Source organism: Caloramator fervidus, from assembly GCF_900108045.1.
GTDB lineage: Bacteria > Bacillota > Clostridia > Clostridiales > Caloramatoraceae > Caloramator > Caloramator fervidus.
The window spans coordinates 115,344-225,082 of sequence record NZ_FNUK01000001.1 but is presented as its reverse complement, the minus strand read 5'-3'; the positions used below and the strand labels follow the sequence as shown (position 1 = coordinate 225,082).

The 109,739-nt window shown below is 32.1% G+C and carries 111 protein-coding genes, 1 tRNA gene and 4 riboswitches (1 of these 116 only partly in view); of the genes, 17 read left to right on the top strand and 95 right to left on the bottom strand.

Translation table 11 applies throughout. From position 1 onward, the window contains the following. Positions 1-392: 392 nt before the first annotated feature. From C4R78_RS01185 to C4R78_RS01165, 5 genes are read right to left on the bottom strand one after another with little or no spacing between them, the layout of a single operon-like run. Positions 393-1,010: a cyclodeaminase/cyclohydrolase family protein gene (locus C4R78_RS01185; RefSeq protein WP_103895270.1), complete on the bottom strand. Its 618-nt coding sequence runs from the start codon at positions 1,008-1,010 to the stop codon at positions 393-395. Then, positions 988-2,268: an imidazolonepropionase gene (gene hutI, locus C4R78_RS01180; RefSeq protein ID WP_103895260.1), complete on the bottom strand. Its 1,281-nt coding sequence runs from the start codon at positions 2,266-2,268 to the stop codon at positions 988-990. Before hutI ends, C4R78_RS01185 begins: the two co-directional genes overlap by 23 nt. Before the next feature lie 4 nt (positions 2,269-2,272). After that, positions 2,273-3,175, bottom strand: coding sequence for a glutamate formimidoyltransferase (gene ftcD, locus C4R78_RS01175; RefSeq protein ID WP_103895259.1), 903 nt, complete (start codon positions 3,173-3,175; stop codon positions 2,273-2,275). A gap of 48 nt (positions 3,176-3,223) precedes the next feature. Further along, positions 3,224-5,257, bottom strand: coding sequence for a urocanate hydratase (locus tag C4R78_RS01170; protein WP_103895258.1), 2,034 nt, complete (start codon positions 5,255-5,257; stop codon positions 3,224-3,226). A 23-nt stretch (positions 5,258-5,280) separates the two neighbouring features. Then, entirely contained in the window at positions 5,281-6,963 is a 1,683-nt protein-coding gene (locus tag C4R78_RS01165) for a formate--tetrahydrofolate ligase (protein ID WP_103895257.1), read from the bottom strand. 394 nt (positions 6,964-7,357) lie between these two features. On the opposite strand from C4R78_RS01165, the gene yjeM reads away from it, so the two are divergent. Next, complete coding sequence (yjeM, locus tag C4R78_RS01160) at positions 7,358-8,875, top strand: glutamate/gamma-aminobutyrate family transporter YjeM (protein WP_103895256.1); 1,518 nt, start codon at positions 7,358-7,360, stop codon at positions 8,873-8,875. Positions 8,876-8,903: 28 nt separating this feature from the next. Here yjeM and ade (C4R78_RS01155) read toward each other — a convergent pair whose 3' ends face one another. Genes ade (C4R78_RS01155) through ftcD (C4R78_RS01065) form a run of 19 tightly spaced genes read right to left on the bottom strand, consistent with a single transcriptional unit; the run spans position 8,904 to position 25,304 of the window. Beyond that, entirely contained in the window at positions 8,904-10,610 is a 1,707-nt protein-coding gene (gene ade, locus C4R78_RS01155; RefSeq protein ID WP_103895255.1) for an adenine deaminase, read from the bottom strand. Between the two features lie 4 nt (positions 10,611-10,614). Then, positions 10,615-11,625, bottom strand: coding sequence for a xanthine dehydrogenase family protein molybdopterin-binding subunit (locus tag C4R78_RS09660; RefSeq protein WP_278308546.1), 1,011 nt, complete (start codon positions 11,623-11,625; stop codon positions 10,615-10,617). After that, entirely contained in the window at positions 11,598-12,827 is a 1,230-nt protein-coding gene (locus tag C4R78_RS09655; protein WP_173689726.1) for a xanthine dehydrogenase family protein molybdopterin-binding subunit, read from the bottom strand. The genes C4R78_RS09660 and C4R78_RS09655 overlap by 28 nt, the downstream gene beginning before the upstream one ends. Beyond that, the gene (locus tag C4R78_RS01140) at positions 12,820-13,284 is read right to left on the bottom strand and encodes a (2Fe-2S)-binding protein (RefSeq protein WP_103895253.1); all 465 of its coding nucleotides are present in this window, start codon (positions 13,282-13,284) and stop codon (positions 12,820-12,822) included. Before C4R78_RS01140 ends, C4R78_RS09655 begins: the two co-directional genes overlap by 8 nt. After that, positions 13,274-14,158 carry an FAD binding domain-containing protein gene (locus C4R78_RS01135; protein WP_103895252.1) on the bottom strand — a complete coding sequence of 295 codons (885 nt, stop codon included), beginning with the start codon at positions 14,156-14,158 and terminating at the stop codon, positions 13,274-13,276. Before C4R78_RS01135 ends, C4R78_RS01140 begins: the two co-directional genes overlap by 11 nt. A 12-nt stretch (positions 14,159-14,170) precedes the next feature. Further along, a complete protein-coding gene (locus tag C4R78_RS01130; RefSeq protein ID WP_103895251.1) occupies positions 14,171-15,499 on the bottom strand; it encodes a 5'-deoxyadenosine deaminase in 1,329 nt (442 codons plus the stop codon). Between the two features lie 38 nt (positions 15,500-15,537). Beyond that, entirely contained in the window at positions 15,538-16,878 is a 1,341-nt protein-coding gene (locus tag C4R78_RS01125; protein ID WP_242971173.1) for an NCS2 family permease, read from the bottom strand. Positions 16,879-16,889: 11 nt separating this feature from the next. Next, positions 16,890-18,701, bottom strand: coding sequence for an adenine deaminase (ade, locus tag C4R78_RS01120; RefSeq protein WP_103895250.1), 1,812 nt, complete (start codon positions 18,699-18,701; stop codon positions 16,890-16,892). 11 nt (positions 18,702-18,712) lie between these two features. After that, positions 18,713-18,982, bottom strand: coding sequence for a EutN/CcmL family microcompartment protein (locus C4R78_RS01115; protein WP_103895249.1), 270 nt, complete (start codon positions 18,980-18,982; stop codon positions 18,713-18,715). Between the two features lie 23 nt (positions 18,983-19,005). Beyond that, on the bottom strand, positions 19,006-19,281 hold the full coding sequence (locus C4R78_RS01110) for a hypothetical protein (protein WP_103895248.1): 276 nt from the start codon (positions 19,279-19,281) through the stop codon (positions 19,006-19,008). Positions 19,282-19,304: 23 nt separating this feature from the next. Further along, complete coding sequence (locus tag C4R78_RS01105) at positions 19,305-19,586, bottom strand: BMC domain-containing protein (RefSeq protein ID WP_103895247.1); 282 nt, start codon at positions 19,584-19,586, stop codon at positions 19,305-19,307. Between the two features lie 11 nt (positions 19,587-19,597). Continuing rightward, positions 19,598-19,912 carry a BMC domain-containing protein gene (locus tag C4R78_RS01100; RefSeq protein WP_242971172.1) on the bottom strand — a complete coding sequence of 105 codons (315 nt, stop codon included), beginning with the start codon at positions 19,910-19,912 and terminating at the stop codon, positions 19,598-19,600. Positions 19,913-19,917: 5 nt separating this feature from the next. Further along, positions 19,918-20,133 carry a hypothetical protein gene (locus tag C4R78_RS01095; protein ID WP_103895245.1) on the bottom strand — a complete coding sequence of 72 codons (216 nt, stop codon included), beginning with the start codon at positions 20,131-20,133 and terminating at the stop codon, positions 19,918-19,920. Positions 20,134-20,143: 10 nt separating this feature from the next. Then, the gene (locus tag C4R78_RS01090) at positions 20,144-20,410 is read right to left on the bottom strand and encodes a BMC domain-containing protein (RefSeq protein ID WP_242971171.1); all 267 of its coding nucleotides are present in this window, start codon (positions 20,408-20,410) and stop codon (positions 20,144-20,146) included. 11 nt (positions 20,411-20,421) lie between these two features. Then, on the bottom strand, positions 20,422-21,726 hold the full coding sequence (locus C4R78_RS01085; RefSeq protein ID WP_103895243.1) for a UbiD family decarboxylase: 1,305 nt from the start codon (positions 21,724-21,726) through the stop codon (positions 20,422-20,424). Further along, complete coding sequence (locus tag C4R78_RS01080; protein WP_103895242.1) at positions 21,719-22,282, bottom strand: UbiX family flavin prenyltransferase; 564 nt, start codon at positions 22,280-22,282, stop codon at positions 21,719-21,721. Before C4R78_RS01080 ends, C4R78_RS01085 begins: the two co-directional genes overlap by 8 nt. Positions 22,283-22,336: 54 nt before the next feature. After that, a complete protein-coding gene (locus C4R78_RS01075; protein ID WP_103895241.1) occupies positions 22,337-22,948 on the bottom strand; it encodes a cysteine hydrolase family protein in 612 nt (203 codons plus the stop codon). 10 nt (positions 22,949-22,958) lie between these two features. Next, positions 22,959-24,374 (bottom strand): allantoinase AllB, encoded by a 1,416-nt coding sequence (gene allB / locus C4R78_RS01070; RefSeq protein ID WP_103895240.1) that lies wholly within the window; start codon positions 24,372-24,374, stop codon positions 22,959-22,961. Between the two features lie 12 nt (positions 24,375-24,386). Further along, positions 24,387-25,304, bottom strand: a complete 918-nt coding sequence (ftcD, locus tag C4R78_RS01065; RefSeq protein ID WP_242971170.1) for a glutamate formimidoyltransferase — start codon at positions 25,302-25,304, stop codon at positions 24,387-24,389. A 178-nt stretch (positions 25,305-25,482) separates the two neighbouring features. Between ftcD (C4R78_RS01065) and C4R78_RS01060 the strand changes: the two genes are divergently transcribed. Next, positions 25,483-26,175: a cyclase family protein gene (locus tag C4R78_RS01060; RefSeq protein WP_103895238.1), complete on the top strand. Its 693-nt coding sequence runs from the start codon at positions 25,483-25,485 to the stop codon at positions 26,173-26,175. Positions 26,176-26,192: 17 nt separating this feature from the next. Here C4R78_RS01060 and C4R78_RS01055 read toward each other — a convergent pair whose 3' ends face one another. Next, positions 26,193-27,839 (bottom strand): PucR family transcriptional regulator, encoded by a 1,647-nt coding sequence (locus tag C4R78_RS01055; RefSeq protein WP_103895237.1) that lies wholly within the window; start codon positions 27,837-27,839, stop codon positions 26,193-26,195. A gap of 115 nt (positions 27,840-27,954) precedes the next feature. On the opposite strand from C4R78_RS01055, the gene C4R78_RS01050 reads away from it, so the two are divergent. From C4R78_RS01050 to C4R78_RS01035, 4 genes are read left to right on the top strand one after another with little or no spacing between them, the layout of a single operon-like run. Beyond that, positions 27,955-28,440, top strand: coding sequence for a hypothetical protein (locus C4R78_RS01050; protein WP_103895236.1), 486 nt, complete (start codon positions 27,955-27,957; stop codon positions 28,438-28,440). Positions 28,441-28,456: 16 nt separating this feature from the next. After that, positions 28,457-28,816 carry a hypothetical protein gene (locus tag C4R78_RS01045; RefSeq protein WP_103895235.1) on the top strand — a complete coding sequence of 120 codons (360 nt, stop codon included), beginning with the start codon at positions 28,457-28,459 and terminating at the stop codon, positions 28,814-28,816. A 14-nt stretch (positions 28,817-28,830) separates the two neighbouring features. After that, positions 28,831-29,100 carry a hypothetical protein gene (locus C4R78_RS01040; protein WP_103895234.1) on the top strand — a complete coding sequence of 90 codons (270 nt, stop codon included), beginning with the start codon at positions 28,831-28,833 and terminating at the stop codon, positions 29,098-29,100. 53 nt (positions 29,101-29,153) lie between these two features. Beyond that, positions 29,154-29,462, top strand: a complete 309-nt coding sequence (locus tag C4R78_RS01035; RefSeq protein ID WP_103895233.1) for a hypothetical protein — start codon at positions 29,154-29,156, stop codon at positions 29,460-29,462. Here C4R78_RS01035 and C4R78_RS01030 read toward each other — a convergent pair. Further along, complete coding sequence (locus C4R78_RS01030; RefSeq protein WP_103895232.1) at positions 29,439-30,062, bottom strand: LysE family transporter; 624 nt, start codon at positions 30,060-30,062, stop codon at positions 29,439-29,441. The two genes, C4R78_RS01035 and C4R78_RS01030, sit on opposite strands and share 24 nt — an antisense overlap. A 179-nt stretch (positions 30,063-30,241) precedes the next feature. Here C4R78_RS01030 and speD point away from each other — a divergent pair, with 179 nt between their 5' ends. Further along, positions 30,242-31,060 carry an adenosylmethionine decarboxylase gene (speD, locus tag C4R78_RS01025; protein ID WP_242971169.1) on the top strand — a complete coding sequence of 273 codons (819 nt, stop codon included), beginning with the start codon at positions 30,242-30,244 and terminating at the stop codon, positions 31,058-31,060. Between the two features lie 9 nt (positions 31,061-31,069). Here speD and C4R78_RS01020 read toward each other — a convergent pair whose 3' ends face one another. The 5 genes from C4R78_RS01020 to C4R78_RS01000 are packed head-to-tail and all read right to left on the bottom strand — an operon-like array spanning position 31,070 to position 36,382. Continuing rightward, entirely contained in the window at positions 31,070-31,432 is a 363-nt protein-coding gene (locus C4R78_RS01020; protein WP_103895230.1) for a DUF1667 domain-containing protein, read from the bottom strand. Positions 31,433-31,436: 4 nt separating this feature from the next. After that, a complete protein-coding gene (locus C4R78_RS01015; RefSeq protein WP_103895229.1) occupies positions 31,437-32,687 on the bottom strand; it encodes an NAD(P)/FAD-dependent oxidoreductase in 1,251 nt (416 codons plus the stop codon). Position 32,688: 1 nt separating this feature from the next. After that, the gene (locus C4R78_RS01010; protein ID WP_103895228.1) at positions 32,689-34,125 is read right to left on the bottom strand and encodes an NAD(P)/FAD-dependent oxidoreductase; all 1,437 of its coding nucleotides are present in this window, start codon (positions 34,123-34,125) and stop codon (positions 32,689-32,691) included. 46 nt (positions 34,126-34,171) lie between these two features. Further along, on the bottom strand, positions 34,172-35,665 hold the full coding sequence (glpK, locus tag C4R78_RS01005) for a glycerol kinase GlpK (protein ID WP_173689725.1): 1,494 nt from the start codon (positions 35,663-35,665) through the stop codon (positions 34,172-34,174). Positions 35,666-35,677: 12 nt separating this feature from the next. Then, positions 35,678-36,382: an MIP/aquaporin family protein gene (locus C4R78_RS01000; RefSeq protein WP_103895226.1), complete on the bottom strand. Its 705-nt coding sequence runs from the start codon at positions 36,380-36,382 to the stop codon at positions 35,678-35,680. A 235-nt stretch (positions 36,383-36,617) separates the two neighbouring features. Here C4R78_RS01000 and C4R78_RS00995 point away from each other — a divergent pair, with 235 nt between their 5' ends. Together C4R78_RS00995 and C4R78_RS00990 are read left to right on the top strand one after the other, a co-directional pair. Beyond that, positions 36,618-37,931 (top strand): uracil-xanthine permease family protein, encoded by a 1,314-nt coding sequence (locus C4R78_RS00995; protein WP_103895225.1) that lies wholly within the window; start codon positions 36,618-36,620, stop codon positions 37,929-37,931. 82 nt (positions 37,932-38,013) lie between these two features. Further along, positions 38,014-38,409 carry a bacteriohemerythrin gene (locus C4R78_RS00990; protein ID WP_103895224.1) on the top strand — a complete coding sequence of 132 codons (396 nt, stop codon included), beginning with the start codon at positions 38,014-38,016 and terminating at the stop codon, positions 38,407-38,409. Positions 38,410-38,416: 7 nt separating this feature from the next. Here C4R78_RS00990 and thiD read toward each other — a convergent pair whose 3' ends face one another. From thiD to pyrB, 8 genes are read right to left on the bottom strand one after another with little or no spacing between them, the layout of a single operon-like run. Further along, entirely contained in the window at positions 38,417-39,202 is a 786-nt protein-coding gene (gene thiD, locus C4R78_RS00985; protein ID WP_103895223.1) for a bifunctional hydroxymethylpyrimidine kinase/phosphomethylpyrimidine kinase, read from the bottom strand. Beyond that, the gene (pyrE, locus tag C4R78_RS00980; RefSeq protein WP_103895222.1) at positions 39,199-39,762 is read right to left on the bottom strand and encodes an orotate phosphoribosyltransferase; all 564 of its coding nucleotides are present in this window, start codon (positions 39,760-39,762) and stop codon (positions 39,199-39,201) included. Before pyrE ends, thiD begins: the two co-directional genes overlap by 4 nt. Before the next feature lie 13 nt (positions 39,763-39,775). After that, positions 39,776-40,672: a dihydroorotate dehydrogenase gene (locus C4R78_RS00975; protein ID WP_103895221.1), complete on the bottom strand. Its 897-nt coding sequence runs from the start codon at positions 40,670-40,672 to the stop codon at positions 39,776-39,778. Then, positions 40,665-41,390: a dihydroorotate dehydrogenase electron transfer subunit gene (locus tag C4R78_RS00970; protein WP_103895220.1), complete on the bottom strand. Its 726-nt coding sequence runs from the start codon at positions 41,388-41,390 to the stop codon at positions 40,665-40,667. The genes C4R78_RS00975 and C4R78_RS00970 overlap by 8 nt, the downstream gene beginning before the upstream one ends. Beyond that, complete coding sequence (pyrF, locus tag C4R78_RS00965) at positions 41,380-42,225, bottom strand: orotidine-5'-phosphate decarboxylase (protein ID WP_103895219.1); 846 nt, start codon at positions 42,223-42,225, stop codon at positions 41,380-41,382. Before pyrF ends, C4R78_RS00970 begins: the two co-directional genes overlap by 11 nt. Before the next feature lies 1 nt (position 42,226). After that, positions 42,227-43,411, bottom strand: coding sequence for a dihydroorotase (locus C4R78_RS00960; protein ID WP_103895218.1), 1,185 nt, complete (start codon positions 43,409-43,411; stop codon positions 42,227-42,229). A gap of 2 nt (positions 43,412-43,413) precedes the next feature. Continuing rightward, the gene (locus tag C4R78_RS00955; protein ID WP_103895217.1) at positions 43,414-43,845 is read right to left on the bottom strand and encodes an aspartate carbamoyltransferase regulatory subunit; all 432 of its coding nucleotides are present in this window, start codon (positions 43,843-43,845) and stop codon (positions 43,414-43,416) included. Further along, positions 43,839-44,768, bottom strand: coding sequence for an aspartate carbamoyltransferase (gene pyrB, locus C4R78_RS00950; protein ID WP_103895216.1), 930 nt, complete (start codon positions 44,766-44,768; stop codon positions 43,839-43,841). Before pyrB ends, C4R78_RS00955 begins: the two co-directional genes overlap by 7 nt. 262 nt (positions 44,769-45,030) lie before the next feature. Here pyrB and C4R78_RS00945 point away from each other — a divergent pair, with 262 nt between their 5' ends. Then, positions 45,031-46,131 carry an SLC13 family permease gene (locus C4R78_RS00945; protein ID WP_103895215.1) on the top strand — a complete coding sequence of 367 codons (1,101 nt, stop codon included), beginning with the start codon at positions 45,031-45,033 and terminating at the stop codon, positions 46,129-46,131. A gap of 1 nt (position 46,132) precedes the next feature. On the opposite strand, the gene purD is transcribed toward C4R78_RS00945, so the two are convergent. From purD to C4R78_RS00830, 23 genes are all read right to left on the bottom strand, one after another. Continuing rightward, on the bottom strand, positions 46,133-47,368 hold the full coding sequence (gene purD / locus C4R78_RS00940; protein WP_103895214.1) for a phosphoribosylamine--glycine ligase: 1,236 nt from the start codon (positions 47,366-47,368) through the stop codon (positions 46,133-46,135). Positions 47,369-47,379: 11 nt separating this feature from the next. After that, positions 47,380-48,873, bottom strand: a complete 1,494-nt coding sequence (gene purH, locus C4R78_RS00935; protein ID WP_103895213.1) for a bifunctional phosphoribosylaminoimidazolecarboxamide formyltransferase/IMP cyclohydrolase — start codon at positions 48,871-48,873, stop codon at positions 47,380-47,382. Between the two features lies 1 nt (position 48,874). Next, positions 48,875-49,435, bottom strand: coding sequence for a phosphoribosylglycinamide formyltransferase (gene purN, locus C4R78_RS00930; RefSeq protein WP_103895212.1), 561 nt, complete (start codon positions 49,433-49,435; stop codon positions 48,875-48,877). Beyond that, positions 49,423-50,415 carry a phosphoribosylformylglycinamidine cyclo-ligase gene (purM, locus tag C4R78_RS00925; protein WP_103895211.1) on the bottom strand — a complete coding sequence of 331 codons (993 nt, stop codon included), beginning with the start codon at positions 50,413-50,415 and terminating at the stop codon, positions 49,423-49,425. The genes purN and purM overlap by 13 nt, the downstream gene beginning before the upstream one ends. Position 50,416: 1 nt before the next feature. Then, complete coding sequence (gene purF, locus C4R78_RS00920) at positions 50,417-51,805, bottom strand: amidophosphoribosyltransferase (RefSeq protein WP_103895210.1); 1,389 nt, start codon at positions 51,803-51,805, stop codon at positions 50,417-50,419. Then, entirely contained in the window at positions 51,790-53,979 is a 2,190-nt protein-coding gene (gene purL, locus C4R78_RS00915) for a phosphoribosylformylglycinamidine synthase subunit PurL (RefSeq protein ID WP_207654255.1), read from the bottom strand. The genes purF and purL overlap by 16 nt, the downstream gene beginning before the upstream one ends. Then, positions 53,966-54,469 carry a 5-(carboxyamino)imidazole ribonucleotide mutase gene (purE, locus tag C4R78_RS00910; protein WP_103895209.1) on the bottom strand — a complete coding sequence of 168 codons (504 nt, stop codon included), beginning with the start codon at positions 54,467-54,469 and terminating at the stop codon, positions 53,966-53,968. The genes purL and purE overlap by 14 nt, the downstream gene beginning before the upstream one ends. After that, positions 54,426-55,625 (bottom strand): 5-(carboxyamino)imidazole ribonucleotide synthase, encoded by a 1,200-nt coding sequence (locus tag C4R78_RS00905; RefSeq protein ID WP_103895208.1) that lies wholly within the window; start codon positions 55,623-55,625, stop codon positions 54,426-54,428. The genes purE and C4R78_RS00905 overlap by 44 nt, the downstream gene beginning before the upstream one ends. A 9-nt stretch (positions 55,626-55,634) precedes the next feature. After that, the gene (purQ, locus tag C4R78_RS00900) at positions 55,635-56,291 is read right to left on the bottom strand and encodes a phosphoribosylformylglycinamidine synthase subunit PurQ (protein WP_103895207.1); all 657 of its coding nucleotides are present in this window, start codon (positions 56,289-56,291) and stop codon (positions 55,635-55,637) included. A gap of 2 nt (positions 56,292-56,293) precedes the next feature. Then, entirely contained in the window at positions 56,294-56,533 is a 240-nt protein-coding gene (gene purS, locus C4R78_RS00895) for a phosphoribosylformylglycinamidine synthase subunit PurS (RefSeq protein WP_103895206.1), read from the bottom strand. After that, the gene (gene purC / locus C4R78_RS00890; protein WP_103895266.1) at positions 56,517-57,239 is read right to left on the bottom strand and encodes a phosphoribosylaminoimidazolesuccinocarboxamide synthase; all 723 of its coding nucleotides are present in this window, start codon (positions 57,237-57,239) and stop codon (positions 56,517-56,519) included. Before purC ends, purS begins: the two co-directional genes overlap by 17 nt. 66 nt (positions 57,240-57,305) lie before the next feature. Beyond that, positions 57,306-57,407: riboswitch (purine riboswitch) on the bottom strand. Positions 57,408-57,511: 104 nt separating this feature from the next. After that, on the bottom strand, positions 57,512-58,765 hold the full coding sequence (thiC, locus tag C4R78_RS00885; RefSeq protein WP_207654256.1) for a phosphomethylpyrimidine synthase ThiC: 1,254 nt from the start codon (positions 58,763-58,765) through the stop codon (positions 57,512-57,514). Continuing rightward, a complete protein-coding gene (gene thiE, locus C4R78_RS00880) occupies positions 58,734-59,414 on the bottom strand; it encodes a thiamine phosphate synthase (protein WP_103895204.1) in 681 nt (226 codons plus the stop codon). Before thiE ends, thiC begins: the two co-directional genes overlap by 32 nt. Next, complete coding sequence (gene thiF, locus C4R78_RS00875) at positions 59,411-59,998, bottom strand: sulfur carrier protein ThiS adenylyltransferase ThiF (RefSeq protein ID WP_103895203.1); 588 nt, start codon at positions 59,996-59,998, stop codon at positions 59,411-59,413. Before thiF ends, thiE begins: the two co-directional genes overlap by 4 nt. Then, complete coding sequence (thiH, locus tag C4R78_RS00870) at positions 59,995-61,086, bottom strand: 2-iminoacetate synthase ThiH (protein ID WP_103895202.1); 1,092 nt, start codon at positions 61,084-61,086, stop codon at positions 59,995-59,997. The genes thiF and thiH overlap by 4 nt, the downstream gene beginning before the upstream one ends. Before the next feature lies 1 nt (position 61,087). Beyond that, the gene (locus C4R78_RS00865) at positions 61,088-61,855 is read right to left on the bottom strand and encodes a thiazole synthase (RefSeq protein WP_103895201.1); all 768 of its coding nucleotides are present in this window, start codon (positions 61,853-61,855) and stop codon (positions 61,088-61,090) included. Position 61,856: 1 nt separating this feature from the next. Further along, positions 61,857-62,048, bottom strand: a complete 192-nt coding sequence (gene thiS / locus C4R78_RS00860) for a sulfur carrier protein ThiS (RefSeq protein ID WP_103895200.1) — start codon at positions 62,046-62,048, stop codon at positions 61,857-61,859. Between the two features lie 79 nt (positions 62,049-62,127). Then, a riboswitch (TPP riboswitch) is annotated at positions 62,128-62,241 on the bottom strand. A 59-nt stretch (positions 62,242-62,300) separates the two neighbouring features. Further along, entirely contained in the window at positions 62,301-63,830 is a 1,530-nt protein-coding gene (guaA, locus tag C4R78_RS00855) for a glutamine-hydrolyzing GMP synthase (RefSeq protein WP_103895199.1), read from the bottom strand. A 23-nt stretch (positions 63,831-63,853) separates the two neighbouring features. After that, positions 63,854-65,317 carry an IMP dehydrogenase gene (gene guaB, locus C4R78_RS00850; protein WP_103895198.1) on the bottom strand — a complete coding sequence of 488 codons (1,464 nt, stop codon included), beginning with the start codon at positions 65,315-65,317 and terminating at the stop codon, positions 63,854-63,856. 64 nt (positions 65,318-65,381) lie between these two features. Beyond that, positions 65,382-65,483: riboswitch (purine riboswitch) on the bottom strand. Positions 65,484-65,527: 44 nt separating this feature from the next. After that, positions 65,528-66,670: a nickel pincer cofactor biosynthesis protein LarC gene (gene larC / locus C4R78_RS00845; protein ID WP_103895197.1), complete on the bottom strand. Its 1,143-nt coding sequence runs from the start codon at positions 66,668-66,670 to the stop codon at positions 65,528-65,530. Beyond that, positions 66,667-67,434: a nickel pincer cofactor biosynthesis protein LarB gene (gene larB / locus C4R78_RS00840; protein WP_103895196.1), complete on the bottom strand. Its 768-nt coding sequence runs from the start codon at positions 67,432-67,434 to the stop codon at positions 66,667-66,669. The genes larC and larB overlap by 4 nt, the downstream gene beginning before the upstream one ends. Then, on the bottom strand, positions 67,434-68,243 hold the full coding sequence (gene larE / locus C4R78_RS00835; protein ID WP_103895195.1) for an ATP-dependent sacrificial sulfur transferase LarE: 810 nt from the start codon (positions 68,241-68,243) through the stop codon (positions 67,434-67,436). Before larE ends, larB begins: the two co-directional genes overlap by 1 nt. Positions 68,244-68,343: 100 nt before the next feature. Next, positions 68,344-69,549, bottom strand: a complete 1,206-nt coding sequence (locus tag C4R78_RS00830; protein ID WP_103895194.1) for an Nramp family divalent metal transporter — start codon at positions 69,547-69,549, stop codon at positions 68,344-68,346. Between the two features lie 133 nt (positions 69,550-69,682). Between C4R78_RS00830 and C4R78_RS00825 the strand changes: the two genes are divergently transcribed. Then, positions 69,683-69,967 (top strand): hypothetical protein, encoded by a 285-nt coding sequence (locus tag C4R78_RS00825; protein WP_103895193.1) that lies wholly within the window; start codon positions 69,683-69,685, stop codon positions 69,965-69,967. 17 nt (positions 69,968-69,984) lie between these two features. Here C4R78_RS00825 and C4R78_RS00820 read toward each other — a convergent pair whose 3' ends face one another. Continuing rightward, positions 69,985-71,109, bottom strand: a complete 1,125-nt coding sequence (locus C4R78_RS00820; RefSeq protein ID WP_103895192.1) for a Rossmann-fold NAD(P)-binding domain-containing protein — start codon at positions 71,107-71,109, stop codon at positions 69,985-69,987. 69 nt (positions 71,110-71,178) lie between these two features. Between C4R78_RS00820 and C4R78_RS00815 the strand changes: the two genes are divergently transcribed. Further along, positions 71,179-71,940 carry a polysaccharide deacetylase family protein gene (locus C4R78_RS00815; RefSeq protein WP_103895191.1) on the top strand — a complete coding sequence of 254 codons (762 nt, stop codon included), beginning with the start codon at positions 71,179-71,181 and terminating at the stop codon, positions 71,938-71,940. Between the two features lie 17 nt (positions 71,941-71,957). On the opposite strand, the gene groL is transcribed toward C4R78_RS00815, so the two are convergent. From groL to C4R78_RS00740, 15 genes are all read right to left on the bottom strand, one after another. Further along, positions 71,958-73,580, bottom strand: coding sequence for a chaperonin GroEL (groL, locus tag C4R78_RS00810; RefSeq protein WP_103895190.1), 1,623 nt, complete (start codon positions 73,578-73,580; stop codon positions 71,958-71,960). 23 nt (positions 73,581-73,603) lie between these two features. Further along, positions 73,604-73,879: a co-chaperone GroES gene (locus C4R78_RS00805; RefSeq protein WP_103895189.1), complete on the bottom strand. Its 276-nt coding sequence runs from the start codon at positions 73,877-73,879 to the stop codon at positions 73,604-73,606. A gap of 244 nt (positions 73,880-74,123) precedes the next feature. Continuing rightward, the gene (locus C4R78_RS00800) at positions 74,124-74,987 is read right to left on the bottom strand and encodes a DNA-3-methyladenine glycosylase family protein (protein WP_103895188.1); all 864 of its coding nucleotides are present in this window, start codon (positions 74,985-74,987) and stop codon (positions 74,124-74,126) included. Positions 74,988-75,039: 52 nt separating this feature from the next. Beyond that, entirely contained in the window at positions 75,040-76,698 is a 1,659-nt protein-coding gene (locus tag C4R78_RS00795) for a glycosyl hydrolase family 18 protein (protein WP_159945762.1), read from the bottom strand. Positions 76,699-76,761: 63 nt separating this feature from the next. Next, positions 76,762-77,418, bottom strand: a complete 657-nt coding sequence (locus tag C4R78_RS00790) for a redox-sensing transcriptional repressor Rex (RefSeq protein ID WP_103895186.1) — start codon at positions 77,416-77,418, stop codon at positions 76,762-76,764. Positions 77,419-77,485: 67 nt separating this feature from the next. Then, positions 77,486-79,705, bottom strand: coding sequence for an ATP-binding protein (locus C4R78_RS00785; protein WP_103895185.1), 2,220 nt, complete (start codon positions 79,703-79,705; stop codon positions 77,486-77,488). Between the two features lie 238 nt (positions 79,706-79,943). Then, positions 79,944-80,966: a tRNA (adenosine(37)-N6)-threonylcarbamoyltransferase complex transferase subunit TsaD gene (gene tsaD / locus C4R78_RS00780; RefSeq protein WP_103895184.1), complete on the bottom strand. Its 1,023-nt coding sequence runs from the start codon at positions 80,964-80,966 to the stop codon at positions 79,944-79,946. Positions 80,967-81,174: 208 nt separating this feature from the next. After that, on the bottom strand, positions 81,175-82,311 hold the full coding sequence (gene thiI / locus C4R78_RS00775; protein ID WP_103895183.1) for a tRNA uracil 4-sulfurtransferase ThiI: 1,137 nt from the start codon (positions 82,309-82,311) through the stop codon (positions 81,175-81,177). Then, positions 82,308-83,444: a cysteine desulfurase family protein gene (locus tag C4R78_RS00770; protein ID WP_103895182.1), complete on the bottom strand. Its 1,137-nt coding sequence runs from the start codon at positions 83,442-83,444 to the stop codon at positions 82,308-82,310. Before C4R78_RS00770 ends, thiI begins: the two co-directional genes overlap by 4 nt. Continuing rightward, positions 83,431-84,126 carry a heparan-alpha-glucosaminide N-acetyltransferase gene (locus C4R78_RS00765; RefSeq protein ID WP_159945761.1) on the bottom strand — a complete coding sequence of 232 codons (696 nt, stop codon included), beginning with the start codon at positions 84,124-84,126 and terminating at the stop codon, positions 83,431-83,433. Before C4R78_RS00765 ends, C4R78_RS00770 begins: the two co-directional genes overlap by 14 nt. Before the next feature lie 99 nt (positions 84,127-84,225). Then, complete coding sequence (locus tag C4R78_RS00760; protein WP_103895265.1) at positions 84,226-85,098, bottom strand: sugar ABC transporter permease; 873 nt, start codon at positions 85,096-85,098, stop codon at positions 84,226-84,228. After that, positions 85,098-86,357 carry a carbohydrate ABC transporter permease gene (locus C4R78_RS00755; RefSeq protein WP_103895180.1) on the bottom strand — a complete coding sequence of 420 codons (1,260 nt, stop codon included), beginning with the start codon at positions 86,355-86,357 and terminating at the stop codon, positions 85,098-85,100. The genes C4R78_RS00760 and C4R78_RS00755 overlap by 1 nt, the downstream gene beginning before the upstream one ends. Before the next feature lie 68 nt (positions 86,358-86,425). After that, entirely contained in the window at positions 86,426-87,682 is a 1,257-nt protein-coding gene (locus tag C4R78_RS00750) for a sugar ABC transporter substrate-binding protein (protein WP_103895179.1), read from the bottom strand. A gap of 113 nt (positions 87,683-87,795) precedes the next feature. Then, entirely contained in the window at positions 87,796-88,524 is a 729-nt protein-coding gene (locus tag C4R78_RS00745) for a hypothetical protein (RefSeq protein ID WP_103895178.1), read from the bottom strand. Positions 88,525-88,537: 13 nt separating this feature from the next. Beyond that, on the bottom strand, positions 88,538-89,818 hold the full coding sequence (locus tag C4R78_RS00740) for an N-6 DNA methylase (protein ID WP_159945760.1): 1,281 nt from the start codon (positions 89,816-89,818) through the stop codon (positions 88,538-88,540). Between the two features lie 68 nt (positions 89,819-89,886). On the opposite strand from C4R78_RS00740, the gene C4R78_RS00735 reads away from it, so the two are divergent. Then, on the top strand, positions 89,887-90,822 hold the full coding sequence (locus tag C4R78_RS00735) for a cache domain-containing protein (RefSeq protein WP_103895176.1): 936 nt from the start codon (positions 89,887-89,889) through the stop codon (positions 90,820-90,822). A gap of 103 nt (positions 90,823-90,925) precedes the next feature. Here the strand turns inward: C4R78_RS00735 and arcC are convergent, their stop codons facing one another. From arcC to C4R78_RS00690, 9 genes are all read right to left on the bottom strand, one after another. Continuing rightward, the gene (arcC, locus tag C4R78_RS00730; protein WP_103895175.1) at positions 90,926-91,876 is read right to left on the bottom strand and encodes a carbamate kinase; all 951 of its coding nucleotides are present in this window, start codon (positions 91,874-91,876) and stop codon (positions 90,926-90,928) included. 14 nt (positions 91,877-91,890) lie between these two features. Beyond that, on the bottom strand, positions 91,891-93,303 hold the full coding sequence (locus C4R78_RS00725; protein ID WP_103895174.1) for a basic amino acid/polyamine antiporter: 1,413 nt from the start codon (positions 93,301-93,303) through the stop codon (positions 91,891-91,893). Between the two features lie 49 nt (positions 93,304-93,352). After that, positions 93,353-94,342 carry an ornithine carbamoyltransferase gene (gene argF, locus C4R78_RS00720; RefSeq protein WP_103895173.1) on the bottom strand — a complete coding sequence of 330 codons (990 nt, stop codon included), beginning with the start codon at positions 94,340-94,342 and terminating at the stop codon, positions 93,353-93,355. A gap of 16 nt (positions 94,343-94,358) precedes the next feature. Then, the gene (arcA, locus tag C4R78_RS00715; protein ID WP_103895172.1) at positions 94,359-95,573 is read right to left on the bottom strand and encodes an arginine deiminase; all 1,215 of its coding nucleotides are present in this window, start codon (positions 95,571-95,573) and stop codon (positions 94,359-94,361) included. Between the two features lie 245 nt (positions 95,574-95,818). Continuing rightward, positions 95,819-96,610 (bottom strand): GGDEF domain-containing protein, encoded by a 792-nt coding sequence (locus C4R78_RS00710; protein ID WP_242971177.1) that lies wholly within the window; start codon positions 96,608-96,610, stop codon positions 95,819-95,821. Between the two features lie 98 nt (positions 96,611-96,708). Next, on the bottom strand, positions 96,709-97,164 hold the full coding sequence (locus C4R78_RS00705) for a PP2C family serine/threonine-protein phosphatase (protein WP_146057653.1): 456 nt from the start codon (positions 97,162-97,164) through the stop codon (positions 96,709-96,711). Between the two features lie 64 nt (positions 97,165-97,228). Beyond that, positions 97,229-98,332 carry an IS200/IS605 family element RNA-guided endonuclease TnpB gene (tnpB, locus tag C4R78_RS00700; protein WP_103895169.1) on the bottom strand — a complete coding sequence of 368 codons (1,104 nt, stop codon included), beginning with the start codon at positions 98,330-98,332 and terminating at the stop codon, positions 97,229-97,231. A gap of 130 nt (positions 98,333-98,462) precedes the next feature. Further along, complete coding sequence (locus C4R78_RS00695; RefSeq protein WP_103895168.1) at positions 98,463-98,687, bottom strand: hypothetical protein; 225 nt, start codon at positions 98,685-98,687, stop codon at positions 98,463-98,465. A 43-nt stretch (positions 98,688-98,730) separates the two neighbouring features. Next, on the bottom strand, positions 98,731-99,969 hold the full coding sequence (locus C4R78_RS00690) for a DUF1576 domain-containing protein (RefSeq protein WP_103895167.1): 1,239 nt from the start codon (positions 99,967-99,969) through the stop codon (positions 98,731-98,733). Between the two features lie 100 nt (positions 99,970-100,069). On the opposite strand from C4R78_RS00690, the gene C4R78_RS00685 reads away from it, so the two are divergent. Next, the gene (locus tag C4R78_RS00685; protein WP_103895166.1) at positions 100,070-101,524 is read left to right on the top strand and encodes an aminoacyl-histidine dipeptidase; all 1,455 of its coding nucleotides are present in this window, start codon (positions 100,070-100,072) and stop codon (positions 101,522-101,524) included. An 18-nt stretch (positions 101,525-101,542) separates the two neighbouring features. On the opposite strand, the gene C4R78_RS00680 is transcribed toward C4R78_RS00685, so the two are convergent. Then, positions 101,543-101,734 (bottom strand): DUF6485 family protein, encoded by a 192-nt coding sequence (locus tag C4R78_RS00680; RefSeq protein WP_103895165.1) that lies wholly within the window; start codon positions 101,732-101,734, stop codon positions 101,543-101,545. Positions 101,735-101,841: 107 nt separating this feature from the next. Here C4R78_RS00680 and C4R78_RS00675 point away from each other — a divergent pair, with 107 nt between their 5' ends. The 3 genes from C4R78_RS00675 (at position 101,842) to C4R78_RS00665 (ending at position 102,727) form a co-directional block, all read left to right on the top strand. After that, entirely contained in the window at positions 101,842-102,216 is a 375-nt protein-coding gene (locus C4R78_RS00675; protein WP_103895164.1) for a zinc ribbon domain-containing protein, read from the top strand. Between the two features lie 45 nt (positions 102,217-102,261). Then, positions 102,262-102,337: transfer RNA gene (locus C4R78_RS00670), tRNA-Trp, on the top strand. A gap of 99 nt (positions 102,338-102,436) precedes the next feature. Continuing rightward, a complete protein-coding gene (locus C4R78_RS00665) occupies positions 102,437-102,727 on the top strand; it encodes an alpha-helical endospore appendage domain-containing protein (protein ID WP_242971176.1) in 291 nt (96 codons plus the stop codon). A gap of 37 nt (positions 102,728-102,764) precedes the next feature. Here C4R78_RS00665 and C4R78_RS00660 read toward each other — a convergent pair whose 3' ends face one another. The 7 genes from C4R78_RS00660 to C4R78_RS00630 form a co-directional block, all read right to left on the bottom strand. Beyond that, entirely contained in the window at positions 102,765-104,786 is a 2,022-nt protein-coding gene (locus C4R78_RS00660; protein ID WP_242971167.1) for a heavy metal translocating P-type ATPase, read from the bottom strand. 1 nt (position 104,787) lies between these two features. Then, positions 104,788-105,147: an ArsR/SmtB family transcription factor gene (locus C4R78_RS00655; RefSeq protein ID WP_103895161.1), complete on the bottom strand. Its 360-nt coding sequence runs from the start codon at positions 105,145-105,147 to the stop codon at positions 104,788-104,790. Between the two features lie 91 nt (positions 105,148-105,238). Next, positions 105,239-105,688 (bottom strand): ribosomal protein S18-alanine N-acetyltransferase, encoded by a 450-nt coding sequence (gene rimI / locus C4R78_RS00650; RefSeq protein ID WP_278308545.1) that lies wholly within the window; start codon positions 105,686-105,688, stop codon positions 105,239-105,241. After that, a complete protein-coding gene (tsaB, locus tag C4R78_RS00645; protein WP_103895159.1) occupies positions 105,681-106,382 on the bottom strand; it encodes a tRNA (adenosine(37)-N6)-threonylcarbamoyltransferase complex dimerization subunit type 1 TsaB in 702 nt (233 codons plus the stop codon). Before tsaB ends, rimI begins: the two co-directional genes overlap by 8 nt. After that, positions 106,379-106,810 (bottom strand): tRNA (adenosine(37)-N6)-threonylcarbamoyltransferase complex ATPase subunit type 1 TsaE, encoded by a 432-nt coding sequence (gene tsaE, locus C4R78_RS00640; protein WP_103895158.1) that lies wholly within the window; start codon positions 106,808-106,810, stop codon positions 106,379-106,381. The genes tsaB and tsaE overlap by 4 nt, the downstream gene beginning before the upstream one ends. Positions 106,811-106,950: 140 nt before the next feature. After that, the gene (locus C4R78_RS00635; RefSeq protein WP_103895157.1) at positions 106,951-107,541 is read right to left on the bottom strand and encodes an ECF transporter S component; all 591 of its coding nucleotides are present in this window, start codon (positions 107,539-107,541) and stop codon (positions 106,951-106,953) included. A 54-nt stretch (positions 107,542-107,595) separates the two neighbouring features. Beyond that, positions 107,596-107,710: riboswitch (FMN riboswitch) on the bottom strand. A gap of 38 nt (positions 107,711-107,748) precedes the next feature. Beyond that, positions 107,749-109,739: the 3' portion of a Tex family protein gene (locus C4R78_RS00630; RefSeq protein ID WP_103895156.1), read on the bottom strand. It continues 166 nt past the right edge of the window; only the last 1,991 of its 2,157 coding nucleotides appear in the window; its start codon lies beyond the right edge, outside the window; the stop codon is at positions 107,749-107,751.

Genomic DNA, 109,739 nt, shown 5'->3' with positions numbered 1-109,739 from the left:
GATTTAGGAACTTTGAAAGGTTTAGAAATCGAATTCTTCATTGTTGTGTATAAACTTGTTAAACTATTAAATCTACAACAATTTTTAACGGCCTCGCGCAAAAAATTTAAGAAGAAAACCTTAGTCGACCTAAGTCAGTCTTTAAAGGTTTTCTTCTTAAACCTATACCAAACTACGTGCAAAAATAAACAATACGCTGAGCTTTTATAAAAGCCAACCTTTGATTGGCCTTTTTGTCATGCCCATTTTTAAAGCTTTTGCTTAAATTAATCTCAATTACATAAAAACTCCTTGGAAATTAGCAAGGGCGGGCATCTGAATAATTTGCCCACCCCAACTATTGACATAGAACCGTCTATAAAAAATACCCTGCCAAAATAGGCAGGGTATTTCTATAATTCTACTTTATCTAAAATTTCCTTTTCAAGCTTTAAAGTTTTTTCTTCTAATTCTTCCACTTCCTTTTTAATCTTTTCAACAAATTCCTCATCCTTTATTGAAGCTAAATTTATTTTTACGTTTAAAAGGGCTGACAATATTGATGTTCTTGCCATCATACAGGATACCGCTCCATCTGTTATTGCATTTTTATTTCCATTTACTATAACCTTCCTAGAAAGCTCAAAAATCTTAAAAGCTTCCCTTGCAGTATCTAAAGGAACTATTGCAGCCTCCTTTAATGCTTCTTGTATAGCTTTTTTTCTTTTTTCCTTTTCTTCTTCTGTATCCTTTGGCATTTTAAAGGCCTCCATAACTTTATCAAAAGCTTTGCTATCTTTATCTATTGCCTTTAAAAGATTGCCTCTTATTTTTTTTGCTTGTTCTATTATGTTTTTCATATCTTCTTGAACATCTTCGTAACCCTTTTTCCCTACAGTAAGATTTGCAACCATTTCAGATAATGCCGCTGCTACTGCACCAGAAAAAGCAGCAACACTTCCTCCCCCTGGAACAGGAGATGAACTTGCAGTTTCCTCAACAAACTCCTTAACACTTTTCTCTATAAGCATACCTTCCATCCCTCTCCTTATCATAAACTAATTTTCCATTTTTAATAACCTTCTCAACTATGCTTACACCTATATGGTATGGAATAAACTTATAAGATGGATGTTCCAATATGATTATATCTGCTTTTTTGCCTACATCAATGCTTCCTATTTCTTTTTCTTTTCCTATAGCCGCAGCTGCATTTATTGTAACGGCATTTATTGCCTCTTCAAGGGTCATATTCATATATAAAGTAGCAAGAGCTATAACAAGGGACAAATTTTCTGTAAAACAGCTTCCCGGATTAAAATCAGAAGCTAATGCTACCGCAAGCCCCCTATCTATCATTTGCCTTGCTCTTGCAAATTTTTCCTTTAAACTAAAGGCAGTTGCAGGCAAAAGGGTTGCTATAACTCCTTTTTTTACCATCATTTCAATCCCTCTATCGCTACACTGCAAAAGATGATCCGCTGATACTGCTCCAACCTCTGCAGCAAGCTCTGCTCCACCTAATGAAACTATTTCATCTGCATGAATTTTTAATTTAAATCCCATCATCTTTGCAGCTATTAAAAGTTTTCTTGACTCATCCACAGAAAAAACATTTTTTTCACAAAAAACATCTACAAATTCAGCAAGATTTTTTTCTTTGATGTAAGGTAAAACTTCGTTTATTATATATTCAATATATTCCATGTTCTTTCCTTTATATTCCTTTGGAACAGAATGAGCACCTAAGTAGGTTGTAACTATATCTATAGGGTGGCTTTTATTTAAACTTTTATAAACTTCAAGCTGTTTTACTTCTGTATCAAAATCAAGGCCATATCCAGATTTTCCTTCAACAGTAGTAACTCCAAAGCTTAACATAGAGTCAAGCCTTTTAAGGCCTAAATTAAAAAGTTCTTCTTTAGATGCTTTTTTTGTTGCCTCAACAGAATTTATTATTCCCCCACCCTTTTCCATAATCTCCATATAAGTAGCACCTTTAAGCCTTAGATAATACTCATCAGCTCTATATCCCCCAAATACAAAATGAGTGTGGGAATCTATAAAACCTGGTAGGACAGCTTTATTGGAAGCATCAATAACTTCATATTCATTTATATTTATATCCTTTAATATATCCTCCGTTTTTCCTACTCTTTTTATGTATCCATCCTCCACAACAACAGCACCATCTTCTATTATACTAAGCTCCTTCATCTCATCTCCTTTTTTAGCTTTAAATGAGCTGCAGGTTACAAGTTCTGATGCATTCTTTATCAAAAGCTTCATAAAATCACTCCATTATTCTATTTTCAAGTATCTGATCCATAGAAAAATCTTCTATTCCAAGATAATATACAGCAGTATCAATAAGAGCCTCCATAGGAACAAGACCTATTATTTCGCTTCCAACTACAGGAACACCATATCTTCTTGCTTCAACTTTTATAAGTTCAAAAGCTCTATAAAGGGCTGTTTTTGTATAATCCGTCATGTTCATTGAAACTTGAACTATTCCTCTATCTTTAAGCTCTACTCCTATTGCCTTGCAGTATCTTAATCCTCCATTTAAAAACCTTACATTTCTTGCAATCCTATTTGCAATTTCTATATTGTTAGTTCCAAGATTTACATTAAACGCAACAAGAGGCATTCTTGCACCAACTGCTGTAACTCCTGCAGTTGGATGAACTTCCTGTGGACCAAAATCTGGCTTCCATTCAGGAAGCTTTATTTTTTCAAACATTCCTTCAAACTCACCTTTTCTTATATTAGCAAGGTTTTCTCTATCTGGACTTGTTGCTGACTTTTCATATAAGAATATAGGAACGTTATATCTTTCTGCAGCTTCCTTTGCAAATTCCTTTGAAAGTTCAACAGCCTCTGTCATAGTCATATTCTTTACAGGAATAAAAGGAACTACATCCACTGCCCCCATTCTTGGATGCTCTCCCTTATGATTCCTCATATCAATAACTTGAATTGCAACTCCCATAGCTTCCAACATAGCTTCTTTAACAGCTTGAGGTTCTCCAACAACAGTTACAACTACTCTATTGTGGTCAACATCCCTGCTATAATCTAATAATTTTACTCCATCCTTACCTCTAAAGGGATTTACTATTTTTTCAATTTTTTCTAAATCCCTTCCCTCGCTAAAATTTGGAACGCACTCAACTATTTTTGTCATTGCCATAAGCAAACTCCTTTCCTTTAAATTTGGATGGGCTAAAAGCCCATCCTTTTATCTTTGGATTCCATGCTTTTTGAAGGCAAAGTCAACAACTTCTTTAACAAGGTTATCATCAGCAAGATATGGCAAAGTTATATGGTCTGTTGAGCTCTTTTTGTTGTGTTCTATAGAAACTTCTAAAGCATGTTCGTTTCTTGCCCAGGCTCTTCTAGCAACTCCTCCCATAACATCCCACATCATAGCGCTTCTTATTATTTCATCAACCCTTAAGCTTCCATCAAGAACAAGCCCAAATCCACCATTTATGGATTTTCCAATTCCAACTCCACCACCATTGTGAAGAGCTACAAGACTCATTCCCCTTGCAGCATTTCCTGCAAAACAATGAGTTGCCATATCCGCCATTATGTTGCTACCATCTTTAATGTTTGCTGTTTCTCTAAATGGTGAGTCAGTTCCTGAAACATCATGATGATCACGACCAATCATTATTGGACCTACTTCTCCTTTTCTTACCATTTCATTAAACTTAAGAGCTATTTTTGTTCTTCCTTCTGCATCTTGGTAGAGTATTCTTGCCTTAGTTCCAACAACTAAGTTGTTCTTTTCTGCATCCCTTATCCATATCCAGTTGTCCCTATCCTGTGGTCTTCTATTTGGATCTATGCATTCCATAGCTGCTTTGTCTGTTTTTCTTAAATCTTCATCCTTTCCACTTAAGCATACCCATCTAAATGGACCATATCCATAATCAAAAAGCATAGGTCCCATTATATCTTCTACATATGATGGGAATATAAATCCATTCTTTGGATCTCCACCCCTTGCAATTTCCTTTACTCCAGCATCATATACCGCCTTCATGAAGGAGTTTCCATAATCAAAGAAGTAAGTTCCTCTATCAACAAGAATCTTTATAAGCTCAAAATGTCTTCTTAAGCTTCTGTTTACTAATTCCTTAAACTTTTCTCTATCAGTTTCGAGAAGCTTTGTTCTCTCTTCAAAAGTTATACCTTGTGGACAGTATCCTCCCTCATAAACTGCATGGCATGAAGTTTGATCTGATAATAAATCAACATGAATGTTGTTCCTTACAATATATTCTAATAAATCAACTACATTTCCATAGTATGCAATTGACATAGGTTCTTTCTTTGCAAGATATTCTCTTGCAACTCTAAATACTTCATCAAGATCTGAAGATATATATTTTACCCAACCTTGATTATATCTTGTCATTATCCTTGAATAATCAACTTCTGCAATTATTCCAACACCCTTTGCAATTTCAACTGCCTTTGGCTGTGCACCGCTCATTCCTCCAAGCCCGGATGATACGAATAATCTTCCTCTTAAATCCGCATCATGTCCAAGTCCAAGTTTTATTCTACCTGCATTTAATATTGTGTTATATGTTCCATGGACTATACCTTGAGGTCCTATATACATCCATCCTCCTGCTGTCATCTGACCATAATTTGCAACTCCCATCTCTTCTGCAATTTCCCAGTCATCAGGATTATCAAACATACCTACCATAAGAGCGTTTGTAATTATAACCCTTGGAGCATCTGGTTTTGATCTGAAAAGTCCAACAGGATGTCCTGATGCAACAACTAAAGTTTGATCTTGAGTCATAACCTCAAGGTACTTTTTAATTAACCTATATTGCATCCAATTTTGACATACTGAACCTGTTTCACCATAAGTTACAAGTTCGTATGGATAAAGGGCAACGTCAAAATCAAGATTATTATCTATCATTACCTGAAAAGCCTTTCCTTCAATGCAATTTCCTTTATATTCATCTATTGGCTTTGCTTTTATATTTCCTTCAGGTCTAAATCTATACCCATATATTCTTCCTCTTGTTATAAGCTCCTCCATAAATTCTGGAGCAAGCTTTTCATGATACTCCTCTGGAATGTATCTTAATGCATTTTTAAGGGCTATTTCTGTCTGTTCCCTTGTCAATCTAAAACCTCTACTGGGAGCCCTCCTTATACCTTCAACAAACTTTGGATATTCTGGAATTTCATCAAGCCTAATCTTCATTGCATTTTTAATGTCTAAGTTTGTAATCATATTATCCCCCCCAAAATCTTTTGTTAGAAAAGTCCTACTATATTTCCATTTTCATCTATATCTATCTTTTCTGCAGCAGGAACCTTTGGAAGACCTGGCATTGTCATTATATCCCCCGTTAAAACTACTATAAATCCTGCACCAACAGATGCCCTAACTTCTCTTACTGTTATTTCAAAATCACTTGGAGCACCTAAAAGGGCTGGATTATCTGAGAAAGAATATTGGGTTTTTGCCATACAAATTGGCATTTTATCAAAACCTAACTCTTCAATTTTTTGAATTTGTTTTAAAGCTTGTGATGTAAAGGTTACTTTGCTTGCTCTGTAGATTTCCTTTGCTATTTTATTTACCTTTTCTACTATTGGAATATTTACATCATATAAGAAATTAAAGTTAGGTCTACTGTTCTCAACAAGCTCCACAAGCTTTCTTGCCATATCTATTCCGCCTTCTCCACCTTTTGCCCAAACTTCATTTAATGAAACCTCTACATCCATCTTTTTGCAAAGCTTATAAAGAAGTTCTATTTCAGATTCTGTATCGCTTGCAAACCTATTTATTGCAACCATAACAGGAAGCCCAAACTTTCTTACATTTTGAACATGCCTTTTAAGGTTTTCAAATCCCTTTTCAAGAGCTTCTAAGTTTTCCTTTGAAAGGTCTTGTTTTGAAACTCCTCCATGCATTTTTAAAGCTCTAATGGTTGCAACTATAACAACTGCATCTGGTCTAAAGCCTGCATATCTACATACTATGTTAAAGAACTTTTCAGCACCAAGGTCTGCACCAAATCCTGCTTCTGTTACTAGATACTCTCCAAGCTTCAAACCAAGTTTTGTAGCAATAATGCTGTTAGTTCCATGGGCTATATTAGCAAAAGGTCCTCCGTGGATTAAAGCTGGAGTATTTTCAAGAGTTTGAACAAGATTTGGTTTTATAGCATCCTTCATTAAAACTGCCATAGCACCTTGAACATTTAAATCACCAATGGTAACAGGCTTCCCATCATATGTATAAGCAACAACCATTCTTGCAAATCTTTCTTTAAGGTCCATAAGATCCTTTGCAAGACATAATGCTGCCATAACTTCTGATGCTACTGTAATCATAAATCCATCTTCCCTTGGGAAACCATTTGCCTTTCCACCAAGCCCTACAACTATTTGCCTTAAAGCTCTATCATTCATATCAAGAACTCTTTTCCAAACTATTTGTCTTGGGTCAATTCCAAGGCTATTTCCTTGATGAATATGATTATCTATGGCAGCTGCAACTAAATTATGGGCTGCAGTTATGGCATGCATATCTCCTGTAAAATGCAAGTTTATATCCTCCATTGGAACTACTTGAGCATATCCTCCACCTGCAGCTCCACCCTTTACTCCAAATACAGGTCCTAATGATGGTTCTCTTAAAGCTATAACTGCCTTTTTTCCAATTTTATTAAGAGCTTGTCCAAGTCCCACTGTGGTTGTTGATTTACCTTCTCCTGCTGGAGTTGGATTTATTGCTGTAACTAATATAAGTTTCCCATCTGGCTTATCCTTTAACCTTTTAAATATATCTAAAGATATTTTAGCTTTATATTTTCCATAAAGCTCTACCTCATCCTCTTCAATTCCCCACTCTTTTGCAATATCCATTATAGGCCTTAACTTTGCACTTTGAGCAATCTCAATATCACTTGGAACTTTAACCTCCATATCCTTACCCCTTTCAAAACATTCTTAAAATTAATTATAATTATAAAGAGTCAAAAAAACGTCTAATTTATTTTAGCACAGTTTGTTAAAACTTTGTAAACTTAACTGAAGCGTTTTTTTCTCAACAAAAATATTTTTTGATTTAAAAGTATAGTTTTTAATTTTTTTATTTTCTGAAAATTGCTTTTAAATCCTTCATTGTAAGCAAAAAACAGTTCAAAAATAATTCAAGTTATAATTCACAACCAAAATATGACAAATTCAAATTCTTTAATTTCATATTTTTGAAATTAAAAAATTTAAAAAATATTATTACTTTTTGTAGAATTATTGATTTATTTGTCGTTTTTAGTATAATGTATTTGTAAACAATTCGTAAAAAGGAGGTTTTAAAATGGCGCACGGTCCAAACAAAGGACAAAAGCTAACTTTGGTATCATTGATACTCATGATTTTTACTTCCGTGTATGGCTTTAATAACATTCCAAGATCCTTCTACAAAATGGGTTATGCTGCTATTCCATGGTATATTCTATCAGCAATAACATTCTTCGTTCCATTCGCACTTATGATGGCAGAGTTTGGTGCTGCCTTCAAAGATGAAAAAGGTGGAATATACTCATGGATGGAAAAATCAGTAGGTCCTAAGTTCGCCTTCGTTGGAACCTTCATGTGGTATGCTTCATACATTATTTGGATGGTTAACGTATCATCAGGTATATGGGTTCCACTTTCAAACGCTATATTTGGTAAAGACACTACAAAGAACTGGGCATTTTTAGGTCTACAAGGACCAAAACTTCTTGGAGTTTTAGGTATTCTATGGATACTCTTCGTAACTTATCTTTCATCAAAGGGACTTGAAAAGATTAAAAAAGTTACTTCAATTGGTGGATCAGCAGTTGCTGCATTAAACATTCTTCTTTGGGTTGGATCATTACTTGTTCTTATATTAAACAAGGGTAAACTTGCTGAACCAATAGTTGGACTTTCAACATTCACTCAATCACCAAACCCAAAATATGCAGGAAATATATTAGCTGGTCTTGCATTCGTAGTTTACGCAATATTTGCTTATGGTGGAATTGAGGTTGCAAGTGGTCTTGTTGACCAAACTGAAGAACCAGAAAAGACTTTACCAAAAGGAATTACAATTTCAGCTGCAATTATATCAATTGGTTATTCACTAGGTATATTCCTTGTTGGTGTATTTACAAACTGGGCTAAGGTTATAAACGTTGAAGGCGTTCACCTTGGAAACGCAAGCTACGTTGTAATGGGTAACCTTGGATATCAGTTAGGTATAGCAATGGGGTTAAGCGAAGCTACAGCTATCGCAATGGGTCAATGGATTGCTAGATTCATAGGACTTTCAGTATTCCTTTCAATAACAGGTGCATTCTTTACTTTAACTTACGCTCCATTAAAGCAAATGATTGAAGGAACACCTGCAGAACTTTGGCCAGGAAGACTTGGAGAAATTAAAGACGGTATGCCAAAGTTTGCTATGTGGGTTCAAGGAATTACTGTTGCTGTAATGATAGCACTTGTTTCCTTTGGTGGAGATTCAATGGCAAAATTCTTTGATATCCTTGTTATGATGACTAACGTAGGTATGACTTTACCATATATGTTTATTTCATATGCATTTGCTCCATTTAAGAAAAATACTAACATTCATAAACCATTTGAAGTATTCAAAACTTACAACAGTGCTCTATTCTGGACAGTAGTAGTTACTCTAACAGTTGGTTTTGCAAACTTCTTTACAATTCTTGAACCAGCTTTAGAAGGAGACAAGCTAACAACATTCTGGTCAATAGCAGGACCAATATTCTTCTCAATAGTTGCTCTTGCTATGTATAACAGATACGAAAAGAAAGTTGCTGAAAAACAAAACAAAGTTGCGTAATAAAAAGTCCGGCATGTGCCGGACTTTTTTATATCAAATAACAAGCATTTTTTACATCAAAAAGCCCCATGTCAGTTAGTTTAAGCTCTGGAATTACAGGCAATGCTAAAAATGCAAGAGTCATTATAGGATCAAAATTTCTTGATACATTAAGCTTATTATATGCAACTTCTATTATTTCTGATAAATCTTTATTAACAGTTTCTATATCCTTATCGCTCATAAGTCCTGCAATAGGAAGAGGCAATTCCTTTAAAACTTTTCCTTGTGAAACTACAATTATTCCACCCTTTAATTTTTCAGCCTCTAAAGCTGCTATATACATATCCTTATCATTATCTCCAATTATTATTAAATTATGGGAATCATGGGCTATTGTTGTTGCAATAGCTCCTTTTTTAAGCCCAAAACCTTCAACTATTCCAAGCCCCACATTTCCTGTTCCTTTATGCCTTTCAATAACTGCCAGTTTTAAAAGACCATCATTGTCCTCACATTTAAACTCTCCATCCCTTAAAACTACCTTCTTTTTTACATTTCTTGTTATAAGACTAAAAGGAACTAACTCAATTACATTTACAAAGTCTTCTTTGAACTTTATTTTAAACATATCTTCCTTTAAGCCTTTTATATTTATTTTATTTAAAACTTTGTTATCAATAAATTTTTTAACTTCAAATAAAGGCTTTCCATCCTTTGCAACAAGCTCTCCTTTTTTGAATACCAAAACAGGTTCAAAATCAATTAAATCTTTAAAAATAACTATATCTGCATCATATAAAGGAGCTATAGCGCCTTTATATTTTAAACCATAACATTCCGCTGCATTTAATGTAGCCATAACTACAGCAGAGATTGGATCTAAACCGTTTCTAACAGCAATTTTTAAATTGTTATTTATATGTCCATCCTTTATTATATCCTCAGGATGTCTATCATCGGTGCAAAATAAACACCTTCTTAAATTATATGGATTTACAGCTTTTATAAGCTCTGTTAAATTCCTTGCAGCTGACCCTTCTCTAATTAATATATACATACCAAGCCTTAATCTATCTACAAATTCCTTTAAAGTAGAACACTCATGTTCGGTTTTTACTCCTGATGCTAAATAAGCTAAAAGTTCCTTATCCTCTATAAAAGGACCATGGCCATCAATTATTTTCCCTTTTGCAGCCTCTACTTTCTTTAAAATCTCCTCATTACAATTTATAACAGATGGATAATCCATAAGTTCTCCAAGCCCTAGTATTCTTTCATTATCTATAAGCCTTTTTATATCCTCATCTGTAATAACAGCACCTGAAGTTTCAAATTTAGTTGCAGGAACACAAGAAGGAAGCATTATAAATACATCAAGGGGTAAGTCTTTGCTTGCATTTAAAATATATTCTATTCCATCTATTCCACAAACGTTGGCAATTTCATGGGGATCTGCTATTATGCAAGTGGTACCTTTAGGAACTACTGCCTTTGCAAACTCCTCTACAACAACTAAAGATGATTCTATATGGACATGACCATCTATAAGGCCTGGCGAAGCATAAAGACCTTTTAAATCTATTTCTTTAAATCCTTCATATTTTCCTACAGCAACTATTTTACCATCATCAATTGCAATATCTCCTTCTATTATTTCATGGGAAAAAACATTTATTATTTTACAATTTTTCAAAACAAGCTGTGCTTTTTCCTCTCCCTTTGCTATCTTAATTCTTCTTTTTAAATCAACCATATAATCACCCTTTATTAAGTTGTAAAAGTATCTTTTCACAAGTTACAGGAATTTCATAAAATCTTACCCCTATAGCATCATATATTGCATTTAATATTGCCGGAGCAACAGGAAGTAAAACAGGTTCTCCTATCCCCTTTGCTCCGTAAGGTGCGGTATCTTCTGGATATTCAATAAGGACCTTTTCAATATTTGGTATGTCCAAAGATGTTGGAATTATATACTTTTCAAAACTAGAATTTAACATCTTTCCATCTTTAAGACCTACATCCTCCATAAGAGCATATCCAACTCCCATGGCAAAGCCACCATCTATCTGACCTTCTACAAGGGTTGGATTTACAGCCTTTCCAACATCTAAAACTAATTTTGCCCTTAAAATAGTAACTTCTCCTGTTTCTGTATCAACTTCAACCTCAACAGCACAGGCTGCAAATGTATATGGCCAATAAGGAGCACCTTGACCATTTTCATCCATTTGAGTTGTATGGGCTATAAATACTCCTTCTCCTTTTAGATTATTATTAATGTTTGCTATCTCCTTAAAACTTACCTTTTTTGAAGGGTATGTTTTTACATAAACACTTCCTTTTTCACAAACAAGCCCTATCTTAGAATTAACATTTAATATTTTTTTAGCCTCTTGTAAAATATTATCCTTTAAATTTTCACAAGCTATCTTTACTGCATTCCCCGAATTGTAGGTCTGCCTTGAAGCTGCGGCTGTTCCTGCATCTGGAGCTTTAGAAGTATCTTCATTTACTAAAATTACATCCTCTATAGGAATATTTAAAGTTTCTGAAGCTATTTGAACCATAACGGTTTTTGCACCTTGACCAACTTCGGTGGCACCAACTAAAATTTCCACCTTTCCATCTTCTAAAAGCCTTGCATAGGCCCTTGAAACATCTGGAAAACCATTACCATAACCTGTCCCATAAAATGTAACTCCAATACCTTTTCCTCTTTTTTTCAATATATCACCACCTAAAACCTTTTTAATTCTTCTATACATTTTTCAAGGGCAACCTTCTCAAGAATTTGTCCTGTGGCAGTTTCACTACCTTCCTTAAAACAATTTTTAAGTCTTATTTCAATAGGACTTAAACCAAGCTTTCTAGCTAAAATATCCATCTGCTGTTCATAGGCTATAGGAACTTGAGTTGCTCCAAATCCCCTCATAGCACCTGTAAAAGGATTATTAGTATATACCGCAAAACTATCAATCTTTACATTTTCAACTACATAAGGACCTGTTGCATGAACTGCCGCTTTTCTTAAAACATTCATCGACCACGAAGCATAAGCCCCAGAATCACCTATTATCTTTGCTTCTAAAGCCAAAAGTTTTCCATCTTTAGTAGCACCTGTTTTATAATACATCTTCATGGCATGTCTTTTAGAGTGAGCAATAAAAGATTCTTCCCTTGAATAAACTGCCTTAACAGGCCTTTTTAAAGTAAAGGCAGCAATTGCAAGATGAATTTGCAAAGTTATATCCTCTCTACCACCAAAGGCTCCCCCTACTGCTGGGGTTAAAACTTTAACTAAATCTTTGCTAACTCCTAAAGCTTGTGCAATTTCTTCCTGATCAAAATGTGGATACTGAGTGGATGCTATAACAACTATTTTCCCATCTTCATCTATATAAGATACGCCAGCCTCTGGCTGTAAAAAGGCATGATCAACCATTGGAACTTTATAAACATTTTCTACAATCACATCACATTCTTTAAAAGCCTTTTCAACATCCCCTTTTCTTATCTTAAAGTGATAAAATACATTATCTTTATCATGGACCTTGGGGCTATTCTCCCTCATGGCTTCTTCAGGATCAAATACAGCTGGAAGAATATCATATTCTACCTTGACAAGAGAAGCTGCATATTCTGCTATTTCTTTAGACTTTGCAACAACAAAGGCAATGGGATCTCCTATCCTTTTTACTTTTTTACTTATAAAAACTTCATGGTCCTTTAAAACTACTCCATGATGATTTTTCCCAGGAACATCCTTATAAGTAAATACTTTTACAACACCATCAACTTTTTCAGCTTCAGAAACATCAACCTTTATAAAAGCATGGGGAAATTTTGACCTTACAGTAAAACCATAGAGCATTCCTTCAATATATATATCTTGAGGGTAAATAGCCTTTCCTTCTACTTTATCCTTTGCATCTATCCTTTTTATGTTTTTCCCAATAAATTCAAACATTTCTTCCACCTCTTTTTATCTCTGCTGCCTTTTTTATTGCACTAACTATCTTGTTATAACCTGTGCATCTACACAAATTCCCAGATATTGCTTCTCTTATATCTTGTTCACTTGGATTTTCATTTTTATCTAGAAGGCTTTTTGCTGCTAAAATCATTCCCGGGGTACAAAAACCGCACTGAACAGCTCCTTCTTCTATAAAGGCATTTTTTATATCCTCATCCTCAACTCCTTCTATGGTAATTATTTTGCTTTTATGAGCTTGAAAAGCCATAACAAGACAAGAATTTACTATCCTTCCATCCATTATTACCGTACAAGCTCCACATTCTCCTTCTCCACATCCTTCTTTTGTTCCTGTCAAATTAAGTTTATCCCTCAAAAGGTCTATAAGTCTTAAATGTTCCTCAATTTCTATTGAATAATCCTTACCATTTACATTAAGCTCAATCTTCAATTTTACCTCCCCCTTTAGCTAAACAAAGAGCCTTTAAAAGAGCCTTTTTAAAAACTCCTTTTGCCGCTATACTTTTAAACCTTGCAGTGTTTCTTCCATTTAATCTTTCATATATATCCTTCTCTAATATCTCTAAAGCCGTATTTAAAGTATCTTCATCTAAAATCCTTCCTGTTAAATAATTTTCAATTTTATATTCCCTCATAGGAAATTTCCCTACTGAACCGCTGGCAACTCTAATTATTTCAATTCTATTTATATCATCTATCTCTAAAAATACTGAAAAACTTATTCTTGATATTGCTAAAGATTTTCTAAGACCTAGCTTATAAAAACCTAAACCTTGATTTTTAGTTGGTGTTTTAAATTTTATTGTAGTTAAAATCTCATCATCCCTTATATCTGTTTTTCCTTTATCCTTAAAAAAATCCTTTAGATAAATTTTTCTTTTTCCTTTTTTGCTCTCTAAAGTTAAAATACTATCTAAAGCCAAAAGAGGAACTACGCTGTCTGCAGCTGGCGAAGCATTACATATGTTTCCTCCAATGGTACCTCTATTTCTAATTTGAGGTGAACCTACACTTCTTGCAGCATCTTTTAATCCCTTTAACCTTTCATTTAAAAGAATACAGGAAGCTAAATCATAAAAAGTAGTCCCACACCCTATTTCCATATACTCTCCAACTTCTAATACTCCTTTTAATTCATTTATAAAGCTTATATCTATTAAAACTTGAGGATTTATATTACCTTTTCTTAACTTAATTATAAGGTCCGTTCCCCCTGCTATTATCTTTGATTTATCCTTATATTCTTCTAAATAATCCAAAGCCTCCTTTAAGGTTAAAGGTCTATAACAGGCTTTTAAATTCATATTAAAGTCCCCCTAAATTCCTAATCTTTTAACATGCTTTTTTATAGCTGCATTAACATCTTCCATTAATGCTTTTTCATTTATTGTAAGCAACTTTCTATCCCTCATAACTATATTTCCATCTATTATCGTAGTTTCAACATCTTCTGCCTTTGCTGAGTAAACAATTTGAGACACTATATCAACCTTTTCAGTTGGTAGATTATGAACTTTATTTAAATTTAATATAATCAAATCTGCAAGCTTTCCTTCTTCTATACTTCCTAATTTATCCTCCATTCCCATTGCCTTTGCTCCATTTATTGTAGCCATCTCTAAAACCTTAATTGCGGGCATAACGGTTGGACTTAAAAGCCTTGCTTTTTGAATCAAAGCTGCCATTCTCATCTCTATAAAAATATCTAAGTTATTATTACATGGTGCTCCATCTGCACCTATTGATACATTTGCTCCCATATCAAGAAGTTCTGGTATTTTTGCAATTCCCGATGCAAGTTTTAAATTAGAACTCGGACAGTGGGCTATTTTTGTTCCTGTATCAGCTAATATCTTCATTTCCTCCTCATCAAGCCATATACAGTGAGCTAAAACAAGTCTTTCACCAGTTAACCCTAACTTATGAAGATATATTATGTTTCTCATTCCCCTATCCTTCTCAACGAATTCTATTTCTCCCCTGTTTTCAGATGCGTGGGTATGAATTAAAACATCGTATTCCTTTGCAAGGTCCCTAACCCTTAAAAGCAATTCTTCTGTGCAGGATACCGCAAACCTTGGATTAAAGGCATAATATATTCTTCCTGCTTTTTTATGCCACTTTTTCAAAAGCCTTAAACTTTCTTTTATTGAATCCTCTTTGTTTTCCATCAGAGAACTTGGAACTTCATCTCCATAATCCATCATACATTTTCCTGCAACCGCCCTAAATCCCGTTTCATAAATAGCCTCAAAGGCACTATCGGTATGATGGACTGTTTCCATATCAATAATTGATGTCGTTCCACATTTTATAAGCTCTGCAATTCCAAGCTTTGCAGAAATATAGTTTGATTCTTCAGTATGCCCACCCTCAAGGGGCCATATTTTCTTTTTAAGCCAATCCAAAAGCTCTAAATCATCAGCCTGTCCTCTAAAAAGGGTTTGAGTAAGATGTATGTGAGTTTGAATAAATCCAGGTAAAATAACTTTTCCCTCTGCATCTATAATTTCATCTGCAAAAACCTGTAAATCCTGCTTAATTTCCTTTATTTTATTTCCTTCAATCAATATATCCGCCTTTAAAATCTCTCTTTTTTTGTTCATAGTAACTAAAGTTCCATTTTTAATTAATATCCTTTTCATCTTTATCCCCCCAATTGAGTTTAGGATGAGGCGTTGCCTCATCCTAAAATGCTCTTTAATATAAATAAGATAGCTAAAACATACATAGTTCCTGAAACTTCCTTATATCTTCCTGAAATAATCTTTAAAACAACATATGAAACTATACCAAATACCAAACCTTCAGCTATGCTATAAGTAAATGGCATCATTATTATAGTTAAAAAGGCTGGAATAGCTTCAGTATAGTCTTCAAAATTAATCTTAAATATTGGAGATAACATGAATAATCCTATTATTATCAAAGCTGGTGCGGTTGCCGCTGATGGAACTATAGTGAATATAGGTGCAAAGAAAAGAGATAAAAGCATTAACACAGCTACTGTAAAAGCAGTAAGACCTGTTCTTCCACCCTCCGCAACGCCTGCTGCACTTTCAACATAAGTTGTAACTGTACTTGTTCCTAGTATTGCACCAAAGGTTGTTCCTATTGCATCTGCTAAAAGTGCCTGCCTTGCTCTTGGAAGCTTTCCATCCTTATCAAGCATATCTGCCTTTGAAGCAACTCCAACCAATGTTCCAACAGTATCAAACATATCAACAAATAAGAAGGTAAACATTACAATTAGAAATTCTCCTGTTAAAACCTTGCTAAAATCAAATTTAAAAAATATAGGAGAAAGTGATGGTGGTGCGCTTATTATAGATGATGGAATTGGAGTAACCTTAAGAGGAATTCCTAAAAGGGTTGTTATCAATATACCTATTAAAAGAGCACCCTTAACTCCCCTTGCAAGAAGATATCCCATTATAATTAGTCCTATTATAGCTAACAAAACTTCTGGGCTCTTTAAATTTCCTAAAGTAACCCCTGTTGCTTCAGAGTTTACAACTATTCCCGCACTTCTTACACCAATGAAGGCTATAAAAAATCCAATACCTACGCTTACTGCATGTTTTATTGTAAGTGGGATGGCATTTACTATCATCTCTCTAACTGGAGTTACAGAAAGCAATATAAATATCAAACCTTCTATAAGTATTGCAGTAAGAGCTACCTGCCAAGGATATTTCATTCCAAGGACAACAGTAAATGCAAAAAAGGCGTTAAGTCCCATTCCAGGTGCAAGAGCAAAAGGATAATTAGCATGGAAAGCCATAACAAGGGTAGCAATTGCAGCCGACAAAGCTGTTGCGCTAAACAATGCTCCCTTATCCATTCCCGTGTTGCTTAAAATTTGTGGATTTACTATAAGAACGTAGGCCATTGTCATAAATGTAGTAAAACCTGCAACTATTTCTGTTCTAACATTGGTTTTATTTTGGCTTAATTTAAAAACCTTCTCTGCCCATCTTGAAAAGCCAGAAGTTGAAGTTGCCATTTCTGGCTTAATAGACATAAAACCCCCTCCTAATCTTCAATTACTGGGCTTAATATTTTAAAATTGTTAACATCCACAAGCCCTTTGTCAGTTATCTTCCATTTAGGACTTGTAGTTAAAGATAAAAATGAAAGATGCATAAATGGTGCATGAACTTTACATCCTAACACATTCTTTGCAGTATCCTCTAAACTCTTTATCCTTCTTGCAACCTCATGACCGTCAAGCTCATCTGTTATAAGCCCGCCAACTGGTAGCCTAAGTTCTTCTAAAATTCTTCCTCTGTTTGATATTGCTATACCACCCCCCATCTCAATTACCCTGTTGGCAGCATTAACTATGTCTTTTACATTACAACCAACAGCAATTATATTATGGGCGTCATGGGATACACTTTCTGCAAAGGCCCCTTCTTTAAGGCCAAATCCCTTTACAAATGCCTTTCCTATTCCTCTTGTTCTTCCATATCTTTCAATACAAACTATTTCTAAAATATCCTTTGAAGGATCTGGTAAAACATATCCCGATACTGTTTTTAATTCTTCTTCTAAGGCTTCTGTTAAATTTTGATCAGGAATAAGCCCTATGCATCTTACCTTTTCATAATTTTTATTACCTTTTATTAAAATATCCTCCTCACTTATCTTTGAGCATTTTACAGATTTTTTTACTTCATCTGGATATATATATCTTGGAATATCAATAATAAGCTTTCCTTTAACTGCAACAAGTTTTCCCTCTATAAACACAGCATCAATCTTCATAGTTTCAAAATCGCTTATAACAGCAATATCTGCAAGATATCCAGGTAAAAGGGCCCCCCTATCTCTAAATCCAAAATATTCAGCAGGATTTATAGTTGCCATTTGAATTGCCTTTACAGGCTCAACACCTTGCTTTATAGTCCTTCTTATTATTTCATTCATGTGGCCTAAACTTTCAAGGTCAGCTGCCACCATATCATCTGTTGCAAGAATCAATCTTCTTGTATCCAGCTTATCCTCTGTATATGCTCTTATACACTCTGCCATGTTCTTTTGAGTGGACCCTTCCCTCATAAACACATAAACACCCTGTCTTAATTTTTCTACACATTCTTTTTTAGTGGTTGTTTCATGACAGGAACATTTTGTTCCAGTTGCAATTATGTGAGCTGCAAGTTCACTTCCAAAAAGCTCGGGAGCATTTCCATCAACTACTTTTCCTATTGATTTTGCATAGGAAGTTGAAGCTAGAAGATCGTCTATTATCTCTGGGGTATTTTTATAGACATGTTTTGCATTGCTAAAACCTTGAAGCTCTCCTATACCTATTACATTTTTATAATTTAAAAGCTCCTCCATATCCTTTGAAGTTATATCATATCCTGCAGTTTCAAGTTTTGGACAGTCTGGGGTTAATGCTGGAATAACAAGATGGACATGGTTTGGAACATTTTGTATTTCATCAGCCATGGCCTTTATACCTAAAGGTCCTAAAGCATTTCCTATCTCGTGGGGATCTGCAACTATAGTCGTTGTTCCAGATGGAATTGAAAGTCTTGAAAACTCTGTTACCGTAAGCATACTGCTTTCAAAATGCATATGGGAATCTATAAATCCTGGAGATATGTATTTTCCTTTAACATCTATCACTAAAGTATTTTCACCTATTAATTTTTCAGCATTTCCAACCATAAGTATATACTTTCCCTTTATTGCAACATCTGCTTTATATATTTCCCCTGAAACTACGTTAACAACATTACCTTTATATAAAACAATATCTGCAAAACCATTTCCCATCAAAACATCTATAAGCTGTCTATGTTCTATTGCTTTTTTAATGTTATCAACTTTCAATATTCCACCCCCTAATATAAATCAACTCTATCTACTATACCTATAATAGCTATGTCAATTGGGGCCTCTAATTTTTTTGCCGCAAGCCTTGCCGCTGTTCCTGAAGTTGTATATATAACTATCTCTCCAATGCCAGCCCCAACCGTATCCACCGCAATAAAAGGACTGCCTAAAGGCTTATATTTAAAATCAACCGGCTGGGTTATCAAAAGCTTACAGCCGGTTAATCTTTCATCCTTTCTTGTTGCAACAACCGTTCCTATAACTTTTCCTAAGTTCATATTAACCCTCCTAAAACGAGGAATCAGTCACCCTTTATTATTTTTATCCCCTTTGATTTTGCACAATCTAATGCAAGAGGCGTTATTATACTATTTTTAGGTATATGTAATACCACATCTTTGTAGTTTAAAATATCCCTTTCTGTTATAACAACTTTTCTTGAATTTTTTGTTTCTTCTTTAGACTTTTTATCCTCAACAAAGCTATCAAAAGTTACCACTTTTTTTTCTTTACTTTTTCCTTTTAATCTTCTTATTAAATCATCAAGTATTTTTATTGTAAAATCGTATTTGTCCATTTAATCACCCATAAATCAATTTACTACTGGCTATCGCTTTTTAATATTACCCTTTCCACCTCTGCATGGGGCCTTGGAATTACATGGACAGCATGAAGTTCTCCAACCTGCCTTGCAGCTTCAGCACCAGCATCAACAGCAGCCTTTACTGCTCCAACATCTCCCCTTACCATTACAGTCACAAGACCAAACCCTATCTTTTCATAACCAACCAAAGTAACATTAGCAGCTTTAACCATAGCATCTGCAGCTTCTATAGCCGCCGTTAATCCTTTTGTTTCAATTAAACCTAAAGCTTGACCCATAAATATACCTCCTATTCAATAGTTTTTATGTTCTTTTTAAGCTCATCTAAAATCTTATCAAGCTCCTCATGGGGTCTTGGAATAACCTTAAAATAAGCAACCTTTCCAACCCTGTTTGCTGCTTCAACGGCTGCCTCTACTGCTGCATAAACTGCTGCAACCTCTCCCTCAAAGTGAATGGATACTCCAACAGCCTTTTCAACTCCAATAACCCTATCCATTCCAACTAAGTTAACATCTGCAGCCTTTGCTGCTGCATCCATAGCAGCAACAGCAGCACTAAAACCTACAGTTTCAACAATCCCTAAAGCCCTTCTCAAAACCACACCCCCTAAACTTTAAAAAGTGCCTCCAAATCATCTATGGATATATATTTAGCTTCAGAGGTCTTACTTTCTTTTAAAAGGCTCCTTTCTTTATACAATATCTCCTTTAATATTTTTTCTTCCCTTTCAGTTAAGTTTGTGGTAGTTTTTTCTGAATATTCTAAACCTTTTTCCTGCAAAGTTTTTTCTATAAAATTATTAAAAGCAACCTTATTTAGCATTTAATCCCCCCTAAAACATCTTATCAACTTCATCATGGGGTCTTGCAATTACATTAGCCGAAATAACTTCTGATATTTCCTCAGCAACTTTCTTTGCATTTTCAACAGCTGCCTTAACTGCTGCTACATCTCCAGTTATAGTCACAGATACAAGCCCTGAACCTACAACTTGATAATTTAGAATCCTCACATTTGCAGTTTTTACCATTGTATCAGCTGCCTGAATTGCCGCAACAAGCCCCCTTGTTTCAATCAAACCTATAGCTTCCCTCATCATATCACCTCATATTAAAAATTAGGTATTTTACATCTTTCAAATCTTTCATTATTTAAAGGCTTTGTGGCATCTATTCCCATTTTATCCGTAACTCCCTTTAAGGTATGGGAAGGATCTAAAGATGATCCACATGCATCGGGAATTATAACAAGATCCCTTGAAGCTTGAAATCTTGTTGCAATTGCAAGTTCAACATCATCCCTATCAAAAATATCTATATCATCGTCAACTATTACAACATGCTTTAAGTCCTTTATGCTACTTAAAGCTCCAATTATTGCAGTTTTTCCATCACCCTCTTGTTTTTTTCTTATGGAAGCTATGGCATGGAATCTATATCCACCTGCCAATGTAACATGTACATCTTTAACATCTACAAGCCTTTTTAAAGAGTAGAAAAGTTCAACTTCTCTTAAAAGTCCGTTTGCAAGATGCTCTTCTCTACATGGAAAAGCTGTTTGATAAATTGGATTGTTTCTATGCATTATAGCCTGTATTTGTATTACAGGATGCATAGCCTGTTGACCATAATATCCCATAAGCTCTCCAAAAGGGCCTTCCTTTTCCCTTACATTTGGAAGTATAACCCCTTCCAACACTATTTCAGCATAAGCTGGAACTTCTAAATCAACCGTTTTACACTTTACAACCTCCAGAGGCTCTCCCCTTAAGGCACTATCTATTTCATATTTATCAACTCCATAAAGTTCACTGCTAACCTGAGAAGCAAGCAAAAATGGAACATCATATCCTAAAACTATTGCAACCTCTAAGGGTTTATTTTGTTTTTCTATTTCTAAAAACTGATTTGTAAGATAAGGCGAAGCTATAAGAATGCTTATTTTATCCTTCCCTAAAACTTGAAATCTTCTAATTGATGTATATCTTTTCCCTGTATTAATATCCTTTACAACAAGCATACCTGCAGTTATGTAACAGGATGAATCCTTTTCATGAAAATAAGGATGAGGAAATTTAGTTATATCTATATTATTTGTAATTATATTTTCCATAACAGGACCATAGCTTAAAAGTTTTACAGGCTTTGGATTTGCAATAGATTCCATAAATTTAAATATTCTTTCCTCATGTTTTATATTAGCAAGTTTATATAAAACCTCTCTATCAGTATAAAGAGCTCCACAAACAGGAATTTTATATCCTTTAACTTTGTTAAAAATTATAGGCCTTCTATTTTTATATTTTTTAAGTATACCGCCAAGCTGGAACTTTACATCCACTTCATCATTTACTTCTAATAAAAGTCCCATATCTTTTAATTTATTCAACTCATGCCTTAACATCTGTCTATCCATCATTTTCACCCCATCTTATAAAGAGGCTATGCTCTATATTAAGCTGGTCAAGTATCCTTCCAACCATAAAAGCAACAAGATCGCTAATAGACTTTGGATGATTATAAAAGGCTGGGGAAGCAGGCATTATCTTAACTCCTATTTTTGAAAGTTTTAACATGTTTTCAAGATGAATAGCACTTAAGGGAGTTTCTCTTGGAACAAGAATAAGTTTTCTTCCCTCTTTAATACAAACATCAGCAGCCCTTGTTAAAAGACTTTCAGAATATCCATTTGCAACAGCTGAAAGTGTTTTCATAGAACAGGGAACTATAACCATTCCATCTGTTTTAAAAGAACCGCTAGCAATGGGTGCTGCTAAATCTTTATTATCATGAACATAGGTTGCAAAATTTTTTAAATCCTCTAATTTAAATCCACACTCATGTTCTAAAACATATTCCCCCATTTTAGATACTACAAGATGAGTTTCTATGTTAAGCTCTTTTAAAACCTTTAAAAGACCTACACCATATATTGCACAGCTTCCTCCTGAAATACCAACTATAAGCCTCATAAACACCACTCTTTACTAAAAAATATTGCACAAAGGGGCAGATGCCCTGCCCCATTATTCAACTTTATTTTCCCTATCTCCAGCTCCTATCCATGGATCTATTCCGTTTTCCCAAGCCTCTATATATTCATCTATTGTCATTATCTTTGCAAATAAACTTAAGTCTCTAAGTCCAGACTCATGCATTTCTTGAGTTTTAGATTGAGTTCCATCTGATAAAACTATTACTTTATAAGCATGATGGAGAGCATCTGATGCTGTGCTTCTTACACATACATTTGTCCAAACACCTGTTAAAACAACCGTATCTATATTTTCTTCTCTTAAATAAAGGTCAAGATCAGTATAAGCAAAGCCTGAGTGTCTTCTCTTTTGAACTATATATTCATCTCCTTCTGGTTTCAACTCTTCTATAAAATCTGAACCCCAAGTTCCCTTTACAGCATGAACAGGCCTTACCCTAAAGTCTGCATCATTTTTCCTGTGGGCTTCTTGAATATGAACAAGCTGAACGTCATCTTTACCGCTTGCTCTTCTTTCCCTAACCCACTTAAAAAGTCTTTGAAGATTAGGAACTATAAGATCAGCTCCTGGGCATCTTAAAGTTGCCTTTTCACCGACAAAGTCATTTAGCATATCTATAACTAAAATGGCATGTCTTGGCATATTATCCCTCCTAGAATTTTAATACTCTATCAAGTTTTTGAATGCTTTGTCTCTTTATCCATTTACCATAGCCTGGTTCTCCAACTATTCCTTTTTCTTCATCATATACAAGTCTTCCGCGAACAATTGTCTTTACTACCTTTCCTTTTAACTTCATTCCATCAAATGGAGTATATTTATTTAGGCATTGAATTTCTTCTTTCTTAATTATCCATTCCTTATTCAAATCTATAATTGTAAAATCAGCATCTGAGCCTATCATCAATGCACCCTTCTTTGGATAAAGCCCATAATGCTTTGCTGGGTTAGTTGATAATATTTCAACAAGTCTTGATAAAGATATTCTTCCTTTGTTATATCCTTCACTAACCATTATTGGAACCATTGTCTCTGTTCCTGGTATTCCTGGAAAAGCAGTCCATATATTCATTCCTGGTGCATCCTTTTCAGTTGCTATTTCATATGGAGCATGGTCTGTAGCTATAAAGTCAACGCTACCATCTTGAAGCCCTTTCCAAAGCTCCTCATTATCCTTCTTTGTTCTTATTGGAGGTGCTATTTTTACAAATTGTTTATATTTAGTCATATGTTCTTGATAGTTTAATGTAAGATAATGAGGACAAGTTTCTGCAGTAACATCAAGTCCCTTCATTTTTGCTTCTTTAACAAGCTTTGCACCTATTCCTGTTGACATATGAACAACGTGGAACCTTGCTCCTGTTTCCTCTGCATAGCTTATGCAAAGTTGAATTGCAACTTTTTCTGCAAGCTCCATTCTGGCCTCCGCCCAAGCTGGTCCATCCATTCTACCTTCTTCTTGGAATTTCTTAACCATGTAATCACAAATTGCAAAGTTTTCAGCATGTACACCAACAGGTAGTCCTGTTTTTGCAACTTCCTTAAATATTTCTAGCATTTCAGGATCTGTAACCCTAGGATATGATGGAACTGATGGAGTCATGTAAATTTTAAATGCTACAACCCCTTCAGCCGCTTGTTCTTCTATTATATTCAACTTTTTATTTCTAACATCTTCCCCAGTAACTCCTCCCCACATAGCATAGTCAACAATTGCTTTATCCTTTATAGCGTTTATTTTATTGTAAAGCTCTGCAACTCCTCTTACTGATGGAACTGAACAGCAAGGCATATCAATTATAGTTGTAACTCCACCAACAGCTGCTCCTTTTGTTCCTGTTAAAAAGTTTTCTCTGTGGGTAAATCCAGGATCCATATAATGTGTATGGGAATCTATACATCCTGGTAAAGTTAAATGTCCTTCAGCATCAATTATTGTATCTGCCTCAATTCCTTCTATATTATCAACAAAACCTGCAATCTTCTCATCTTTAACAAGAATGTTGGTTAAAACAGTGTCATCCCCCTGAGGAATCCTAGCATTTTTAACTATGCAATCATATCTCATAACATAACCCCCTTAATCCATTAAATGATATTCTATTATTTGTTCTTTTCTAAAGTTCTCAAGACCTAAGAAGTATTCAAGAGAATTTATAAGATAATCAAGTTTTACAGGACCTACTATTTCTGAGCCTGTAACTTGAACTCCATATCTTGCAGCTTCTTGCTTTATAAAGTTATAAACCCTATAAAGTGGAGTTTGTGAACAGTCAAACATGTTCATAGAAACTACAACTCCGCTTCTTTCAGGGAATTTAATTCCTACAGCCCTTACTGTTGAAAAGCCTCCACTTGGTCCCCTTACTGCCTTTGCTATTTTTTTTGCAATATCTAAATCTTCAGTTCCAAGGAATACATTATATGCAGTAAGTCCTTCATAATCTGCGCTAACTATTGTTGCTCCAGCAGTTGGATGAAGTGCAGGAGGTCCTATATCTGGTCTTCTCTCCTCTGTATGTACAACTTTTTTAAGTCCTTCATATTGACCTTCCCTTATATTAGAAATTGATTTTCTAAATTCGTTTCTTGCATTCTTTCCAGAGAAATATACTGGAACTTTATATCTTTCATAAATTTCCCTTCCTATTTCTTCTGCAAGATTTATAACTTCCTCTATTGTTATGTTTTTAAATGGGAAAAGTGGAATTGTATCCTGTGCTCCTATTCTTGGGTGTGAACCAGTTTGCTCTTCCATGTTGATAAGTTCATACGCCTTTCCTGCCATATTAAGCAAAGCTTCCTTTAAAGGTTTAGGTTCTCCTATTACGGTTACAACAGTTCTATTAAAATCATATTCTGGCTCATAGCTTATAAGTTTTACCCCTTCAACATTTCTTAGCTGATCAACTATAGCCTCTATAACTTCCTTTCTTCTTCCTTCACTAAAGTTTGGAACTGCTAATACATATTGTTTTTTATTATCCATCTTGTCCATCCCCCCTCTAATAAAATGTTTATTATAAAGTTCAATAAATATTAACCTAAACCTTTATAATTTTTTTACAATTACTCTGTCGAATTTAAATAAAATAAAAGCCTACTTTTGTGTAATATTTATAATCAAAATTAATATAATTCTAATTAAGGTTAATCCTAAAAAGGGGGGGAGTTTAATGCCTTTTAAAGTAATAGATTTATCTCAGGAAATATATCAAGGCATGTCTGTATTTCCTATGCATCAGAAAACCTTTATAATGGTTAATATGACCCATGAAGAAAACATGAAACAAACAGGTAGTAAAACCTTAGGTTTTTCTGCAAGAAACTTACTGATAAGCGAACATGGTGGAACTCATTCTGATGCTGTTTGGGAATATAAACCATCAGGGCCTACAATTGATAACATGCCTCTTGAATATTTCTTTGGAAGCGCAGTTTGTATAGATGTATCCTTCGTGCCTTCTTCAAGGTACATAGAAGTTAAAGATTTAGAGCTTGCTATTAAAAATTCTGGACAAGAAATTAAAAAAGGAGATATACTACTTTTATACACAGGACATTACGATAGGAATTTTGGAACAGAAAAATGGCAAACAGAATATACAGGCTTAAGCTATGAAGCTGCAAAATACCTTGCTGAACTTGGAGTTGTAAATATAGGAGTTGATGCACCATCAATTGATCATCCAAAGGATCTTGATTTTTCAGGACATCTTGTTTGTGGAGAATATAACATAACAAATACCGAAAATCTATGCAACCTAGACAAGGTTGTAAACAGAAGATTTTTATACTTTGGGCTTCCATTAAAGATAAAAGATGGTTCAGGTTCGCCAATAAGGGCAATAGCCCTATTAGAAGAATAAGGTCCGCTTAGCGGACCTTATTTTATAATATCTTTTATTTTTAAAGCCAAATGTAAGCTTATTCTGTCGTTCTCCTTTTCTACATCAAGCCCTGTTATTTGCTTTATCCTTTGAAGTCTATAAAGTATCGTATTGTAATGGGTGTATAAAACCTCTGACATCTTTTTTAAGTTTCCGTTACATTCAAAATAGGCCTTTAGAGTTTTTACAAACTCTGTAGATTTTTTTCTATCATAATCCTCTAAAGCTTCTATTGTGGTTTTGTAAAAATCCTTAAGTTCATCAGCTATTTCGTCACTGCAAAGGAGTTTATATATTCCTAGATTTTCATAAAAAACAACATTCCTTTCTTTTAAAATATCTATAGCTTTTATTGCCTTTTGAGCTTCTTTAAAGCTAGCTTTAATATTTTCAACACCCTTATAACATCTTCCAAATCCAACCATATATTCTATAAATATCTTTTTATTAAATATATCTAAAACTTCATCTTTAAAAAAGTTTATTTTTTTTCTAAAATTCTCATCCTTTTTAAAACAAAGAAGGATATCTATTTGATCCTTCTTCCCAACAACTATTCCATTTATATTGTTTTTATGTAAAATATCCTCTAAAAGATTCAAAAGATATACGCTATCGCTAATAAAATTAAAGTCAAATTTTTTATAATTTCTTCTTATTTTTATTATTAAATAACAATAAAAATCATCCTCTTTAAAGTTATATATACTTAAATTTGATATGGCCCTTGCTAGTCTTTTTTCATCTGTTGAACAAAGATCTTCAACAAATTCAATTTTATGCACATTCTCAGATTCCCTTAAAGAAAGAAGCTTTAATATCTCAACTGCCATGGTAGTCGCTGCTATTTCTAAAACTGAAAGGTCAAATCCACCTAATGGAGTTATAACAGCCCATGAAAATATATGTCCGTAAACCATCTCCTTAACAACAATCGGCATTACCATTCTTGTTATATTCTTTCCACTAATCTTTTCTACAGTTTCATAAAACCTTTTTTCTGATATTTTTTCCTTACTTTTTAAATAAAACTCATCAAAATTTTTTTTAATTTTTTCCCTTATATTTTCCTCTAACATATCAATTTTAAATATAGTTTTTTCTGGATAGTTTAACTTTAAAATAACAGGGTTTTTTACGTTTTCATATACGACATTTATAATATCCTCTATGCTTCCTCCCTTTAACATAATATTCATCATATCTTCATGAACCTTTTCGAGCCTTTGAAGAAGTATTGTTTGTTTATTAAAAATTTCTTTAAAAATAGGAGTCATAATCTCTGAAAAGGGAGTTAGATAATAAAGCTCTATTATTGGAAACGAAAGATTCTCTGCCAACTCTATAACTTCATCATCTAATTTTTCAAGATAAGGATAAATTTTTATGCCAAGACCTGAAAGCTTTTTTTGACTGCAGGATAATATAAATTTTTTTTGAAACTCAACATCTGCCGTCAAAGCATGGGCAGTAGTTAACAAAAATTCTCCTTCGCTTACCCAATTTAATATATCAGGGTCCGCCATTATATTAACCCTTGAAACCACATTTTTTATTCCTGAATATCCTGCTATAAGCTTACAGTTTTTCATACAATCCATTTTTAGAATATCTTCAATGGTAACTCCATTTTGTCGTGCCATTCCCATCCCCCCATAACCCTTTTTATAATTATACCAAAAATTTTTGTTGTATTATGTAACAAAATGGCAAAAACAAACATAGTTTATATTAGATAACTTTTAAAAGGTGTTTAAAATGACCTGCAACAACTATATAAACTGGTGCTTAAAATGGCTCTGTGAAGAAGAACAATGGAAAAATTTTTGTGACTTTGGATATATATACAGAATTGAAAAAGACGATTATGAAACCTTTCCTCAAAACTCTTTCATATCCTTTGAAGGAGCAATAACAAAAGGAGGAATAATTTTTGACCCTTTAGTGCCAACGGATATAATTATAAAAAACCCTGGAATATATGAAGTTATATTCTATTTAAACTGTAATTCCCAATCTATAGTTGCTTTAAAAATTGATTCGCAAAACATATCATTTCAAAATACTTATAAAAACAATGCAGCAAGTCAAGCAATATATGGGCATTCCATTTTAGAGATATTAAATCAAAATACAATATTAAGAATAATAGTATTAAACTTCACAGGGTTAAAACTCGAAAAAACTCAAGGTAACGAACCAAAAAGTACAAACGCTTCAATCATAATTAAAAGAATATGCTAATTAAGGAGGGAGCTTTATGACAACAATTACAATCCCACGCCAAGCTGAAAGCATAATAAAAATTCAAGATGCTGAAGCACAAATTTTGTCTTGTTTAAGCAAGCTTTTATACACTAACACTTCTGAGGATGACCCTACTCCAAAGGCACCTTCCATTCTTTTTAACATCTATAAACTTCTAAAGCCTGAAAATCAAGTTATACCAATGACAGCTGAAATTGCATCCTTGATAAAACAACTGCTTTGTGCCTATGCTTGTAAAGAAGCTTCTATTGCAGATATATTAAAGTCAATCTCTTGTAAGATAGCCGTTGACAATGGATTGGTTTCAATTGATGATGACTGCGATTGCTGTTTTATAAAACATGATTGCTAAAAGAGGTGATGAATATGTCAAATTTAGAAATCATGATGGATGCGCTTGCTAATGAAGTTAAAGGACTTTCTTGGATTTTCTGTAATGTTATAAAACCTTCTTTAGAAAATACTGTATCCAACCCTAATAATATAAGTGAAGTTAAAGATCAAATAAACTATCTAAAATCAATCCTTTGCGGCTATACAGCAAAGGAAAGTGCAATAGCTGACATTATAAAATCAATCGCCAAAATAGAAGCTACAAATTTAGGAATAGATCCTACAAAACTTTGTAAATTTTAATCCTATCTGCCTTTGGCAGATAGGATACATAGCAATTAAAGGAGTTAAAAAGTATGAAAAAGTGTGTAAAATGCTATAATGAAATTGAAAATACCCTTTTAGATATTCTAGAAGCTGAAAAAGATATGGCAAAATGCTTAAGTGAATTATTCTGTAATTTATCAAAAGAAATAAAAAACGTATATCCAATAGAACTTAGAATAACTCTTGCAAAAAAACTTATAGATTCCTATGCCTGCAAAGAAAAAGCGATGGCAGATTTGATAAATGCTATTAATTGTTATAAAAAACAAAGAAAAGAAATATATAAGCTTCGTTTAATATTAACCTTGTTTTTATTATATAAAATATTTAACTGTTAAAAACAAACCATAGATAAAGAATAATAAACCAATTATAATCATAATATCTTCAATTATCCTTGAAGTTTTATAATTAGCATCAATAAACCTTGCAACTCCCTTTAAAGCAAGTATATTTAAAATAACAAACCATACAGCCATACCTAAAATTATGGATATTAAATAATAAATAAAGTCTTCTTTTCTAAACTGCTGAATTAATGTTCCACTCACCATTATCCAAAAAGAATGATTCATTGGATTTAACACAGCAAGCATAAATCCCTTTAAAAAAGGCAAAGAATCATATTTTAGCAAGGATTTGCTTTCTTTTTTTCTATCTAAAAATGTAAATAATAATATTAAAATACCACAAAGCATAAAAAATACTGATTCTAACTTTTTATCATCAAATAAGCTAAAAAAACCTATATTTATAAGAATTATATCTAAAGTATCTGCAAAAACAGCTCCAAAAGCAACCTCTATTCCTTCTTTTAAACCTTTATTTAAAGTTCTTTTTATAGATTCAATTCCTACAGGGCCTAAAGGAAGAGCAAAAAATATTCCTGTAAAAAAACCTGCTATTATATTTTTTAAAAAACGTAAAACTTCCCTCATAAAACCTCATCCTTTTTTTAATTAAATTATATAATAATTAAAAAACACATAAAAGCTCTTTATTCTAAACTTATATGCATATAAATTAACATCTATTACAAAAAATAATTCTTGACAAAAAAATTAGAAGTTTTATAATCAAAGTCGTTGATAAAATTTTTGAAAACGAGGGGATGAAATTGGCAAAGGCAAAGAATGGAAAGATAAAATTATATGGATTTAACAATTTAACAAAATCTTTAAGCTTCAACATTTATGACATATGCTACACAAAAAACGAGGAGGAAAGAAAAAGATATATTGAATACATCGACGAACAGTATAACTCTGAAAGACTTACAAAAATACTAAAAGATGTTACTGAAATGATTGGAGCAAATATACTAAATATAGCTAAGCAGGATTATGACCCTCAAGGTGCAAGCGTAACCATATTAATCTCTGAAGAAGAAGTACCTCTATACGTTCTTGACCCAAGCTGTAATAGGGGAGTATTAACTCCATTGAGGGAAAACATAGTAGCACACCTTGACAAAAGCCACGTAACAGTGCACACATACCCAGAAAGCCATCCAAAAAATCAAATATGCACCTTTAGAGTAGACATAGATGTTTCTACCTGCGGAACAATTTCACCTTTAAACGCTTTAAACTATCTTATAAAAAGCTTTGACTCAGACATAATAACCATTGACTACAGAGTTAGAGGATTTACAAGGGATATAGATGGAAAGAAACATTTTATTGACCATGAAATAACTTCAATCCAAGATTATATAGAAGAAGATATATTACAAAAATATGACCTTATAGACATGAACGTATATCAATCAAATATATTCCATACTAAAATGAAGGTTAAAAACCTTAACCTTTCAAACTATCTATTTGACATAAATGAAGAGGATTTAAGCGATGAAGAAAAGCAAGAAATTTTAAAGCAACTCAACAGGGAAATGACAGAGATATTCTATGGAATAAATATAAACAACGTATAAAAAGCTGCCCTAGGGCAGCTTTTCTGCACTTCTTGAGGCTATTATGTTTATTCCTGTATTTAATATATTTTCTACAATAACCTGTCCCATTTTAACTGGAGCTTCAACCTCTATTTTATTTAAATAATCAATACATTCAAATAGTAAACTCTTTGGAATTTCCCCCTCTGACCTTACAGGAAGTCTTTTTAAATAAGAATTTTTTAATATTACTGTTGTTGTTAATACTCTCTTTGGATTTTCTATCTCTTTTAGAGCATAATCTTTTCCTCTTTTACATTTATTACCCTTAACTTCTATATCTTTATGCTTAATTACCTCTAAATTACAACCCATAGGACATTCTATACATATTAAATTTATTTTTTCCATTTAATCACTCCTTTACTTCAACAAAAAGCTTATCATCCTGTTTTATATCTAATTTTGAAAAATCTATATTTATAGTTTCCATCTCTCCAGGCGTTACTTTATCTTTCTTTATGCTTTTTATCACCTTTTCATTTAATCTTACTTCTAATTTGCAATCTTTATATATATTATCTACTCTAAAAAATAAAGTAACTTCCTTTGAATTATTTATATTTATAATTTGAGGAACAACATATCTTATACCTTTTCCATTTATTGTTATAATTTTAACACCATCACGTCTTAAAGTTCCTTTTATATATTTTGCTGCAGCTTTTCCTGCCCTTTTAGCCTCCAAAGTTACATAATCAACAAGATCATGAACATGAACTACATTTCCACAAGCAAATATACCTTCTATATTAGTTTCCATAGATTCTGTAACAAAGGGCCCTGAAGTTCTTTTATCTATAATTACCCCTGCTTTTTTTGAAAGCTCATTTTCTGGAATAAGCCCAACTGAAAGAAGAAGCGTATCACACTCATAATATATTTCTGTTCCCTTTATGGGATTTTTATTTTCATCAACCTTTGCAACAACTACCCCCTCAACCCTACTTTTCCCTTTTATATCTATTACAGTATGTTCAAATAAAAGAGGTATATTAAAATCCTTAAGACACTGAACTATATTTCTTGTAAGCCCTGTAGAATAAGGCATTATTTCAACTACAGCAATAACCTTGGCTCCTTCTAAAGTTAACCTTCTTGCCATTATAAGTCCTATATCTCCTGAACCTAATATAACAACTTTTTTCCCTACCATATATCCCTCTATATTTAAAAACCTTTGAGCTGTCCCTGCAGTAAATATTCCCGAAGGCCTAAATCCAGGAATTGATATAGCTCCCCTTGTTCTTTCCCTACAGCCCATTGCCAAAATTACTGCCTTAGCATTTATTTTTTTATATCCTAATTTTTCATTTAGAATATAAACTTCCTTTTTATCTGTTATATCAAGCACCATAGTATTTGTAATATACTCTATATTTTTCTCCTTTAAAATATTTATAAACCTTTCAGCATACTCAGGACCTGTAAGTTGCTGTTTAAATATATGAAGTCCAAATCCATTATGAATACATTGTTGTAAAATTCCTCCAAGCTCTCTATCTCTTTCTATCAAAAGAATTTTATCAATACCATTTTCTTTAGCTTCAATAGCAGCAGCAAGTCCAGCAGGACCACCGCCTATTACAACTAAATCATACTGCATATCAGTCCACCTCTTTCTTTGTAGGTCCTGTTAATATATACGACCCTTCATGATCTTTTATAATATCCTCCATTTTAACCTTAAGTTCCCTTGAAAGTATTTCCATGACCCTAGGACTACAAAATCCTCCTTGACATCTTCCCATTCCTGCCCTTACTCTTCTTTTTACTCCATCTAAAGTAGTTGCCCCAAGAGGTCTTCTTATTGCATCTACTATTTCACCTTCTGTTATTTCTTCACACCTGCATATTATTCTTCCATACCTTGAATCTTTTTTTATAAGCTCATTTTTTTCTTCAAAGCTTAAATCTGAAAATTTAATTATTCCCTTTCTTTTATTTTTAAAGTTATTCTTTCTTACAAACTCAAGTCCTGAAGATTTTAAGATATCTAAAACATAAAGGGCAATAGCTGGAGCTGCTGAAAGACCTGGAGATTCTATACCCGCAACATTAATAAAACCTTTTGAATCCTCAGCTTCTTTTATTATAAAATCATCAAGCTCTGTCCTTGCTCTAAGACCTGCAAAATTTGTAATAGACATGCCTATAGGAATATCCTCCACCGACTTTTTAGCGGTATCTAATACAAATCTTAAACCTTCCCTTGTTGTGTTTATAGCCTCTTTATCCTCTAAATCCTCAGCATTAGGCCCTATTAAGGTATTTCCATGAACAGTTGGGGTTATTAAAACGCCTTTTCCTAATTTTGTTGGACACTGAAATATAATATGATTTACTAATTTTACTGATTTATCTAAAAGATAATACTCTCCCCTTCTTGGAATTATTTTAAATCTATTTTTAGATACCATATCATTTATCTTATCCGCATAAAGTCCAGCACAATTTACAACGTATCTTGCTTTAAATTTTTCATTTTTTGTATAAACAACATAAACATCTTCTTTTTTTATGTCTATAACTTCACTATTTAATCTAAACTCAACTCCATTTTCGTAAGCGTTTTCAGCAAGGGCTATTGCCATTTCAAAGGGGCCTATTATCCCTGCCGTTTTAGCATATAAAGCTGCTTTAACAGTTTTATTTACATTAGGTTCAATATTAATAACCTCTTCTTTTGATAAAATGTAAAGGTCCTTTACTCCATTTTTTATTCCATTATCATAAAGTTTATGTAAAGTATTTAAATCATTATCATCAAAGGCCAAAACCAAAGAGCCTATTCTTTTAAAAGGAACATCTAAATCCCTACACAATTTATCAAACATTTGATTTCCTAAAACATTTAATCTTGCCTTTAATGTTCCATTTTTCGCATCATATCCTGCATGGATAATTGCACTATTTGCCTTAGTTGTTCCATTTGCAACATCATTATCCTTTTCAAGAACGCAAACCTTTAAATTATACTTAGATAACTCCCTGGCTATACTTGTTCCTATAATCCCTGCCCCTATGATTAAAACATCATACATTTTTTATCCCCCTTTTTACCCCCAAAGCTTTGCTTTGGGGGTTATTTTAATCATTATCCCAATTTAATACCCTATTAACTGCTTTTTTCCATCCTGAATATCTTTCTTGTCTTGTCCTTTCATCCATCAATGGTTCAAATGCTTTATCCACCTTCCACTTGCTTGAAATTTCATCTGTATCTTTCCAATATCCTACTGAAAGTCCAGCCAAATATGCAGCTCCTAAAGCAGTAGTTTCTGTTACAACTGGTCTTAATACATTAACTCCTAATATATCTGCTTGGAATTGCATCAAAAAGTTATTTACAACAGCTCCTCCATCTACCTTTAAATTCTTAAGCTTTATACCTGAATCCTGCTGCATAACCTCTAAAACATCCCTTGTTTGATAAGCTATAGATTCTAACGTAGCTCTTATAATATGAGCCTTATTAGCTCCCCTTGTAAGTCCTAAAATAGCCCCTCTTGCATACATATCCCAATAAGGTGCTCCCATACCTACAAAAGCAGGAACTACATAAACTCCATTTGAATCTTTAACGCTTGTCGCATATCTTTCAGACTCCGCGGCATTTTCAATAAGTTTTAATTCATCCCTAAGCCACTGTATTGCCGCTCCTGCTATAAATATACTTCCTTCAAGGGCATATTCTACTTTTCCATTTATACCCCAAGCAATAGTGGTTAAAAGCCCGTTATTTGAATGCACTAGCTTTTCTCCTGTATTCATAAGCATAAAACAACCTGTCCCATAAGTATTTTTAGCCATTCCAGGCAAGAAACATGCCTGTCCAAACAGTGCCGCCTGCTGATCTCCAGCATCCCCTGAAATTGGAATTTCCACTCCAAAAATATCTTTGCTTGTATAACCGTAAACATAGCTTGATGGACATACCTTAGGAAGCATACCTTCTGGAATATCAAGTTCCTTTAATATATCTTTATCCCACTCAAGACTATTTATATTAAAAAGCATAGTTCTTGAAGCGTTTGAATAATCCGTTACATGAACCTTTCCTCCAGTTAAATTCCATATAAGCCATGTATCTATATTTCCAAATAAAACTTCTCCCTTTTTAGTTTTTTCTCTAACTCCCTCTACATTATCTAATATCCATTTAATCTTGGTTGCTGAAAAATAAGCATCTATAACAAGCCCTGTTTTGTTTCTTATAACCTCAGAAAGCCCCTTTGCTTTTAATTCATCGCATATAGAAGCTGTTCTTCTGCACTGCCAAACTATTGCATTATATACAGGCTTTCCTGTATTTTTATCCCATACAACTGTTGTTTCCCTTTGATTTGTAATGCCAATTGCAGCGATATCCTCTGGTTTTATATTTGTCTTTCTTAAAACTTCTTTAGCAACAAAAATCTGACTTTCCAAAATTTCAACAGGATCGTGCTCGACCCAACCGGGCTTTGGATAAATTTGCTTAAACTCTTTTTGACAAACTCCAATTATTCTTCCTTCCTTATCAAAAACTATCGCCCTTGAACTTGTAGTTCCTTGATCTAAAGCTAAAATATATTTCATCAATATCCCTCCTTTTTAAAACAATGCAACGTAAGTAAAGGCAGCCAATAATGCTCCTATAATAGGTCCTAAAACAGGAATCCAAGCATATGACCAATCTGAGTCTCCTTTACCTTTAATAGGGAGTAAAGCATGGGCTATACGAGGTCCTAAGTCCCTTGCTGGATTTATAGCATAACCTGTAGGCCCTCCAAGAGAAAGTCCTATTGCAATTACTAAAACTCCTACTATAAATGGGTTAAGGCCATCTGCAAATTTATTAGCACCAATTGCTAGAATACCTAAAACTAAAACAAATGTTCCTATAATTTCACTTAAAAGGTTTGCAAAAGTACATCTTATAGCTGGAACAGTTGAAAATATTGAAAGCTTTGCAATCTTATCCTCTGTAACCTCCCAATGTTTATAATAATGTAACCAAACAAGAACTGCACCTAAAAATGCTCCTATAAGTTGTGCTACTACATATCCTAAAACCTTTGACCATTCAAATTTTCCTATTGCCGCTAGAGCTATAGTAACAGCCGGATTTAAATGGGCTCCACTTATTCTTCCTACCGCATATACAGCAATCGCAACCCCAAGTCCCCATCCTGCAGTTATAACCATCCATCCGCCATTTTGAGATTTTGACTTATTTAACAATACTCCAGCAACAACACCATCTCCAAACAATATAAGAAGCATTGTTCCTAAAAGTTCTCCTAAAAATGGTGACATATAAAATCCCCCCTCTTAAATTTTAAAATTTAAGCTTTAATCTTTTCACCTCCAGTAAATATATATTTTAAAAATTTTTGAATATTCATTGTAACTATTACACAATTAAAAAAGACATTTCTTAAAAAAACTGTTTTTAAAAAAATAATAAGCCCTACATTGCGACAAAATTTTTTATAAAAAATATATAATCACCTTTTGGTAAACTATTAAAAAAATAAATAGGGGGAATTTTATGGGTGAGATTGTTAATCAAACTACAATTCAAAAAAATGAAATAATTTACAAGATTGATGACAAACCTCCTTTAGCCTTAAGCATAGTCTTAGCCCTACAACACATATTAGCTGCCTTTGGAGGAATAGTTGCAGTTCCTTTAGTTGTTGGTCAAGCAATAGGAGTTAAAATTGAAGATCTTTCATATCTTGTAAGTGCAGCAATATTCATGGCCGGACTTGCCACCTTTATACAAGCAAAGGGAATTGGAAATTGCGGTGCAAGAGTTTCCTGTATGATGGGAACAGATTTTTCCTTTGTAAGCGCAGGAATATTAGTTGGAAAAAGCATGGGGCTTCCTGGTTATTTTGGAGCAACAATACTAGGTTCCTTTGTTGAAATAATATTAAGTAGATTCATAAAACCCCTTATGAAATACTTTCCTCCAATTGTAACTGGAACAGTAGTTACACTTATAGGGCTTACTCTTTTACCTGTTTCAATAGATTGGGCTGCAGGAGGATATGGTTCCCCAGACTATGGAAGTTTACAAAATATAGCTATAGCAATGACAGTTCTTTTAATAGCCCTTTTCTTAAATAAATATGGAAAAGGAATAGTAAGCAGCGCTTCAGTTTTAATCTCTATATTCTTTGGGTATATAATTTGTTCCTTTTTAGGAATTATAGATTTTACTCCTGTTTTACAAGCAAAATGGATTGAACTTCCAAGAATATTTAAGTACGGAGTAAAATTTAGCCTAATTGGAGTTTTACCTTTTATAGCTCCATATCTTGTAACTACAATAGAAACAGTAGGCTGCCTAATAGCAATAGGTGAAGCCTCTGAAAAACCCTTAACCAGCGAAGAAATATCAGCTGGAATATTAGCAGATGGAGTTGGTAGTTTCCTTGCTGGATTCTTTGGTGCAGGACCTAATACTTCCTTTAGTCAAAACGTTGGACTAATTCCCCTTACAAAGGTGGCAAGCAGATATGTAATGATAATAGCTTCAATCCTTCTTATGCTTCTTGGTATATTTCCAAAGCTTGGCGCTCTTATCGCTATAATGCCAAACCCGGTATTAGGGGGAGCTGGTATTGTAATGTTTGGTATGGTAGCTGCAGCAGGAATAAAAACATTGTCAAGATGCGAACTAAACACTAGAAATCTTTTAATTCTTGCTGTTTCAATAGGATTAGGACTTGGAGTTACTGTAAGACCTGACTTTATATCCCACCTTCCACAAGCCTTAAAAATGTTCTTTGGTTCAGGAATAAGCACTGGAACAATAACTGCATTTTTATTAAATATAATCCTAAAAGATAATTAAGGCTGCCTTCTTGGCAGCCCTTTACTTTAATTAAAACCAACTGTATAATTATATTTAAACATACTCTATGGGGGTGATTTAAATGATAAAATGGAAAGATGAATATAGCATAGGAGTTGAAAAAATAGATCTTCAGCATAAACACCTTTTTGAAATTGCTAATAGAATCTATGAAACATTAAAAAACCAGTTCTACATTGATAAATACGATAAAATATTAGAAATTTTAAAAGAACTTGAAGAATACACAATCTATCACTTTAAGGAAGAAGAAGATTATATGAAGGAAATAGGATATGAAAACTATTTTTTACATAAAATAGAGCATCAAAAATTTATAAATAAACTTAAAGAAACAGACCTTGAAAAAATAGATTTCAATCAAGACGGATATCTTTTAGACCTTCTAAATTTTATCTCAGACTGGCTTGTTAACCACATATTAAAAGATGATAAAGCAATAAATAGTGCAGAATAATTCTGCACTATTTAAATAAATAAAAGTGATCTAAAGGCCCAAAACCTAAACCTATGTTAAGGGAATTTTCAATGGCTCCTTGAATATACTCTTTGCTTTTTTCAACTGCATAAGGCACATCATACCCTAATGCTAAGTTAGCAGCTATTGCAGAAGATAGTGTACAGCCTGTTCCATGGGTATTTTTAGTGTTAATTCTTTTTCCCTTAAAGTAGTAAAAATCTTTTCCATCGAATAAAATATCAACAACATCATCACTATCAAAATGTCCTCCTTTTATAAGGACGCTTTCACAGCCAAAGCTTAAAATCTTTTTGCAGGCTAATTTTATATCATCTATGCTTTTTATTTCCATTTCAGCAAGTAAGCTAGCCTCAGGAATATTTGGGGTAATAACTTTGCAAAGAGGAATTAATTCATCATATAAAGTCTTTATTGCCTCATCCTTTAAAAGTTTAAAACCATTTTTAGAAAACACAACAGGATCTAAAACTATATTCCTTGCTTTAAAGTACTTCAATCTACAAGATACAACTTCAATAATTTCTTTAGAAGATAGCATACCTATTTTTACTGCATCTATATCAATATCTGTAAATATAGCCTCTAATTGAAGCTTTACAAAATCCTTTGGCAAATCAAAAGCAGCAATAACCCCTTTAGTATTTTGAGCAGTTACAGATGTTATTACACTAACTCCATATACAAAATGAGCCGCAAAAGTTTTTAAATCTGCTTGAATACCCGCCCCTGCGCTACTGTCTGAACCTGCAATCGTTAAAGCTTTTTTCATACGCCACCTCCAGCTTGTTTAGGCTTTATAAGTGGAATTTTATTTTTGCAAAGAGGACAGTTTTCTTTATCAAAAACCTCTATATTAAGCTTTACCCCACTGTATATAGGATAACCTAAATCCTTTATGCTTCTATCTACTATACAAGCAATTCCTACAACTTCACCTTGAAATGACTTTACAACTTCAGCTGTTGCAAGGGATGATTTCCCTGTAGTTACAACATCCTCAGCAATCAAAACCTTTTGACCTTTTTTAATTTCAAATCCCCTTTTTAATACAAAACCATCATTTTCCTTTTCAACGAACATGGCTATTTTCCCCATCTGTCTTGCAATTTCATAGGCTACTAATACCCCACCCATAGCCGGGCCTAAAACTATGTCAAATTCAACATCCTTTAATTTTTTAACAACTTCCCTTAGAACAATTTCTGCTTTATCTGGAAACATCATGAGCTTTGAACACATTATAAATCTATCACTGTGTTTTCCTGACGTCAATAAAAAATGTCCTTCTAAAAGAGCTTTGGTTTCACTTAATATATTTAATATACTCATTTTACCACCCCAATTAAATTACTCCTATAATTTCATTTATCGAATTTATTCCCTCTTCTTTTAAAAAATTCTCAATTCCATTTATTATATCCCTGCATGCAAAGGGATTTATAAAATTTGCTGTTCCAACCTGAACAAGACTTGCCCCTGCCATAATAAATTCTATAGCATCTTTATAATCCTTTATCCCACCTATACCCATTATAGGAACATTAACTGCCTTTGAAACTTCATAAACCATCCTCAAAGCAATTGGTTTTATTGCAGGACCTGAAAGCCCTGCAAATACATTTTTAAAAACAGGCCTTTTTTTATAAATATCTATTGCCATAGCTTTAAACGTATTTACAAGTGAAACTCCATCTGCTCCTTCCTCTACACAGGTTACTGCCATATCAACAATATCCTCTGCATCAGGAGAAAGTTTTACTACAAGAGGTTTTTTAACAACCCTCCTAACCTCTTTTACAACCTCTCTTGCTATATTTGACTTTATTCCAAAATTTACTCCACCTTCTTTAACATTTGGACATGATATATTAAGCTCTATTATATCAACATCACTTTTATCAAGCTTTTCTGCTCCTTGAACATATTCCTCAATGCTTCCTCCTCCAAGGTTAGCTATTATAATGGTATTCAAGGTTTTCATAAAGGGAAGTTCATTTTCTATAAAATAATCTATTCCAGGATTTTGAAGACCTACGCTATTTAACATCCCTGACGAAGTTTCAAAACATCTTATTCCTTCATTACCTTCCCTTTTATTAAGGGTTAACCCCTTTGTTACAATCCCACCAAGTATAGATACATCATAAATTTCATTATATTCCCTTGAAAATCCAAAAGTCCCTGAAGCTGCAACAACAGGATTTTTAAAAGTTTTTCCCCATAGAGAAATATTAAGCATCAAAAACAACCTCCTCCCCTTTAAAAACAGGTCCATCTTTACATACCCTTTTCATGCCATCCTTTGTTTTACAAGTGCAAACAAGACACGCTCCTATGCCACAAGCCATTTTGCTTTCCATTAAAAGATAAAGGGGAGTTGCTGTTTTTTTGCATACATCTTTGACCTTTTTCATCATTGCTAAAGGCCCACAGGTTATTACAAGGTTATAGTCAAAAGGATTAAATATATCAGTTATATAACCTTTATATCCAACCTTTCCACTTTCCGTTGATATATACAAATTTTTGCACTTTAAATTTTCTATTCCATAAACTTCATCCCTAAAACCAAAGTATATATCAACATGCGCTTCAATTTTTTTGGCAAAGTAAAACAAAGGAGCAATTCCAATTCCTCCTCCTACTAATGCAACTTTTCCTTTTATCCTTGATATATCCATACCATTTCCTAATGGACCTAAAACCTTAACAGTATCTTGGCACTTTAATTTTGCCAGTTTTTCTGTCCCTTTTCCTTTAACTTCATAAAGAAAACTTATATAATTTTCTCCTTTATCGTATATGCTAAAGGGCCTTGAAAGGGTAGGCTCGTCCTCCCAAGACCTTAGCATAAAAAATTGTCCCGGCTTTACGTTATATTTTCCCTCTAATTTAAGCTTAAAAATATTTTTAGCTACTTCTCTATTTTCTAAAACTTTAAGAGAACTATATTGCACTTAAAATCTCCTCCTTCATCCTTAGAAGTTCTTTCCTTGCTGCAAGAAAAAATTCATCATCATATTTTTTATAAGCTAAAAGTATTGCCCTTGATGAGTTTACAACTCCTCCGTTACCATCCATTAAAAGCTTTTTAACATCTTCTTTTTTTCCTCCTTGGGCACCATATCCAGGTATTAAAAAGAACATCCCCTTTAAATTTTTTCTTATATCTTCCGCCTCATCAAAATTTGTGCAACCTACAACTGCACCAATTGGGCTATATCCATATCTTCCTAAATTACTTTCAATGTATGGCTTTAAAAAATCGTAAACCCTTTCAAAAACTCTTTTTTCTCCTGCATATAAAGTTTGAAGATCCTTAGAAGAAGGATTTGATGTTTTTACTAAAACAAATATTCCTTTATCTTTATCTAAATACTCTAAAAAAGGTATTATACTATCCATTCCCATGTAAGGATTCAATGTTACCAAATCCACTTCAAAATCTCCTTCAAAATGCGCTTTTGCATACATTTTTGCAGTATCTAAAATATCAGATCTTTTTATATCTCCAATTACTATATTTTCTCTACTTCTTAGATATTTTACAGTTTTGCTATAAACTTTCATTCCTTCTATTCCAAGGGCTTCATAGTAAGCAATTTGAATTTTAAAACAAGAGGCTATATCCTCCGTTGCATCTATTATTCTTTTATTAAACTCAAATAAAGCATCATAAAGAGATGTAAATTTTTTTAAAAAATCCTTTGGAATATAATCTATTGAAGTGTCAAGTCCAACACAAACAGGGCCCTTTTTTTCTACTGCTTCATAAAGCTTATCTATAATCAAATCAATCACCCCTAAAAATAACTTTTCCTGCTTTTATAGTAGAAATTACTTTTCCATAAACTTCATATCCAGTAAAGGGATTGTTTTTTCCCTTTGATAAAAAATTATCCGGATCAATTTTATACTTTTTCTTTACATCAATCAAAACTAAATCCCCATCATATCCAACTTCTACTCTTCCTTTGTTAAGTCCCATAATCCTTGCAGGGTTTTCCGACATGATATTCACAAGCTCATTTAAAGTTATATGTCCCTCCATAACAAGCTTTGTAAAACATATTGAAAAGGCAACCTCAATTCCTGAGATTCCAAAAGCCCCCTTTTCCTTATCCTCCTTTGTATGGGGAGCATGATCCGTTGCTATAGCATCAACATATCCCTTTTTTATAGCCTTTATTAAAGCCTCTACATCCTCTTTTTCCCTCAAAGGAGGATTTACTTTATAATTAATACTATTTGTCCCAAATATATGATGAGGGGTAACTTCACAGGTTATTTTAAATCCCTTATCCTTTGAGTTTGCTATCTCCTCTATTGCTTCCCTTGTGCTTACATGGGCAACGTGAAGGCTACATCCTGTAAACTTTGCAAGCTCTATATCCCTTTTTATCATAAGGTTTTCCGAAAGCCTTGTATCTATCTTTGAAATTTCCTCATCTTCAGCATGGGATATTACAGTAATATTCTTTTTCTTTGCAATTTGCATTGCAAGAAGCATAACTTTATTATTCACTATACCCTTTCCATCATCCGAAATAAATTTAACCCTTTCATCTATTAAATTAAGATGATCTATATCTTTTCCTAACATATCCCTTGTTATTGTAACGGTTTGGTGAACATCAAGAAGGCCTACTCTTTCTGATTTTTTAAGGACATAATCAACTACTTCCATATAAGAACAGGGAGGATTTGTATTTCCCATAAGATTTACTGCGGTATATCCTCCCTTTACTGCTGCCATTGAACCTGATAATATATCCTCTTTATATTCATATCCTGGTTCTCTAAAGTGGGCATGAAGATCTACAAAGGATGGTAAAAGGAATAAACCTTTCCCATTTAAAACTTTACAATCCTTGTTTATATTTCCAATTTCAAATATTTTACCATCCTTTATATAAACATCCCCATAAAAGGTCTTTAAGCCGTCAACTACATTAACATTCTTTATCAAAAGCTCCATAATCAAACCTCCGAAAGGGCATATATTTCATCACAATACATGCACCTATATTCTCCTTTTTTGCTGTCCACAAGATAGAAAACTTGGTCTATATACTTTTCAATTGAAGTTACACATCTTGGGTTTTTACACCTTAAAATATTTTCCACCCTTTCTGGAAGCTTTAGTTTTTTCTTTTCAACTATAACCTCATCTTTTATTACATTTATCGTTATATTAGGATCTAGTATCCCAAGAATTGTAAAATCTATATCAACTACATTTTCTATCTTTATAATGTCTTTTTTACCTAGTTTTTTACTTTGAACGTTCATAAGAAGGCAAACTGCGCTGTTTATCTTATCAAGCTCAAGTATTTTAAATATTTTTATACCAAGACCAGCCTTTATATGGTCTATAACTATTCCATTTTTTATACTATTTACAGTTAACATTCTTCCACCCCCAAAAGCTTAATTATAAGGGCCATTCTAACAAACATACCGTATTTTGCCTGTTCAAAGTATTTTGCCCTTTTATCCTCATCAACTTCAACTGCAATTTCATTGACCCTTGGAAGAGGATGAAGGATTATCATATCCTCCTTTGCGTTTTTCAACTTTGAATTATCAAGAATGTAACTATCTTTAAGCCTTAAATACTCCTCTTCGTTAAAAAATCTTTCCCTTTGAACGCGAGTCATGTAAAGTATATCTAGCTTTTCTATTACATCTTCTATCCTTTCAACTTCTAAAAATTCTATATTATTCTTTTGAAGAACTTCCCTTTTTATATAATCAGGAACTCTAAGCTCTTTTGGGGAGATCAAAATGAATTTATTATCTTTATATCTTGACATGGCCTTTATAAGGGAGTGGACAGTTCTTCCAAATTTTAAATCTCCACAAAGACCTATTGTAAGATTTGATAATCTACCCTTTAAAGATTTTATAGTTAAAAGATCCGTCAAAGTTTGAGTTGGATGCTGATGTCCTCCATCTCCTGCGTTTATAACTGGAATTTTAGAATACATAGCTGCAACCCTTGGTGCACCTTCTTTAGGGTGTCTTATAACGGCAATATCTGCATAACAGGCTATGGTTCTTATTGTATCAGCTATGCTTTCACCCTTTGCAACAGACGATGAATTTGGCTCTGAAAAGCCTATAACTTGTCCACCAAGCCTTAGCATTGCAGCTTCAAAGCTAAATCTTGTCCTTGTGCTGGGTTCATAAAAAAGAGTTGCAAGAATTTTACCCTGACATGCCTTTGAAAACTTTTCTGGATTTTTGGAGATTTTTTCTCCAAGATTTAAAATTTCTTCAATTTCCTCTAAAGAAAAGTCCATTGGGTCTAAAAGATGTCTTCCTTTTAACATATTATCTCTCCTTTCTAGCCTCACTGGGCTAAATTAAAGGTTACTAAAAAAGCCTTCCCCTTCGGGAAGGCATAGTAAACCTTGTTAATTATTTTTTCCACCTTCCCGGCCTCACAGGACCAGAATTAAAGGTTTCTCTTACTAAAGTAACACATATATAAAATATTGTCAATACTTTTGAAACCTTATATTTTTGAATACTTGTTGGAAATAACTTTAAAATATATAATTTAAACTGAATACTAAGTTAAGGAGGTTTAAAATGTTGAAGCAATTTATCAATAAAGCAAAGGAAGATATTGTTCTTCTGATATCCTTCATACTAGCCTTTACAACTTCATTTATTAATTTTCCAAAAATAGAATATATAGATTTTAAAGTCTTAATTTCTCTTTTTAATCTTATATTAATAGTTGAAGCCTTTGAAAGATTAAAGATTTTAGAAATGATATCTATTAAAATTTTAGATAAATTCAATAATGAAAGAGCCGTTTCATTAGCATTAATTTTAATAACTTTTTTCCTGTCAATGTTTGTTACAAACGACGTTGCCCTTATAACTTTAGTTCCTATAACATTAATAATTGCAAAAAAATCAAACATCAATCCCCTTGAGATTATAATATTCCAAACCCTTTCTGCAAACATAGGAAGCAGCCTAACCCCTATGGGAAACCCTCAAAACTTATTTTTATACTCAAAATTTAATATAAATACAATAGAGTTTATTAAAACCATGCTTCCTTTTGCTAGCTTAGGATTTTTATTTTTAGCTATTATAAATTTTATAATTCCAAATAAAAAAATAAACTTTTATATAGAAGAAATTAAAATAAAAGATACTAAAAAAGCTCTTGTTTTTGTTGCCATGTTTATAATAATTCTTTTATCTATCTTTAATGTATTAAACTACAAAATAGTCTTTATAATAACCTTAGTATTAACACTACTTTTAGATAAAACCCTTTTAAAAGAAGTAGATTATACATTGCTTTTAACATTTATATTCTTTTTCATATTCATAGGAAACCTTTCAAATTTTGATATTATAAAAAATACTATATCAATGTTTCTTAATAAAGAAAAATTAACATATTTATCTTCAATAATACTTAGCCAATTTATAAGCAACGTTCCTTGTGCAATATTTATATCGGGTTTTTCAAAAAACTATAAAGAATTACTTCTTGGCGTTAACATAGGAGGAATGGGAACATTAATCGCATCCCTTGCTAGCGTAATTTCATATAAATTTTATGTTGAAAGCTACAAAAATGAAAAGAAAAAATATCTTTTAAAATTTTCAATATATAATTTTATCTTCCTTGTTATATTTACAGTAATATTCTGGTTTTTTATATAGTCTATATATCCCTTCTATAATACATCCCTTTAAAATAAATTTTTTCTATATCCTCATAAGCCTTTTTTCTTGATCCATCAAGGGTTTTATCAATTGCCGTTACTGATAAAACCCTCCCTCCTTTTGTAATTAAATTTCCATTTTGATATTCTGCCCCTGCTATAAAAATTTTATTTTTAACATCGCCTATTTTTATTATATGCCCTTTTTCAAAATTACCTGGATATCCCTTTGATGCTACAACTACATTGCAGGAAAATCCTTCTTCCCAGTCTATAACATAACCTTGTAGTTTTCCACATATAGCCTTTAAAATTAAATCAAAAAAGTCGCTTTTCATAAGAGGTAAAATAGCTTGAGCCTCTGGATCTCCCATTCTTACATTATATTCCAAAAGATAAACTCCATTTTCAGTTATCATAACGCCAAAAAATATTATTCCACAAAAACCCAATCCTTCTTTTTTTATTCCCTCTAAAGTTGGAAACATAATATTTTCTTTAAAATCCTTTAAAACTTTTTCGTTAACATAAGGATTAGGTGCAATAACCCCCATTCCCCCTGTATTAGGTCCTTTATCTCCATCAAATATTCTTTTATGGTCCTTTGCTGATATAAAAGGAATTATAGTATTTCCATCGGTTATTGAAAGAATAGAAGCTTCTACCCCTTCTAAAAATTCCTCAATAACAACACTTTTCCCTGAACCTTTAAATATATCTTCTATCATAAACTTTTTTAAAACATCTTTTGCTTCATCAAAAAAGTTGCAAATTACAACTCCCTTCCCCTGAGCAAGTCCGTCAGCCTTTATAACACAAGGATATTTGCAATTTTTTATATATTCCATAGCCTCTTTAAAATCATAAAAAACCCTATACTCTGGAGTTTTTATGTCATGCCTTTTCATAAACTCCTTTGCAAATATTTTACTTCCCTCAAGCCTTGCAGCAGCCTTTGAGGGACCAAATATTTTTAAATTATTCTTTTTGAATTCATCAACTATACCTTCAACTAAAGGCGCCTCAGGACCTACTATAGTTATATCTATATTATTTTGTTTTGCAAATTTTATATATTCATCTATATTCTCTAAATCAACATTTTGACACTTTTCCTCCATATAAGTTCCACCATTTCCTTTTGCAACAAATACCTTTTCAACAAGAGGACTTTTTGATATTTTCCAAGCTATTGCATGTTCTCTTCCACCTGAACCTATTAATAAAACCTTCATATCATCACCCTTTAATGTTTAAAGTGTCTTATCTTTGTAAAAACCATTGAAATACCATACTTATTGCAAGCATCAATGGACTGTTTATCCCTTAAAGCCCCACCCGGTTGCATTATAGCTTTAATATTATACTTTGCAGCCTCCTTAACAACGTCATCAAACGGGAAAAATGCATCAGAAACTAAAACATTTCCCCCTTTTCCCCTTTCAAGAGCTTGACAAGCTGCCCATATTCTATTTACCTGTCCTCCTGCAATTCCAACCGCCTTTTTATTATTTACTACAACTATTGCATTTGATTTCACATACTTTACAACCTTCATACCAAATATCATGTCCTCAATTTCTTCCTTTGTTGGAGATTTCTCTGTTACAACTTCCAATTCATCTATCAATTTATCATCAACACTCTGAACTAATATACCCCCATCAACACTTACAACCTCTATTTTATCTGAAGGCTTTGATTTCATCTTTATTACCCTTAAATTTTTTTTGGAAGATAAAATTTCTAAAGCTTCCTTATCAAAATCCGGTGCAACTATAACCTCTAAAAATATTTCAACAAGTTTTTCTGCTGTTTTTTTATCTATCTTGGTATTAAAAGCTACAATCCCCCCAAAGATAGATACAGGGTCACATTCTAGTGTTTTTAAAAAAGCATCCTGAGCATCAAATCCTAAGGCAACACCACAGGGTATATTATGTTTTACAGCACAGCAGGCAGGCTCTTCAAATTCACAAACTAGTTTCCATGCTATATCTATATCTTTTATATTGTTATAGGATAATTCCTTCCCATTTAACTTTTCAAAATCTTTCATAGAACCATTTCCATCTAATTTTACATAAAAAGCAGACCTTTGATGGGGATTTTCTCCATACCTTAAATCCATTGCTTTTTTATATGATAAGGATAAATATTCAGGATATAGATCTTCTAAGAGAAAATTTGCAATTAGAGCATCATAACAAGAAGTTAGATTAAATACTTTTCCTGCTAAATATTTTCTTGTTTCATATCTTACATCACCAAATTTTTCAAATTCATCTATTACAAGTTCATAATCCCTATAGTCACAAAGAACAACTACATCTTTAAAATTCTTTGCAGCAGCCCTTAGCATAGAAGGTCCTCCAATATCTATAAACTCCATCTTTTCTTCAAAAGTTAAATTTTCATAAATTTTCTCAAAAAATGGGTAAAGGTTTACAACTACAAAATCTATTGTCCCTATTCCTTTTTCTTTTAAGGAATTCATATGATTTTTATTATCTCTTACTGCAAGTATTCCAGCATGAATATTAGGATGTAAAGTTTTAACCCTTCCATCTAAAATTTCTTCAAATCCAGTAATTTTCTTAACTTCTATAGCAGGTATGCCTTTTTCTTTTAAATATTTGTATGTTCCTCCTGTTGATATAATTTCAACTCCCTTTTTATATAAAAAGTTGCAAAATCTATCTATTCCTTCTTTATAAAACGTGCTAACAAGAGCCCTCATATTATCCCTCCAAAACCATCTTTATAGCTTTAACTATTAAATCGTGCTCTCTTTCAAGTACCCTTTTTGAAAGAGTATAAGGAGTATCATTAAAAAACACAGGAACTTTTTCTTGAAGTAAAATCTTCCCTGTATCAATTCCTTCATCAATAAAGTGAACCGAACAGCCTGTCTCCTTTTCCCCCGATTTTAAAACAGCCTCATGGACTTTTATTCCATACATTCCTTTTCCAGAAAATTTAGGTAAAAGGGAAGGATGGATGTTTATTATTTTGTTTTCATAAACCTTTAAAATATCCCCCTTTAAAATAGATAAAAAACCAGCAAGAACTATTAAATCTAAATCTTTACCTATTATCTGTAGAATTTTATCTGAAAGATCAAGTCCTTTATCTAAAACGGCTGTTTTAATTCCCCTCTTTTTAGCCCTCTCAATGGCATAACAATTTCTATCAGCAATAACATATTCAATAAAACAGTTTAAATTCCCCTCATCTATCGCATCCATTATGGCTTGAAGATTAGTACCGTTTCCTGAAACCAAAACAGCTATTCTATACAAACTCCACCACCACCTTTTTCAACATGTCCTATTACAAAAGCTTTTTTACCCATAAAATTTAACTCATCTAATATATATTCTTCACTACCTCTTTCCACACATAAAACAAAACCTATTCCCATGTTGAATGTGTTAAACATTTCTTTTTCTTCAACTCCAAGGCTCATTATATATTTAAAAATACTTGGAATTTCAAAGCTTTCTTTATCTATAACTGCAGTAAAATCCTCTTTAAACATCCTTGGAATATTTTCATAAAATCCTCCACCTGTTATATGGGCCATACCTTTTATTTTATATTTTTGTAAAAGAGGCAAAACATAAGGAACATATATAGTAGTTGGCTCTAATAAAACCTCACCAATTTTTCTTCCCTCAAAATCCTTATCTAAATCTTTTATAAGTTTTCTAATTAAAGAATAACCGTTGCTATGACAACCTGACGATTCTATGCCTATTAATAAATCTCCATCCTCTATGCTACTTCCATCAACAATCCTATCTTTCTCTACAATTCCAACTGCAAAACCTGCTATATCATAATCCCCTTCTTGATAAAAGTCTGGCATCTCAGCAGTCTCTCCACCTATAAGACTGCATCCTGCCATTTTACATCCCTTTGCAATCCCTGAAACTATTAAAGATACTATCTCTGCATCTAATTTTCCACAAGCTATATAATCAAGAAAAAAAAGAGGTGTTGCGCCACAGCATAATATATCGTTTACACACATGGCAACGCAATCTATTCCTACTGTATCATATATCCCCATTTTAAAAGCAATTTTAAGCTTCGTCCCCACACCATCGGCTCCTGAAACTAAAAGCGGATTTTTATATCCTGATATATCATAAAGAGCTGAAAAACTCCCTATACCGCTTAAAACTCTATCATTATAGGTCCCTAAAGCATGTTCCTTTATAAACTTTACAGCTTTATAACCTTCTTGTATGTTTACACCAGCATCTTTATACTTCATTTTAATTCTCCCTTTCAAATTGAAATTTATCTATATTTAAAGGAGCACAAACAGGATATAAGCCATTAAAACATCCAAGGCAAAATCCTTCTCTATTTAAAGATTTTAAAAGTCCATCTATGCTTAAAAAAGCTAGAGAATCCGCACCTATATTATCCTTTATCTGGTCAAGCGTCATGGTAGCTCCTATAAGCTCTTTTCTATAAGGAGTATCGATACCAAAATAACAAGGATATGCTACAACAGGAGATGCAATTCTAACATGAACTTCTTTTGCTCCTGCCCTTTTTAAAAGATTAACAAGCATTTTCATGGTAGTTCCTCTAACTATAGAATCATCTACTAAAACTACTCTTTTACCAAAAATATTCTCCTTTAAAGGATTTAGTTTAATTAAAACTAATTTATCTCTAAACTCACTTTTTGGTTCTATAAAAGTTCTTCCTATATATTTGTTTTTTACAAATCCTATACCATAAGGAATATTAGAAGCCTGAGAATATCCAACAGCTGCAAATGTTCCTGAATCTGGAACGCCAACTACTATATCTGCATTCAAAGGTGCTTCTTTATAAAGCTGAATTCCTGCTTTTACCCTAGATTCATAAACACTTAAGCCATCTATTACGCTATCTGGCCTTGCAAAGTATATATACTCAAAAACGCATGTTCTAAGCTGAGTTTCTTTAAATAACTTAATGCTCTTTAATCCATCCTTATTTATTACTACCATTTCCCCAGGTTCTACGTCCCTTATAAATTCTGCTCCTACTGCACTTAAAGCACAACTTTCAGAAGATAAAACAAAACCTTTATCAATTTTTCCAATGCATAAAGGCCTTATACCATTTGGATCTCTAATTCCTATTAATTTATCTTCAGTTAAAATAAGTATTGAATAAGATCCTTTTATTTTCTCTACAGCATTAAATACAGCCTTTTCTATACCATCTTTAAGGTATCTTATAATAAGATTTAAAATAACCTCCGTATCAATAGAAGTTTGAAAAGCAAATCCTTCCTCTTTTAAAAACTTTCTTAAAACATCAGCGTTTACAAGGTTCCCATTATGAGCAACAGCTATATTGTTAAAAAGAGGCTGTGCATTCTCTTTTTTATTGCCACCTGTTGTAGAGTATCTAACATGTCCTATAGCAGAAAATCCCTTAATATTTAAAAAATTCTCATCAAAAACCTCCCCAACAAGTCCCACATCCTTTTTTATATAAAAATCTTTTCCATTATATATAACCATTCCCGCACTTTCTTGTCCCCTATGCTGAAGGGCAAACAATCCATAATAAACTAGTGACGCAACATCCTTATAATCATTTAAAAAAATTCCAAAAACTCCACACTCCTCTTTAAATTTATCTATTCCACAAAACATTTAAGTCCACCTTCCCACTCTTTTTTTACTTCATTAACATCCAAATCTAATACCTTTTGAGAGTTTATAGTTACTTCAATTTTTCCTTTTTGAGTAAATCCTATAACCTGCGCCATAACTCCAAGGCTTTTAAATATTTCAATTATTTTATCTTCATCTCCTTTTTTGCAGGATAATATAAATCTTCCTTGACTTTCAGAAAATAAGAATCTATCAGGCTTAAGATAAGTTTTTATATCTATTTTTGCTCCCATTACATTTTTAAAAGAAGCCTCAAGTAAAGCTATAATAAACCCTCCATCCGAAATATCATGACAACTTTTTAAAAGCCTATTATCTATGCACTTTAATATTCCTTCTATTGTATTTTTTTCAATTTCAATTTGAGCTTCAGGTACCCTTCCTGCCTCAATTCCATGACAGACAGCTAAATATTCACTTGCCCCTATTTCATCCCTTGTTTCTCCAACAAGTATTATTAAATCTTCTTCTTCTTTAAAATCTATTGTTGTAGCTTTATTCACATCATCTAAAATCCCAATCATACCTATAACTGGGGTTGGATATATTGCTCCATCTTCTGATTCATTATAAAAACTTACATTTCCACTTATAATGGGAACATTTAAAATCCTTGAAGCTTCTGTTATTCCCAATATGCAGTTTCTAAACTGATAATATACTTCTTCATTTTCAGGATTTGCAAAATTTAAGCAATCAGTTACCGCAACAGGTCTTGCACCTGTCGAAGCAATATTTCTTGCTGCTTCTAAAAGAGCTATCTTCCCTCCTTCGTAAGGGTTTAAATAACAATATCTTGAATTACAATCAACCGTTAATGCTACTGCTTTATTTACTTCCTTTATATAAATTAAAGCTGCATCCCCTCCGGGCTTTATTACTGTCGAATTTCTAACTTGATAATCATATTGACTATAAACCCACTCTTTAGATGCAATGTTATAGGACTTTACAAGCTTATAAACATCTTCCTTTAAATCATGGGATTTAATATTTGATAAATCAAAACCCATGAGCTTGTCCATATACATTGGCCTTTTATAATCTCTTAAGTTTACCGGTGCTCCATCAGCAAGAAGATAAGCAGGAACTTGTGCTACTAAGTTTTGTCCATCATAAACCGATATAAAACCATCATCTGTAACTTCTCCAATTATTGAAGCGTTAAGATTCCATTTTTTTAAAATTTCAAAAACTTTATCTTCATTTCCCTTCTGAATAACAACAAGCACCCTCTCTTGAGATTCTGAAATCATTATTTCAATTGGATTCATACCCTTTTCCCTTGTTATAACTTTAGTAATATCAATTTTTATTCCACATCCTCCCCTAAAGGCCATTTCACAAGATGCTGAAGTTAATCCTGCTGCACCAAGGTCTTGAATTCCTATAACAAATCCCTCTTTTATAAGTTCAAGACAGGCTTCTAAAAGAAGTTTTTCCATAAAAGGATCTCCAACCTGAATGGAAGAACGTTTTTCTTGAGACTCCTTAGTTAAATTACAGGATGCAAAACTTGCTCCTCCAATCCCATCCCTTCCTGTTGTATGTCCAACCAACATTACAGGATTTCCAACTCCCTTTGCAATTCCTTTTTTAAAATCTTCCTTTTTAAGAAGCCCTACGCTCATAGCATTAACCAAAGGATTACCATTGTAGCATCTATGAAAAACCGTCTCTCCACCAACGGTTGGGATTCCAACTGAGTTGCCATAATCCCCTATACCCTTTACAACACCTCTTAGCAAAAATTTATTTTTATCTTCCTTTAAATCTCCAAATCTTATAGAATTAAGATTAGCAATAGGTCTTGCCCCCATAACAAATATATCCCTTAATATTCCTCCAACTCCTGTTGCTGCTCCCTGATAAGGCTCAATTGCTGAAGGATGGTTGTGACTTTCTATTTTCATGGCAATAGCATATCCATCCCCTATATCTATAACCCCTGCATTTTCTCCTGGACCTTGCAAAACCATATCTCCTTTAGTATTAAAAAGCTTTAAAAGAGCCTTTGAATTTTTGTAGCTGCAATGTTCAGACCACATAACTCCAAACATTGAAAGTTCAAGGTCATTTGGCTCTCTTCCAAGGTATTTTAAAATTAAGTCATATTCCTCCTTTTTCAAACCTACATCCTTATAACTTAACATAATAATCCTCCTTAATAATACTTTTTGACATCTTGTCAACTTCAAGCTCAAGCTCCTTTTTATAACATTGAAGTTTTCTCATCAAATCTTGATCAAAAATTGAAAGCATCTTTACAGCCAAAATTCCAGCATTATATGCACCATTTATAGCAACCGTTGCAACTGGAATCCCTTTAGGCATCTGAACTATTGATAGCAACGAATCAAGTCCGTCTAAGGATTTGCTTTTAATAGGAACGCCTATAACAGGAAGATTTGAAATAGAAGCTACCATTCCCGGAAGATGTGCCGCTCCTCCTGCCCCTGCAATTATTATTTTTATTCCTCTTTTTTCAGCTTCCTTTGCAAATTGAAACATTTTATAAGGAGTTCTATGGGCTGAAACAACATCTATTTCATACTCAATTTCAAAATCTTTTAAAACTTTTTCTGCTTCCTTCATAACTTCATAATCCGATATACTCCCCATTATGATTGCAACTTTTTTCATAAAAATCACCTATCTTTATATTTTTAATCACAAAATCCATCTTTTCCTTTAAAGATTCTAAATCCTTATCAACAATGGTTATATGGCCTATCTTTTTCCTTTTATCCACCTTGTCTTTCCCATATAGATGAACATAAACTCCACCAAGTTTTAATATCTCTTCTAAATTTTTTATAGTATATTTCCCTTCTATTTTTTCTTCTCCCAAAATATTTATCATACAGGCTGGGCTTAAAAGATCTGTAGAGCCTAATGGAAGATTTGTTATGCTTCTTAGATGGTTTTCAAATTGGCTTGTTACGCAAGCTTCAATAGTTAAATGTCCTGAATTATGGGGCCTTGGTGCAACTTCATTTATCAAAAGATTATCATCCTTATCAAGAAACATTTCTATACAAAATATTCCAAAATCATCAAGAGCATCCAAAACCCTTCTACCTATATCTTTAGCATTCTCTTTAACCTTTAACGAAACAGAAGCTGGTGCAAAGGTATATTTTAATATCCCATCCTCATGGAAATTTTCAAACAAAGGATAACTTCTAAAATCTCCCCTTTTATTTTTACAAACTATAATTGAAACTTCCTTTTTAAAATCTATAAACTCTTCTGCAAAAACTTCTTTTGATTTAAAATCAAAATTTTCATATTTTAAAAGATCCTCATATTTTTCTATTTTAATATTTCCTTTTCCATCATATCCTCCATGGCAATACTTTAATACAAAAGGATATCCTAATGCTAAGGAAGCCTTTTTTAAATCCTCAAAACAATCTATTTTAAAAAACTTTGGAATAGGTAAAAAATTATCCTTTAGAAATTTCTTTTGAAAATATTTATTTTGAATTATCCTCAAAATCTTAGAAGATGGAATAACTTTATATCCTAAAGTTTCAAGTTTTTCTAAATTATGAACGCTTATATGTTCAAATTCATAGGTTATAACATCAGTATCCCTTGCAATTTTTAGGTAAGCTTGAAAATCATCAAAACTTGCAACATATTGTCCATCACAAATCTGCCCTAATGGAGAGTTTTCTTTAGGATCAAGCCCATAAACTATATACCCCATCCTTTTTGCCTCAAAAGCAAACATCCTTCCAAGTTGTCCCCCACCTATTATTCCAATCCTTGAAGGAGGTAAAAGTGTATCCATAATATCACCCTACCCAAAATAACTTATAATTGATTTAAAGAACCTAACCCCATCTTCACTCCCTAGTATTTTATAAAAAGCCCTCTCAGGATGAGGCATAAGGCCTAAAACATTTCCCTTTTGATTTATTATTCCTGCTATATCATTAGTAGACCCATTAGGATTAACTTTATATCTAAAGACTATTTGTTCATTTTCTTTAAGCTTTTTTAGCCCCTCATCATCTATAAAATAATTCCCTTCTCCATGGGCTATTGGAAAATTTACAACTTCTCCCTTTTTATAAAGCCTTGTAAAAGGAGTATTATTGTTTTCAACAATTAAATTACAATCGCTACATACAAACTTTAAATTTTTATTTTTTAAAAGGGCGCCAGGCAAAAGCTTTAATTCTGTAAGTATCTGAAAACCATTGCATATACCTAAAATCAATTTATCTTTTTGTGAAAAATCATATATATCCTCTAAAACCCTTGAAAACCTTGCAATAGCCCCACACCTTAAATAATCTCCGTAGGAAAAACCTCCCGGCAAAACTAAAAGATCAACATCAAGTTTTTTCTCATCATGCCAAATATATTTAACATCAACATTTAAATCTTTTAATACGTCAAAAACATCCCTATCGCAATTTGACCCTGGAAAAACAACAACTCCAGCTTTCATATTCACACCTCAAATCTAAATGTATAGGTTTCTATAACAGGATTTACAAGAAATTTTTCACACATCTCTTTAACCAACTTTTCTGCTTTATTAATTTCTAAATCCTTAAGTTCAATTTCAATATGCTTTCCAATTCTCACATTGTTAACATCATAACCAAGCTTAATCAATCCATCTTTAACTGCATTTCCTTGAGGGTCCATTATCCCTTCTTTTAACGTAACATCAATTAATACCTTCATCTTTATCCTCCCCATTTAATCTTTTTAAAATTTTACTATAACCTTCTAAAACATCCCCAAGTTCTTTTCTAAAACGGTCCTTATCAAGCTTTTCACCCGTATTTTTATCCCAAAATCTACATGTATCAGGAGATATTTCATCGGCAAGAAGTATTTCACCATTAAATCTTCCAAATTCCAATTTAAAATCTACAAGTTCTATGCCTATTTCATCGAAAAAGTCCTTTAATATCTTGTTTACCTTTTTAGATATTGAATAAATTTCCTTCAATTCCTCAAAGGAAACAATTTTAAGAGCTACTGCATGGTAATCATTAATAAGAGGATCACCTAAAGCATCGTTTTTATAACATATTTCAAATACGGGAAAATCTAATTTTGTGCCATCTTCAATTCCAAGCCTTTTGGAAAAGCTTCCTGATGCAACATTTCTTACTATAACCTCAAGGGGAACTATTTCTACTTTTTTAAGGAGCTGTTCTCTTTCATTTAGCCTTTTTATGAAGTGGGTTTTAATACCTTTATCTTCAAGAAATTTAAAAAGATAAGAGGATATGAAATTGTTTATCATGCCTTTCCCTTTAATTTTGCACCTTTTTTGTCCATTAAAAGCTGTTATATCATCCTTATAATATGCTATTATTTTGTCATCACCAACATCATAAAGAATTTTTGCCTTTCCTTCATAAATTTTAACTTTTTCCATAACAGTCCCTCCAAGTAAAAAACCCCTTTTTGACCATGGAAGAGTCAAAAAGGGGAAAGTAACCCAAAAAGCCACTGACTCATCCATAGTCGGGCAGTTTACGGCTGCCCGGTAGAGACTCCAAGGCCATATCCCTTGGATTATATGGATGATTGTATCTTTTATTTATAATTATATTAAACCATATACTGAAATATGTCAATATATTTTTGTTATTGTTCGTATGTATACGAAATTAATTTTTGTTCATATAACAATATTTCGTTCCATGGTCATCTCACATTATTAACAGGACAAAGCCTTCCACACATAGAACAATACTTATTATTATCTTCTTTATACTTTTTCATTTTTTCCCCATCTATCCCTAACTTAAACATCTTTTCCCAATCCATGTTTGCCCTTGCAATGCTCATTTCAAAATCTCTTTCAAGACACTTTTTAAACCCCTTTGCTAAATTAGCAGAATGAGCAGCCAACTTAAAAGCTATTATCCCCTCTTTAACATCTTCTACATCAGGAAGCCTTAAATGTTCTGCTGGAGTTACATAACATAAAAAGTCAGCTCCATTCAAAGCAGCAATTAAAGCTCCCATAGCTCCTGTTATGTGATCATATCCTGCCCCTATATCAGTTGTCAAAGGACCTAAAACATAAAACGGTGCTCCATGACAAAGTTTCTTTTCAAGGGTCATATTAGCAGCAATTTCATTTGCCCTCATATGTCCTGGCCCTTCTATTATCACTTGAACTCCTTCTTCCCACGCTCTTTTTGTGAGTTCACCTAAATTTATAAGCTCCTCTATTTGAAGGGCATCCGTTGAATCAAATATGCATCCCGGTCTTAAAGAATCTCCAAGACTTAAAGTAACATCATGCTTTTTACAAATCTTTAAAATGTCATCGAAATATTCATATAAAGGATTTTCTTTGTTGTTCTTTATCATCCAATTATAAATCATTCCACCACCGCGAGATACTATTTTCATAATTCTTTTGTTATCTTTAAACCTTTCAATAGCCCTTCTTGTTATTCCTGCATGAAGGGTAAAAAAGTCAACCCCTTCCTCTGCCTGTTTTTCTATAAGTTCTAATATCTGATTTACACTAACCCTTGTAAAATCATCCTGCAAAATAGCCATATCATATATAGGGACTGTTCCTACTATAAAATCATAATTTTTAAGTAAAAATTCCCTAAATTCCCTTGAATTTTTCCCGCTTGATAAATCCATAACGGATTCCACTTCATACCTTTTACAAAGCTCTAATTTTTCAATCTCCTCTTTGAAACTACCACATTCACTTGAAACACCTATATTTACATTTATTTTAACTAAAGTTCCTTCTCCTATTGCAAAATATCTTTTTCTTTTTCTGTTTTTATTTGCAGGAATTACAATCTTTCCCTCAGCTATCCTTTGTAAAAAACTCTTTTCTTCTATATCTTCTATCTCTAAAGCTTTTTTCATCTCATCCGTTAAAATTCCTTTTTTAGCATAATCCCTTTGAGTTTGCACTTTTATCCCTCCAGTAACTTAGCTTGTCCATTATAGCTTTTATTTTTCCTTCTATATCCTCTGATGCAACTATTTCACTTACCATTGCAACACATTTTGCTCCTCTTTTTAAAACTTCCTCTAAATTATCCTCTTTAATTCCACCAATTGAAACAAAGGGTATTTTGCTTTCAGAAACTGCAATATCTAAATATTCATATCCTACAGGATCGCATACATCCTCTTTAGTAAAAGTTTTGAATATAGGACCTACTCCTATATAATCTGCTCCCCTTTTATGAGCATCATGAAGTTGCTCCCTTGAATGAGTTGAAATACCTATTATAAAATCATCCCCTAAAAATTCTCTAACCCTCTCTAGTGGATAATCATCCTGTCCTATGTGAACTCCATCTGCTAAAACCATCTTTGCAATTTCAATATTATCGTTTATTATAAATATGCACCCATAATCTAATGTCATTTGTCTTATCTTTTCACACTCTAAGAGTTTCTCTCTTAGAGTTTTTTTCTTTTCTCTATACTGAATTATTTTAACTCCAGATTTTAACATTTTTTCTACTACCTCTATATTTTTTCTCCCCTTTGATAAAGCTTCTGCTGTAATACAATAAAGGTTGTAATCATTAAAAAGCTTTAGCTTTTCACTTTTCACTTTATCACCATCCTTAAAACTTCATCTGCCTGTAAACTTGCAACAACCATAACCTTAGGAGCTAAGGGTTTAAATTCATATACAGATTTTTGAAAATCCCCAACTATTGAAAAAAACTTACCCCTTTTAATTTTTATATTTTCACAATCTCCAAATCCTGCAATACCACAGGCACAAACAACTTTAATTCCATTTTCAATGCAATATTCAAATATCATTTTCTTATAAATTTCCTTATCAACTGCTTCTATAACTATATCTGCATCTTTTAACAAGTCTAAATTTTTATCAGTTAATTTTAAATCTAAAGTCTTTATGAGAATATCTTTATTAATTTTCATAAGGTTTTCTTTTAAAGCTTCAACTTTTTTGACTCCTATCTGATTTGTATAAAAATCTTGCCTATTTAAATTTTTAAGTTCCACAACATCAAAATCTATTAAAGTTAAATTTAAAAAACCTGTTCTGACTAAAATCCTTGCAACATTAGAACCTAATCCTCCACATCCTACTATAAAAACTTTTGTATTTTCTATTTTTTCTAACTGCTCTTTGGACATATAATTTAATAAAATATTTTTCATATCATCACCCAATTTATAAATTCTGCATTATAGCCTTTAGACCTTATAACTTTTATAATTTCATCTAAACTTCTTTTGTCAGATACTTCAAACTGCCCCAAAGAATCGCTTTCTTTAGAATATCCCCCAACACTAGTTTTAGATTCAGCTGACATTTTTGTAACTCCAAGGCCTATTAAATTATCCCTTAAATCGCTCCTTTCTCTAGTTGAAATATTAATGCCTACATTTTTTAAAAGTAATCTTGTATAAACTATAAATTTTACAAGTTCTAAATCGCTAACCTCTGTATAATCAAAATTCATCCCCTTAAAAGGCCTTATCCTAGGGAAGGATATTGAAAGCTCTATTTTAGGATATTTTTTAAGAAGATACATAGCATGCATAGAAAGCAAAAATACATCTTTTAAATAATCGCTACAAAGACCTAAAAGGCATCCTATATTTACTTCCCTAACTCCAGCTTCAATTGCCCTTTCAATTGCCCAAAGTCTTGCTTTAAAATTCCTCTTTTCCCCTAAAAGATGAACTTTTTTATAAGTATCTAAATCATAGGTTTCTTGATATAAAGTAACTCCTGTCAATCCCTCATTAACAAGCTCCATATAGCCATCTAACGTTAATGGAGAAGTTTCAATCAAAACCTCTGAAAAGTACCTTCTTGCAAGCCTTACAGCATCTTTTAGATGATTAAAACCTTCTTTTGTATTATCCTCACCTGTTAAAATAAGAATGCTTTGAAAACCCCTTTTCTTTAAGGCTTTCATTTCATCTTCTATTTCTTTTATGTTAAGCCTTTTTCTTTTAATTTTGTTAAAACAAGAATATCCACAGTAGATACAACCAGAAGAACAAAAATTAGATATATAAAGGGGAACATATAAAAATATATTTTTGCCAAAATATCTTTCCGTAATATCCTTTGCTTTCCTTGCTGCAATCTCTAAAACATCTAAATCATAACAATTTAAAAGTTTTATATAATCAACTTCTGTTATTTCATCTTTATTTAAAATGTCAATAGCCTCTTTTTTGGACGGCTTCTTTTTATACTCTTCATAAAGATTAACAAATTCATCTAAGTTCATATCAAACACCTCTTAAAAAACCTGTTAAAGGTGATGATGCATCAGCATATTCCTTTTCCTTTAAGATTCCAATTTCATAAGCCTTGCGTCCTGCATCTATTGCCATTTTAAAAGCCTTTGCCATATTAACAGGATCCTTTGCCGTAGCAATAGCAGTGTTTATAAGACAAGCCTCTGCTCCAAGTTCCATAGCCTCTGCTGCATGGGATGGCCTTCCAATTCCAGCATCAACTATAACAGGAATTTTTACCTCACTTATTATAGTCTTTAAAAGCTCTTTAGCAACCAAACCTTTATTCGTCCCAATTGGTGCTCCAAGAGGCATTACAGCACATACCCCAATATCTTCAAGTTTTTTGGAAACTATAAGATCAGGAGATATATAAGGAAAAACTTTAAATCCTTCCTTAACTAGTATTTCGCAGGCCTTTATAGTCTCTTCATTGTCAGGCAAAAGATATTTTGTATCAGCCTCTATCTCTACCTTAACCCAATCTGAATTGGTAAGTTCCCTGCCTATAAGAGCTATTTTTACAGCTTCTTTATGATCTCTTGCCCCTGATGTATTTACCATAATTATGGTATCTTTAGGTATGTAATCTAATATATTTTCTCTTGTAGAATCTTTAGAAGCTCTTCTTACAGCAACAGTAACAACATCTATATCTGCTTCGTTTATAATATCTTTTATAAGTTCATAATTTGGAAGTTTTCCTGTTCCAACAAAAAGTCTTGATTTAATCCTCTTTCCTCCTAAAACAAGGCACAAATTAACCACCTCCTACAAAGGTTACAACTTCTAAATAATCATCTTGTTTTAGAAACACTTCATTCCAAAAATCCTTTTTTACAATTTCTCCATTTAATAGCACCACAACTTTATCTTTATCATACCCCTCCTTTTCTAAAAGCTCTAAAATCGTTCCATTAAAATCAACCTTTTCATCGTTTATAAATGCCATTATCTCCCTCCTAAAAAAAATTGCACTACCCCAGCGCAGTGGTAGTGCAAAAAAGCACTACCCAGCAAAACAGAGTAGTGCTAACTTTCTAACACTTCCCTACGCTGGTATTACCCAGATCAGGTTCAAAGGGTCTAAGGTTTCATCGGACCTTACTCTCAGATGGCCTCATCCATCTCCCCTAGTGTTTGACTTTATTCAATTTTCTAAAAAAATTATATATCAAATAATAATGCTTTGTAAAGCTAAAATTTACTCCCATTCAATAGTAGCAGGTGGTTTGCTTGTTATATCATATACAACTCTATTTACTCCCTTTACCTCATTTACAATCCTTGAAGAAATTTTTGAAAGAACATCATAAGGTATCCTAAACCAATCACAAGTCATACCATCTACGCTTTCAACAGCCCTTAAAACAATGGTATGAGCATATGTTCTTTCATCTCCCATTACTCCAACACTTTTTATATCTGGTAAAACTGCAAAATACTGCCATATACCTTTATCAAGACCAGCTTTTTTTATCTCTTCTCTAAATATAAAATCTGCATGCCTTAATATATTTAATTTCTCCTCTGTAACCTCTCCTAAAACTCTAATTGCAAGTCCAGGTCCTGGAAAAGGTTGTCTTGATATTAACTCTTCAGGTAAAGAAAGCTTTCTTCCAACCTCTCTAACTTCATCCTTAAATAATTCTCTTAATGGCTCTATTAATTTAAACTTTAAATCTTTAGGAAGTCCTCCAACATTATGGTGAGTTTTTATAGTTGCTGAAGTTTTTGTTCCACTTTCTACAACATCAGGATATATTGTACCTTGAACTAAAAATTCTGCACCTTCTATCTTGCTTGAAGCCTCTTCAAAAATCCTTATAAATTCTTCACCTATTATCTTTCTTTTTTTCTCTGGTTCGCAAACACCTTTTAATCTTATTAAAAATCTCTCCTTTGCATCAATCATTATAATATTCATATTAAATTTTTCTTTAAAAATATTGTAAATCTCTTCAGCTTCATTAAGTCTTAAAAAGCCATGATCTACAAATATACATGTCAAATTATCTCCTAATGCTTTATAAGCTAAAACTGCTGCAACTGAAGAATCTACTCCACCTGATAAAGCACAAATAGCCTTTTTATCGCCTACAACTTCCCTTATATGCTTTATTTTTTCATCAATAAAGGAAGACATATTCCAATTTCCTTTTAATTTACAAACATTAAATAAAAAGTTTTTTATAATCTCCCTTCCAAACTGAGTGTGATAAACTTCAGGATGAAATTGAAGTCCATATATCCTTCTTTTTTCATCCTCCATACCTGCAATTTTACAATTATCACTTGAAGCTATTATTTTAAAGCCTTCAGGAAGCTTTACTACTTCATCTGTATGGCTCATCCAACATATGCCTTCTTCCTTTAAACCTTTAAATAATAAAGAACTTACGTCAAATTTAACTAAAGTATTTCCATATTCCCTAACTTTAGCTTTATCTACTTTTCCACCAAGACTTTGAGCAATTAACTGATCTCCATAACAAATACCTAAAATAGGAATACCTAAGGTAAATATTTCAGCATCTACTTTAGGTGAATTCTTTTCATAAACGCTATTAGGCCCACCAGAAAATATTATACCCTTAGGGCTGTTTTGTTTTATTTTTTCTAATGCTTCATCATAAGTAATTATCTCACAAAATACTCCACTTTCTCTAACTCTCCTTGCAATAAGCTGTGAATACTGTCCTCCAAAATCAATTATATATACAAAATCCCTCATAGTATCCTCCTAAAAACAAATTTTTAAAAAGTTAAGTGACTAGCACTATAATTTGGAGCTTCTTTGGTAATTTGTATATCATGAGGATGGCTTTCTCTAAGACCTGCATATGTCTGAACTACAAATACAGCTTTTTGTTGAAGTTCCTTTATATCCTTTGCTCCACAATATCCCATACCTGCTTTCAATCCTCCAACAAGTTGGTATATTACATCGCTTACAGGCCCTTTATATGCAACTCTTCCCTCAACTCCTTCAGGAACAAGCTTTTTAGAGTCTTCTTGAAAATATCTATCCTTGCTTCCTTTTTGCATAGCTCCCAAAGAACCCATACCTCTATAAACTTTATATCTTCTTCCTTGGTATATTTCCTCCTCTCCAGGGCTTTCTTCACATCCTGCAAACAAACTTCCAATCATTACTACGTTAGCTCCTGCCGCAAGAGCCTTTACTATATCCCCTGAATATTTAATACCTCCATCTGCAATTATAGGTACATTATATTTTTCAGCCTCTTTTGCACAATCCATTACAGCTGTAAGCTGTGGAACCCCAACCCCTGCAACAATTCTTGTAGTACAAATAGAGCCTGGACCTATTCCAACCTTTACACAATCAGCTCCTGCAATTATAAGATCTTTTGTTGCCTCAGCTGTTGCAACATTTCCCGCTATTACTTGAAGATCTGGATATTTATTTTTTATATCATATACTGCATCTAAAACTCCCTTTGAATGCCCATGGGCAGTATCTATAACTATAACATCAACGCCTGCTTCATAAAGCGCCTTTACCCTATCCTGCATATCCTTTGAGACTCCAACAGCAGCTCCAACTAAAAGCCTTCCTTTTTCATCTTTTGCTGCATTTGGAAATTTTTCAGCCTTTTCTATATCCTTTATAGTTATAAGCCCTTTTAGATTAAAATCTTCATCTACAAGGGGAAGTTTCTCAATTTTGTGCTTTTTTAAAATTTCTTCTGCCTCCTTTAGGCTTGTCCCAACAGGTGCAGTTATAAGATTATCCTTAGTCATAACCTCCTTTATCTTTTTTGTATAATCCTTTTCAAACCTTATATCCCTATTTGTAATAATGCCAACAAGCTTTTTACCAACAACTATTGGAACTCCTGATATTCTATATTTTGCCATGAGATTATCTGCATCCTGAATTGTATCCTCTGGTGATAAGTAAAAAGGATCTGTAATAACTCCATGTTCTGAACGCTTTACCTTATCAACTTCACAAGCTTGTTCTTCAATAGACATGTTTTTGTGAATAATACCAATTCCGCCTTCCCTTGCTATAGCTATTGCCATTTTTGCTTCAGTTACAGTATCCATTCCTGCACTCATTATCGGAATGTTAAGCTTTATTTTCTTAGTAAGATATGTGGAAACATCAACATCCCTTGGTAAAACATAAGATTTTTGAGGAACTAATAAAACATCATCAAAAGTATAAGCAGTTTTTAAAATCTTTGCCATGTTATCCCCCTTTTCTTATAAAATAAAAAGGCATACTACGAGTAAAGCGTAGTATGCCAAAAAAAGCATATTAAGCCTTACTCATAGTCGGGTAGTTTACGGCCACCCGGTAGAGACTCCAAGGCCATATTCCTTGGATTATATGAGTAGGTAGCTAATTTATTTATTTTTTGATATTATATAATTTTAAAAAAATTTCGTCAAGCTTAATTATTTTTCTAATTGTATTTTTGAATAAACTTCCTTTAAAGGTAAATTATTTTCCTTTGCAATTTTCTTTAAATCCTCAAACTCAGGAGATATATTTACAACTTCCCCTTTATATTTTGAAATTTTAAATTTTACCGTTCCAAAGTTAGTATTAACCTTTTCTATTTGCCTTTGAAGTTCATATCTTTTTATATCAAATCTTCTTATTCCTATGGTAGTAGTTTCTTTAAAGATTGTTTCAACTATATTTTCCTCATCTTCTACTTTTGTAATAACCGACATAACAATCCCTGGCCTATTTTTTTTCATATAAACAGGCGTAAAATAAACATCAAGAGCTCCTACCTCAAACAATTTATCCATAACATAACCATAAATTTGAGGATTCATATCATCTATGGTTGTTTCAAGTAAAACAACATCATCTTTGTTTTCTTCTCCAAGAACAACCCTTAAAACATTAGGTTTTTCACTATTTATCTTACCACACCCATATCCAACAGCTTTTACCTTCATGTTAAAACCTTCAACAAATTCGCTACAAAGCCCCTTTAAAATTGCAGCCCCTGTAGGAGTTGTAAGTTCAAATTTTCTTTCATCAGAATATATATATACATCCTTTAAAATATTTAAAGTTGCAGGAGCTGGAACAGGCAAAATTCCATGTTGACACTTTACAAACCCACTTCCTGTATTTACATAAGAGGATATTATCTTATCAGGTTTTAGATAATCTATACAAATAGCCACTCCTACGATATCAATTATTGAATCAACTGCTCCAACCTCATGGAAATGAACTTCTTCTATATTTTGGCCATGTACTTTAGCCTCTGCTTCTGCTAATATTTTAAATATTTTTTTAGAAATTCTTTTTATATTATCATTTAAACTACTTTCATCAATAAGCTTTACTATATCAACATAATGTCTTTCATGTTTTTGCTCTTTTATATAAACATAAAAATCAGTTCCCTCAATTCCATTTTTAATACTTTTTTTAATTTCAATTTCATATTCATCATCTATATTAAGCTTCTTTAGGTTTTCTAAAAAATAATCCTTAGGAACACCAACATCCAAAAGAGCACCAACTGCCATATCTCCACTTATTCCTGAGAAACAATCGAAATAAAGTATCATTTTATCACTCCATTTCCTGAAAATCCTTTATTAATTAAAGAAGCTATATATCCTGCACCAAAACCATTATCTATATTTACAACAGAAATTCCTGCCGCACAGGAATTTAACATAGTAAGAAGTGCAGAAAGTCCTTTAAAATTTGCACCATATCCAATGCTTGTTGGAACAGCAATAACAGGAACATCTACAAGCCCTGCAATAACAGAGGGAAGAGCCCCCTCCATTCCAGCAACTGCAACTATGCAGTTTGCGTTTTTTATTTTATCAAGGTTCAAAAAAAGCCTATGTATTCCTGCAACTCCTACATCATAAACTCTTACAACGTTATTTCCAAAAGTTTCAAGGGTTACTGCTGCTTCTTCTGCAACAGGAATATCTGCTGTCCCTCCAGTTACTACTGCCACTTTCCCAACTTTTTCATTTTCCTTAGGGTTTATAACCAATATTCTTGCAAGTTCATTATATATCATTTTATCCGATATATGTTTTATTTTTTCATAAGTATCTTTACTCATTCTAGTTGCAATAGCAGTAATTTCTCTTTTTATCATATCTAAAAGTATATGCTTAAGATGTTCTATATCTTTGCCCTCTGTAAAAATCACCTCAGGATATCCAACTCTTAAGGCCCTATGATAATCAAGCTTTGCAAAATCTAAATCTTTAAAGGGGATATCCTTAAATTTTTCTAAAGCAGAATCTATATCCAAATACCCCTCTTTTACTTTTATTAGAATATCCCTTAAAGTTTCCCTATCCATCATTCTACCTCCATATTTAAGCTTCCCATTTTATATCCTGAAAGGTCTAATGATACATATTTGAATCCTATATCCTTTAATGCTTTTTCAACTTCATTTATCATTTTTACATCAAAAAACCTAACAATATCTTCCTTTAAAACTTCTATTCTTGCTAAATCTTTATGGCACCTTACTCTAACATTTTTAAATCCTTTATCTAACAAGAATTTTTCTGCATCATCTATCATCTTAAGCTTTATTTTATTTAACTCTTCGCCATGTGGTATCCTTGTTGCAAGACAAGAAAAAGAAGGTTTATTATAAAACTTAAGCCCCATATCCTTAGCTAAAGACCTTATTTCCTCTTTTGTAAGACCTGCCATTAAAAGAGGGCTTTTTATTTTAAGTTCCTCTACTGCCTTAAGTCCTGGCCTGTAATCCTTTAAATCATCAAGATTAGTTCCATCAACAACATAATTTATGCCAATTTCATTTGAAAGACTAACAAGCTTTGAAAATACACTCCTTTTGCATATATAACATCTATCAACAGGATTGTTTTTAAATCCTTCAACTTCCTTTAAAGGGTCAAACTTAATTTCTATATGTTCAACCCCTAACTCTTTTGCCAACTGCCTTGCTTCTTCTATTTCCCAAGAAGGATATATATAAGAAACTGCCGTTGCAGCTAAAACTCTACTTTTTAATACATCTCTTGCAACTTTTAAAAGGAATGAACTATCAACTCCACCTGAAAAAGCTACTAAGACACTTTCCATATCACTTAGTATATCCTTTAACTTTTCTAACTTACTATATTTATCCATTTAAAATCCCCCTTAAAAACCCTTTTCTATTTTATTATATATTTTACTTTAAAAACCCTCAACCAAATTTGCCTAGCCTTATAAGACAACTTTAAAACAATCATATTTTAAAAACAAGTAAAATATTAAATATAACCACTACAATTCCTATACACCAAAGCAAGATTTTGAAAATTAAATTATTTTCATACTCCCCCATGATTTTTTTTGATGATGTTAAGTATATAACAAGAAATACAGTAAAAGGAAGTTGCAAGCTTAAAATTATTTGAGATATAACAAGTCCTTTAAAAGTATTTTTAATAAAAAATATTATAAATAAAGAAACTAAAAAGGTGCTTATAATTCCTATTTTAGTCTCCTTTTGCTTAACATTATATGTCTTTTTAAAAAGACCTGAATATATAACACCTCCTGAAATGCCTGCTGTAATACTGGATGATAGACCTGAAAATAAAAGAGCTAGTGCAAAAACAAAGGAGGCAGCTTCTCCTAAAATAGGTTTTAAAAGAACCTTAGCCTGCTCTAATTTTTCAACTCCAATCCCATTTTCAAAAAAAGCTGTAGCAGCAACTATTATCATGGCACTATTTATTGCCCATCCTATTATCATAGAAAATAATGTATCTAAAAACTCAAAAGTTATTTGTTTTTTGAAGATTTCTTTATTATATAAATTAAAATTCTTATTTTGAATTATCTCCGAATGCAAAAACAAATTATGGGGCATAACAACAGCGCCAAGAACACTCATTATAATAGGAATAGAATCTTTAGGGAAAGACGGGCATACCCAACCTAAAGCTGCACTTTTCCATTCAATATCCACTAAAGCAAGTTCAAATATAAAACAAAATCCTATTAAAGATACAAAACAAATTATCCATTTTTCTAGTTTATTGTAAGAATTTGTGTATATCATAATAAAAGAAATCACGGAAATTATAAAGGCTCCTAATTTAAAATTAATATTAAAAAGCATATTCAAAGCTATAGCTCCTCCCAATATTTCCGCAAGAGCTGTTGAAATTGAAGCTAAAAAGGCCCCTATCAATATAAACTTACTTAGGTAAGGATTAAGATAGCAAGTTGCTGCTTCAGATAGACTTTTTCCTGTTACTATGCCAAATTTTGCAGCAGAATGTTGTAAAATTATAAGCATTATAGTTGACAAAGTAACCATCCAAAGAAGCTTGTATCCATAATAGGAACCCGCAGCAACATTTGACGCCCAATTGCCAGGATCTATAAAACCTACAGTTATTAAAAGACCTGGACCTACATATTTAATAAAATCCTTAACCACTACTATTTCCCCCAGATACAATCCTTACAGTATATAATATACTTTTATATTAAAATTTGATAATTATGTATCATATTTTTGCTTTAAAACATATATTTATTTTATTGTAAGCAATTTAAAATTGGGGGTTTTTATGTATCAAATACCAATGTGTCCTTTTATGCATCTAAATCCATATATGCCAAATACAATGATGCCTATGATGCCTATGATGCCCTTGCTTCCAACTATAATAGACCTTGAAGAAACTGAAGATGAAAGAAGTCCTGAAATGACTAAGGTTGATGAGATACTTAAAAAAATTGAAAAAAACGATCCTCAAATATTTGCAATATTAAGATCATATGGGATACCACTACCTACAGCCAGAAGAATCGTAAGAAGAATTATAAGGTTAACCCTTATGTATTCAAAATAAGCCAGGCAAAAGCCTGGCTATATATATATCTCCTTTTCATAATATTCTATAGTTCCCCTGTAAATAGCTCTTATTATAAAATCAGGGCTATCTATTGAAAAATCTTTTATATCTGAATTTATAACCTTTTTTAAAATAGGCAATATTTGAATCCCATAAAGTTCCATGCACTCTAGAGGTTTTACTCCAGGCCAAGCATTACAACTTACTACTATTCTTCTATTTTTTGTATTAACCTCTTTTGGAATTTTATCATATTCTTCATCATCAGGATAAAAAACAAATTTATCTAGGCTTCCTGTTGGTATGCCTTCTATAGCTTTAACTTGGATAGGATTTGTATCTGTAAGATACGGATCTGCAGTTAAATCTAAAATTATAGCATGGGGCTTCATATACCCTATAAGTTCATTTTTTATTATATATTTTGTAGGGTCCCTCCTTGTAGTAGCATCTACAAGAATATCACACCCTTTTAAAACTTTTATAAGCTCTTCTTCATCCTCTGTTATATTTCTTGGAATCATCTCAACTAAAACTCCCTTTGCTCCTATAGTATTTATCTTATCTTCTATCTCCTTTACATATCCAAAATGTCCTGCTGCTTTAGCCGCATAAAGCCCTACCATTCCCATTCCCATAATAGCAACATTTATAGGATCTCTATCCTTGGAATAAAAGCTTTTCATTGACTTTTCTAACTCTTTAAAGGCTACCTCCATACCATAAAAAGCTGTTCCTTTATAGTTTACTACCATTCTTTCTAAAAAATCATTTCTTACAGAATCAAGGGATATTGAATATATACCCTTTTCTTTTAACCTTTCTACTCTAGTTGGCCTTGTTGGATAATGAAGCATGCTTATCAAAATGCTTCCCTGCTTCATATAATCCAATTCATAAAATTCAGGTGCTCTTAGCACAACAACTATATCTTTTTTGTAACATTCCTTATTAGTAGTAAACTTTATATTAGGATTCGCCTTTATATAATCTTCTTCCTTAAATCCAAGACAACTTCCATATCCATATTCTAGATATATCTCTGCCTTTTCATCCCTTAAAGCTTTAAAAAAATTAGGTGTAAAATCTCTTCTTTCATTTTTCTCTTTGTGCATCCTTGGGAAACCTAAAGCCTTCATAATATCCCTCCTTTTGTTGACATAAAAGATATAATTTGATATCTTAAATTAATAAAAAGGGGGATACATATGAATATACTTGAAAAAATTAAAGAAGAAGGCTTTCAATTTTACTTATCAATAGATTGTGAAGGACCAAATTTTGATAAAAATCTAATCAAAAACATAAACAATATGGAAAAATTCTTAAAACTTTGCACATTAAACAACATATACACAATACTTTTTATAACTCCTAAATTTGCAAAAACGTTATATGAACTTAATCTAGTTGATACCATAAAAAAATATAAAGTAATTTTTGGACTTCACATTCATCCTGAAGATCTCCCTGATAAAATAATAGAAAAATGTCCCTTTATAAATCCTAAAATAGAACTTATATCTGACTACCCCTTCGAAGAACAAAAACAGATTATTCTTAACTGTATAGATTATTTAACAGAACATGGAATAAGTCCAATTGAAGCATATAGAGGCGGATATTTTTCTATGAATGACGATACCCAAAGGGTTTTAAAAAATTATACAAATATTAAATGGGAATCCCATAACATATATAGAAAACAATACAATGTTACTAAGCATTTAATTGAATCAATTCCTGTATACGCAAAAAGCAATACATATGAATTAAGACTTGAATATTTTGATATTGAAACTCTTAAAGATATGCTAATAAACGCAATAAAAAACAAAGATAAGGTAGTAGCAATAACTCATAGCTACCTCTTTGACGAAAACGACTTTCACTACAAAAGGGATAACATAAAAGAGCCAATATATTTTAGACTTCAAAAACTTATAGATGTTATAAAATCCCTCGGCTAAAAGCCGAGGGATTTATTTTAATACATATCTGCCATTCCGCCTGGCATTCCGCTTTCTTTCTTTTCTGGTATATCTGCAACAACAGCTTCAGTTGTCAAGAAAGTAGCAGCAACTGACGCAGCGTTTTGAAGAGCTGATCTTGTAACCTTAGTTGGGTCAACTATACCAGCTTCTATCATGTTTATATATCTTTCATGTAATGCGTCAAATCCTATACCTTTTTCGCTTGCCTTAACCTTTTCAACAACTACAGCACCATCAAATCCAGCATTTTCAGCTATTTGTCTTAGTGGCTCTTCAAGAGCTCTCTTAACGATGCTTATACCAACCTTAACATCTGGTTCAGTTTCTTTTGCTTCAAGTTCAGCAACAGCTGGTATTACATTTATAAATGCTGTTCCACCACCTGGAACTATACCTTCTTCTACTGCTGCCTTTGTAGCATTTAGAGCGTCTTCTATTCTTAGTTTCTTTTCTTTTAATTCTGTTTCAGTTGCAGCACCAACTTTTATAACTGCAACTCCACCAGCAAGTTTTGCAAGTCTTTCTTGTAATTTTTCTCTATCGAAATCTGAAGTAGTTTCTTCAATTTGAGCCTTGATTTGAGCAATTCTTGCCTTAATTGCATCCTTGTCGCCTTTTCCGTTAACTATAGTTGTAGTTTCCTTTGTAACTTTTACTCTTTCTGCACGACCAAGCATTGTTATATCAGCATCTCTTAAATCTCTTCCAAGCTCTTCTGAAATTACTTGACCACCAGTTAATATAGCTATATCTTGAAGCATTTCTTTTCTTCTATCACCAAATCCTGGAGCCTTAACTGCAACACAAGTGAATGTTCCTCTAAGCTTATTAACAACAAGTGTTGCTAAAGCTTCACCTTCAACATCTTCAGCTATTATAAGTAGTTTTCTTCCTTGTTGAACTATTTGTTCAAGTATTGGAAGTAAGTCTTGGATATTTGAAATCTTCTTGTCAGTTATAAGTATATATGGATCATCTAAAACAGCTTCCATCTTTTCAGCATCAGTTACCATATATGGGCTTATATATCCTCTATCGAATTGCATACCTTCAACAACTTCAAGTTCTGTTCCCATTGTCTTTGATTCTTCAACAGTTATAACTCCTTCGTTTCCTACCTTTTCCATAGCATCTGCTATAAGTTGTCCTATTTCTTCATCAGCAGCTGAAATTGCAGCAACTCTTGCTATATCTTCTCTTCCCTTTACTTGTTGTGAAATCTTCTTTATTTCTTCTACTGCAACATCAACAGCTTTTTTAATACCGTTTCTTACAAGCATTGGATTAGCACCAGCTGTAACGTTCTTTAAACCTTCTCTTATTATTGCTTGTGCAAGTAAAGTTGCTGTTGTAGTTCCGTCACCTGCAACATCGTTAGTCTTTGTCGCAACTTCCTTAACAAGTTGAGCACCCATGTTTTCATATGGGTCTTGAAGTTCTATTTCCCTTGCTATTGAAACACCATCGTTTGTTATAAGTGGTGCACCAAATTTCTTATCAAGAACAACATTTCTTCCCTTTGGTCCTAATGTAATCTTTACAGTATTAGCAAGCTTATCAACGCCTCTTTGCATCGCTCTTCTTGCTTCTTCACCAAATAATATTTCCTTAGCCATCTCAATCACCCCTTCTTAACAAATTATTCTACAACCGCAAGAATGTCGTTTAGGTTTAATATTGTATATTCTTCTCCATCAATCTTTACTTCATTTCCTGCATATTTTGAGAATATAACTTTATCTCCAACATTTAATACAACCTTATCATCCTTGTTTACATCTGGACCAATTGCAATAACCTCAGCCATTTGTGGCTTTTCCTTAGCACTTCCTGGTAAAACTATACCGCTCTTTGTAGTTTCTTCAGCTTCAATCTTCTTAATAACAACTCTGTCGCCAAGTGGTCTAAGCTTCATCGATACCCCTCCTTGTTTATCTTTATTTAAATGACCATTATTTACTATGTAATCTTGTTAGCACTCACTTTGCATGAGTGCTAATCACACTTTTAATATTAAAGAATTGGAATAATATTATCAAATTTCTATTATTGCGGTATTTAATTAAATTTTGCTTGTATTACAAAATAAACTCAAATACCTTTCTATTTCATTCAATTTCTTCATCTTTTACGCAATTTATAGGAAAATTTTTTAAAATTTATATAGAATTGCTTGTTTCCCTAGCATAATAAAAAAGATATTGCTGAGCAAAACCTGCTAAACCTCCAAACTTATTTTTTCCAAATTGTCTAATTTTTAAAAGGCTAACATCCGGAGCCAAATAAAACTTTTGCATAATCCTTTTTACCCAAACATCTACAGGAAAAGCATCAAATTTTTGCATAGAAAAAAGAAGAATACAGTCAGCAACCTTAGGCCCTACCCCTTTAAACTCTAAAAGCTTCTTGTAGGCATTTTCTGTATCCAATTTTTCTATATCATCTAAGTTTATATTTTCATCAATTATCTTTTTTACAGCTTCATGTATGTAAAAAGCTCTAAATCCTACACCACATTCCTTTAAGTCTTTTTCAGAAGCTAATGATAATTCTTCTACCGTAGGAAAAGAATAAAACTCCATATCATTAAACACTATTTTTTGGCCAAATTTTTTAGAAATATTATCAACAGCTCTTTTTATCATTGGAATTCTATTATTAGCTGAAATAATAAAAGATATAAGGGTTTCAAAGGGCTCTTGTTTTAATATTCTAATTCCATATCCATATTTTATAGCTTCAGCTAAAACTTTATCCTTGCTTAGTTCTTTTTTGATTTTTCCATAATCTCTATCAATATCGAAGTATTTCCTCCAAAAGTTTTGATCCTCCTTTTTTGCCCCTTCTATGTAAACATCATTTCCCTCTTTATAAACAAAAACAGCCTTTTTTGATACAACCCCTATATATCCGTTTTTATACCTATTCCACCTAAAACACTGGCCACACTCAAAAACATGCTGAAGCTCAAAATCCTGAGCATCTTTTATAACAATTCCCCTTTCGTATTCCTTTACCTCCACATTACCACCCCTTTAAATATTATACCCAAAAAAATAAGCCGGTTAACCCGGCTTATTTAAGCTTAGACTTTATAACATCCCATATAATTTTACTTTCCCATCCTAAGCACCAAGCTCCTAAACCTTTTAATTTATACTGATTTAAAAGATCTAATCTCCAAGCCATTGAAGTTTCATCTTCAAGCCAAGCTATATACTTGTAACCATCCTTATAATAAACTGCAACATTTTGCTTTGATTTTTCATCAAAATATACTTGTCCATTATTTTCTGATACTAAATTTAAAACCTTTTCAGTAGACATAGCCTGTGAAGATAAAACAACATTAGAACTATCAACTTTATAAAGTCTTACATAAAAAGGAACTCCAAGAATTAATTTTTCCCTTGGTATTCCTAAGTTTAAAAATTCTTCAATAGATATTTTAACCCAAGGATAAGACCCTACAGAACCTGGAGTTTTTGATTTTTCCGTATATTCATCATAGGCCATTAAAATCATATAATCAACATGATTTATCAATTCCTTTCTATCATACCATCTTGACCAAGTATCAGAGGTAGATATCTTTGTAACATCAACAGAAACAGTCAAGTTATATTTTTTAAGCTCTCTGGATAAGTCCCTTACAAAAGCTGTAAATAAATCCTTGTTTTTTATTCCTAAGGCTTCAAAATCTATGTTTATACCATCAACATCATAATTTTTAGCATAAGTTACAATTTTATTTATTATTTTACTTCTCAAAGAAGGATTAGTAAAAACAACATAAGCCCTTTCGGAATTAAATTCAGCAAACCTTGGCCAAACCTCATAACCATTTTTATGAGCCCTTTTAACATATTCTAAATCTGCATTATCCTCAACATCAATTGTTGAAGGATTTTTATAGTCTCCAACTATATCAAACCAAGTAGGAGATAAAACGTTTAAACCCAAAGAAGAAGATTTTATATTAACATAATCTGAAGGTTCATCATAAGTGTAAGGATTTCTTGACTTGTTATATATATACTGCCATGCTAAAGAAATCTTATTATAAGGTTCAATATTTAAAATTTCTACATAATCTTTATGAACAAAGCCCCTTAAACTTCCAAAAGATATTTTATAATAATCCCCCTCAACACCTAAAATTTTATAAGTCCTTCCTTTTTCTAAAAGCCTGTCACTTAAAGTTCCATCAGTTTCTTTTAACAAATATACATCTTCTTTTATTTTTAAATATCTTCCTACTAAAACGCTGTCATTTCTATTTACTTGAAAAACACCAACATAATCCTTTAAAACATAACCTTTATTTGTTTTTAAAAATTTTCCCTTTGAACCTATAATCGTTATAATATTTCCCTTATAATATCTTCCTACAACTTTACTATTTAAACTTGGACTCTGCCTTATGTTTAAAACATCGGCCTTAACAATAGCTTTGTAAGGCTTAAATGAATCAAAAACCTTAATAAACTTAGAACTATTGTATATATATCCTTTATTAGTTTTTAAAAAACTACCATTTCTACCTAAAACAGTTACAATCGAGCCCTTTTTATACTTCCCAACAACTTTTGATTTTAAACTTGGTAAACTGCGGATGTTTATATCAGAAATAATTTTAACTTGATATGGTTTAAAATATGAAGCATTAACCCTGAGATTAAAATTGGTTACAAAAATAAGTAAAACAACAAAAAAACTAACTACTCTTTTCATAACCATCCCCCTGTAACAAAATTCGACATCTTGTATAAAATTATAAAAAAAGCTGGACGTTTGTCAACGTCCAGTTTTTCCCTTAAAAAGTTCAGCCTCATTAAGCCTATAACTCAACGTTAAAAGGCTTTCGCTTAAATGAACGTTTTCAACAATAACATCTTCGGGAACACTTAAATCAGTTGGAGCAAAGTTCCATATTCCTTTTACTCCACATCTTACAAATATATCTGCTATCTTTTGAGCCTGTTCCTTAGGAACACATATAATTCCTATATCTATGTGATTATTCTTTAAAAAATTCTCTAGATTGTCAACATCTTGAATTACTATGTCCCTTATGCTAATTCCTATAAGCTTTGGGTTTCTGTCAAAAATTCCTTTTAAATGAAATCCTAATTTTTCAAAATTTGTATAATTTGCAATAGCTTGACCTATGTTACCTGCTCCAACTATTACGGTATTATAAGTTCTTGTAAGACCTAAAATTTTTCCTATTTCTTCATATAAAAACCTCACATTATAGCCATACCCTTGCTGTCCAAAATCTCCAAAATTATTAAGGTCTTGTCTTATCTGCGATGCTGTAAAGCCTATTCTGTCAGCAAGCTCCTTTGAAGAAATCCTTTCAACATCATTCCTTAAAAGTTCACCAAGGTATCTGTAATATTTAGGGAGCCTTTTTATAACTGCCATTGATATTATAGTTTTTTTTGGCATACAATCACCTAACCTATTGATTATAATTTAACATACTTTTCTAAAAATATTTACTTTTCCTAATAAATTATACAGCAAACTCTTCATTTTGAAAAGTTACCTCTTCCAAAGCTTTTTTTAAATCTTCTATTGAAAAAGGTTTTTGTATTACATAATCAATAAAAGCAAGATCTTCATCTTTAAGCTTTCCAACCCATCCAGTCATTAAAATAAAGTAGATACTGCTTTTTGACTTTACCCTTTTGGCAACCTCAACTCCAGAAACATCCGGCATTGCAAGGTCACACATTACAACATCAAAATCCTTTAAATCTAATTTATCTATTTCTTTAGCATCTAATATGGTTACACAATTATGTCCAAGAATACTTAACATTTCAGATACAACATTAGCAACCTGAACTTGGTCATCTATAATTAATATATTTAAACTTTTACTATCTTTAATATTTAAGTCATTATCAGTATAAATTAAATCACCTTCTTTTTTAGGAAATTTTATAATAAACTCTGTTCCTACGTTTTCTTTACTTTTTACTTCTATAAATCCATTCATAGAAGATATTATGTTATATACAATATGAAGTCCTAAACCATTTCCTCTTTCATTCTTAGTTGTAAAAAAGGGCTCAAATATTCTAGATAAAACTTCCTTACTCATACCTACTCCATTGTCTTTAACTTTAACCACAACAAATTTATCCTCATTAAAAGATGTAATCTCAACTTTTCCCCCATAAGGCATAGCATCAATAGAGTTTGAAATTAAATTAATAAATATTTCTCTAACCTCAGTTGCTATACCTTCAACATAAGCTCCCGAATTTAAATTTAAAACAATATCTATCTTTTTATCCTCAACTTGTGCTTCATAAGCCCACTTTGGTTTAGTTATTTCAACAGAATAAATTATAGCCTTATCTAAATCAACTAACTCCAAAGTTTTCCTTTTCTTCTTTGAAAAATCTTGAATTCTTCTTACAATCTTTGCCCCATCCTTTGCGCTTTCTTCAATCATGCTTATATATTTTAAAAGCTCTTTGTCTTGAATTTTATCCTTAAGCACCTGAACATATCCAAGAATTGGAGTTAAAATATTGTTAAACTCGTGGGCTATTCCACCCGTTAACTCTCCTAAAGCTTGTAATTTGCTTGATAAAAACATCCTTTCTTGTATCTTTTTATAGTTTTTAAATTGCAAAAGTATTTTTGCAACCGCTTGACATACTTTATATAAAAATTCAACATTTTCACTTAAAGCGCTATTTATATCCTTTGAAGCAAGCCACAAGTACCCGAAATTAAAATCATTATATTTTATAGGGATAACTGCACAGGAATAAACATTATACTTTGTAAAAACTTTTTTATAATCATCATTCAAATCATTAAAGTCAACCAAAACATATTTAAGCTTATCAAAATACTCTGCAACTTTAACCTTAATATCACTTGAGTAATACAGCTCAATTATTTCTTCTGGAAGGTTATATGCCACAATATCGCTGTGGCCATCTTCTAAACACAAGTCAACAAAACCAAAGGATGCATAGTTAGTGCTACAGATATATTTTAAAGTAGTCTCTACTATTTCCCTTTCATCTTTTTTATAAGATATTTCTGTTGCTAAATCGCTTATAAAACCAAATATTTTACTTTCCCTTACAGATTTTTCTCTGCGTTTTAAGAAAGTATAGACTATACCTAAAGTTTCTTCATAGGAAAAGTTTACAATATCTTTATTATGAACAAAAACTTCGTTTATGACTTTATATATAAAATTAGGATTTAAATGCATTATTGCAAAAAATCCATCAACCCCAAATTTATCTATATCATAAATAGACAAAGCAGAAATAGGATATGTTTTAAATATACTATCTAATTTTTTTTCGTACTGATACAAAACATCTTCTATATATTCGCTTTCAAAAAAACATGATCTATCCGCTACAATAGCTACCCCAGAAAAACCTTCCTTTAAAGCATCTTGAATAATATCAACCAAAATTTGAGTATTAACATATACTTTTTTATCCACAAAATAATCATAAGCATTATCAATAACAAGCCTTTTGCTTTCTATCAACTCTTTAATGTTGTATCCACATTGTCCTAAGAAAAACTCAAGTTCTCCAATATTCTGCTCATGCCTGTAAAATATGCACTTTTTGTTATTCCTTAAAGCCCAATTAAAATAAAGGGCAATAATATCCATTGCATTGTCGTCATCAGAGGAAATAAGATTATACCTAACTCCGTCTTTAAAATACTTGTAAAGCTCCATATTTTCCTCCCATTCAACTTAGTTCTACATTTATTTTAATGTCTTATAAGTTTATTAATCAATAGTTAATAATTAAATTGATTAAAATTTTTAAATATTTTGCATTATCCACATTATCCACATACTTATCCACATTAACTGTATAGAATTTTAAATACTTGTCCACGTTTATCCACATACTCTAGAACAAAGAATTAAAAACTTGTCCACAAAATCCAACAAATTTTCAACATTTTTTCTACAATCTTTCCCCAATCTTTAAATTAGGATAAGCATTTAAACTTAAATTCGACTTTCTTCCCTTTTTATAGGCAAAATATCCACTTGAGGCTATCATAGCTGCGTTATCTGTACATAAAATATTTGAAGGGTAGTAAAAATTAAATCCATATTTTTCACAAAGCCTTTCAAGTTCTTTTCTAAGTCTAGAATTAGCCGCAACTCCTCCTGCCAATGCCACATTTTTTATTTTTAACTTTTTAGCTGCCCAAATAGTTTTATCTGCTAAAACTTCCACAACTGCCCTTTGAAAGCTTGCCGCAACATCTTCCTTTTTTACTTGAATTCCCTGCATTTTCATTTTATTTAAATAATTTAATACAGCTGATTTTAAACCGCTAAATGAAAAATCAAAGGAATATTCCTCTAAATAAGCTTTTGGAAAATCAATGGCATTTTCATCTCCTAACTTTGAAATCTTATCTATCAAAGGCCCTCCAGGATATCCCAAATCTAGAGCTCTTGCTACCTTATCAAAAGCTTCCCCTGCCGCATCATCCCTTGTTTTTCCTAATATATCATACTCATCATAATCCTTTACATGAACAAGATGAGTATGTCCTCCTGATACTACTAAACATAAAAATGGAGGAGTTAATTGCTTGTGTTCTATGTAATTTGCACAAATATGTCCCTCGATATGATTTACCCCTATAAAAGGCTTTTTAGTTGAAAAAGCCAATCCCTTTGCATAAGATAGACCAACAAGCAAAGCCCCTACTAAACCTGGTCCATAGGTTGCTGCTACAAGATCTATATCATCTATTTTAACTCCTGCAGAATTTAAAGCCTCATCAACCACTGCACTAATTATTTCCACATGTTTTCTTGAGGCAACTTCAGGAACAACTCCTCCAAATTTTTTATGTATATCCACCTGTGAAAATATAATATTAGATAATACATCTCTTCCATTTAAAACCACGGCAGCTGATGTTTCATCACAGCTTGTTTCAATACCAAGGGTTAAAAATTTTTCCATTTTAACCGCTCCTTTAGTTTATATAATATAATTTATTCTAAAATAATTCTACACATTTCGTCAAAAAATAATTATTTTTTACAAAAACTTAACACACAAAATTTAAAATGATGATATAATATAAATTGCGACAACAACCCCAACTTATAAAAACCCCAACCCATTTACCCATAACCCCGGGATCCCCCCGGTTTTTTTTTATCCATTTTTAAACGTTTATTATTTCAACATTACTTAATGCATCTTCAATCAAACCTTTAACATCTAACGCCTCTTCTGATTTTTGAATATTTTCAAGTTTTGGTCTTGTCTTTGGATGTTTTGGAACAAAAATTGTGCAGCAATCTTCATAAGGAAGAATTGAAATATCATATGTTCCCACTTTTCTTGCAATATCCATTATCTCAACTTTATCCATGCCAACAAGAGGTCTAAATACAGGCATTGAAACAACGCTGTTTGTAACAAACATGCTTTCTAAAGTTTGACTTGCAACCTGTCCTAAACTTTCACCTGTTGCAAGACAAAGAGCACCTTCTTTTTTCGCTATTTCCTCGGCAATACTCATCATAAATCTTCTCATTATTATAGTTAATTCATCTTCTCTACATTTTTCTATTATTTCCATCTGTATTTTTGTAAAAGGAACGACATAAAGTTTAAACGAACCTGTATATTCAGCTAACTTTTTTGCAAGGCTTATAACCTTTTCCTTTGCCCTTTCACTAGTATAAGGATGGCTGTGATAATATACTCCAATTATTTCAAGTCCCCTCTTTGCAAGCATATATCCTGCAACAGGGCTATCTATTCCCCCAGATAACAATAATACACCTTTTCCTGCGCTTTTATATGGCATTCCACCTTGACCTTCTAAAAAGTTTGAATAAATATATACTTCATTTCTTACCTCTACCATAAGAGTAACATCAGGATTGTGAACATCAACAGAAATTCCCTTTATGTTCTTTAATATAGCTCCTCCAATTTTTCTTGAAAGCTCTAGAGAGTTTAATGGAAAAGACTTATCCTGCCTTTTGCATTCAACTTTAAAAGTTTTAAATTCAATGTTTTTCATATGTTCAACAGCTGCTAAAGCAATTTTTTCAACATCCTTTTCAACAACTGTAGCTTCAGCAACTCCTAAAACTCCAAATACCTTTCTTACCTTATCTATAACATCCTCTGAATAGTTTTCTATTATAATTCTTCCAGATTCTTTAATTAATTTAGCTTCCTTTCCTATTCTTTGTTTTATATTCTTTATCAAAATATCTTCAAAGTATTTTCTATTTAACCCCTTTAACGTTATTTCACTTGAATATTTTACTAAAAGCTTTTTCATTTTTTTACCCTCCTTAAAATCTTAAGTAAACTTTTTAAAACATCTATCGTTTTATCAACTTCCTCTAATTCATTCATATGAGAAAAACTAAATCTTATAGTTCCTTCAACCTCTCTTTGATTTAACCCTATCGCCGGAAGAACATAATTTTGTCCTACTCTCTTTGCTGAACAAGCTGAACCTGTTGAAACATAAATTTCATAATCTTCAAGGGCATGAAGAAGAACTTCCCCTCTTACTCCTAAAAACGATACACTAAGTATATTATCTATATGTTTATCATCTTGAGGACTGTTTATTCTGACGTCTTGGATTTCTGATAACCTCTCAATAAAATATCTTTTTATATCTTTAACCTTTTTCATATTTTCTTCAATGTGATTATAAGCAATATACGCAGCAACTCCAAATCCTGAAATTCCAGGAACATTCTCAGTTCCAGACCTTAAATCCTTCTCTTGTCCTCCTCCGGTTAAAAGGGATTTTAGCTTTAAATCCTTTCTTACAAACAAAGCTCCAACTCCCTTAGGTCCATGAATTTTATGAGCACTTAAGGATAAAAAGTCAACATCCAACTTTTTTACATCTATTTTTATCTTTCCAAAGGCCTGAACAGCATCAAAATGAATTCTAGCTTTTTTACTTTTATTTCTTACTATCCTTACTATATCCTCAACAGGCTGAATAGATCCTATTTCGTTATTTACATACATGATAGTTACAAGCCTTGTGTTATCTTTAATCGAATTTTCAAGTTCTTTCAAATCTACTATTCCATCCCTATCAACCTTAAGATATGTAACTTCAACCCCCTCTTCTTCAAGCTGTTTTAAAGCTTCTTTTACGCTTTTATGTTCAATTGATGAAGTTATAACATGGTCCCCTTTTTTTAGCAATCCCTTTAAAACCGTATTATTAGCCTCCGTTCCTCCTGAGGTAAAATATATTTCATAAGGTTCAGCATTTAAAAGCTTTGCAACCCTTTCTCTTGCTGTATTTAGCTTTTTTTCTGCGTCTATGCCAAGCCTGTGGGCTGAAGAAGGATTTCCAAAGCTATTTGTAAGACAATCTACAACCTCATCAACCACTTCTTTATAAGGCTTTGTTGTTGCACTATTATCAAAATATATCATATGCAATCCTCCTTAATAATTTAATTAAATAAATAATCCCTAATAAAATCGGCTGATGAATTAAATATATAACCAAAGATTTCTGGCTTATATATTCTATAAAGCCTATTTTAATTTTAAAAAGTGTTTTTCCTTTTTCATAAAAATTTTTATAAATTATAATGCCAAGTATATATATAGAAATATAAGGAAATATAGGAAAATAATCAATAGAAGAAAAACCTTTGTAATACAAGCCAAAGGGTAAAAACAAGAAAGTATTAATAGTAATTTTTTTAAACAATAAACTTAGATAAAGTGAAACAAAGGATAAAATCAATAAAACGATACTGTTAATATTATAAAGAAAAGGATAAATCATCATACATAAACCTAAAAAATGCAGTATCCCAAACCTCACATATTCTTCTTTTAAAAAAATAAATGTAAAAAATGTAACTACCAGTCCCCAAGCAAAAGTTTTAATTCCTCGCTTTATATTATTTTTGCTAAATCCACTTGATATGCCTGAAACTAATATAAACAAAAAAGATGCTGTTTTACCTATAAAAGTCCATCCCAGTCCTTCAAAATTTATATATTTGCCTAAATAATATTGAACATCATATGCTAAGTGATATAAAATCATAAGAAAAATAGCAATAAAACGCAACAAATCTATCTCAAAAATTCTTTTTTTCATGTTCCCCATCCTTTAAAACTTTTATCATACTACAATATTACCTAATTCCTCAAATTAAATCAACGCAAAACAATAAAAAGCCGCCAAGATTTGGCGGCATCAGCTTTTTACAGCACCTGCAGATAAACCCTCTATGATATATTTTTGAATAAAAACAAAAATAATTACAATTGGAATAGCAACTAATATGGCTCCAGCTGCAAAGGTTGTAAACTTAGTATTAGATTGTCCTGTAACCATCTCCAAAAGCCCTACTGCTAAAGTCTTTTTATCAGCACTCCTTAATACAAGCCTTTGGAATATAAAATCCATCCATGGACCTGTAAAACTTGTAAGAGCAAGAAATACAATAATCGGCTTTGCAAGAGGCAATATTATTTTTGTAAAGGTTGTAAAATTGGATGCTCCATCAACTCTTGCAGCCTCATCCAAGCTCTTTGGAATCTGATCAAGGTATCCTTTTACAACCCACGTGTTTCCAGGAATTTGGGCTGCAGAATAAAATAAAACCAAACCTAAATGGGTATTTAATAAATTAAGCTGCATAAGCAAAACATAAACAGCAGTAAGAGTTAAAAAACTTGGGAAAACTTGAAGAATAAGTATTGTCAAAAGGGTTATTTTTTTTCCTTTAAATTTAAATCTGGATAAAACATAAGCAGTAAAGGATGTAAGTATAACAGATAAAATCATATTAGCAAAGGCTATCTTTAACGTATTAATATACCAAATTGGATAATCCGTCTTTGTAAAAAGCTCTATGTAGTGAATAAACGTTGGATTTTTAGGGAACATACTTGAACTATATAAACTATCTCCAGGATTTAAAGAAGATCCTATTATCCATATTATTGGAAATAAAACTATTATAGAATTTATTATTAAAAAAGTATATAAAATAATCCTAATCATAATCTTTTTAGAATTTAACTTCCTTGAAGATGAAATAACTAGATTTTTTTCAAGGCTCATCATTGTATCAAATCCTCCTCTTTAAAAGACCTAGTTCTAGTAAAGAAAAAGGCAATAGCAGGAGCTATTATAAGAAATATCAACATAGTAACAACAGAAGCCATATGATATTGCTGCTGTTCAACAGTCATTTTATATATCCAAGAAATCAAAAGATCAGTATGTCCTGCATATCTATAATCAGGATTTACAGGTCCTCCATCTGTTACCGCATAAATAAGCATAAAATTATTAAAGTTATACGCAAAACTCATTATTATAAGAGGAGTTGTTGAATAAAAAACAAGAGGAAGGGTTATATGAAAAAATTTATGTAAAAAAGATGCTCCATCTATATCAGCTGATTCATAAAGATCCTTCGGTATATTTGTTAATATGCTTGTCATAAGAGCCATAAAATATGGTGCACCAAGCCATAAGTTTATAAGTATTAAAACAATCTTTGCATTTAAAGGTTCAGTTAACCAATCAACTCTTTGCAAACCTATTTTTTCTAAAATATCATTTATTATTCCAGGACCACTAAACATAAGCCTCATGACAAGCATAGAAATCAATCCTGGTATAGCATAAGGCAATATAAAAATGCTTCTCCATAACTTTTTTAGCTTAATTTCTTGAGAATTTATAAGCATAGCTAAAAATAATCCTCCAAAATAACTTGTAAACGTAGCTAAAAAAGCCCATATAATTGTCCATTTTAATGTCCCTTTTAGGGTATTGTTCCAAATATCCATCTTAAAAAGATCCTTAAAGTTTTGAAATCCTACCCAATCAACTAAATTCCTAGGTGGAAGGTGATAGGGCGCTGAATAATTGGTAAAAGCAACAAGAACCGTAAATATAATTGGGAGTAAAATTAAAAACATAATAGACAAAAGCCCAGGAGTTAAAACAATATAAGGAAACATATTATCTAACACATCTTTAAAAGAAGTTCTCTTAATGCCCTTTTCTGCATAATTTTTAGCATCCTTAACATTAAAAATATAAAGAATCATAACTAAAATTAACAATAAAACAGCTATTAACCCTTTAAGCATTAAAAATATAGAGTGATCAAACACAGCCCTTCCATTAACATAATGAAACTTAACTTCCCCTAAAGTATATAACCCCCAAAAAGCCTTTGCAAAATTAGGAATATTAATTAAAGCAATTATTTCAATTAACATAAACATAATACCTTTTAAATATTGCTTATTATATATTTGTCCAAGTCCCATAAATATACAAGACAAAAGCTGCGACTTTTTCATATCTTTCCCTCCTAAAAAGGTAAAAACATCAATCTAAATTTAAGGCATGGAAGATACCTTCCATGCCATTATTTTTGAGTTGCTATGGCATCCTTTATAGTCTGAACAGCCTTATCTAAAGCTTCTTTAGGTTCCATCTTTCCATCCCAAATAGCTGAAAAAGCTGCACCTAGTGGTTCCCAAACAAGGGACATTTGTGGTATTGATGGCATAGGAGTTGAATATTGTGCCTGTGCCATAAAACCTGCAACAATAGGGTCATCTTTTATTTCAGGTTTGTCCATTAAAGATTTAACCGGAGGAATTTGTCCTGTCATTTCAAACCTTTTTAAAAGCATTTCATCTGAAGTTACAAAATCAAGGAATAACTTCGCAGCATTTGGATACTTTGTAAAAGAACTCAAATATAATCCTCTAACTCCTGAAAAAGAAATCGGTTGTTTTCCATTCATAGTTGGAAGCGGTGCAACTCCAAAATTAACCTTTGCCTTTTTATATCCTGCAACAGCCCATGGCCCGTTAATTATCATTGCAGCTTTATTGTTTTCAAACTGTCCACTCATAAACTGATAATTAGCATCCTTTTGCTTTACATCATATATGTTTCTTAATGATTTAAAATATTTTGCTCCTTCTATAGCACCTTCATTATTTAATCCAATATCATCTTTATTTGTTCCATTATTTCCAAACACGTAACCTCCAAAGGCTGATAAAAAGCTATATGAATAATAAGGATCCCCTACATTCCACATCAAAGCATACTTTTTTTCTTTAGGATTATTATACTTTTTAGCAAACTCAATTATTTCTTCAAAGGTTTTTGGTGGTTGTTTTATAATATCTTTATTATAAAATAAAGCATACGTTTCAATGCCTATCGGATAACCATAAACTTCTCCTTCATAGGTTACTCCTTGAACTGCAGATTCTAAGAAATCCTTTTTAAATCTTTCTGGATTGTGATTTGGCTGAATTAACCCTGCCGCAACCATTTTGCCAAGCTGATCGTGTGGAGCCGCAATTATATCTGCTCCAACGCCTGCAGGTCCGTCCTGTTGAAGTTTGTTAACTGTTTGAGTTGATTCAACTGGCTCAAACTTAACCTTTATGCCATACCTTTTTTCAAATTCTTGAGCAGCATACTTTATAAAATCCCCTTCTGCTCCTTGGCTTTCCCAAACAACAATGGTAGCTCCTTCCTCTGGCTTTAACTCTCCTTGCTGATTAATATCCTGTGATTGATTTGATGTAGGCTTTGAACATCCTACAAAGGCTGATAATACCAAAACAAACGTCATAACAAAACTTAAAAATCTTTTCATAAAAACCCCCCTTAAAACTTATCTTTTGCAAACGTTTTCATAAAAGTTATGAAAACGTTTGAACAATTATATTATATACTACAAAAAATATTTTTTCAATTCTAAAAATTGTTTTAACTTATAATTATCCTAACCAGCTCCTTTATATCCCTATTATGTTGTTTAGAGGCTAAAGAAAAGGATAGTAAAACCTTTTTAAATATATCAATATTACCTTTATTTATAATCCACGAATAAGTGTTATCGCTTTTTTTCTTTAAAGATTTAAAATAAGGACAAACATAGACCATAACCTGATATCCTGCTGCATACTGCATTTGCTTTCTTTCCATTTCAATAAAATAATCCTTTTCTTTTAAAATGGCCATAGGAAGTATTCTATTAAATATTTTAAAATCATCATATAAAAAAATTCCTGTATCCGTTCCTATAATTGAGTGATTATCTAAATATATCTGTTTATCGTATATATAATCAACTTTATCTAAAATATCCTTTATATCTTCCTTTGTTAAAAGTTCCAAATCTAAAGCATATTTAATTATAACCATAAGCTCAGCAGGATACTTTTTCTCTGTTTTATCCTTTTTTTGCTTATAATATATATATTTATCCCCCTTTAAACACTCTATTTTATAGTCATTCTTAGAATTAACTTTAGTATCATATCCTATCTGCCACTCTATATAGGCATTTTCATTGTCTAAAGCTTCATTTAAAGTTAAAAATCTTTCCCCCATCTCATTTTTTCTCTCTTTAAGCCTTATTTTTGATGCGTTATTTTTTATTAAAAAGTTTATGTTTATTTTATTATTTTCTACTGTTATAGTTGGATTTATCAAAAGAAAACCTCCCTTAATTTAATTCTTTTTCTATTATCTTACTTAATTCAAATATATCTTTGCCCTTATTTTCATTATACACCTTTACAATCTTATCAAAAGGAATTTTAATGTTTAAAAGTTTAGTTTTTGATATATTAGGCGTTCCCGTGCCTATACAATATTTTTTTATCTTTCTTTTAAAATTTTCAGTTAAAAAATATCCACAAAAAGCACGGCTATACTTTTTATCTTTAAGCCTTATAATATGGAACCAATCATCTACTATACTTCCTTCTAAATCCTTATTAATTACTAAACATCTTCCTATGGTTCCTTGACCAACCCTACACATTATAATATCGTTTTCTTTTAATATATATTTTTCATCTATATCTCCTTTAAAGTATAAAACATCTTTATCCTGAAAAGTCCCCCATCCTACATTTTTAGCAGTTATATATATTTTATCAGTTTTTTCATGAGTTATTTTTTTCTTCCTTTCTTCTTTGTAAAAACCCCTTCCTGAAAATATCTCTAAAATTAAATCTTCCAATTTTACCCCATCTTCCTCATCGTTTTCAAAATAATAAACTGGATTTAAATTTTTAACATCTATATTTTTTTCAACATATCTAATACTTATAGGTTCTAACCCCTCTAAAATTCCAAATTTGCAAGCTTTGTTATCTGCCTTATTTTTAACCCCAATTATAATAACTGTAGTTGCTCCATTTTTAAATATTCCTGAGTTTAAGTAAATTATTTCCTTTAATTCAATATTTTCAACTAAATAATTCCTTACATACTGAAGCATGGAAGCCCCTACAATTCCTAAGGGAAGTATTATTCCTATAACCCCATTATTCTTTGTAAGATTTATAAATTTCTCAAGAAAAAGAACTTCAATAGCCTGAGATTTTCTGCCTTTACCTAGCTTAAAGCTATCAAGAATATCTTTTTTTGAAATTCTATTGAACTTTGCAGAAAAAGGAGGATTCCCAACAACTAAATCATATTCCCCTTCTAACATTAGGCCATCTTTAATTTTTACTTTGCTTAAAATATCAAAACTTAATTTTTCAAATATATTTTCATCTATATCATATCCTTCAAAATATTCTATCCCCTCTAAAAGCATAGCTTTCAAAAAACTTCCATCTCCACAGGCAGGGTCAAGTGCTTTTATATCCTTTGCATCTTTTTTTAAATAATCTAAACACCTTTTTACTATAAACCTTGAAACCTCTAAGGGAGTAAAATATTGTCCATAAATTTTTTCCCTTTTACTAAAATGTTTCTTAAGTTGATCCATAATCATCCCTCTTTTTTTAAAATCCAATCCTTTAAACATGAAATATTATATACTAAGAGGTGGTAAATATGAAGATTATAAAGAAAAACTGCAAATATTTAAGATATATTTTACTACTTATAATTTCAATAATCCCAACAATATTTACAAGTGCATCCTTTTATAAAATAAACATAACAAATACCATAGAAGAAACTACAAAAACCTTAGAGATATTAGGGAGAAGACAGCTTGTTTCTGTAATAGATTGGAAAAACGAATTTATATATGACTTAAATGCCCTTGCTCAATTTACGTTGGCTCAAAATTTTAATAAAGGTCAAATTTCAAAAATGATAGAATATATGAAGTTCAATAAACCTTCTTATAGGGAAATATACATTATAAACGATAAAAACGAAATAATATGCGGATTTATTATAAACAAAAAAGAATTTTTAAATTCATATGTAATAAAAAGCGCCCTAAGTGGAGTTGAAAAAATGTCAGAGGTTATTAAAATAAACGATAAGCTATATATAGATATTGCTGTGCCTATATTTAACGAAGAAAATACAGTAGGAGTTGTATGCGCAAGAATAGATCTTGAATCTTTAAATACTCTTATGAAATCAATTGAAAACAACGAAACTATAGAATCCTTTATAGTAGATAAAAATGGACTTTTATTAACAGATACTAAATATTTTCCTGAAGCAAAAGGAAATTTAAAAATAGATATACAAAAAATAAAAACAAGCATAGATTTTTCAAAAACAATTCCTTATAAAGACTACAGAGAAGTTGAAGTTTTAGGATGTTATTTTAACATAAACGACACTGGCTGGACTTTAATAGTTCAAAAAGACGTAGATACCGTAAAAAAACAAAACAGAACTATAATAGAAATAGGAAAATACACTTCCTTATTTCAAATCTTAGGCCTTATTGCCCTTAAAAAACTAAAAGAAGAAAATATAATAAACGAAGAAATTGCAAAAAAAATCGAAGATAAGATTTTATAAAAGCGTTGAGGTCTAAATAAACCTCAACGCTACTTTTTATTTTCACCCTCATAGGGACGATATAAACTATAATTAAAATCACCCAAAGCAATGCTTTGGGTGATTATTTTGTAATTACTGTTCCGGTCAATCCCTTTAATGCATCTCTTGCCTTCTCAAGAGATGTTATAATAGCCTTTCTTCCTTCCTTTGATTCTGCAAACATAACAGCTGCTTTAACCTTTGGAAGCATTGAACCTGGAGCAAAGTGACCTTCTTCCATATACTTTTTAGCTTCTTCAACTGTCATTGAATCTAAATCCTTTTGATCTGGCTTGTTGAAGTTTATTGCAACCTTTTCAACTGCAGTTAAAATTATAAGCTCATCTGCATCAAGGATTTCTGCAATCTTTTCTGATGCAAGGTCCTTATCTATAACAGCTGCAACGCCTTCTAATGTTCCATCTTCCTTTTGAATTACAGGAACTCCACCACCACCAACAGTTATAACAACATGTCCTGCTTCAACAAGGGTCTTTACTATATCCTTTTCAACAACATCTATTGGCATAGGAGATGGAACAACCCTTCTCCATCCTCTTCCTGCATCTTCTTTCATTACATATCCTTTTTCTTCCATAAGCTTTTTAGCCTGCTCTTCTGTAAAGAAAGAACCTACAGGCTTTGTTGGGTTTTTAAATCCAGGATCGTTCTTATCAACTATAACTTGTGTTACAATAGCAGCTATACTCTTGTTTATATTTCTTCTTACCATTTCATCTCTTATTGCCTGTTGAAGGTGATATCCTATATATCCTTGACTCATTGCACCACATTCTGGGAATGGCATTATAGGATTATTCGGATTTACTGAATTTGCCATTTCATAAGTTGCAACTATTTGTCCAACTTGTGGACCATTTCCATGGGCTATTATAACTTCGTGACCATCTTCAATAAGGTCAACTATTGCTTTTGCAGTATGATGAGCTGTCTGAAGCTGAGCTTCAGCTGAAATGTCCTTTGGATTTGCTTGTAAAGCATTTCCTCCTAAAGCAACAACTATTCTTGCCATAGCAAATCTCCTTTCTATAATGTTATTTTACCTAATATTATTTGAATAATCATATAAATTGCAATTAATGTTATTAAAACACTTGCAACCTTTTCAGAATTTGTAAAAGATAACCCTTTTTCCTTTTTAGCAAAGTAGTAAACGATCAATCCTACTGCATACATTATAAAAGCAGCTGCAAGATATACAAGTCCTACTGCATAAATAACATATATTGAATAAACTGTTGCAACAAGGGCAATTATAAAGTCTAAAGAACTTAATTTGTCTTCCTTTACAACCTTTAGAGCATATAAAGCTGAGAAAAGGTATGGTAAAAGTATACAGGTAGTTGCCATATAAAATACAGCATAATAAGCGTTTTGAAGTTTATCAGATAGCAAAGACACCAAAAATAGCTGAGTTACAGCATTTGTTATTATAAGAGAATTTATAGGAACTCCCTTATCATTCTCCTTTGCAAACCACTTTGGCATTACCCCATCTTTTGCAGCAACATAAGGTATTTCAGCAGAAAGCATAACCCAACTTATTAGAGCTCCAAGTATTGATACTAAAAGCCCTATTTTTACTATATAAGATCCTGCCCTACCTATTGAAGTTCTTGCTAAAACATCTGCAAGAGGTGTTCCAGCATCAACAAGCTCACTGGCAGGAACAACCCCCATAGCTATAGTTGAAATTGAAACATAAATTAAAAGAGTTATCAAAAGACTTAAAACAGTTGCCTTTCCAACTATTTTAGGCGATTCTGCCTTTTCGGATAAAACAACAGCCGCTTCAACACCTACAAAACACCAAAGTATAGTTCCCATCGCACCTTTTATTTGGTTTAAAATTGTTGTAGGCTCTCCTGTGGCAACAAGTTTTGTTTGCCAGTTTGGAACAAAGAATATATCAGATTTAAATGCGAAAATTCCAAAAATTATGACAAGTGCAAGCGGAAGTAATTTTGCCACTGTAACTATTGCACTTACAACACCAGCAGATTTTGTTCCCTTAGTTTGAAGATAGTGGACAACCCATAATATAAAAGAGCCTAGTATAAAAGATACAAACGGAGGAAGCTCATTCCCTTTTCCTAAAAGGCTGTTTACTGTTTTAAATATTAAAACAAAGAAAGCTACATTTCCTAAAAAAGCTGAAAGCCAATAACCCCAAGCTGAGTTAAATCCTATAAAATCTCCAAAACCAGCTTTTGCATAAGAATATATTCCACCTTTTAAATCTGGCCTTTTATTAGAAAGAAGTTGAAAAACCAACGCAAGACAAATAACTCCTATTCCACCTATAGCCCAAGCCAACACAGTTGCTTGAGGATTTGATGTTGAAATAAGATCGGTAGGACTATTAAATATCCCCCCACCTATCATAGATCCAATTCCAAGAAGAACCAAAAGCCCTAATCCAAGTTTTTTGCTGCCCATAATATCCAACCCCTTATTTTAATTTAAGGGCAGCTAAGCTGCCCTTTTATTATAACGTAGCTACCATAACAGCTTTTATTGTATGTAATCTGTTTTCAGCTTCATCAAATACAACTGAATGTTTGCTTCTAAATACTTCATCATCAACTTCTCTTATGTCAAGACCTCTTTCTTTAGCTTCCTTTGCAACCTTTGTTTCAAAATCATGGAAAGATGGTAAGCAATGCATGAATATAACATCTGGATTTTCAGTCTTCTTAATCATATCCATAGTTACTCTATATTTTGATAATAATCTTACTCTTTCTTCCATTTTATCTTCTTCACCCATTGATACCCAAACGTCTGTATAAATTACGTCTGCTCCCTTTACAGCTTCATCTATGTTGTCTGTAACTTCAATCTTTGCGCCAGTTTCCTTTGCAACTTCCCTCATTTCTTCAACTATCTTCATATCTGGCCATAATTCTTGTGGTCCTAAAAGAACATAATGCATTCCCATCTTAGCAGCACCATACATTAAAGCATATGCCATGTTGTTTCTAGTGTCTCCAACAAAAACCATCTTTACCTTATTAAGTGGTTTTGGAATATGTTCTTCAATTGTCATAAGGTCAGCAAGAACTTGTGTTGGATGATCAACGTCAGTTAATCCATTCCATACAGGAACCCCTGAATATTTTGCAAGAAGTTCAACAGTTTCTTGCTTAAATCCTCTAAATTCAATACCATCATAATATCTTCCAAGAACCTTTGCAGTATCCTCTAAGGATTCCTTCTTACCCATTTGTGAATCATTAGCTCCAAGGAATGTAACATGTGCACCTTCATCAAGAGCTGCAACTTCAAATGCACATCTTGTTCTTGTTGATGTTTTTTCAAATAATAACACTATGTTCTTTCCTTCTAAAAGCTTTTGCCTTATTCCTGCTCTTTTCTTTGCTTTTAAATCATGGGAAAGGTCAAGAAGGTATCTAATTTCTAGTGGAGTAAAGTCCTTAAGTGTTAAAAAGCTTCTTCCTTTTAAATTTACTGGCATTTTAAATTCCTCCTTTTTATTTTAAATTTTCTCTATAAAGTGGCATGCTCATACATCTTGGGCCACCACGTCCTCTTGAAAGTTCGGAGCTTGGGATTGTAAGTACCTTTATGCCCCTTTTAGTTAATATTTCATTTGTAACATAATTCCTTTCATATGTTACAACAACCCCCGGCGCAATTGCAAGAGTATTAGAACCATCGTTCCATTGTTCTCTTCCTGCTACTATAAAGTCTCCACCACCACATGGAATCAATTCAACGGATGAAATATTTAATGCCTCTGAAAGTATTTTATCAAGAGGGCTTGTATTATGCTTAAACTTTAATGTATTATTAGCTCCTTTAGTTACTTCATATACACTAAGAGGTCCTTGAATACCTGGATGTATAGTAAACTTATCGTAATCAACCATGGTAAATACAGTATCAAGATGCATAAAAGCTCTACACTTTGGAATATCAAACACCAAAATCTTTTCAAAAGAAGTATTTTCAAATAAATTCTTTGCAACTATTTCAATAGCCTCTGCAGATGTTCTTTCGCTACAACCTATAGCAACAACTTTGTCAGATAAAACAAGCTCGTCTCCACCTTCTATAGAATAAGGCATTGACCTATCATACCAAAGAGGCGTTCCTTCAAATAACTTATGATATTTAACTATGTACTTTAAAAATAAGGTTTCCCTTCTTCTTGCCTCTGTCCTCATCCTATTTAATGTTATACCATTTCCAATTGATGCTCCAGGATCCCTTGTAAAATAAAGATTTGGCATAGGATCTAAATAAAACGGATAATCATCTGACATCATTTCAACTAATGAGGTTGGCTCTTTTACTTCAACCTCATTTTTTCTAACTCCAGCCATCAATTTATCAACCATCTGTCTTGATGGCATTTTTGCTAAATATTCAACAAGTGTATCCTTTAAAGAAGGAGATGTAATTCCGCTTTCATTTAAAAATTCATTTAAAAACTCAAGCTTTATTTTATCATCTTCTAAAACTTCAGTTATTAAATTTTCAAGATATAAAACCTCTGCACCATTTTCCCTTAAGATTTCAGCAAACCTATCATGCTCTTGTTGAGCTATTTTAAGATATGGAATATCATCAAACAAAAGCCTGCCTAAATATTCAGGAACTAAATTTTCAACCTCTTGTCCAGGTCTATGAAGCAAAACCCTTCTTAGCTGTCCTATTTCCGATGTTACATTTATAAAACTCATATTGATTCCTCCTAAGCTGTTTTTCCCTGCATATTCATTATACATCTTTTGTATAAAAAGAAAAATGTCAGAAATTTCAAAAATATATCTATATTTTGTCGTTTGAACCGATTAACTAATTTATACTTTAACTTTCTTGCGATTCCTCCTGTTTGTTTTTAAAATTTTTAAAAAATTGTAAAAATTCATAAATTCTTATAATTATTCAATATTTTTTCTGCATAAAAATACAGTAAGATGAAACCTTACTGCATTATAATACCTTTTATATCTTTATATAATACAATCCTATTTTTGCCCTCTGATTTTGCCTGATACATAGCATCATCTGCAAATCTTATAAGCTCATCCATGCTCTCTGGATTGTCCTCCAAAGAAGCAATACCTATACTAACTGTTATTCTTATATTATAATCTGTTATAATCAAATCCTCAACCTGTTTTCTTATCCTTTCTGCAGGAACTTTTGCTTGTATACAATTAGAGTTTGGAAAAAGCACGATAAACTCTTCTCCTCCAAACCTAAAGGCTATATCATTCCCTCTTGTATTGCTTTTTAAAACATTTGCAACTTCTTTCAATACCTTATCTCCTACAATATGCCCGTATGTATCATTTACCTTTTTAAAATTATCTAAATCTAAAAGAGCAAGGGATAAGCTTTTTTTATTCTTTTTATATTCAAACCAAAGAGAAGATAAAATTCTACTTAATGCAAGTCTATTATTAAGCCCTGTCAATGCATCCCTTTCAACCTCTTCTCTTAAACTTAAAATCATTGAATCTATATACATAAATATTTGTGCTAAAAATTCATTGGCTCTTTGTATATATATCCACTGAACTAAATCATTATCTTTATCTACATTTAAAACATCTTCTAAAGCTTTAACATGAACATCTAATATGTTTACAGCTTCACTAAGGGTTGGATCCAAAAACTCCAAAAGCTCATCAAAGGCATTCATTAAAATAGTTTCATCTCCACCGTTAAATATATAATCCTTTAAATAACTTTTATACTTATTTAAAAACATCCTCAATTCAATCACCTCTAATTATCAATACTGAGGCATCATCGTTATCTATTCCATAATCTTTAACTACTTTATCTGCTATAAGTTGAACATCTTCTTTATAGGTTAAAACATTTGGAGAAAATCTTGAGGAAATTCCATCCGAGCATAAAACTAAAAAAAGCATCGTGCATAATAGCGCTTTCTTTGTAAATCTTATAGTAACCTTGGTGTCTTCCAACAACTCCCGGACTTGACATAAGCTTCTTTATATTGTTTTTATTTATAAGCCAGCCCCTTATATTTCCAACATTTATATATTCTAGCTCAAACTCTGATAAGATAGCTAAAAATAGAGCACATCCTCTAGTCCCCTTTATTGACGTATCTAACTTTATATAAAAATCCTCAAGATTTTTATACTCATAACTTAAAAAAAAGCTTTTTATATTTTTTGCAACTTCATAAGCCTTTATGCCATGTCCTAAAACATCCGCCATTAAAATTAAATATCTATCTAAGTAAACCTCTTTATTGAACCTCCCACGACTAAAGTCGCGGGATTCCTGCTTCATCGACCTCGTAACCTACTATCTCCACAGGCGTAACTTCGGGTAGTCCCTACCCTACTATTTTTGTTTATGCTATGCCTAATATCTTTTTACCTTCTTTTAGTATATTTTTACTTGCATTTACATCTCTATCGTGAACTGTCTTACATATTGGGCATTCCCATTCCCTTATGTTTAAGTTTTTTGCTTCTTCATTTTTATAACCACATACATTACATATTTGACTTGATGGGAAGAAAGTATCTACTTTCACTACTGTTCTTCCATACCATAATGCTTTATATTCAAGCATACTTACAAATTTTGACCATGCTACATCTGATATAGACTTTGATATTTTGTCGTTCTTTAACATATTCTTAACCCTTAAGTCCTCTAAAATTATAACTTGGTTTTCGTTTATAATTTTAGAGGACAACTTTTGTAAAAAATCTTCCCTTTGATTTCTTATCTTCTCATGTATTTTTGCTACTTTTTTAGCTTGTTTCTTAAAGTTATTACTACCTAATTGTTTTTTAGAAAGCTTTCTTTGTTCCTTAATAAGTCTTTTTTCTAACTTTGTAAGATATTTAGGATTGGATATTTTATTACCTTCACTATCTATTAAAAAATGCTTTATTCCCAAATCTATAGCTATTACTTTATTAATTTTAGGCTTTTTTATAGTTTTTTCTATTCTACAACAAATTGAGATAAAATATTTCCCTGTTGGAGTTCTACTTATAGTTGCATTTAGTATTTTACCCTCTACTTCCCTTGATTTTACAAATTTTACCCAGCCTAATTTAGGTAGTTTAATTTTATTCTCTTTAATTTCAATGTTATTGTTTGTAAATGTTGTTCTATAGCTCTGGTAATTATATTTCTTTGACTTAAACTTTGGAAATTTAGCTCTACCTTCAAAGAAATTTTTAAATGCTTTGTCTAAGTCCTTAAGTGAATTTTGAAGTGCAAACTTATCTACTTCTTTTAGCCATTCTTTTTCTTTTTTTAGATTTGTTAAGTCTTTTGAACACTTTTCATAATTTAATGTTATACATTTTTCTTGATATGTTTTTGTTCTTTTATCTAAATAGTAGTTATAAACAAACCTAACACAGCCAAAAGTTTTATTTATAAGCTCTATTTGTTGTTTATTAGGATAAAGCCTAAATTTAAAAGCTTTTTCCATACAAACACCTACTTTTGGATAAATGTGATATTTGATTATTGCTATTTATGGTTATTATAACATATATTACAGTGCAATTTAACCAATATAATTTATGATAATAGTGTAGCGTCCTTACTCATGACTAAAGTCACGAGTGTGCGGACACTTTTTCATCAATTGCAAGAATAAAATTGTCAATACCAATAAAATCTATAATATTTTTTAATATTTCTTGTTTTTGCAAATAAACATCACTAGAATTTTCAGCTACTGTAATTAAAAACTCCTCCCAAAGTTTTTTATTACCAAACCTTTCATCTAACACAGAAACATATTCATTTAGGTTATTTATTAACTTGTCCTTCATATCCATAGTATTCCCCCTTAAAATTTTTCTATAAACTTATTATAACTAACTAATACTTATATTCAACCTTTTTTCTAAAAATAGAAGAAATTATAGGAACTAAAACAGTTGCCACAACTCCCCCCGCAAAGCCATTGTTGTATAAATTCAACCCTCCATGAAGATAGCTCATATTCATAACAACAGAAACATGTAAAAAACCTGCTATAATTCCAAAAATCCACCCAAACTCTCCAGATATAGGCGCAAGATTTGTGCCAAATAAAGAGGCAAGTATTATAGATTGAGAATTTACATCCCAGATATTAAGAATTGAAGATATAATCGTTCCTAAAAGAACTGGAATTGTATTTAAAACATGTTTTCCTAAAGCTCCAAATCCTACAATGGTTAATATAGCCCCGATAATAGGACCTGTAAGTTCTCCCTTAATCAAAATGACATAATAAATAAATATAAGTCCTAACAATCCCATATTAAAAAAGGTTACCCTACATCCAAATTCATTGTGATAGTCGCTATAAAGCCTTCCTGTTGTTTTACAAAGCTCTTTGTATTTTTTCAAAAGATTCCTCTCCCTTAAACCATAAGCTATAAAGCAAATAAATATTATACTAAATATAACAGTAAATAATAAATTATTTCCTACTGAAAGAACTAGTCTCCTTTCAAAGTCTATTCCAAAAGCTCTAAATTTAGACATCATAATTGTAGCCATAAGGCCTCCTGCAAGACCAGTATTATAAAGGCAGTACCCTTGGTGAAGCTTTAAACAAAACTTTGCAAGAGGTGGAAATAAAAATCCTAAAAACACAGCAATTAAAATTCCTAAAACTATACTAAACCTTCCAAATAAGTTTAAGAAAGCAAATTGAACCACTGCTGGAGATAATGTAGTTCCAAATACAGCAATCAATATATAATTTTTAAAAGGTTCTCTTTGATATAATGAATATAAATAAACTCCTATTATCATAGGCCATATATTAACTACATTTTTACCAAAAAGCGCAAAACCTAAAGTTGTAAAATGAGCTGCAATCAAACTCCCGTTTATTTCAAGCTTATTTATCCTATATAAAGCTAAAACAAAAAGTCCAACAAGTCCTGCGTTAAAAAATGCTCCTTCAATTCCTCCAATAGCTATATAATCTGTAATTAAAATATCAGATTCCTTTATTATACTTGCTAACCCCAAAAATATTTTGTCAGGATCCCCAAAGATTACAGAAATTAATATAAAAATCAAATCAACAATTGCAAGAATAAAAAAACATGTGCTTTTCAAGTTCCATCCCCCTTTAAATTTTTCAAATATATTAACTTTTCTTGAAATATATATTATAATTATACCGTATTTAGAATTATTATTAAAGAGAGGTGAAATTATGGGAGTTTTATCACACTTAGAACCAAAGGATGTATTTTACTACTTTGAAGAAATATCAAAAATTCCCCATGGCTCCGGAAATGAAAAAGCATTAAGCGATTGGCTTGTTAAATTTGCAAAAGAACATAACTTAGAAGTTATTCAAGATGAAGCTTATAACATAATAATAAAAAAACCTGGAACAAAAGGATATGAAAACGCTCCTGTTGTTATACTTCAAGGCCACATGGACATGGTTTGTGAAAAAAACAAAGACACCGAACATGACTTTGAAAAAGATCCATTAAAACTTAGAGTTGAGGGAGACTACATATATGCAACAGGAACAACATTAGGCGCAGATAATGGCATTGCAATAGCATATGCTCTTGCGATACTCGCATCAAAGGACATACCACATCCTCCACTTGAAGTTTTACTAACAGTTGAAGAAGAGACAGGAATGGGAGGAGCTCAAAAACTTGACGGCTCCCTTTTAAAAGGTAGGATTCTTATAAACATGGATTCAGAAGAAGAAGGAAAACTTCTTGTAAGCTGTGCAGGTGGAGTTAGAACAAGACATATACTAAAAATTAACTGGGCAGATGTTAAAAAAGAATTATGCGCCTACACAATAAGCATAAGGGGATTAAAAGGCGGTCATTCAGGAATGGATATAGATAAAGGAAGAGGAAATTCAAATAAAATAATGGGAAGAATATTAAACGACCTTTTAAACAGCTTAGAGTTTGAACTTGCAGAAATAAACGGCGGTTCTAAGATGAACGCTATTCCAAGGGAATGCGATGCTGTTATTTTAATAAACGAAAACGATAAAGAAAAATTAGAAAACAAAATTAAAGAGTGGGACTCTATATTAAAAAATGAACTTAGTGCATCAGATCCTTTAGTTTCAGTTACTTTAAACAAATGCGATAAAAACATTGAAAAGGTATTTTCAAAAGAAACAAAAGAAAAGGCAATTGCAGCCCTTATGCTGATTCCAAACGGAATAAAAACAATGTCAATGCATATAAATGGTCTTGTAGAAAGCTCTACAAACCTTGGAGTTGTTGTAACTGAAAATGAAAGCATAAAATTTGAAAGCGCTATTAGAAGCTCTGTAAAAACACTAAAATATGCAATACTAGAAGAAGCTAAAACTGTTGCAAAGGTTATTGGAATGGAACTTGTTGCAGACTCTGATTATCCAGAATGGCAATATAACCCAGATAGTAAATTGAGAGAAATAATGATAAAAGTTTATAAAGAGATGTTTGGTAAAGAACCTGAAATATATGCAATTCATGCTGGAGTAGAATGTGGTCTTCTATCTGAAAAACTAGGTGGAGCTGACATGATATCCTTTGGTCCAAATCTTTATGATGTTCATACTCCAAATGAACACATGAGCATATCCTCTGTTCAAAGAATGTGGAAGTATCTACTTAAAGTTCTTGAAGCAATAAAATAACCCCTCCAGTTTGAGGGGTTATTTTTTTCTATCCCTTATAAAGTTTTCAATTGATCTATCCCAAGTAGCTTCTCCTTCCTTTGTAAAAAAGCATCCTGGAATTTCTCCCCTGCTTCTGTGGTATGCAACACATTCACAGCATTTTCCTCTTTTTGAACATGATGTATAAGTACAAGTACATCCCTTTAAATTTTTAGATATGCAGTCCATAAAAATCCCCCTTTCCTTTAACTTCAAGTTTAAGTATAACAGGTGTATTACTTTCCTTCAACAAATGTGCTATAATATTTTTGAAAACCTCTAAAGGAGGATTTGATATGTTTTTTATAGGAATTTTTGGAATAGAACCAAAGGAGGAAGAAGTTAAAGATATAAACAACATAATATGTAAAAAATGTGGAAGAATATCCTCTTATAAGTTAATAAAACAATACAACGTATTTCATTTTTTCTTTATCCCAATATATAAATGGAATAAAAAATATTATTTGATATCAAGATGCTGTGAAACTATATTTGAAATTTCAACTGAATATGGGCAAAGGCTTGAAAAAGAAGACGATATAGTGATAAACGATTATGAATTACATGAAATTACCTTCAATTATTGGTATAAAAAATGCCCAAACTGTTTAAGAGAAGTTGATGTAAGCTATAATTATTGCCCCTATTGTGGAGAAAAAATAAATTAATCTATTGATTTTTATAAAAAGATATTGTATAATATATTTTGTCTTAGGGGCATAGCTCAATTGGTAGAGTAGCGGTCTCCAAAACCGTTGGTTGGGGGTTCGAGTCCCTCTGCCCCTGCCAAAGCAAGCCATTGGGCTTGCTTTTTTTATTTTTTTGCTATCCCCGTGTCAAATCTTTTAAAAAATCATATTATAAAACTAAGGGGGGATAGCTGTGGGAATGCCTAATATACCAAATATCAATCCAACTATAAACTTAAAGAATGAGGATATAGTTAATTTACTTTTAGCTTCTATAGCTCTTGAAGAGTTTAGCCTTGCTGCAATACTAAATTCTGAAGCTGAAAAAATTCAACAACTTTTAGAAGGAAGATGTCAAGCAAATCTTCAAGATATGATAGCTTTAAATAAATCCGTCAACAAAATGCTAAAAGATATAATAAAAAAAGAAATACTACTAGAGTTTAAGTTTGAAAACATATTAGACCTTATAGAACTTCAAAACGATTAAATAAGGCTCAGACTGAGCCTTATTTTTTACATTTAAACTATTTTAATATCCTTAAAGAATTTATAACAGCAATAATTGTAACACCAACATCAGCAAATACTGCCGACCACATATTAGAAAATCCTAAAAATGCTAAAACCATAATCAATACTTTAACAGTTAAAGCAAGTATTATATTCTGCCATATAATGTTTTTTGTTTTTTTAGCTATTTCAAAGGCTTTTAAAATATCTTTTAAATCATCCTTCATAAGAACTACATCAGAAGCTTCTATAGCTGCATCTTGTCCTAAAGCTCCCATAGAAACTCCAACATCTGCCGTTAAAATAGCCAAAGCATCGTTTATGCCATCGCCAATAAACATTACTTTATTCCCTTTTTGCTTTAAAAGTTTAAGTTTTTCAACCTTATCTTCAGGAAGAAGTTCATAATAATATTCATCTATTCCAAGCTTTAAAGCCACATCCTCGGCAACCTCTTTATAATCCCCTGTAAACATAAAAACTTTCTTACCTAGCTTTTTTAAATAATCTATAGTATATTTAGCATCTTCCTTTATTTCATCTGCTATTATTATACATCCTATATACTCTCCATCCTTTGCAACATATACCTTTGTTCCAACTTCATTAAAATTTTCTACTTTTACTTTATTATCTTCCATAAACCTTTCGTTTCCAACTATTATCTGGCTATCATCAACTTTGGCTTTTACTCCAAAACCTGCAAATTCTTTGTAATCCTTAATCCTTTCTCTGTTTATTTTAAAATTTTCCAATATGCAAAGAGCCACTGGGTGATTAGAATAAGCCTCTGCATAAGCGGCATATTCTAAAACTTTATCTTTATCTTGATTTTTAGCTTTAACATCTTTTACTTTTAGCTTTCCTTTAGTTAAAGTTCCTGTTTTATCAAACACAACAACTTCAACATAATTTAAAGCTTCTAAAAAATTACTTCCCTTTACTAATATCCCATTTCTTGAAGCCCTACCAATACCTGCAAAAAAACCAAGAGGAATTGATATAACAAGAGCACAAGGACAAGATACAACAAGAAATATTAAAGCTCTATATATCCATTTTAAAAAACTTTCTTTTAAAAAAATAGGTATAATAAAGGCTATTAAAAATGCTAAAAGAACAACTAAGGGTGTGTAAAACCTTGAAAACTTTGTAATAAACCTTTCTGTATTTGTCTTTTTATCTAATCCTTCCACTAAACTTAATATTTTATTTACCATTGAATTTTCGAAGCTTTTAGTAACCCTAATCTTTAAAAAACCATTTAAATTTATAAAACCGCTTAAAACTTCGCATCCTTCTTGAACTTCCCTTGGGATAGATTCCCCAGTTAAAGAAGAAGTATCTACTAAAGCTTTTCCTTCAACTACAACTCCATCTAAAGGAACTTTTTCCCCCGGCTTTACTACTATTAAATCTCCAACTTTTACATCATGGGGATCTACCCTTTTAATTTCATCTATAGCTAAATTTGCATAGTCAGGTCTTATACTTAAAAGGGACTTTATAGACCTTCTTGATTTTTCAACAGCTAAATCCTGTAAAAACTCCCCTATTTTATAAAAAAGCATAACCGAACAAGCTTCTGAAATTTCTCCAATAGCTATAGCCCCTAAAGTAGCTATGGACATTAAAAAATTCTCATCAAAAACTTGACCTTTTTTTATGTTTTTAAAGGCCTTTAAAAGTATGTCATATCCAGCTAAAACATAGCATATCAGAAAAACAAAATCTTTTCTTAAAATAAAGGCTAAAATATATACAAAAAAAGCAAAAGCTATGTTATAACCTTCTTTTTTTTCTTCTTTTTCGTATTTTTCTTTTATAACTACATCCTTTTCAATTGAAACAATAACACTTTTAATTTTAGACAACATGTCATCTAAATTAGCCTTATCATCAATTTCTATCTTTAAAGTTTTATTAACAAAATCTATACGGACATTCTTTATGCCATCTAATTTTTTTATTCCCTCTTCCATCTTTAAAGCACAGTTAGCACATTTTAATCCACTTAATATATATTCCTTTTTCAAACTAAGCCCCCCTATTTTCATTAATATGCAAAAGTCCCAAGTCAAATATCATCTTCACATGATCATCATCTAGAGAATAATAAACTACTTTTCCTTCCTTTCTATACTTTACAAGGCGCGCTGCCTTTAATACTCTAAGCTGATGGGATACAGCTGACTGACTCATAGATAAAACCGCAGCAAGGTCACACACACACATCTCAGATTCAAACAAAGCACATATTATTTTTATCCTAGTAGTATCTCCTAAAACTTTAAAAAGCTCTGCAACGTCATACAACACTTCTTCCTTTGGCATAAGTTCTTTTACTTTGTTTACAACATCCTCATGAACAACCGTGCAGGAACACTTTTCTATCATATTACCACCTCATATGAATATTTGTTCATATATTCATTTTAACGCTTTTAAAAAATTTTTTCAATAAAAAAAGCTGCCAAAAGGCAGCTTTTTATACATCATATTTCCACATTATTATCGCATCTTCTCCAGTATCAGAGTAGTATCCCTTTCTTTTTGCAACTTCAACAAATCCATATTTTTTATATAAATTTATAGCAACACTATTTCCCACCCTAACTTCTAAAGTTAAAGCGCTAATTCCATTCTCCTTTGAAAGAGAAATAATATCCTTTAAAAGCATATTCCCAAGTCCTATTCCCCTATATTCAGGATGAACTGCAATATTTGTTATATGGCCTTCTCCATATAAAAGCCAAATCCCGTAATATCCAACTATTTTCTTATCCTTTTCAATCACTCTATACCTTGCTACTTTGTTTTTAGTAAGCTCAGACAAAAATGCCTCATAAGTCCATGGAGTTTTAAAACTTAAATGCTCTATTTTTACAACTTCATCTATATCATCCACTGTCATATCCCTTATCAAAAAATCATTCAAGTTTTTTCCCCACCTTTTTTTCATATTCTCTTTCGGCTTGGGACTTTCTTATATATAAAGGACTAAAAGTAAATATATCATCTTCTTTGCCTTCAAGAAGACTTAAAATAGCAAGTTCTCCTAAAGCTGAAGCCCTAGGATAGTTTGAAGTCCTAGTTGAAAAGTAAAAATTATCAAAAACCTTTAGCTTATCATAATGCAAATAAACCGCATCTCCACAAAACATCACCTTTTCATGTTTAAACCTTTCTATAACTTCCTCTATAGAAATAGCTTCATAGTCGCTTATTCTTTCTAGTTTTCCATCTTTAAACTTATAAGAGCTTGTATATACGTTACCCTTTAATGCATCCATAATAGGGACTATGATTCCATCAAATCCCACCTGCATAAAAGCCATAGCATCAAGGCTTGATATTCCGATAAACTTAATGTTTCTCCCTTGAGCAAAACCCTTTGCTGCTGCAACTCCTATTCTAAGGCCTGTAAAGGAACCGGGGCCCTTTGATACTGCAACTGCATCTATATAAGAAGAATCTATATCTAAAGTTTTAAACAAATTTTCTATCATAGGAAAAAGAAGAACAGAGTGCTGAAGCTTATTGTTTATGTAAAACTCTCCCTCTACCTTTTCTTCTGTAACAACTGCAACAGAAGCTACTAAAGTAGACGTTTCTATAGCTAAAACCCTCACAATATCAGCTCCTTATCTAGATTAAAAAATTCTATCTCCCTTGTATTTTCATCTATTACCTTTATAAATATCCTTATTTTATCCTTGGGAAGAACCTCATCAACCAAATCTCCCCACTCAATTACTGATATACCATCTCCATATATGTATTCTTCAAAACCTATTTCATAAAGCTCTAAAACATCTGAAATTCTATAAACATCAAAATGATATAAAGGCATTTCTCCATAATATTCATTTACAATCGTAAAGGTTGGGCTTGTAATATCTTCATTGATTCCAAGTCCCTTGGCTATTCCCTTTACAAGATGGGTTTTACCTGCCCCTAAATCTCCATTTAAACTTATTATATCTCCCTTTTTTAATATCTTTGCAAGCTTTACTCCTATATCAAAAGTCATCTCCTTTGAATAAGATAAAACTTTCATATTTTCACACCCTTTATTTAAATTCATTTATATTTTATACCAGCCTATAAGGTTTTACAACAAATATTGTTATAATAAAGGCGTTTAAAAAGTGTGCGGACGCTTTTTCATCAAACAAAAAATAAATAGGCACAAAGTGCCTACTTATGAAGTATTGGAGATACTCTTTTATATATTAGTATAGTTAAAAAGGATACAATAACTCCCTTAATGAGATTAAAAGGAGCTATGCTATATACAATAAGGGAATTTATATCTTTTATGTTTTTATTAACCTTAGATGCCCACTCTATAATTGCACTTATAGGAAAATTAAGTACTTTTTCATAAAGAGGTAGAAGTACAAAATAATTTAAAAGCGATGCAGAAATAACCATAACCACAACTCCTATAAAAAGGCCTAAAAATGCACCCTTTTTTGTTTTGTTTTTAAAATAAATATAAGAAGCAGGATATACTAAAGAAATTCCAACCAAAAAGTTTGCCATCTCTCCTATTCCTGCAGTTTGACCTTTTAAAACAAAATGCAAAATGTTTTTTATAAATTCAACTAAAACACCATATAAGGGGCCTAAAGCAAAAGCACCTAAAAGAGGAGGAATGTCGCTCAAATCAATTTTTAAAAACTCTGGGAAGATAGGAAGAGAAAACTCAAAAAACATAAGGATGAGTGAAATTGCAGAAAGAATAGATACTTTAATCATGTTTGATAATTTTTTTGATTTTACCATAAAAAAACCTCCCTTTCATTGGGGCAAAGGGAGAAAACGGATAAAAATATCCAAAAATATCTTCTCCCATCCAGACTTTCACTGTCGGCCCTGGAATTTCACCAGGTCAGCCTTTCGGCTCGCGGGCTTTACCGCCGGTCGGGAATTCCACCCTGCCCCGAAGATATTTTTGTTTATATATTACCATAAAATTTACAAATATTCAATCTAAATATCCTTCATAGAAAGAGCTATTCTTTTTCTTCTAAGGTCAACCTCTAAAATTTTAACAGTTATTATATCTCCAACCTTTAAAACCTCCATAGGATGTTTTATAAATTTATCTGATATTTGAGATTTATGTAAAAGGCCATCATAATGAACACCAATATCTACAAAAACACCAAAATCTGTAACATTCCTTACGGTTCCTTTTAAAATCATTCCGGGCTTTAAATGTTCTATTTCCATAACAGAAGACATGAAAATAGGTGGCGGAAGTTCTTCCCTTGGATCCCTTCCTGGTTTTTTAATCTCTTTTATAATATCTAGTAAAGTTGGAAGACCACAATTTATTCTTTTTGCAATTTCTTCAGCTCCACCGTTTTTCTCTACAAGCTCATCTAAATTTGAAAGATTTCTATTTTTAACATCTTCTAATGATAAACCTAAAACCTCAAGGAATTTTATGCAAACACCATAGGACTCTGGATGAACACCAGTATTATCTAAAGGATTTTCACTTTCTGGAATTCTTAAAAATCCTGCACACTGCTCAAAGGTTTTTTCTCCAAGCCTTTTAACCTTTAAAAGTTCTTTTCTATCTTTAAATTTGCCATTCCTTTCTCTATATTCTACTATATTTTTAGCTATGGAAGAATTTATACCAGCTACATAGGAAAGAAGAGAAACGGAAGCTGTATTTAAATCAACTCCAACGCTATTTACAACATCTTCAACTACTCCCTTTAACGTTTCATCAAGCCTTTTTTGAGAAACATCATGCTGATACTGGCCAACCCCTATGGATTTAGGATCTATTTTAACAAGTTCAGCTAAAGGATCCTGAAGCCTTCTTGCAATTGATATTGCTCCCCTTAAGGAAACATTTATATTAGGGAACTCTTCCCTTGCAACTTCTGAAGCAGAATATACAGAAGCCCCCGCTTCTGAAACAACAACATAATAAATCTTTTTTCCAGATTCTTTTTCTATTTCCTTTATAAGATCTGAAATGAATATTTCTGATTCCCTTGAAGCAGTTCCATTTCCAAGGGATATTATATCTACATTGTATTTATAAATTAACTCCTTCATTATCTTTTTGCTACCCTCAATGTCGTTTTGAGGAGCTGTTGAATAAACTGTAGCTGTATCTAAGAGTTTCCCAGTCTCATCTACAACTGCAACTTTACATCCTGTTCTAAACCCTGGGTCAAAGCCTAAAACAACTTTTCCCTTTACAGGTGGCTGCATAAGAAGATTTCTTAAATTTTCTGCAAACACCTTTATTGCTTGTTCTTGTGCTTTTTCTGTAAGCTCATTTCTTATTTCCCTTTCAATAGAAGGTGCAATAAGCCTTTGATAACTATCCTTTATAGCCCTTTGAAGGTATTCTTTATCCTTTTCTCTTTTTATAATTTTATCCTCAAGGTAGGAAATTATCTTTTCAACCGGAGCTTCAATTTTTACAGATAAAAATTCTTCCCTCTCACCCCTGTTTATAGCTAAAACTCTATGAGCAGGAATAGTTCTTACTGCTTCTTTATAGTCATAATACATTTCATAGGGGGAGGTTTCTTGTTTTATAGCTTTTGTAACTATTATTCCCTCTTTAAAGGTTATATTCCTTATAAATTTTCTATATTCGGCATTATCCGATATTTCCTCGGCAATAATGTCTAAAGCTCCCGATATAGCATCATCTTCTTTTAAAATTTCTTTTTCTTCGTCAATATATTGCCTTGCTATTTCTAATAAATTTTCTTTGTATTCTTGACCTAATATTATATTAGCTAAAGGCTCTAATCCCTTTTCCTTTGCTATAGTTGCCCTTGTCCTTTTCTTTGGTCTAAAAGGCCTGTATATATCATCAACTTCAGTTATGGTTTCAGCCTTTTCTATAGCTTCTTCAATTTCCTTAGTTAATTTCCCCTGCTCTGATATAAGCCTTTTTACTTCTTCTTTTTTAGCCTGAAGATTTCTTAAATAACTTAGCC

What these genes read in the sequence shown, in the direction of transcription:
- C4R78_RS01185 (WP_103895270.1), bottom strand. Translation starts at nt 1,010, where the DNA reads ATGCTTATAGAGAAAAGTGTTAAGGAGTTTGTTGAGGAAACTGCAAGT.
- hutI (WP_103895260.1), bottom strand. Translation starts at nt 2,268, where the DNA reads ATGAAGCTTTTGATAAAGAATGCATCAGAACTTGTAACCTGCAGCTCA.
- ftcD (WP_103895259.1), bottom strand. Translation starts at nt 3,175, where the DNA reads ATGGCAATGACAAAAATAGTTGAGTGCGTTCCAAATTTTAGCGAGGGA.
- C4R78_RS01170 (WP_103895258.1), bottom strand. Translation starts at nt 5,257, where the DNA reads ATGATTACAAACTTAGACATTAAAAATGCAATGAAGATTAGGCTTGAT.
- C4R78_RS01165 (WP_103895257.1), bottom strand. Translation starts at nt 6,963, where the DNA reads ATGGAGGTTAAAGTTCCAAGTGATATTGAGATTGCTCAAAGTGCAAAG.
- yjeM (WP_103895256.1), top strand. Translation starts at nt 7,358, where the DNA reads ATGGCGCACGGTCCAAACAAAGGACAAAAGCTAACTTTGGTATCATTG.
- ade (WP_103895255.1), bottom strand. Translation starts at nt 10,610, where the DNA reads ATGGTTGATTTAAAAAGAAGAATTAAGATAGCAAAGGGAGAGGAAAAA.
- C4R78_RS09660 (WP_278308546.1), bottom strand. Translation starts at nt 11,625, where the DNA reads ATGTATAGAAGAATTAAAAAGGTTTTAGGTGGTGATATATTGAAAAAA.
- C4R78_RS09655 (WP_173689726.1), bottom strand. Translation starts at nt 12,827, where the DNA reads ATGTTTGAATTTATTGGGAAAAACATAAAAAGGATAGATGCAAAGGAT.
- C4R78_RS01135 (WP_103895252.1), bottom strand. Translation starts at nt 14,158, where the DNA reads ATGAATTTAAAAGCCTGTTATAGACCTTTAACCTTAAAGGAGGCTTTG.
- C4R78_RS01130 (WP_103895251.1), bottom strand. Translation starts at nt 15,499, where the DNA reads ATGAAAAGGATATTAATTAAAAATGGAACTTTAGTTACTATGAACAAA.
- C4R78_RS01125 (WP_242971173.1), bottom strand. Translation starts at nt 16,878, where the DNA reads ATGTCTATTAAGCCAGAAATGGCAACTTCAACTTCTGGCTTTTCAAGA.
- C4R78_RS01115 (WP_103895249.1), bottom strand. Translation starts at nt 18,982, where the DNA reads ATGAACTTAGGAAAAGTTATAGGAACGGTTGTTGCAACAAGAAAGGAT.
- C4R78_RS01110 (WP_103895248.1), bottom strand. Translation starts at nt 19,281, where the DNA reads ATGGACAAATACGATTTTACAATAAAAATACTTGATGATTTAATAAGA.
- C4R78_RS01105 (WP_103895247.1), bottom strand. Translation starts at nt 19,586, where the DNA reads ATGGGTCAAGCTTTAGGTTTAATTGAAACAAAAGGATTAACGGCGGCT.
- C4R78_RS01095 (WP_103895245.1), bottom strand. Translation starts at nt 20,133, where the DNA reads ATGCTAAATAAGGTTGCTTTTAATAATTTTATAGAAAAAACTTTGCAG.
- C4R78_RS01090 (WP_242971171.1), bottom strand. Translation starts at nt 20,410, where the DNA reads ATGATGAGGGAAGCTATAGGTTTGATTGAAACAAGGGGGCTTGTTGCG.
- C4R78_RS01085 (WP_103895243.1), bottom strand. Translation starts at nt 21,726, where the DNA reads ATGGATAGACAGATGTTAAGGCATGAGTTGAATAAATTAAAAGATATG.
- C4R78_RS01080 (WP_103895242.1), bottom strand. Translation starts at nt 22,282, where the DNA reads ATGAGGCTTATAGTTGGTATTTCAGGAGGAAGCTGTGCAATATATGGT.
- C4R78_RS01075 (WP_103895241.1), bottom strand. Translation starts at nt 22,948, where the DNA reads ATGCCAAGACATGCCATTTTAGTTATAGATATGCTAAATGACTTTGTC.
- allB (WP_103895240.1), bottom strand. Translation starts at nt 24,374, where the DNA reads ATGAGATATGATTGCATAGTTAAAAATGCTAGGATTCCTCAGGGGGAT.
- ftcD (WP_242971170.1), bottom strand. Translation starts at nt 25,304, where the DNA reads ATGGACAAGATGGATAATAAAAAACAATATGTATTAGCAGTTCCAAAC.
- C4R78_RS01060 (WP_103895238.1), top strand. Translation starts at nt 25,483, where the DNA reads ATGCCTTTTAAAGTAATAGATTTATCTCAGGAAATATATCAAGGCATG.
- C4R78_RS01055 (WP_103895237.1), bottom strand. Translation starts at nt 27,839, where the DNA reads ATGGCACGACAAAATGGAGTTACCATTGAAGATATTCTAAAAATGGAT.
- C4R78_RS01050 (WP_103895236.1), top strand. Translation starts at nt 27,955, where the DNA reads ATGACCTGCAACAACTATATAAACTGGTGCTTAAAATGGCTCTGTGAA.
- C4R78_RS01045 (WP_103895235.1), top strand. Translation starts at nt 28,457, where the DNA reads ATGACAACAATTACAATCCCACGCCAAGCTGAAAGCATAATAAAAATT.
- C4R78_RS01040 (WP_103895234.1), top strand. Translation starts at nt 28,831, where the DNA reads ATGTCAAATTTAGAAATCATGATGGATGCGCTTGCTAATGAAGTTAAA.
- C4R78_RS01035 (WP_103895233.1), top strand. Translation starts at nt 29,154, where the DNA reads ATGAAAAAGTGTGTAAAATGCTATAATGAAATTGAAAATACCCTTTTA.
- C4R78_RS01030 (WP_103895232.1), bottom strand. Translation starts at nt 30,062, where the DNA reads ATGAGGGAAGTTTTACGTTTTTTAAAAAATATAATAGCAGGTTTTTTT.
- C4R78_RS01020 (WP_103895230.1), bottom strand. Translation starts at nt 31,432, where the DNA reads ATGGAAAAAATAAATTTAATATGTATAGAATGTCCTATGGGTTGTAAT.
- C4R78_RS01015 (WP_103895229.1), bottom strand. Translation starts at nt 32,687, where the DNA reads ATGCAGTATGATTTAGTTGTAATAGGCGGTGGTCCTGCTGGACTTGCT.
- C4R78_RS01010 (WP_103895228.1), bottom strand. Translation starts at nt 34,125, where the DNA reads ATGTATGATGTTTTAATCATAGGGGCAGGGATTATAGGAACAAGTATA.
- C4R78_RS01000 (WP_103895226.1), bottom strand. Translation starts at nt 36,382, where the DNA reads ATGTCACCATTTTTAGGAGAACTTTTAGGAACAATGCTTCTTATATTG.
- C4R78_RS00995 (WP_103895225.1), top strand. Translation starts at nt 36,618, where the DNA reads ATGGGTGAGATTGTTAATCAAACTACAATTCAAAAAAATGAAATAATT.
- C4R78_RS00990 (WP_103895224.1), top strand. Translation starts at nt 38,014, where the DNA reads ATGATAAAATGGAAAGATGAATATAGCATAGGAGTTGAAAAAATAGAT.
- thiD (WP_103895223.1), bottom strand. Translation starts at nt 39,202, where the DNA reads ATGAAAAAAGCTTTAACGATTGCAGGTTCAGACAGTAGCGCAGGGGCG.
- pyrE (WP_103895222.1), bottom strand. Translation starts at nt 39,762, where the DNA reads ATGAGTATATTAAATATATTAAGTGAAACCAAAGCTCTTTTAGAAGGA.
- C4R78_RS00975 (WP_103895221.1), bottom strand. Translation starts at nt 40,672, where the DNA reads ATGCTTAATATTTCTCTATGGGGAAAAACTTTTAAAAATCCTGTTGTT.
- C4R78_RS00960 (WP_103895218.1), bottom strand. Translation starts at nt 43,411, where the DNA reads ATGGAGCTTTTGATAAAGAATGTTAATGTAGTTGACGGCTTAAAGACC.
- C4R78_RS00955 (WP_103895217.1), bottom strand. Translation starts at nt 43,845, where the DNA reads ATGTTAACTGTAAATAGTATAAAAAATGGAATAGTTATAGACCATATA.
- pyrB (WP_103895216.1), bottom strand. Translation starts at nt 44,768, where the DNA reads ATGTTAAAAGGAAGACATCTTTTAGACCCAATGGACTTTTCTTTAGAG.
- C4R78_RS00945 (WP_103895215.1), top strand. Translation starts at nt 45,031, where the DNA reads ATGTTGAAGCAATTTATCAATAAAGCAAAGGAAGATATTGTTCTTCTG.
- purD (WP_103895214.1), bottom strand. Translation starts at nt 47,368, where the DNA reads ATGAAGGTTTTATTAATAGGTTCAGGTGGAAGAGAACATGCAATAGCT.
- purH (WP_103895213.1), bottom strand. Translation starts at nt 48,873, where the DNA reads ATGAGGGCTCTTGTTAGCACGTTTTATAAAGAAGGAATAGATAGATTT.
- purM (WP_103895211.1), bottom strand. Translation starts at nt 50,415, where the DNA reads ATGAAGTATAAAGATGCTGGTGTAAACATACAAGAAGGTTATAAAGCT.
- purF (WP_103895210.1), bottom strand. Translation starts at nt 51,805, where the DNA reads ATGTTTTGTGGAATAGATAAATTTAAAGAGGAGTGTGGAGTTTTTGGA.
- purL (WP_207654255.1), bottom strand. Translation starts at nt 53,979, where the DNA reads ATGTTAAGTTATAAGGATGTAGGTTTGAAAAAGGAGGAATATGACTTA.
- purE (WP_103895209.1), bottom strand. Translation starts at nt 54,469, where the DNA reads ATGAAAAAAGTTGCAATCATAATGGGGAGTATATCGGATTATGAAGTT.
- C4R78_RS00905 (WP_103895208.1), bottom strand. Translation starts at nt 55,625, where the DNA reads ATGGATACACTTTTACCTCCTTCAAGGATTGGAATAATAGGTGGGGGA.
- purQ (WP_103895207.1), bottom strand. Translation starts at nt 56,291, where the DNA reads ATGAAAGCTGGAGTTGTTGTTTTTCCAGGGTCAAATTGCGATAGGGAT.
- purS (WP_103895206.1), bottom strand. Translation starts at nt 56,533, where the DNA reads ATGAAGGTATTAATTGATGTTACGTTAAAAGAAGGGATAATGGACCCT.
- purC (WP_103895266.1), bottom strand. Translation starts at nt 57,239, where the DNA reads ATGGAAAAAGTTAAAATTTATGAAGGAAAGGCAAAAATTCTTTATGAT.
- thiF (WP_103895203.1), bottom strand. Translation starts at nt 59,998, where the DNA reads ATGAAAAATATTTTATTAAATTATATGTCCAAAGAGCAGTTAGAAAAA.
- thiH (WP_103895202.1), bottom strand. Translation starts at nt 61,086, where the DNA reads ATGAACTTAGATGAATTTGTTAATCTTTATGAAGAGTATAAAAAGAAG.
- thiS (WP_103895200.1), bottom strand. Translation starts at nt 62,048, where the DNA reads ATGGCATTTATAAACGATGAAAAGGTTGATTTTAATGGAACGATTTTA.
- guaA (WP_103895199.1), bottom strand. Translation starts at nt 63,830, where the DNA reads ATGAGGGATTTTGTATATATAATTGATTTTGGAGGACAGTATTCACAG.
- guaB (WP_103895198.1), bottom strand. Translation starts at nt 65,317, where the DNA reads ATGGCAAAGATTTTAAAAACTGCTTATACTTTTGATGATGTTTTATTA.
- larC (WP_103895197.1), bottom strand. Translation starts at nt 66,670, where the DNA reads ATGATACTTTATTTCGATTGTTTCTCAGGAATAAGTGGAGATATGGCA.
- larB (WP_103895196.1), bottom strand. Translation starts at nt 67,434, where the DNA reads ATGGATAGGGAAACTTTAAGGGATATTCTAATAAAAGTAAAAGAGGGG.
- larE (WP_103895195.1), bottom strand. Translation starts at nt 68,243, where the DNA reads ATGGATAAATATAGTAAGTTAGAAAAGTTAAAGGATATACTAAGTGAT.
- C4R78_RS00825 (WP_103895193.1), top strand. Translation starts at nt 69,683, where the DNA reads ATGTATCAAATACCAATGTGTCCTTTTATGCATCTAAATCCATATATG.
- C4R78_RS00820 (WP_103895192.1), bottom strand. Translation starts at nt 71,109, where the DNA reads ATGAAGGCTTTAGGTTTCCCAAGGATGCACAAAGAGAAAAATGAAAGA.
- C4R78_RS00815 (WP_103895191.1), top strand. Translation starts at nt 71,179, where the DNA reads ATGAATATACTTGAAAAAATTAAAGAAGAAGGCTTTCAATTTTACTTA.
- groL (WP_103895190.1), bottom strand. Translation starts at nt 73,580, where the DNA reads ATGGCTAAGGAAATATTATTTGGTGAAGAAGCAAGAAGAGCGATGCAA.
- C4R78_RS00805 (WP_103895189.1), bottom strand. Translation starts at nt 73,879, where the DNA reads ATGAAGCTTAGACCACTTGGCGACAGAGTTGTTATTAAGAAGATTGAA.
- C4R78_RS00795 (WP_159945762.1), bottom strand. Translation starts at nt 76,698, where the DNA reads ATGAAAAGAGTAGTTAGTTTTTTTGTTGTTTTACTTATTTTTGTAACC.
- C4R78_RS00790 (WP_103895186.1), bottom strand. Translation starts at nt 77,418, where the DNA reads ATGCCAAAAAAAACTATAATATCAATGGCAGTTATAAAAAGGCTCCCT.
- C4R78_RS00785 (WP_103895185.1), bottom strand. Translation starts at nt 79,705, where the DNA reads ATGGAGCTTTACAAGTATTTTAAAGACGGAGTTAGGTATAATCTTATT.
- tsaD (WP_103895184.1), bottom strand. Translation starts at nt 80,966, where the DNA reads ATGGAAAAATTTTTAACCCTTGGTATTGAAACAAGCTGTGATGAAACA.
- thiI (WP_103895183.1), bottom strand. Translation starts at nt 82,311, where the DNA reads ATGAAAAAGCTTTTAGTAAAATATTCAAGTGAAATAACGTTAAAGGGG.
- C4R78_RS00770 (WP_103895182.1), bottom strand. Translation starts at nt 83,444, where the DNA reads ATGATATATTTTGATAATAGTGCAACAACAAAGCCTTATAAAGAAGTG.
- C4R78_RS00765 (WP_159945761.1), bottom strand. Translation starts at nt 84,126, where the DNA reads ATGAAAAAAAGAATTTTTGAGATAGATTTGTTGCGTTTTATTGCTATT.
- C4R78_RS00760 (WP_103895265.1), bottom strand. Translation starts at nt 85,098, where the DNA reads ATGAGCCTTGAAAAAAATCTAGTTATTTCATCTTCAAGGAAGTTAAAT.
- C4R78_RS00755 (WP_103895180.1), bottom strand. Translation starts at nt 86,357, where the DNA reads ATGAAAAAGTCGCAGCTTTTGTCTTGTATATTTATGGGACTTGGACAA.
- C4R78_RS00750 (WP_103895179.1), bottom strand. Translation starts at nt 87,682, where the DNA reads ATGAAAAGATTTTTAAGTTTTGTTATGACGTTTGTTTTGGTATTATCA.
- C4R78_RS00740 (WP_159945760.1), bottom strand. Translation starts at nt 89,818, where the DNA reads ATGGATCAACTTAAGAAACATTTTAGTAAAAGGGAAAAAATTTATGGA.
- C4R78_RS00735 (WP_103895176.1), top strand. Translation starts at nt 89,887, where the DNA reads ATGAAGATTATAAAGAAAAACTGCAAATATTTAAGATATATTTTACTA.
- arcC (WP_103895175.1), bottom strand. Translation starts at nt 91,876, where the DNA reads ATGGCAAGAATAGTTGTTGCTTTAGGAGGAAATGCTTTACAAGCAAAT.
- C4R78_RS00725 (WP_103895174.1), bottom strand. Translation starts at nt 93,303, where the DNA reads ATGGGCAGCAAAAAACTTGGATTAGGGCTTTTGGTTCTTCTTGGAATT.
- argF (WP_103895173.1), bottom strand. Translation starts at nt 94,342, where the DNA reads ATGCCAGTAAATTTAAAAGGAAGAAGCTTTTTAACACTTAAGGACTTT.
- arcA (WP_103895172.1), bottom strand. Translation starts at nt 95,573, where the DNA reads ATGAGTTTTATAAATGTAACATCGGAAATAGGACAGCTAAGAAGGGTT.
- C4R78_RS00710 (WP_242971177.1), bottom strand. Translation starts at nt 96,610, where the DNA reads ATGTTTTTAAATAAGTATAAAAGTTATTTAAAGGATTATATATTTAAC.
- C4R78_RS00705 (WP_146057653.1), bottom strand. Translation starts at nt 97,164, where the DNA reads ATGAAGCAGGAATCCCGCGACTTTAGTCGTGGGAGGTTCAATAAAGAG.
- tnpB (WP_103895169.1), bottom strand. Translation starts at nt 98,332, where the DNA reads ATGGAAAAAGCTTTTAAATTTAGGCTTTATCCTAATAAACAACAAATA.
- C4R78_RS00695 (WP_103895168.1), bottom strand. Translation starts at nt 98,687, where the DNA reads ATGGATATGAAGGACAAGTTAATAAATAACCTAAATGAATATGTTTCT.
- C4R78_RS00685 (WP_103895166.1), top strand. Translation starts at nt 100,070, where the DNA reads ATGGGAGTTTTATCACACTTAGAACCAAAGGATGTATTTTACTACTTT.
- C4R78_RS00680 (WP_103895165.1), bottom strand. Translation starts at nt 101,734, where the DNA reads ATGGACTGCATATCTAAAAATTTAAAGGGATGTACTTGTACTTATACA.
- C4R78_RS00675 (WP_103895164.1), top strand. Translation starts at nt 101,842, where the DNA reads ATGTTTTTTATAGGAATTTTTGGAATAGAACCAAAGGAGGAAGAAGTT.
- C4R78_RS00665 (WP_242971176.1), top strand. Translation starts at nt 102,437, where the DNA reads ATGCCTAATATACCAAATATCAATCCAACTATAAACTTAAAGAATGAG.
- C4R78_RS00655 (WP_103895161.1), bottom strand. Translation starts at nt 105,147, where the DNA reads ATGATAGAAAAGTGTTCCTGCACGGTTGTTCATGAGGATGTTGTAAAC.
- tsaE (WP_103895158.1), bottom strand. Translation starts at nt 106,810, where the DNA reads ATGAAAGTTTTATCTTATTCAAAGGAGATGACTTTTGATATAGGAGTA.
- C4R78_RS00635 (WP_103895157.1), bottom strand. Translation starts at nt 107,541, where the DNA reads ATGGTAAAATCAAAAAAATTATCAAACATGATTAAAGTATCTATTCTT.